Source organism: Pseudomonas sp. (assembly GCF_033723075.1).
In the GTDB taxonomy this organism is placed as follows: Bacteria; Pseudomonadota; Gammaproteobacteria; order Pseudomonadales; family Pseudomonadaceae; genus Aquipseudomonas.
The window spans coordinates 1-113732 of record NZ_JAWVXU010000001.1 but is presented as its reverse complement, the minus strand read 5'-3'; the positions used below and the strand labels follow the sequence as shown (position 1 = coordinate 113732).

Annotated in this window: 106 protein-coding genes, 5 tRNA genes and 2 pseudogenes; 65 read left to right on the top strand and 48 right to left on the bottom strand. The window is 61.0% G+C overall.

The window, feature by feature from the left end:
- Positions 1-14 precede the first annotated feature (14 nt).
- Together R3355_RS00570 and R3355_RS00565 are read right to left on the bottom strand one after the other, a co-directional pair.
- On the bottom strand, positions 15-728 hold the full coding sequence (locus R3355_RS00570) for a transporter substrate-binding domain-containing protein (protein ID WP_318959608.1): 714 nt from the start codon (positions 726-728) through the stop codon (positions 15-17).
- Positions 729-927: 199 nt separating this feature from the next.
- Positions 928-1539 carry a LysE family translocator gene (locus R3355_RS00565; protein WP_318946685.1) on the bottom strand — a complete coding sequence of 204 codons (612 nt, stop codon included), beginning with the start codon at positions 1537-1539 and terminating at the stop codon, positions 928-930.
- 392 nt (positions 1540-1931) lie between these two features.
- On the opposite strand from R3355_RS00565, the gene R3355_RS00560 reads away from it, so the two are divergent.
- The 6 genes from R3355_RS00560 to R3355_RS00535 all read left to right on the top strand — a co-directional run bounded on the left by R3355_RS00560 (position 1932) and on the right by R3355_RS00535 (position 7510).
- A complete protein-coding gene (locus R3355_RS00560) occupies positions 1932-3053 on the top strand; it encodes a beta-ketoacyl-ACP synthase III (RefSeq protein WP_318959607.1) in 1122 nt (373 codons plus the stop codon).
- Complete coding sequence (locus R3355_RS00555; RefSeq protein ID WP_318959606.1) at positions 3053-3664, top strand: RNA polymerase sigma factor; 612 nt, start codon at positions 3053-3055, stop codon at positions 3662-3664. Before R3355_RS00560 ends, R3355_RS00555 begins: the two co-directional genes overlap by 1 nt.
- On the top strand, positions 3658-3891 hold the full coding sequence (locus tag R3355_RS00550; protein WP_318946682.1) for an anti-sigma factor family protein: 234 nt from the start codon (positions 3658-3660) through the stop codon (positions 3889-3891). The genes R3355_RS00555 and R3355_RS00550 overlap by 7 nt, the downstream gene beginning before the upstream one ends.
- A 274-nt stretch (positions 3892-4165) precedes the next feature.
- Positions 4166-4603: a hypothetical protein gene (locus tag R3355_RS00545; protein WP_318959605.1), complete on the top strand. Its 438-nt coding sequence runs from the start codon at positions 4166-4168 to the stop codon at positions 4601-4603.
- A gap of 407 nt (positions 4604-5010) precedes the next feature.
- Positions 5011-6294 (top strand): OprO/OprP family phosphate-selective porin, encoded by a 1284-nt coding sequence (locus R3355_RS00540; protein ID WP_318959604.1) that lies wholly within the window; start codon positions 5011-5013, stop codon positions 6292-6294.
- Positions 6295-6385: 91 nt separating this feature from the next.
- Positions 6386-7510, top strand: coding sequence for a GNAT family N-acetyltransferase (locus R3355_RS00535; RefSeq protein WP_318959603.1), 1125 nt, complete (start codon positions 6386-6388; stop codon positions 7508-7510).
- Positions 7511-7757: 247 nt separating this feature from the next.
- Here the strand turns inward: R3355_RS00535 and R3355_RS00530 are convergent, their stop codons facing one another.
- The gene (locus R3355_RS00530; protein WP_318959602.1) at positions 7758-8234 is read right to left on the bottom strand and encodes an REP-associated tyrosine transposase; all 477 of its coding nucleotides are present in this window, start codon (positions 8232-8234) and stop codon (positions 7758-7760) included.
- A gap of 112 nt (positions 8235-8346) precedes the next feature.
- Positions 8347-10179, bottom strand: coding sequence for an ABC transporter ATP-binding protein (locus R3355_RS00525; protein WP_318959601.1), 1833 nt, complete (start codon positions 10177-10179; stop codon positions 8347-8349).
- A gap of 961 nt (positions 10180-11140) precedes the next feature.
- Between R3355_RS00525 and R3355_RS00520 the strand changes: the two genes are divergently transcribed.
- On the top strand, positions 11141-12526 hold the full coding sequence (locus R3355_RS00520) for a mannan-binding lectin (protein WP_318959600.1): 1386 nt from the start codon (positions 11141-11143) through the stop codon (positions 12524-12526).
- 269 nt (positions 12527-12795) lie between these two features.
- Here the strand turns inward: R3355_RS00520 and R3355_RS00515 are convergent, their stop codons facing one another.
- From R3355_RS00515 to R3355_RS00505, 3 genes are read right to left on the bottom strand one after another with little or no spacing between them, the layout of a single operon-like run.
- Positions 12796-13350: a peptidylprolyl isomerase gene (locus tag R3355_RS00515; RefSeq protein ID WP_318946675.1), complete on the bottom strand. Its 555-nt coding sequence runs from the start codon at positions 13348-13350 to the stop codon at positions 12796-12798.
- The gene (locus tag R3355_RS00510) at positions 13344-14171 is read right to left on the bottom strand and encodes an alpha/beta hydrolase (protein WP_318959599.1); all 828 of its coding nucleotides are present in this window, start codon (positions 14169-14171) and stop codon (positions 13344-13346) included. Before R3355_RS00510 ends, R3355_RS00515 begins: the two co-directional genes overlap by 7 nt.
- A 12-nt stretch (positions 14172-14183) precedes the next feature.
- Positions 14184-15110, bottom strand: a complete 927-nt coding sequence (locus tag R3355_RS00505) for a LysR family transcriptional regulator (protein WP_318946673.1) — start codon at positions 15108-15110, stop codon at positions 14184-14186.
- Between the two features lie 86 nt (positions 15111-15196).
- Here R3355_RS00505 and R3355_RS00500 point away from each other — a divergent pair, with 86 nt between their 5' ends.
- The 3 genes from R3355_RS00500 to rarD all read left to right on the top strand — a co-directional run bounded on the left by R3355_RS00500 (position 15197) and on the right by rarD (position 17853).
- On the top strand, positions 15197-15514 hold the full coding sequence (locus tag R3355_RS00500) for a 3-phosphoglycerate kinase (RefSeq protein WP_318946672.1): 318 nt from the start codon (positions 15197-15199) through the stop codon (positions 15512-15514).
- Positions 15515-15920: 406 nt separating this feature from the next.
- Positions 15921-16520, top strand: coding sequence for an FMN-dependent NADH-azoreductase (locus tag R3355_RS00495; protein ID WP_318959598.1), 600 nt, complete (start codon positions 15921-15923; stop codon positions 16518-16520).
- Between the two features lie 442 nt (positions 16521-16962).
- On the top strand, positions 16963-17853 hold the full coding sequence (rarD, locus tag R3355_RS00485) for an EamA family transporter RarD (RefSeq protein WP_318946670.1): 891 nt from the start codon (positions 16963-16965) through the stop codon (positions 17851-17853).
- Here the strand turns inward: rarD and R3355_RS00480 are convergent, their stop codons facing one another.
- A complete protein-coding gene (locus R3355_RS00480) occupies positions 17854-18402 on the bottom strand; it encodes a dihydrofolate reductase family protein (RefSeq protein ID WP_318959597.1) in 549 nt (182 codons plus the stop codon). It lies immediately after the preceding gene.
- 393 nt (positions 18403-18795) lie between these two features.
- On the opposite strand from R3355_RS00480, the gene R3355_RS00475 reads away from it, so the two are divergent.
- A complete protein-coding gene (locus tag R3355_RS00475; protein ID WP_318946668.1) occupies positions 18796-20148 on the top strand; it encodes a DEAD/DEAH box helicase in 1353 nt (450 codons plus the stop codon).
- Positions 20149-20237: 89 nt separating this feature from the next.
- On the opposite strand, the gene R3355_RS00470 is transcribed toward R3355_RS00475, so the two are convergent.
- Positions 20238-21218: a zinc-dependent alcohol dehydrogenase family protein gene (locus tag R3355_RS00470; RefSeq protein WP_318946667.1), complete on the bottom strand. Its 981-nt coding sequence runs from the start codon at positions 21216-21218 to the stop codon at positions 20238-20240.
- Positions 21219-21445: 227 nt separating this feature from the next.
- On the opposite strand from R3355_RS00470, the gene R3355_RS00465 reads away from it, so the two are divergent.
- The 3 genes from R3355_RS00465 (at position 21446) to R3355_RS00455 (ending at position 23936) form a co-directional block, all read left to right on the top strand.
- Positions 21446-21838, top strand: coding sequence for a transcriptional regulator (locus R3355_RS00465; RefSeq protein ID WP_318959596.1), 393 nt, complete (start codon positions 21446-21448; stop codon positions 21836-21838).
- A gap of 123 nt (positions 21839-21961) precedes the next feature.
- Entirely contained in the window at positions 21962-22684 is a 723-nt protein-coding gene (locus R3355_RS00460; RefSeq protein WP_318959595.1) for a substrate-binding periplasmic protein, read from the top strand.
- Positions 22685-22835: 151 nt separating this feature from the next.
- Positions 22836-23936, top strand: coding sequence for a PQQ-dependent sugar dehydrogenase (locus R3355_RS00455; protein ID WP_318959924.1), 1101 nt, complete (start codon positions 22836-22838; stop codon positions 23934-23936).
- A gap of 17 nt (positions 23937-23953) precedes the next feature.
- Here R3355_RS00455 and R3355_RS00450 read toward each other — a convergent pair whose 3' ends face one another.
- Positions 23954-26170 carry an LTA synthase family protein gene (locus tag R3355_RS00450; RefSeq protein WP_318959594.1) on the bottom strand — a complete coding sequence of 739 codons (2217 nt, stop codon included), beginning with the start codon at positions 26168-26170 and terminating at the stop codon, positions 23954-23956.
- Between the two features lie 217 nt (positions 26171-26387).
- Positions 26388-26576 carry a hypothetical protein gene (locus R3355_RS00445; protein WP_170862154.1) on the bottom strand — a complete coding sequence of 63 codons (189 nt, stop codon included), beginning with the start codon at positions 26574-26576 and terminating at the stop codon, positions 26388-26390.
- 322 nt (positions 26577-26898) lie between these two features.
- Between R3355_RS00445 and R3355_RS00440 the strand changes: the two genes are divergently transcribed.
- The gene (locus R3355_RS00440; RefSeq protein WP_318959593.1) at positions 26899-27741 is read left to right on the top strand and encodes a S1 RNA-binding domain-containing protein; all 843 of its coding nucleotides are present in this window, start codon (positions 26899-26901) and stop codon (positions 27739-27741) included.
- Positions 27742-27874: 133 nt separating this feature from the next.
- A tRNA-Thr gene (locus tag R3355_RS00435) sits at positions 27875-27950 on the top strand.
- A gap of 126 nt (positions 27951-28076) precedes the next feature.
- Here the strand turns inward: R3355_RS00435 and msrA are convergent.
- The 8 genes from msrA to R3355_RS00395 form a co-directional block, all read right to left on the bottom strand.
- Entirely contained in the window at positions 28077-28751 is a 675-nt protein-coding gene (msrA, locus tag R3355_RS00430; protein WP_318959592.1) for a peptide-methionine (S)-S-oxide reductase MsrA, read from the bottom strand.
- A 2-nt stretch (positions 28752-28753) separates the two neighbouring features.
- Positions 28754-29278, bottom strand: coding sequence for a peptide-methionine (R)-S-oxide reductase MsrB (gene msrB / locus R3355_RS00425; RefSeq protein WP_318959591.1), 525 nt, complete (start codon positions 29276-29278; stop codon positions 28754-28756).
- A gap of 247 nt (positions 29279-29525) precedes the next feature.
- Entirely contained in the window at positions 29526-30569 is a 1044-nt protein-coding gene (locus tag R3355_RS00420; protein ID WP_318959590.1) for a GGDEF domain-containing protein, read from the bottom strand.
- 145 nt (positions 30570-30714) lie between these two features.
- Entirely contained in the window at positions 30715-31119 is a 405-nt protein-coding gene (locus R3355_RS00415; RefSeq protein WP_318959589.1) for a GNAT family N-acetyltransferase, read from the bottom strand.
- Positions 31120-31200: 81 nt separating this feature from the next.
- The gene (locus R3355_RS00410; protein WP_318959588.1) at positions 31201-31332 is read right to left on the bottom strand and encodes a hypothetical protein; all 132 of its coding nucleotides are present in this window, start codon (positions 31330-31332) and stop codon (positions 31201-31203) included.
- A 208-nt stretch (positions 31333-31540) separates the two neighbouring features.
- Positions 31541-31867 (bottom strand): DUF2025 family protein, encoded by a 327-nt coding sequence (locus R3355_RS00405; RefSeq protein WP_318959587.1) that lies wholly within the window; start codon positions 31865-31867, stop codon positions 31541-31543.
- 175 nt (positions 31868-32042) lie between these two features.
- Complete coding sequence (locus R3355_RS00400; RefSeq protein WP_318959586.1) at positions 32043-32663, bottom strand: hypothetical protein; 621 nt, start codon at positions 32661-32663, stop codon at positions 32043-32045.
- 274 nt (positions 32664-32937) lie between these two features.
- Entirely contained in the window at positions 32938-33666 is a 729-nt protein-coding gene (locus R3355_RS00395) for a hypothetical protein (RefSeq protein WP_318959585.1), read from the bottom strand.
- A gap of 375 nt (positions 33667-34041) precedes the next feature.
- On the opposite strand from R3355_RS00395, the gene nirK reads away from it, so the two are divergent.
- From nirK to R3355_RS00375, 4 genes are all read left to right on the top strand, one after another.
- The gene (gene nirK / locus R3355_RS00390) at positions 34042-35463 is read left to right on the top strand and encodes a copper-containing nitrite reductase (protein WP_318959584.1); all 1422 of its coding nucleotides are present in this window, start codon (positions 34042-34044) and stop codon (positions 35461-35463) included.
- A complete protein-coding gene (locus tag R3355_RS00385) occupies positions 35463-36281 on the top strand; it encodes a formylglycine-generating enzyme family protein (RefSeq protein WP_318959583.1) in 819 nt (272 codons plus the stop codon). The genes nirK and R3355_RS00385 overlap by 1 nt, the downstream gene beginning before the upstream one ends.
- Positions 36274-36894, top strand: coding sequence for an SCO family protein (locus tag R3355_RS00380; RefSeq protein WP_318959582.1), 621 nt, complete (start codon positions 36274-36276; stop codon positions 36892-36894). Before R3355_RS00385 ends, R3355_RS00380 begins: the two co-directional genes overlap by 8 nt.
- A gap of 348 nt (positions 36895-37242) precedes the next feature.
- Entirely contained in the window at positions 37243-39474 is a 2232-nt protein-coding gene (locus R3355_RS00375) for a glycosyltransferase (protein ID WP_318959581.1), read from the top strand.
- A 27-nt stretch (positions 39475-39501) separates the two neighbouring features.
- Here R3355_RS00375 and R3355_RS00370 read toward each other — a convergent pair whose 3' ends face one another.
- The 6 genes from R3355_RS00370 to R3355_RS00345 all read right to left on the bottom strand — a co-directional run bounded on the left by R3355_RS00370 (position 39502) and on the right by R3355_RS00345 (position 42845).
- On the bottom strand, positions 39502-39861 hold the full coding sequence (locus tag R3355_RS00370; protein WP_318959580.1) for a DUF393 domain-containing protein: 360 nt from the start codon (positions 39859-39861) through the stop codon (positions 39502-39504).
- Positions 39862-39981: 120 nt separating this feature from the next.
- On the bottom strand, positions 39982-41304 hold the full coding sequence (gene rimO, locus R3355_RS00365; RefSeq protein ID WP_318959579.1) for a 30S ribosomal protein S12 methylthiotransferase RimO: 1323 nt from the start codon (positions 41302-41304) through the stop codon (positions 39982-39984).
- A gap of 363 nt (positions 41305-41667) precedes the next feature.
- Positions 41668-42216, bottom strand: coding sequence for a cytochrome b (locus R3355_RS00360; protein ID WP_318959578.1), 549 nt, complete (start codon positions 42214-42216; stop codon positions 41668-41670).
- Between the two features lie 151 nt (positions 42217-42367).
- Positions 42368-42444, bottom strand: a tRNA-Met gene (locus tag R3355_RS00355).
- Positions 42445-42568: 124 nt separating this feature from the next.
- Positions 42569-42645, bottom strand: a tRNA-Met gene (locus tag R3355_RS00350).
- Positions 42646-42768: 123 nt separating this feature from the next.
- Positions 42769-42845 (bottom strand) — tRNA-Met (locus R3355_RS00345).
- 264 nt (positions 42846-43109) lie between these two features.
- On the opposite strand from R3355_RS00345, the gene R3355_RS00340 reads away from it, so the two are divergent.
- The 13 genes and pseudogenes from R3355_RS00340 (at position 43110) to dinB (ending at position 62101) form a co-directional block, all read left to right on the top strand.
- Positions 43110-43331 carry a zinc ribbon domain-containing protein gene (locus R3355_RS00340; RefSeq protein ID WP_318959577.1) on the top strand — a complete coding sequence of 74 codons (222 nt, stop codon included), beginning with the start codon at positions 43110-43112 and terminating at the stop codon, positions 43329-43331.
- A gap of 217 nt (positions 43332-43548) precedes the next feature.
- Positions 43549-44124, top strand: coding sequence for an Arm DNA-binding domain-containing protein (locus R3355_RS00335; protein ID WP_318959576.1), 576 nt, complete (start codon positions 43549-43551; stop codon positions 44122-44124).
- 652 nt (positions 44125-44776) lie between these two features.
- Positions 44777-46063: an ATP-binding protein gene (locus R3355_RS00330; RefSeq protein WP_318959575.1), complete on the top strand. Its 1287-nt coding sequence runs from the start codon at positions 44777-44779 to the stop codon at positions 46061-46063.
- Between the two features lie 2 nt (positions 46064-46065).
- Positions 46066-47406, top strand: a complete 1341-nt coding sequence (locus tag R3355_RS00325; protein WP_318959574.1) for an HD domain-containing phosphohydrolase — start codon at positions 46066-46068, stop codon at positions 47404-47406.
- Between the two features lies 1 nt (position 47407).
- The gene (locus tag R3355_RS00320; RefSeq protein WP_318959573.1) at positions 47408-47950 is read left to right on the top strand and encodes a response regulator; all 543 of its coding nucleotides are present in this window, start codon (positions 47408-47410) and stop codon (positions 47948-47950) included.
- Positions 47943-48605, top strand: coding sequence for a GTPase domain-containing protein (locus tag R3355_RS00315; protein ID WP_318959572.1), 663 nt, complete (start codon positions 47943-47945; stop codon positions 48603-48605). The genes R3355_RS00320 and R3355_RS00315 overlap by 8 nt, the downstream gene beginning before the upstream one ends.
- Entirely contained in the window at positions 48605-49735 is a 1131-nt protein-coding gene (locus tag R3355_RS00310; protein WP_318959571.1) for a sensor histidine kinase, read from the top strand. Before R3355_RS00315 ends, R3355_RS00310 begins: the two co-directional genes overlap by 1 nt.
- 9 nt (positions 49736-49744) lie before the next feature.
- The gene (locus R3355_RS00305) at positions 49745-51991 is read left to right on the top strand and encodes an ATPase, T2SS/T4P/T4SS family (RefSeq protein WP_318959570.1); all 2247 of its coding nucleotides are present in this window, start codon (positions 49745-49747) and stop codon (positions 51989-51991) included.
- Positions 51991-56496, top strand: a complete 4506-nt coding sequence (locus R3355_RS00300; protein WP_318959569.1) for a PAS domain S-box protein — start codon at positions 51991-51993, stop codon at positions 56494-56496. Before R3355_RS00305 ends, R3355_RS00300 begins: the two co-directional genes overlap by 1 nt.
- The gene (locus R3355_RS00295; RefSeq protein WP_318959568.1) at positions 56493-56951 is read left to right on the top strand and encodes a response regulator; all 459 of its coding nucleotides are present in this window, start codon (positions 56493-56495) and stop codon (positions 56949-56951) included. The genes R3355_RS00300 and R3355_RS00295 overlap by 4 nt, the downstream gene beginning before the upstream one ends.
- Positions 56948-60178: an EAL domain-containing protein gene (locus R3355_RS00290; RefSeq protein ID WP_318959567.1), complete on the top strand. Its 3231-nt coding sequence runs from the start codon at positions 56948-56950 to the stop codon at positions 60176-60178. Before R3355_RS00295 ends, R3355_RS00290 begins: the two co-directional genes overlap by 4 nt.
- 274 nt (positions 60179-60452) lie before the next feature.
- Positions 60453-60772, top strand: a pseudogene (locus R3355_RS00285) (IS30 family transposase); the annotation flags it as partial.
- A gap of 267 nt (positions 60773-61039) precedes the next feature.
- The gene (dinB, locus tag R3355_RS00280; RefSeq protein WP_318959566.1) at positions 61040-62101 is read left to right on the top strand and encodes a DNA polymerase IV; all 1062 of its coding nucleotides are present in this window, start codon (positions 61040-61042) and stop codon (positions 62099-62101) included.
- 210 nt (positions 62102-62311) lie between these two features.
- Here dinB and R3355_RS00275 read toward each other — a convergent pair whose 3' ends face one another.
- From R3355_RS00275 to R3355_RS00260, 4 genes are all read right to left on the bottom strand, one after another.
- Positions 62312-62716, bottom strand: coding sequence for an META domain-containing protein (locus R3355_RS00275; protein WP_318951327.1), 405 nt, complete (start codon positions 62714-62716; stop codon positions 62312-62314).
- Positions 62713-63150, bottom strand: coding sequence for a hypothetical protein (locus R3355_RS00270; protein ID WP_318959565.1), 438 nt, complete (start codon positions 63148-63150; stop codon positions 62713-62715). Before R3355_RS00270 ends, R3355_RS00275 begins: the two co-directional genes overlap by 4 nt.
- Before the next feature lie 28 nt (positions 63151-63178).
- Positions 63179-64174: a 2-hydroxyacid dehydrogenase gene (locus R3355_RS00265; RefSeq protein WP_318959564.1), complete on the bottom strand. Its 996-nt coding sequence runs from the start codon at positions 64172-64174 to the stop codon at positions 63179-63181.
- 107 nt (positions 64175-64281) lie between these two features.
- A complete protein-coding gene (locus tag R3355_RS00260) occupies positions 64282-67035 on the bottom strand; it encodes a response regulator (RefSeq protein WP_318959563.1) in 2754 nt (917 codons plus the stop codon).
- A 185-nt stretch (positions 67036-67220) separates the two neighbouring features.
- Between R3355_RS00260 and cysM the strand changes: the two genes are divergently transcribed.
- The 5 genes from cysM (at position 67221) to R3355_RS00235 (ending at position 73511) form a co-directional block, all read left to right on the top strand.
- On the top strand, positions 67221-68126 hold the full coding sequence (gene cysM / locus R3355_RS00255; RefSeq protein WP_318959562.1) for a cysteine synthase CysM: 906 nt from the start codon (positions 67221-67223) through the stop codon (positions 68124-68126).
- Complete coding sequence (rlmD, locus tag R3355_RS00250; protein WP_318951331.1) at positions 68126-69478, top strand: 23S rRNA (uracil(1939)-C(5))-methyltransferase RlmD; 1353 nt, start codon at positions 68126-68128, stop codon at positions 69476-69478. Before cysM ends, rlmD begins: the two co-directional genes overlap by 1 nt.
- A gap of 170 nt (positions 69479-69648) precedes the next feature.
- Positions 69649-71892, top strand: a complete 2244-nt coding sequence (gene relA, locus R3355_RS00245; protein ID WP_318959561.1) for a GTP diphosphokinase — start codon at positions 69649-69651, stop codon at positions 71890-71892.
- Positions 71893-72084: 192 nt separating this feature from the next.
- Positions 72085-72918 (top strand): nucleoside triphosphate pyrophosphohydrolase, encoded by an 834-nt coding sequence (mazG, locus tag R3355_RS00240; RefSeq protein ID WP_318959560.1) that lies wholly within the window; start codon positions 72085-72087, stop codon positions 72916-72918.
- Between the two features lie 53 nt (positions 72919-72971).
- Positions 72972-73511 carry a DUF2058 domain-containing protein gene (locus R3355_RS00235; protein ID WP_318959559.1) on the top strand — a complete coding sequence of 180 codons (540 nt, stop codon included), beginning with the start codon at positions 72972-72974 and terminating at the stop codon, positions 73509-73511.
- Between the two features lie 373 nt (positions 73512-73884).
- Here R3355_RS00235 and R3355_RS00230 read toward each other — a convergent pair whose 3' ends face one another.
- The 3 genes from R3355_RS00230 to purM all read right to left on the bottom strand — a co-directional run bounded on the left by R3355_RS00230 (position 73885) and on the right by purM (position 76497).
- Complete coding sequence (locus tag R3355_RS00230) at positions 73885-74601, bottom strand: DUF3108 domain-containing protein (RefSeq protein ID WP_318949423.1); 717 nt, start codon at positions 74599-74601, stop codon at positions 73885-73887.
- Positions 74602-74773: 172 nt separating this feature from the next.
- Positions 74774-75439, bottom strand: coding sequence for a phosphoribosylglycinamide formyltransferase (gene purN / locus R3355_RS00225; RefSeq protein WP_318959558.1), 666 nt, complete (start codon positions 75437-75439; stop codon positions 74774-74776).
- Entirely contained in the window at positions 75439-76497 is a 1059-nt protein-coding gene (purM, locus tag R3355_RS00220; protein WP_318949421.1) for a phosphoribosylformylglycinamidine cyclo-ligase, read from the bottom strand. The genes purN and purM overlap by 1 nt, the downstream gene beginning before the upstream one ends.
- 199 nt (positions 76498-76696) lie before the next feature.
- Between purM and R3355_RS00215 the strand changes: the two genes are divergently transcribed.
- The 3 genes from R3355_RS00215 to hda all read left to right on the top strand — a co-directional run bounded on the left by R3355_RS00215 (position 76697) and on the right by hda (position 79683).
- Entirely contained in the window at positions 76697-77740 is a 1044-nt protein-coding gene (locus R3355_RS00215) for a DUF2066 domain-containing protein (protein WP_318959557.1), read from the top strand.
- 150 nt (positions 77741-77890) lie between these two features.
- Positions 77891-78982 (top strand): AI-2E family transporter, encoded by a 1092-nt coding sequence (locus tag R3355_RS00210; RefSeq protein WP_318959556.1) that lies wholly within the window; start codon positions 77891-77893, stop codon positions 78980-78982.
- Entirely contained in the window at positions 78979-79683 is a 705-nt protein-coding gene (gene hda / locus R3355_RS00205) for a DnaA regulatory inactivator Hda (protein WP_318949418.1), read from the top strand. Before R3355_RS00210 ends, hda begins: the two co-directional genes overlap by 4 nt.
- 336 nt (positions 79684-80019) lie before the next feature.
- On the opposite strand, the gene R3355_RS00200 is transcribed toward hda, so the two are convergent.
- Genes R3355_RS00200 through arsC form a run of 3 tightly spaced genes read right to left on the bottom strand, consistent with a single transcriptional unit; the run spans position 80020 to position 81378 of the window.
- Positions 80020-80430: a DUF2069 domain-containing protein gene (locus R3355_RS00200; protein WP_318949416.1), complete on the bottom strand. Its 411-nt coding sequence runs from the start codon at positions 80428-80430 to the stop codon at positions 80020-80022.
- Entirely contained in the window at positions 80423-81028 is a 606-nt protein-coding gene (gene wrbA / locus R3355_RS00195; protein ID WP_318959555.1) for an NAD(P)H:quinone oxidoreductase, read from the bottom strand. The genes R3355_RS00200 and wrbA overlap by 8 nt, the downstream gene beginning before the upstream one ends.
- Positions 81025-81378 (bottom strand): arsenate reductase (glutaredoxin), encoded by a 354-nt coding sequence (arsC, locus tag R3355_RS00190; RefSeq protein ID WP_318949414.1) that lies wholly within the window; start codon positions 81376-81378, stop codon positions 81025-81027. The genes wrbA and arsC overlap by 4 nt, the downstream gene beginning before the upstream one ends.
- Positions 81379-81499: 121 nt before the next feature.
- On the opposite strand from arsC, the gene R3355_RS00185 reads away from it, so the two are divergent.
- On the top strand, positions 81500-82720 hold the full coding sequence (locus R3355_RS00185; RefSeq protein ID WP_318959554.1) for a virulence factor BrkB family protein: 1221 nt from the start codon (positions 81500-81502) through the stop codon (positions 82718-82720).
- 147 nt (positions 82721-82867) lie between these two features.
- A complete protein-coding gene (locus R3355_RS00180; protein WP_318949412.1) occupies positions 82868-83074 on the top strand; it encodes a hypothetical protein in 207 nt (68 codons plus the stop codon).
- Between the two features lie 57 nt (positions 83075-83131).
- On the opposite strand, the gene R3355_RS00175 is transcribed toward R3355_RS00180, so the two are convergent.
- Together R3355_RS00175 and R3355_RS00170 are read right to left on the bottom strand one after the other, a co-directional pair.
- Entirely contained in the window at positions 83132-83524 is a 393-nt protein-coding gene (locus R3355_RS00175) for a hypothetical protein (protein WP_318959553.1), read from the bottom strand.
- Between the two features lie 126 nt (positions 83525-83650).
- Positions 83651-85060 (bottom strand): PilZ domain-containing protein, encoded by a 1410-nt coding sequence (locus R3355_RS00170; RefSeq protein ID WP_318959552.1) that lies wholly within the window; start codon positions 85058-85060, stop codon positions 83651-83653.
- Between the two features lie 30 nt (positions 85061-85090).
- Here R3355_RS00170 and R3355_RS00165 point away from each other — a divergent pair, with 30 nt between their 5' ends.
- Together R3355_RS00165 and R3355_RS00160 are read left to right on the top strand one after the other, a co-directional pair.
- Positions 85091-85570 (top strand): TlpA disulfide reductase family protein, encoded by a 480-nt coding sequence (locus R3355_RS00165; RefSeq protein ID WP_318959551.1) that lies wholly within the window; start codon positions 85091-85093, stop codon positions 85568-85570.
- Between the two features lie 4 nt (positions 85571-85574).
- Positions 85575-85850 carry an acylphosphatase gene (locus R3355_RS00160; RefSeq protein WP_318959550.1) on the top strand — a complete coding sequence of 92 codons (276 nt, stop codon included), beginning with the start codon at positions 85575-85577 and terminating at the stop codon, positions 85848-85850.
- 269 nt (positions 85851-86119) lie between these two features.
- Here the strand turns inward: R3355_RS00160 and R3355_RS00155 are convergent, their stop codons facing one another.
- From R3355_RS00155 to R3355_RS00145, 3 genes are read right to left on the bottom strand one after another with little or no spacing between them, the layout of a single operon-like run.
- Positions 86120-86692, bottom strand: coding sequence for a transglycosylase SLT domain-containing protein (locus R3355_RS00155; protein WP_318959549.1), 573 nt, complete (start codon positions 86690-86692; stop codon positions 86120-86122).
- Between the two features lie 8 nt (positions 86693-86700).
- Complete coding sequence (locus R3355_RS00150) at positions 86701-87654, bottom strand: hypothetical protein (RefSeq protein ID WP_318959548.1); 954 nt, start codon at positions 87652-87654, stop codon at positions 86701-86703.
- Positions 87655-87678: 24 nt separating this feature from the next.
- Positions 87679-89394 carry a proline--tRNA ligase gene (locus R3355_RS00145; protein WP_318959547.1) on the bottom strand — a complete coding sequence of 572 codons (1716 nt, stop codon included), beginning with the start codon at positions 89392-89394 and terminating at the stop codon, positions 87679-87681.
- Between the two features lie 114 nt (positions 89395-89508).
- On the opposite strand from R3355_RS00145, the gene R3355_RS00140 reads away from it, so the two are divergent.
- Positions 89509-89916: a PaaI family thioesterase gene (locus tag R3355_RS00140; RefSeq protein ID WP_318959923.1), complete on the top strand. Its 408-nt coding sequence runs from the start codon at positions 89509-89511 to the stop codon at positions 89914-89916.
- A gap of 97 nt (positions 89917-90013) precedes the next feature.
- Here R3355_RS00140 and R3355_RS00135 read toward each other — a convergent pair whose 3' ends face one another.
- Positions 90014-91297, bottom strand: coding sequence for an OprD family porin (locus tag R3355_RS00135; protein ID WP_318959546.1), 1284 nt, complete (start codon positions 91295-91297; stop codon positions 90014-90016).
- A gap of 742 nt (positions 91298-92039) precedes the next feature.
- On the opposite strand from R3355_RS00135, the gene R3355_RS00130 reads away from it, so the two are divergent.
- Entirely contained in the window at positions 92040-92465 is a 426-nt protein-coding gene (locus tag R3355_RS00130; protein ID WP_318959545.1) for an HIT domain-containing protein, read from the top strand.
- Between the two features lie 3 nt (positions 92466-92468).
- The gene (locus tag R3355_RS00125) at positions 92469-92675 is read left to right on the top strand and encodes a SlyX family protein (protein WP_318947383.1); all 207 of its coding nucleotides are present in this window, start codon (positions 92469-92471) and stop codon (positions 92673-92675) included.
- Positions 92676-92754: 79 nt separating this feature from the next.
- Here R3355_RS00125 and R3355_RS00120 read toward each other — a convergent pair whose 3' ends face one another.
- The 5 genes and pseudogenes from R3355_RS00120 to R3355_RS00100 all read right to left on the bottom strand — a co-directional run bounded on the left by R3355_RS00120 (position 92755) and on the right by R3355_RS00100 (position 96188).
- Positions 92755-92979 (bottom strand): cold-shock protein, encoded by a 225-nt coding sequence (locus R3355_RS00120; protein ID WP_172147515.1) that lies wholly within the window; start codon positions 92977-92979, stop codon positions 92755-92757.
- A 57-nt stretch (positions 92980-93036) separates the two neighbouring features.
- A pseudogene (locus R3355_RS00115) lies at positions 93037-93357 on the bottom strand (cold shock domain-containing protein membrane protein); the annotation flags it as partial.
- Positions 93358-93525: 168 nt separating this feature from the next.
- On the bottom strand, positions 93526-94593 hold the full coding sequence (locus tag R3355_RS00110) for a GGDEF domain-containing protein (RefSeq protein ID WP_318959544.1): 1068 nt from the start codon (positions 94591-94593) through the stop codon (positions 93526-93528).
- A gap of 173 nt (positions 94594-94766) precedes the next feature.
- Positions 94767-95237 (bottom strand): Dps family protein, encoded by a 471-nt coding sequence (locus tag R3355_RS00105; RefSeq protein WP_238041811.1) that lies wholly within the window; start codon positions 95235-95237, stop codon positions 94767-94769.
- A gap of 132 nt (positions 95238-95369) precedes the next feature.
- Positions 95370-96188, bottom strand: coding sequence for an SDR family oxidoreductase (locus tag R3355_RS00100; RefSeq protein WP_318959543.1), 819 nt, complete (start codon positions 96186-96188; stop codon positions 95370-95372).
- Positions 96189-96679: 491 nt separating this feature from the next.
- Here R3355_RS00100 and aspS point away from each other — a divergent pair, with 491 nt between their 5' ends.
- The 15 genes from aspS (at position 96680) to R3355_RS00025 (ending at position 108755) form a co-directional block, all read left to right on the top strand.
- On the top strand, positions 96680-98455 hold the full coding sequence (gene aspS / locus R3355_RS00095; protein WP_318959542.1) for an aspartate--tRNA ligase: 1776 nt from the start codon (positions 96680-96682) through the stop codon (positions 98453-98455).
- A 94-nt stretch (positions 98456-98549) separates the two neighbouring features.
- Positions 98550-99296 carry a YebC/PmpR family DNA-binding transcriptional regulator gene (locus R3355_RS00090; RefSeq protein WP_318959541.1) on the top strand — a complete coding sequence of 249 codons (747 nt, stop codon included), beginning with the start codon at positions 98550-98552 and terminating at the stop codon, positions 99294-99296.
- A 177-nt stretch (positions 99297-99473) separates the two neighbouring features.
- Positions 99474-99998 carry a crossover junction endodeoxyribonuclease RuvC gene (gene ruvC, locus R3355_RS00085; protein WP_318947388.1) on the top strand — a complete coding sequence of 175 codons (525 nt, stop codon included), beginning with the start codon at positions 99474-99476 and terminating at the stop codon, positions 99996-99998.
- A gap of 21 nt (positions 99999-100019) precedes the next feature.
- Positions 100020-100625 carry a Holliday junction branch migration protein RuvA gene (ruvA, locus tag R3355_RS00080; protein ID WP_318947389.1) on the top strand — a complete coding sequence of 202 codons (606 nt, stop codon included), beginning with the start codon at positions 100020-100022 and terminating at the stop codon, positions 100623-100625.
- 6 nt (positions 100626-100631) lie between these two features.
- Positions 100632-101684 carry a Holliday junction branch migration DNA helicase RuvB gene (gene ruvB, locus R3355_RS00075; RefSeq protein ID WP_318947390.1) on the top strand — a complete coding sequence of 351 codons (1053 nt, stop codon included), beginning with the start codon at positions 100632-100634 and terminating at the stop codon, positions 101682-101684.
- 52 nt (positions 101685-101736) lie between these two features.
- Complete coding sequence (gene ybgC, locus R3355_RS00070) at positions 101737-102189, top strand: tol-pal system-associated acyl-CoA thioesterase (RefSeq protein WP_413243466.1); 453 nt, start codon at positions 101737-101739, stop codon at positions 102187-102189.
- Between the two features lie 2 nt (positions 102190-102191).
- Positions 102192-102887: a protein TolQ gene (gene tolQ, locus R3355_RS00065; RefSeq protein WP_172146756.1), complete on the top strand. Its 696-nt coding sequence runs from the start codon at positions 102192-102194 to the stop codon at positions 102885-102887.
- 32 nt (positions 102888-102919) lie between these two features.
- On the top strand, positions 102920-103372 hold the full coding sequence (gene tolR / locus R3355_RS00060) for a protein TolR (RefSeq protein WP_318947392.1): 453 nt from the start codon (positions 102920-102922) through the stop codon (positions 103370-103372).
- Positions 103372-104388 (top strand): cell envelope integrity protein TolA, encoded by a 1017-nt coding sequence (tolA, locus tag R3355_RS00055; protein WP_318959540.1) that lies wholly within the window; start codon positions 103372-103374, stop codon positions 104386-104388. Before tolR ends, tolA begins: the two co-directional genes overlap by 1 nt.
- Complete coding sequence (gene tolB / locus R3355_RS00050) at positions 104385-105683, top strand: Tol-Pal system beta propeller repeat protein TolB (protein WP_318959539.1); 1299 nt, start codon at positions 104385-104387, stop codon at positions 105681-105683. The genes tolA and tolB overlap by 4 nt, the downstream gene beginning before the upstream one ends.
- A 69-nt stretch (positions 105684-105752) precedes the next feature.
- Positions 105753-106253, top strand: coding sequence for a peptidoglycan-associated lipoprotein Pal (gene pal / locus R3355_RS00045; protein ID WP_318947395.1), 501 nt, complete (start codon positions 105753-105755; stop codon positions 106251-106253).
- 5 nt (positions 106254-106258) lie between these two features.
- Positions 106259-107080 carry a tol-pal system protein YbgF gene (gene ybgF / locus R3355_RS00040; RefSeq protein ID WP_318959538.1) on the top strand — a complete coding sequence of 274 codons (822 nt, stop codon included), beginning with the start codon at positions 106259-106261 and terminating at the stop codon, positions 107078-107080.
- A 219-nt stretch (positions 107081-107299) separates the two neighbouring features.
- A complete protein-coding gene (queE, locus tag R3355_RS00035) occupies positions 107300-107947 on the top strand; it encodes a 7-carboxy-7-deazaguanine synthase QueE (RefSeq protein ID WP_318947397.1) in 648 nt (215 codons plus the stop codon).
- Position 107948: 1 nt separating this feature from the next.
- A complete protein-coding gene (gene queC / locus R3355_RS00030; protein WP_318959537.1) occupies positions 107949-108623 on the top strand; it encodes a 7-cyano-7-deazaguanine synthase QueC in 675 nt (224 codons plus the stop codon).
- Between the two features lie 56 nt (positions 108624-108679).
- Positions 108680-108755 (top strand) — tRNA-Lys (locus R3355_RS00025).
- A gap of 367 nt (positions 108756-109122) precedes the next feature.
- On the opposite strand, the gene xerC is transcribed toward R3355_RS00025, so the two are convergent.
- Together xerC and mobH are read right to left on the bottom strand one after the other, a co-directional pair.
- Positions 109123-110418 (bottom strand): site-specific integrase, encoded by a 1296-nt coding sequence (gene xerC, locus R3355_RS00020; protein ID WP_318959536.1) that lies wholly within the window; start codon positions 110416-110418, stop codon positions 109123-109125.
- Complete coding sequence (gene mobH / locus R3355_RS00015) at positions 110415-112307, bottom strand: MobH family relaxase (protein WP_413243465.1); 1893 nt, start codon at positions 112305-112307, stop codon at positions 110415-110417. Before mobH ends, xerC begins: the two co-directional genes overlap by 4 nt.
- A 235-nt stretch (positions 112308-112542) precedes the next feature.
- On the opposite strand from mobH, the gene R3355_RS00010 reads away from it, so the two are divergent.
- Positions 112543-112860, top strand: coding sequence for a hypothetical protein (locus tag R3355_RS00010; protein ID WP_025167872.1), 318 nt, complete (start codon positions 112543-112545; stop codon positions 112858-112860).
- A gap of 126 nt (positions 112861-112986) precedes the next feature.
- On the top strand, positions 112987-113613 hold the full coding sequence (locus R3355_RS00005) for a CHAD domain-containing protein (protein ID WP_318959534.1): 627 nt from the start codon (positions 112987-112989) through the stop codon (positions 113611-113613).
- The last annotated feature ends 119 nt before the right edge of the window (positions 113614-113732 follow it).

Sequence of the window (113732 nt, the reverse complement as noted above, 5' to 3'; positions counted from 1 at the left end):
AAAGCTTCGGCGGGTCAGCGGTAGCGCGCGAGGATCTGCTCGAACTCGCCCGCCTGCCTCATCTGCACCAGGGCGCGCAGCAACGGCATGGTCGGCACGTCCGGTTCGTCGCGCACGATACAGGCGACCAGGTCGGCGGCAACTTCCTGCAGCGGCTGAAGTTTATCCCCGGCCGGCAACTGGCGGTTGAACCACTGCAGCGTCAGTTCGTTGCTGATGGCGTAGTCGTAGCGCTTGGCCTCGAGCTTGGCCAGCGCCAGTTCCTGGGTACGGGCGTCGTCGCGCTGCAGTTGGCCGTTGGCGAACAAGGGGTCGAGTCTGGGGTAGGCGAAACCCAGCACGGTGCCGATCGTCTCGCCCTGCATCCGGCTCAGTTGCACCTGCTGCTGGCTGCGGCCGACCAGCAGGTCGCGCTGGACCATGAACGGCACGCTCCAGATGTATTGATGGTGCGACTCGCGCAGCCAGGCCGGGTTGATGTAGCAGCGCACGTCGATTTCACCGCGCACCAGCATCTGTTGAATGCGCAGGCGCGGGCGTACCAGCATTTCGGCACGGCGCCCGACTTTCTCCGCTAGCCGTTGTTGCAGGTCATAGAGGACGCCGGCGGTGGCCTGGCCGTTTTCGATGTGGATCATCGGCATGGCCCAGCTTTCGCTGACGGAAAAGCGCAACGGCCGTTCTTCGGCGGTGGTGCCGAGGCTCAACAGGATCAGGGCAAGCGACATACAGCGCATCAAGGTACCAGGGCGGGGCATTCGGGTTGCGCCAGGCGACTTGTGGCCTGCCTGGCGGTGGTGGGATGAAACGGTCTGCTAGTTCATTGTTTCGCTGACTCCGGCTCGTAGGGTGTGCGGGGCCGCCTAGGCCGTGCGCACCAGGCACCCGGTTGTCAGTGGTGCGCAGGGCGCACCCTGCGCAGGCCTTCTAGCGGGTCATCGGCAAGGCTGCCCCCATCAGTGCAAAAAGTCCGCCACAGCAGCGATTGAAGCCTTTGCCGCTGCGCTCCAGCCAGGGACGGATGCGGTGGGCGGCGCGGGCCAGCAGGTATTCGACGACGCCCTCGACCAGGGCAAAGGTCAGCGCCATCACGGCGAATTGCAGCCAGAGGCTGCGCTGCGGATCGAGGAACTGGGGCAGGAAGGCACCGAAGAACAGGATCACCTTGGGGTTGGACAGGGCAGAAAGCAGGCCTTGGCGGAACAATACCGGGCCGGGTTTTGCGGCGGCCGGGGCGACTGCCGCCAGGTGCAGCGCCGGGGCTCGCCAGAGCTGGATGCCGAGCCAGATCAGGTAGGCACCACCGAGCCATTTGAGCAGGATCAGGGCGTCGGTCGAGGCTTTCAGCAGGGCGCCGATGCCGAACATCGACAGGGCCATCAGTACGGCAAAACCGCAGACGCCCCCCGCTATCGTCCACTGCGTGCGGCGATGCCCATAAAGCGCGCCGTGGGTCAGGGCCAGCAGGCCGTTGGGTCCTGGCGTCAGCGCCAGGCCGATAACGGCGGTCAGGTAGAGCAGCCAGGTGTGCAGGGCCATGCTGGGGTATCCGTCGCAGGTGGTTGTGCTATGGCCGCTATGGGGTGCGCGAGGGCAGGGCCAGGCCCCCATCTTTTCCCTGTCGGGTGTGCCGGTCAAGCTGTGTCTGCCGGTTGTGGCGGCGAGCGGGGTCTGGATTATCGTCTGCTGGGCCGGCAGGCTACCCTTGCCCGGGCAGCTGCGCCGATAACCGACAGGCCGCCAGTCAAGCGCTTGTTTGAGGTGCGGGCGAAACTGTTTTGGCTGTGGCACACTCTGCGGCTTGGAATGGGGTGTGCCTTTGCCAGGCGCGAGCACCCCGCCGGCTCCCAGATTTCATGCCGATGGCCGCCCGCCAGCGGCTGCCTGGATAATTGGCCGCCCCGTGCGGCGAGAGAACGAGAGGATTGACCGTGCACAAAGCCGTGATCAGTGGTACCGGCCTGTATACCCCAGCCAACAGTATTTCCAACGACGAGCTGGTGGAATCCTTCAATGCTTATGTGCAGCAGTTCAATGCCGCCAACGCCGCGGCTATCGGCCGTGGCGAAGTCGAGGCGCTGATCGAGTCGAGTAGCGCCTTTATCGAGCGGGCATCGGGGATCAAGAGCCGCTTCGTAATCGACAAGGACGGCATCCTCGATCCGCAGCGCATGGTGCCGCGCATCCCCGAACGCTCCAACGAGCAGTGGGGCATTCTCTGCGAGATGGCCGTCGCCGCCGCCCAGGAGGCGCTGGCCCGTGCGGGCAAGACCGCAGCGGATATCGATGGGGTGATAGTCGCCTGCTCGAATCTGCAGCGCGCCTACCCGGCAGTGGCCATCGAGGTGCAGGCAGCACTGGGCATCCAGGGCTTCGGTTACGACATGAACGTGGCCTGTTCCTCGGCCACCTTCGGTCTACAGGCGGCGACCAACGCCGTACAGCTCGGCCAGGCGCGGGCGATCCTGATGGTCAACCCGGAGATCTGCACCGGCCACCTGAACTTTCGCGACCGCGACAGCCACTTCATCTTCGGCGATGCCTGCACCGCGGTGATCGTCGAGCGCGCCGACCTGGCGACTTCCGCGCAGCAGTTCGACATCGTCAGCAGCAAGCTGATCACCCAGTTCAGCAACAACATCCGCAACAACTTCGGCTTCCTCAACCGCGCGGCGGAAGAGGGTATAGGCGCGCCGGACAAACTGTTCGTCCAGGAAGGCCGCAAGGTGTTCAAGGAAGTCTGCCCGATGGTCGCCGAGCTGATCGCCGGGCACCTGGCGGAGAACCAGCTCAACGTCAGCGACGTCAAACGCTTCTGGCTGCACCAGGCCAACCTCAACATGAACCTGCTGATCGCGCGCAAGCTGCTCGGCCGCGATGCCGAGCCGGGCGAGGCGCCGGTGATCCTCGACAGCTACGCCAACACCAGTTCGGCCGGTTCGGTGATCGCCCTGCACAAGCACCAGGACGACCTGCCGAGTGGCGCGCTGGGCGTGCTCAGCTCCTTCGGCGCCGGTTACTCGATCGGCAGCGTGATTCTGCGTAAGCGTTGATGGACTACCCATCTGATCGCGCACTGCTCGCCCGCCTGCTGGCCGGCGAGGAGAAGGCCTTCCGCGAACTGGTCGCCACCTATCAGGGGGCGATGCGTGCGGTGGCTTTCGCCATTGTCGGCAGCCGCAATGCCGACGAAGTGGTGCAGGACACCTGGCTGGCGGTGGTGCGCAACCTGGAGGGGTTTCAGGGGCGTTCCAGTCTCAAGACCTGGTTGCTGACCATCACCGCCAACACCGCCAAGACCCGACTCAAGCACAACCGCCGCGAGGTGTTGCTGGACGACCTGCCGGGGCCGCACGGAACCATCGGCGACGAGCGTTTTGCCGAGGATGGCCACTGGCTGCTGGCGCCTCACGCCTGGCATCAGGACACCCCGGAAGCCCTGCTGACCGAAGCCGAGTTGCGCGAGTGCCTGGAGAAAACCCTGGGCAGCCTGTCCGAGTTGCAAGGCAGCGTGCTGCAGTTGCGTGAGCGCGAGGGCCTGGAGTTGGACGAGATCTGTAATCTTTTGCAGGTCTCGCTCTCCAATGTCCGGGTGTTGTTGCACAGGGCGCGCCTGAAGGTGTTCGCCACCCTGGAGCATTTCGAGGAGACCGGGCAATGCTGAGCTGTAAGGAGTTGGTGGCACATTCCAGTGACTGGTTGGATGGCCAGCTGAGCTTGCGTCAGCGCTTGGCCGTGCGTGCCCATCTGGCCATGTGTTTCCGTTGTCGGCGTTTCATCAAGCAGATGCGCCTGACCAAGGCCGTGCTGCACAGGCTGCCACACGGGCAGATCGCCGAACTTGACGCCCTCGCCGCCAAACTGGCCGAGCAGCGTCGCCTGCAGCGTTGAGCGACTGTGAAAAACGCCGTTGCGGCATTGCGCTATGTGAAAGCCGGCGTCATTTAGTTCACTAAAATTTCCCGCTTTTCACGTGGCACGCCTTGCCGCAAACACCTGGAGACTGTCTCACTATGGTGTTCGATATTTTCACAACCTCTGCCGGAGTCGCCCGGGCGCTCGCCGCTTTCCCTGACCTGCCATCGAGTTGTTGCAGCGTCCGGCACGGCGGGTGCCTGCGCCTATGCTTAGCGGACCCATCAATACCTCGACTCGGGAGGACGTGATGCCATCGATCACCAGTCATGACGCCTGGTTCGCCGGTCTCAAGGCGCTCGGACAGGACAACTTTCCCAAGCGCTGCTGCAACTGCGGCCGGGTGTTCGAAAACGCCGCCGATTTCTTCCAGCAGACCCAGGCGATCCGCCCCGAGATCACTGGTCTGAAGGCGGTCTACGACGAGGATGACGGGCCGTTGGTCGAGGTCTTTCGCAACTGTGTGTGCGGTTCCACCCTGCTGGTGAACTGCGTGTCGCGGCGCGACGATTCGACGGCCGGGCACAGCCGACGTCGGCTGTTCGACGATCTGCTCGGTTATCTGGTGCGCCATGGCATCGAGCGGGCGCGGGCACGGCGTGAGCTGCTGCTGGTGGCGTCCGGCGAGCGCAGCGAAGTGCTGGAAATCTGGTACGGCCAGATCGCTGCGCGGGGCGCCAAGCCCTAGGGCCGAGCGGCTATGCAACGACTCTCGCCTAGCGCGGTCGCCCGGGCAACCCTACTACCCGAGGGATCATCTGATCTGAAGCAGACCGCGATCTGTAGGGTGTCGCTCGCCGCAGGCAGTGCACCAATTGTTGATCGGCGCGGCGCGGCGCCAAGCTGCCGTGCTGTCGCTGCGCTCCGAGCCGGGCCCTCCCACACAAGCAACCCGCTCCGCAGCGACGCACCCTCGATGCGCGGGGAAACCCATTACTGCTTATAGATATTCGAAGTAAAAAAGTTCCGTTGTCATCAAAACTTTATATATCAGCAACTGGGCTGAAATAACCCGCCGCCAAGATTCCCCCAGCACAAACGAGCGCGATCGCTCGGGTGTTTTCAGCACTTTAAAGTCCATTAGGGGAATCTTCGATGATCCGTAAGCACTTCGCCGGTTTCGCAGCCAGCGCCCTGGCTCTGGCCGTTTCCGCCCAGGCTTTCGCCGGTACCGTTAGCACCGACGGCGCCGATATCGTGATCAACACCAAGAGCGGCCTGGAAGTCTCCACGGTCGACAAAGAGTTCAGCTTCAAGCTGGGCGGCAAGTTGCAGTGGGACGCGACCAACTTCGACGGTCTGCGCGCCGCCAACGAAGACACGCCGTTCGACGACACCTTCAACAGCTTCATCCGCCGCGGTGAAATCTCCATCGAAGGTACTGCCTACAAGAACTGGGGCTACGGTTTCCGCCTGAGCCACAACGCCGACGACGGCACCGACTTCGACCGCGCCTTCATCACTTACGGCGGCCTGGATTTCGTCGATGTGACCATCGGTAAGTACGGCGTCGACTACGGCCTGGAAAACACCACCAGCTCGTCCTGGATCACCGGTATCGAGCGTCCGTTCATGTACGACTTCCTGAACGGCGACGAAGATACCGACTTCGGCGTGAACGTCATGCACACCGGGTCCAACTACGGCCTGATGGCCCAGGTTGCCACCTACGGCAACAAGAGCGACAACGACGAGGCCTTCGGCTACACCCTGCGCGCCAACTTCGCGCCCTACCTGGATGGCACCGACGTGATTCACCTGGGCGCCAACTACCACTCCAACAACCCGGATGACGACCGTGCCCGCGTTCGCACCCGCATGGGCCTGCGCAGCGATGGCGACGAGCGTGTGGAGTTCACCGATACCCGCGTAGCCGACAGCGACACCGAGTGGGTGCTGGAAGCTGGTGCTCAGTTCGGCGGCCTGCGTGCCCAGGCTGAGTACTTCCAGCGCAAGGTTGAAGGCGAAACCCTGGTCGGCGACAACGCCGATGTGGACGTCGATGGCTACTACGCCCAGGTCGGTTACATGTTCAACGGCGTGCGCGGCTACAAGGCCGGCGCAGGCAAGTGGGACAAGCCGACTGAAGCCGGTGCGGTGGAGGTGTTCGCTCGCTATGAAAACAGCACCATCGATGGCGACGCCGCCTCCGTGGTTGGCGACATGATCGGTGGCGTGATGCCGGCCAATGTCAGCGACGAGTTCGAAGCCAAGGCCATGGTGGTCGGCGTCAACTACTTCCCGACCAAGGCCGTGCGCATGAGCCTGAACTACGTCGACTACGAAGTGGACAACATCGACACCAGCGCGCAGATCGACGGTGAGAACGTGCAGGACGACGGCAAAGCCATCGTCGGCCGCCTGCAATACGTGTTCTAAGTAAGCGCACCACGCATACAACGCTGCTCCCCCTCAAGCCCCGCCTCGTGCGGGGCTTTTTTTCGTCAGGACAACAGGCCAGACTGCGGCCATGCCTATATCGACCCTGTCTGCGTTGAACGAGTTGGATGCCTCGAGCTGGGATGCCTTGCGCATCAATCAGCAGCCTTTTCTGTGCCACGCCTTTCTCTCGGCGCTGGAAGACAGCGGCAGCGTGGGCGGTCGCAGCGGCTGGCGGGCGGCGCATCGCGTGCTGCAGGACGGCCAGGGGCGGGTGCTGGCGGCCATGCCGGCCTATCTAAAAAGCCATTCCTACGGCGAGTACGTGTTCGACCACGGCTGGGCCGATGCCTGTCACCGGGCGGGCATCGACTATTACCCCAAGCTGCTCGGCGCCATTCCGTTCTCGCCGGTGAGCGGGCAGCGTTTGCTCGGCGATCCGCTCGCCGCCGGGCAATTGCTCGATGAACTGAGCGCCAGCCTGACCGGGCAGGGCTTGTCCAGCCTGCATATCAACTTCACCAGCCCGGCCGATGATGCGCTGCTGCAGGGGCGTGACGGCTGGCTGGAGCGCCTCGGCTGCCAATACCACTGGCACAACCGCGGCTACCGGGATTTCCAGGATTTTCTCGATGCCCTCAGCTCGCGCAAGCGCAAGCAGATGCGCAAGGAGCGCGAGCAGGTGGCGGGGCAGGGCATCGAGTTTGACTGGCGCGAGGGCCATCAGCTCAGCGAGGCCGAGTGGGATTTCGTCTACCTGTGTTACGCCAATACCTACCACATACGCGGCCAGTCGCCCTATCTGAGCCGGACCTTCTTCAGCCTGCTGGCCGAACGCATGCCGCAGATGATTCGCGTGGTCTTGGCCCGTCAGGGCGGCAGGCCGGTGGCCATGGCGTTCAGTCTGACCGGTGGCGATAGTTTGTATGGCCGCTATTGGGGTTGCCTGGCGGAGTTCGACCGCCTGCACTTCGAAACCTGTTTCTACCAGGGCATGGACTATGCAATCGCCCAGGGCCTGCAGCGTTTCGATGCCGGCGCCCAGGGCGAGCACAAACTTATCCGCGGCTTCGAGCCGGTGATCACTCGCTCCTGGCACTACCTCTGCCACCCGGGCCTGCGCGCGGCGGTGGCAGATTTTCTCCAGGACGAGCGCCAGGGAGTGCAGGGCTACGCCGAGGACGCGCGCGGGTTGTTGCCATATCGGCAGGGCTGAGGTTTTTTCGCGGGCATGGAACTGGGCGTCCCCCCCGCTCCTACATGATGGTTACCGCAATCACCCGTAGGAGCGGGCCATGCCCGCGAAGCGATGTCGGAGACGCTAACCATCGCGGAGTATTATCAAAGTTTTCGCGGGCATGGGGCTAGGCGTCCCCCTCGCTCCTACATGGCTACACATCACCCCTAGGAGCGGACCGTGCCCGCGAAGCGAGGTTGGATACACCAACCATCGCTGAGGCTTGTCAAAGCCAGATGGCATTCCAGAACGGATAATCCCCAATCCGCTTGACCAAACCCGCCCGCAGCGGATTGGCCACGATGTAACGGGCGATGGCTTGCAGGTCGTCTTCTTCGCGTAAGGCATGATCATGAAAGGCTTTCGACCAGAGCGGGCCCGTTCGATTCAGGGCCCTGTTGGTATGGCGGGAACTGGCGGATTTGAGTCGGCCTATCACCTCGCCGAGGCTGTCCTTGTCGCCAAGCTGCAATAGCCAGTGAGCGTGATCGGGCATCAGCACCCAAGCCAGCATCTGGCTCTCCCTGAGCAAGGTGGCGTCCTCGAAACAGCGCGCGGCCGAGCAGGCGGCTGGAAAGTGGGTGAACAGCGGTTCGCGGTGTTCGCTGGTGGCAGTGATCAGATAAGCCGTATTACCCAGAGATACCCGGCCTTTGCGCAAAGCTGCGTGGCCCGGTTTTTTGTGGCTGTAATGCTCGTCCATAAGCGTTCTCCTTGGGAATTTCGCGGGCATGGCCCGCTCCTACGTGGTGGCGGCACGTGCTGCTTTTGTAGGAGCGGTGGGGACGCCTAGTTCCATGGCCGCGATCGGCGTTTCACTCCACTCCGACAAAACCGCCGGTCTGGTGCTGCCAGAGGCGGGCGTAGAGGCCGCCGTGTTCGATCAACTGGCGGTGGCTGCCGGTTTCAACGATGCGGCCCTGGTCGATCACCACCAGGCGGTCCATGCGCGCGATGGTCGACAGGCGGTGGGCGATGGCGATCACCGTCTTGCCCTGCATCAGGGTATCCAGGCTTTCCTGGATCGCTGCTTCGACCTCGGAATCCAGTGCCGAGGTGGCTTCGTCGAGCACCAGGATCGGCGCGTCCTTGAGCAGCACCCGGGCGATGGCGATGCGCTGGCGCTGGCCGCCGGAGAGCTTGACCCCGCGCTCGCCGACCCGGGCGTCGAAGCCGCGGCCGCCCTGGCCGTCGTCAAGCAGCGGGATAAAGGCGTCGGCGCGGGCCTTGCGTACCGCCTCCAGCAGCTCTGCATCGCTGGCGTCGGGCTTGCCATAGCGCAGGTTGTCGCGGATCGAACGGTGCAGCAGCGAGCAGTCCTGGGTGACCACGCCGATCTGCGCGCGCAGGCTCTCCTGGGTCACTTCGGCGATGTCCTGGCCGTCGATCAGGATGCGTCCATCCTGCAGGTCGTAGAGGCGCAGGAGCAGGCTGACCAGGGTCGACTTGCCGGCACCGGACGGGCCGACCAGGCCGATCTTCTCGCCCGGACGCACGTGCAGGTCGAGGCCGGGGATCACCCCGCCGGGCTTGCCGTAGTGGAAGTGGATGTGCTCGAAGTGCACCGCGCCACGGCTGACGTGCAGCGGCTTGGCCTCAGGCCGGTCGCACACCTGGCGCGGCTGGACGATGGTGCGCATGCCGTCTTGCACGGTGCCGATGTTCTCGAAGATGCCGTTGACCACCCACATGATCCACTCGGCCATGCCGTTGATGCGGATCACCAGGCCGACGGCCAGGGCGATGGCGCCGCTGCTGATCAGCTCCTGGCTCCACAGCCACAGGGCCAGCGCCGCGGTGGCGGCGATCAGCAGGCCGTTGAGGCAGGTCACGCTGAAGTCCAGGGCGGTGACGGTACGGGTCTGCAGGCGCACCTTGTCGAGCAGTTCCTGCATCGCCTCGCGGGCGTAGCTTTCTTCCTCGCGGGTGTGGGCGAACAGCTTGAGGGTGGTGACGTTGCTGTAGCCGTCGACCACCCGGCCCATGAGTTTCGAGCGCGCCGCCGAGGCGTTGGCCGAGCGGTCCTTGATCCGCGGCACGAAGTACCACAGCAGCAGGCAGTAGCCGGTCAGCCACAGGCTCAGCGGCAGCATCAGGCGCAGGTCGGCCGCGGCGAACAGGTACAGCGCGCTGCCGGCGTAGACCAGCACATGCCAGAGCGCGTCGACCACCTGCATGGCCGAGTCGCGCAGCGCCGGGCCTGTCTGCATGATGCGCTGGGCGATGCGCCCGGCGAAGTCGTTCTGGAAGAAGCCCAGGCTCTGCTGGAGCACGTAACGGTGGCTCTGCCAGCGGATCAAGTTGGTCAGGCTCGGCGAGATCGCCTGGTTGGCCAGCAGGTCGTGCAGGCCGAACACCAGCGGGCGGATCAGCAGCACCACCAGCAGCATCCACAGCAGTTCGCCCTGGTAGCGGCTGAAGAACTCGACGCTCGGCGTGGCCTGGGCCATGTCGATCAGGCGGCCGAGGAAGCTGAACAGCGCCACCTCGATCAGCGCGGCGAAGAAACCGATCACCAGCAAGGCGATCATCAGAGGCCAGACCTGGCGCAGGTAATGGGCATAGAACGGCAGGATGCCCGCCGGCGGCTCGACGTCCGGGCTGGCTTTGAATACGTCGATCAGGGCTTCGAAGCGGCGAAACAGCATGTCAGGCATCCTGCCTTGGTGGTAGTAGGAGTACCGATTCTATCCCTTAACCCGCAGGCGCTCGACTGCCGGGTAATGCCGCAGGGTGAAGACTCCCCTGGGGCGCAGACGTTTGCTGTCGATCATCGGCAGGGGCTTTGGCCCAGGCGGTCAGGTTTGGCTGCCGAGCCTGCAAGCCCTCTATTATTGGCCGCTCCGGCACTCCTGCGCCTGACACCTGTCCATAAAGGTGAGGGGGCGGCTCAGCCCGCCTGGCCCGAGTTCGGGCGACCACTCACTTGTAACGGAGAACTTACATGCGTATTTCACATATTTCATTTTTGCTACCCGCATTTTTCGCCCTGACGTTGATGGGGTGCGACGACGAACCGGCCCAGCCAAGCACGCCGACGCCACCACCACCGATGGAGCAGCAGGCTCCCGTGCCGGCGGAGCCCATGCCAGCCGAGCCTATGCCAAGCGAGCCTATGCCGGCAGAGCCTGCCGAGGATGACTACCAGCAGTAAGCTGCGTGGGGTGCATGGCCGGTTCCCTGGCTTGAGGTAGGGGAGCCGGTGCCACAGGCTACAAGTCGGGGCCGCCCTAGGATCTGGAGCAAGCCGCAATCCGTAGGGGCTACTCGCCGCCGGCAGTGCAGCATGGATGATCGGCGCGACACAGAGTTCGCGCGTTGTCGCTGCGCACTATAACGATCCGGTCACGTGCTGACCGCTACTCGTTTGGCGCCAAATTAAGTGCTGCGCCTTGCATAGTCCGAGGTTTCTTCTAGCGTGAACCCTGTGCAGGGAGCATCCACAGGCAGGAGCCAGCTCAGCCCGCCATCCCCTCAGCGTCAATACCTGCATCGCACCCGCATGCCACCGACAGGCCACGAGCCTGGATAGGCCAGGCATATGGCCCTGGGTCAGCGGGTGATGGGCGTGTTCACTGTATGGAGATAGTGAAGATGATAGGACTGCGTATGCCCAGCCGAGCTTGGCCGATACTCTTGTCGCTGTTGCTGGCGGTGCCTCTGCTTGTCACCCAGCCTGCCCATGCCGACGCCTCTGCCTGTAATGCCAGCGCGAGCTGGATTTCCAACCCCAGCCCGCCGGGCGAGGTGCCGGAGGGGGCCAGTGCTGACTTCTGCGACTTCTACCAGTTCAGCTGGCAATGGTTCCTCGATCTGGTGAGCCCGGCTGCAGCCGACCCGAGCCAGCGAAATTTTCAGGTCGCCGCCAATTACCCGTTGTTACAAGCGGATGGCGTGGACTCCTGCGCCGCCAACGCGCCGCTGCAGGCGGTGTTCGTGCGAGTCGAGAAAGCCAAAGGGGCGAATGGCCCTTTCGTTGTGCCTGAGCGCACCGGCCAGGCGGGCGGCGGCGACACCATCTATGACCAGAATGGCAGCGTGGTCTTTTATGACATCCGCTTCAGCCGCAACCTGTGCAACGTCGGGCAGATCCAGGCCGCGCCGAACTTCCCGGCCGGCACCACCGAACTGAAGTCCGCCTGGCGGATCATCGGCGAGGCGGAGAAACCCGATTACTTTTGGATGGAGGCCGATATCGACGGTGTGCCGGGCAACGAACTGCTGGGCATGATCGGTTTCCATATGGTCATCGCCACCGCGTTGCATCCCGAGTTCATCTGGGCCACCTTCGAGCATCGCAGTAACGTGCCGGAATGCAGCGAGCCGGTGCCTGCGCCTGCGACGGGCTGGTCCTTCACCAGTGCTACCTGTGCCGCGCAACTGCCCGATGTCAACGGCACCTGCAGTTTCAATAGCGCCCAGCCGAGTTCGAGCCTGACCGGCACCCCGACGGAGATCTGTCGGGTCAACCACGATGGCAGTAATCCGGCGGATCACGAGGGGGCGAGCAACATCGCCATCATCGACGGGCTGAATACCCAGATCCAGGGCTTCCTGGCCGCGCTGCCGAGCGACAACCCGATGGCCGTGTGGCAGAACTACATGAATGTCGGAGCACTCTGGGAAAACGACATCAGCCAGCCCTCATCGACCATCGCCAACCAGCGCGGCTCGATGCGCCTGGCCAACGCGGTGATGGAAACCACCTTCCAGAACGTCGACCTCAATTCCTCGTTCGTCTCCAACTGTTTCGGCTGCCACAACTACGAGGTCGCCGAGAGCAATACCCTGCCTGCGGCCGGGCTCAGCCATATTTTCGATGACATCATGCAGGGGCAGTGCAAGGCTACGGACGTGCAGGCCGGGCCGATCTGGAGCAACAACGAGGCGCAGGAGAAATGTGCACAGACCTGCAAGGACAAGGGCGGTTGGAACGGCAACTGGACCACCACGGTGCCGGGGGAAATGTCCGTGTGCGGGTGTTGTAGCGGCTGACAGGTGTGTCCGGAAGGGCAGTCGACTCCGGGTTGCGCTACGCAGCCCAATCCACGTTCGGCTAGCCTTGCGGTTGATTGGGTCGAGCGCGCGAGCGGCGTCGTTCGACTCATTCGCTGGTTCGGGATGAGCCCCTGCAGGAGCCAGCTTGCTGGCGATCATCGGCGGCGGCTGGCTGCAGCGCCGAAATGCCGGACCGCAGCAAGCTGGCCCCTACGCATGGGCCGCCAGCGAGCAAATGACTATTGCGCGTTGGCGCCAGTCCGCGATTACAGACGCTTGGCTTCGAGAATCAGCACCGGCTCGCGCGGTACGTTCTGGTGGCCGCCACGATTGCTGGTCGGTACCTGGGCGATCTTGTCGACCACCTCCATGCCGCGCAGCACCTTGCCGAATACCGCGTAACCGAAGTCGCGCGAACTGTGGTCGAGGAAGGCGTTGTCCTTGTGGTTGATGAAGAACTGGCTGGTGGCGGAGTCGCGCACCTGGGTTCGCGCCATGGCCAGGGTGCCGCGCACATTGTGCAGACCGTTGTCGGCTTCGTTCTTGATCGCTGCTTGCGTCTGCTTCTGTTGCATGTCGGCATCGAAGCCGCCGCCTTGCACCATGAATCCCGGAATCACCCGGTGAAACTGCGTGCCGGCGTAATAGCCGCTGTCCACGTAGGCGAGGAAGTTTTCCACGCTGACCGGGGCTTTTTCCGCATTCAGCTCGATTTCGATTTCACCGAGGCTGGTGGTCAGCAGCACTTTCGGGTTCTCCGCAGCCAGCAGGCTGCTGGCAAAGAGTATGGAACAGGCGGCGAGGGCGAGTGTCTTCAGCATGCTTGTTGATCCTTGTTGAGGGCAGTGGGGGCAGTCTGTTCGACTTCGGCGAGGAAGGCCAGCAGGCTGCTGTTGAAGCGTTGTGGTTGATCCAGTGGTGTGGCGTGACGCGAATCTTCGATCACCAGCAGGCGCGCATTGGGCATTTCCTTGACGTAGGCCTCTTTCTGCGCGATTGGGGTGTAGTCGCGATCGGCGGCGATCACCAGGGTCGGACAGGTGATGCGCGCCAGGCGTTCGCGTACACCCCAGCCGATGATGGCGTCGAGACTGGCCAGGTAGGCGCGCTTGTCGTTGAGCGGCCAGCGCTCCTCGATCTTGCGCCGCAGCTCGGCTTGCTCGGGCTTGGGGAACAGCAACTTGCCCAGTGCCTTGGCAATGGTATCGAGGCTGAGCAGGCGCGACAGGCTCCAGCGTTTGGCGATTTCCAGGAAGTCGCGCGGGCTTTTCGCCTTCACTTCGGGGCCGCTGTTGACGATGCACAGACTCTTTAGCAGTTCGGGGTGGTCGACGCCCAGTTGAAAACCGATCATGCCGCCCATGGAGATGCCAACCAGATGCACCCTGTCGAGCCCCAGGTGCTCGATCAATGCGCGCACATCTTCGGCAAAACCGGCGATGCTGTAGCGTTCGCGCGGCTTGTCCGAGCGGCCGTGACCGCGTATGTCGATGGCGATCACCCGGTAGTGCGCCGCCAGCTCGGGGATCTGATATTCCCAGTCGCGGGTGCTTGAGCCCAGGCCGTGTACCAGCAGCACCGGCGCGCCCTTGCCGTACTCCTCGTAGTGCAACTGGCAACCGTCGTTATCGTAGTAGGACATGGATGATTCCTGTCAGCTGGTTGGTTGGGGGGCGGCGAAGGGCGCATTGAGTGGTGCCGCGTCGAAGTTCTTGATCAGGTCTACGAGAATCTGGCTGGCCGGCCCCAGGGTCTTGTCCTTGTGGCTGTAAAGGGTAAAGCGTGGGTGGCTGCTGCCGCCCTGTTCCAGCTTCAGGGGTTTGAGGATGCCTTCACTCAACTCCCGCTCGATCAGGTGGCGCGGCAGCCAGGCGAAGCCGAGACCGCTGCTGACGAAATTGGCGGCGGTCGACAGGCTGCTGACCGTCCAGCGTTGCTCGGCACCCAGCCAGCCGACGTCGCGCGGTTTACTGCGCCCTGAGTCGCGGATCACCACCTGCAACTGGTTCTGCAAATCCTCGAAGGTCAGCTTGCGTTGCATCTTGTGCAGTTGGTGGTCGGGGTGGGCAACCGCCACGAATTCCACTTCGCTGAGCTCATGGCCCAGATAGCCGACCATGGACAGGCTGCTGATGGCCAGGTCGGCGGTGCCTTCCAGCAGCACTTCCTCGACGCCCGACAGCACTTCCTCGCGCAGGCGCACGCGGCAACCACGACTCTGCGGGATGAAGGCGGCCAGCGCCCTGATCAGCCGGGCCGTCGGGTAGGCGGCGTCAACCACCAGGCGTACTTCGGCTTCCCAGCCCTGATCCATGTTGTAGGCCAGGTCTTCCAGCTGGCTGGCCTGCTTGACCAGTTGCCGCGAGCGGCGCAACAGCACGTCGCCAGCCTCGGTGAGCACGGCTTTGCGCCCGTCGATGCGCAGCAACGGCACGCCGAGCTGTTCCTGCATCCGCGCAATGGTGTAGCTGACCGAGGATTGCGAACGGTGCAGCACCTCGGCGGCTTGGGCAAAGCCACCCTGATCGACTACGGCCTGCAACGTACGCCATTGATCGAGGGTCACGCGTGGCGCTTTCATTAATCCTCTCCTATTCACGCGAGTGGTTGGGTGCAAGCTGAGGCGAACTCGCTCTAAACTGGCAGTCCCTTGTTGGAGACTGCCGCATGAAAAAAATTTGCTGTGCCCTGATCGCCTGGTTACCACTGGCCGCTTTCGCTTATCCGTTCGAGGTGGAAAAACAGCTCAACGGTGCCGAAGTGTCGGTCACGACCCAGGAAATCGATCACAACATGGGCGCCTTGCTGCTCTACAACTACGGTGAGACCGAGGCCGAGTGCAGCGGGGTGTTCCGCAACGGCCCCGAGGCGCCGCGTACCCGCAAAGTATTGTTGGCGCCGGGGCAGAGCAGCAACCTGACGATAAAATTCGCCCGCAGCATCATCAAGCTACGCGTGAAGTTGACCTGTGGCCTGAAGGGCTGAGAAAAAATAGCTTGCCTGCTGCGACCGTCGCCGGGCGGCTGCAACTGCGTTGCGCTACGCAAACGGAGCGCAGCGGAGTAACAGCCGCAGGCTGGCCCGCAGGGCGAGCGAAGCGAGTAAAAACTTCGGTCATTTGGCTCGGCCATTTGGCCTGGCAGACTCCCTCGTTTTCACGTAGCGCGCCTTGTTTCGCTCGCCCGACGTCGCCCTCGCGACGGCCTTCTATATTTTCCCAGCCTCTGAAATAACCGCCGCCGTCATGAACATTAGCGATCCTAGTGCGAGGTATTTCATAAATCAATTTTATCGATAGGTAGAAGCGGTTATTTGCGCTTTTTAATCGATAGTTGTGCCTCTATTCTTGGTTCCATCGACGTTAGCCAACCCCTATCGATGGAGCAACAGCATGTCCAAAGTTCTGGTAATCGAAAGCAGCGCCCGCCAACAAGGTTCGGTTTCTCGTCAGCTCACCGAGCAATTCATTGCCCAGTGGCAAGCCGCTCACCCAGCCGATCAAATCCAGGTTCGCGACCTGGCGGTCGAGCAGGTACCGCATCTGGACGCCAATCTGCTCGGTGGCTGGATGACCCCGGCCGATCAGCAGAACGACGCGGAGCAGGCTGCGTTGGCCCTGTCCAACAAGCTCACCGATGAAGTACTGGCTGCCGATGTGCTGGTGCTGGCCGCGCCCATGTACAACTTCGCCATCCCCAGCACTCTGAAAGCCTGGCTGGATCATGTGCTGCGTGCCGGCGTCACCTTCAAGTACACCGAAACCGGGCCACAAGGCCTGCTCACGGGCAAGCGTGCCTTCGTCCTGACCGCCCGTGGCGGTATCTACGCCGGTGGCAGCCTGGATCATCAGGAACCCTATCTGCGTCAGGCGCTGGCCTTTATCGGTATTCACGACGTCAATTTCATCCATGCCGAAGGCCTCAACCTGGGTGGCGAGTTCATGGAGAAAGGTCTGGCCGAGGCCAGGGCGCAGTTGGCGCAAGTGGCCTAAAGTTCAAGTAACAGGCAACTCCCTTGGCGTCCCTTTGCTCCTGGGGCGCATATACCCGGTCGATCGCTTTGGCGGTTGGCCGGTTTTTTTTGTGCGGGTTGTGCGGCGTTGTCCGACTCCTCGCGACAGGCTAAGGTCACCGGCTTACTGTTCGGTAACGCCGCCCGCTTACCCACCAGCGCCAGCCAATGGTGGGTCTTGGCCGGGCTCGGTATGGTGGCGTCCGGGCTTGGTCTTTACTGGCGGAACAAGGGCGCGAGCCTGGTCGATGGCGGTACCCTGGCGGTGAGTAACAACGCTTTGGTGTCGGCGGGTCTGTTGGTCAATCTGTTGCTGTGTAACCGCGATGCCGATCTGTGGCGCTTGAGCCTGGGTGAGGCGGTGATTGCGAGTTCCCTGCTGTTGCCCCGGGTCGGCAGCTACTGCTGGCGAAGGAGATGCGATGAAGCTGTCCGGGCGTGGCGTGTCCCTATCGATTGGCGCCTCTATGCTGTTTGCCCTGATTCCCGGTTATGTGCAGCAACTGGCACCGCTGGACGGTGTGCAGGTGTTCGCCCAACGGGTGCTCTGGTCGATTCCGGCGGTGTTGCTGCTGGTCGCCGTGGCCCGGCAATGGACGGTGCTGGCCGTGGCCCTCGGCCGTCTACGGCATGAGCCGCTATTGCTGGCGGCCTTGCCGCTCTCGGCCGCATTGATTGGCGTGCAGTGGGCCCTGTTCGTCTGGGCGCCGCTGGCCGGGCGCATGCTGGATGTGTCGCTGGGTTATTTTTTGCTGCCCCTGGCGATGGTGCTGGCCGGGCGGGTGTTCTACGGCGAGCGCCTGCGCCCGTTGCAGCAGTTGGCGGTGTTCTGTGCATTGCTCGGTGTGCTGCATGAACTCTGGCGCCTGCAGGCGTTTTCCTGGGTCACCCTGGTTACCGCGCTGGGTTACCCCCCGTACTTCATGTTGCGCCGCTGGATGCGCCTGGATGCCCTGTCCGGATTTATCCTGGAAATGCTGGTGCTGGCGCCCTTGGCGGTGTGGCTGATCGTTGCCCAGGGGCCGGCGGATCTGTTCATCCAGGCGCCGCAGCTGTGGTGGCTGTTGCCGGGGCTGGGTCTGCTCGGCGCCCTGGCGTTTGCCGCGATGATGGCGTCCAGCCGGCTGTTGCCGCTGGGGCTGTTCGGCATTCTCAGCTATGTCGAGCCGGTGCTGTTGTTTCTGGTGGCGCTGGTGTTTCTCGGCGAAAGCTTCAATGCCCAGCAGTGGCTGACCTATCTGCCGATCTGGCTGGCGGTGCTGCTGGTCGGCTGGGACAGCGCGCGGCTGCTGTTCAAGCAGCGACGTACCTGATCAGGCAAAGGCGCTTTCGTTTTGCTGCAAACGGTAGTGCAAGCGCACCACGCCATTGGCGAAGCTGTGTTGTTCATCCAGTTTCAGGCCGTGCTCCATGCCAGCGGCAAACAGCGGGATGCCCGCACCCAGCAGGTGCGGCATGACGCTGACCACCAGTTCGTCGAGCAGGCCCGCGGCATAGCAGGTTCCCGCCAGGGAGCCACCACCGACCAGCCAGATGCGCCGGCAGCCAGCGCCGGCCAGCTCGTTGATGGCTTCGGCCGGGATGCTGTGGCGTAGCTGCACGTCGGGCGCGGCCCTAGGCAGATCGACGCGGGTCAGCACGCTGCAGGGTTTGCCCGGATAGGGCCAGTCGCCGCCTTGGGCCAGCAGGGCTTCATAGGTGGCGCGGCCCATCAGCAGGCCATCGATGCTTTCGTAGAAGCGCCTGTAGCCGTGGTCTTCGCCGGCTTGTTCGAGGGTTTCGAACCAGTCGACCCGTCCATCCGGGCGTGCGATATAACCGTCCAGGCTGGCGGCGACGAAGTAGATCAGTGAGGGTTTCATCGTGGCGACCGTGTTTTCCCATGCCTTCGTTGGAGCGACGCGGGTCTGGCAAGTTCGGGCGCCCCTGCAATATTCTCGTCCGGAGCCGTAGAGGGCATCTGCAGCCGGTCTCGCTACTGCGCTCGATATGTTCACAACCTCTGAGCAAATGCCCCGGCGACGATCGCCAGCAGCACCAGGTCGGTGCCTATCCGTTCCCACTCGCAGCCGGGAGCGGGCAGAGGAATGTGCGCCTGGATCGGCGATTCCCAGTCTGTATTGAGCGTGGTGACCAGGCGCTGTTCTGCTACCGTTCGCCGCGCGGTTTGTTTCACTGTGCAAAGAAACTCGGCCGCAACGCCGGAAAGCGTTACGCTATGCGGCTGATTTTTTGTTTTTCGTCGAGGTTGCCCCGTGTTTGCCCAATTCGCCCTGCATGAACGTCTGCTCAAAGCCGTGGCTGCGCTGAACTTTACCGAGCCCACCCCGGTGCAGCTGGCGGCTATTCCGCTGGCGCTGCAAGGGAAAGACTTGCGGGTAGTCGCGCAGACTGGCAGCGGCAAGACGGCGGCCTTCGTCCTGCCGATGCTCAATCGCCTGCTCGGCGATGGTGCTTCCTCGCCGCGCATGAGTGTGCGCGCGATGATCATGCTGCCCACCCGTGAGCTGGCCCAGCAAACCCTCAAGGAAGTCGAGCGCTTCGCCCAGTTCACCTTCCTCAAGGCCGGTTTGATTACCGGTGGCGAGGATTTCAAGATGCAGGCCGCGATGCTGCGCCGGGTCGACATCCTGATCGGCACCCCGGGTCGTCTGATCGAACACGCCAACGCCGGCAACCTGCTGCTCGATGAAGTGGAAGTGCTGGTGCTCGACGAAGCCGACCGCATGCTCGACATGGGCTTTGCCGAAGACGTGCAGCGTCTGAGCGAGCTGTGCAATGCCGAGCGCCAGACCCTGCTGTTCTCCGCGACCAGCGGCGGTGCGGGCCTGCGCGAGATCGTCGCCAAGGTACTCAAGGAACCAGAGCACCTGCAGCTCAACCGCGTCAGCCAGCTCAACGAAGGCACGCGCCAGCAGATCATCACCGCCGACCACAACCATCATAAAGAGCGTCTGGTCGAGTGGTTGCTGAAAAACGAGACCTACGACAAAGCGATCATCTTCACCAATACCCGGGTTCAGGCTGACCGCCTGTATGGCAAGTTGGTCGCTCATGACTTCAAAACCTTCGTTTTGCACGGCGAGAAGGATCAGAAAGACCGCAAGCTGGCCATCGACCGTCTCAAGCAGGGCGCAGTGAAAATCCTGGTGGCCACCGATGTGGCCGCGCGTGGTCTGGATGTCGACGGTCTGGATCTGGTGATCAACTTCGACATGCCGCGTTCGGGTGACGAGTACGTGCACCGCATCGGCCGTACTGGTCGCGCCGGTGCCGACGGCCTGGCAATTTCGCTGATCTGCCACAACGACTGGAGCCTGATGTCGAGCATCGAACGCTACCTCAAGCAGCGTTTCGAGCGGCGCAATATCAAGGACATGAAAGGCATCTACCAGGGGCCGAAGAACCTCAAGGCATCCGGCAAGGCGGTGGGGCCGAAGAAGAAAAAGGTCGACCCCAAGACCGGCAAGAAGCTGGCCGCGAAGAAGCCGGCCGCCAAGGCTCCGAGCAAGCGCAATACCATCAACAGACCCAAGGCCGCAGCGCCGGAGTTGGTCAGCCAGGATGGCTTGGCACCGCTCAAGCGGCGTACGCCGGCGGCAGAGTAAACCCGTAGCCCGGATGTAATCCGGGCTACGGTCTGCGGTGGGTTGAAGCTGATCGCCGGCCGACTCACCCACGGCACTTCCTGGCCAATTTATTTCGGCACGATCAATATCTTGCCGTCGCGTTCGCCGCTGGCAGCCGCGGCCACTGCCTCCTTGATCTGGCTGACGTCATAGGTGGCGGCCACGCGGGTGTGCAGCTTGCCGCTGGCGATCAACCGGGTCAGCTCGCCGAACACCTTCATCTGCTCGGCCGGGGTGGCTTTCTGGAACCACTTGGCCAACCAGAAGCCGCGCAGGCTCACGTCGCGGAACACGAAGGACGCCGGTGAGACCTGGCAGGGCTGGCGGCTCATCATGCCGTAGTTGACCAGCACGCCGCCCTCGCTGAGGCTCGCGGCCAGGTGGTCGGTGGACTCGCCGCCCACCGCATCGATGCCCAGGCGCACCTCGGCGCCTGCGGTGGCCGCGCGTACGCGCTTGGCCAGGTCCGGCCCATCCACCAGCACCACGTCGCCACCTTCGGCCTGCACGCCCGCCACTGCCGACTCGCGGCGCACCACGTTGAGGGTCTTGAAACCGCGCAGCTTGGCCAGCTGAATCAGGTAGCTGCCGACCCCCGAGTTGGCGGCGTTCTGGATCACCCAGTCGCCGGGTTTGAGGTCGACGAACTGGCTGAGCAGCAGGGAGGCGGTCGGTGGATTGACGGTCAGCATCGCCAGTTGCAGTGGATCGGCCTCCGGCAACGGGATCAGTTTGTTCGCCGGCGCATTCAAGTGGCTGACCCAGGTGCCGCAACCGACCGGCAGCAGCACCAGTTGACCGACCTTGAGATTGCTCACCTCCGCGCCCAGTTCTGTGACGCGGCCGACGCCTTCGTTGCCGCCAATCGCCGGCAGCGGCGGCAGCATGCCGTATTCTCCGGTGAGGGTGAGCACATCGGAGGGGTTGATCGGCGCGGCCGCCACCTTGATCCGCACCTGGTCTGCGGCAGGTGCCGGTAGTTGTAGCTCGACCGCTTCGATCACTTCTTGCGGAACCGGGCCGCGGGTTTGGTATTCGGCTTTGAGCATGAGGATTCTCCAGTTGGTCGCGATTCATTCAGAGGACAGAGTCTAGACCTGAGTGGGCAGGGCGGAACTGATCCTGTTCAATTGATCGCAGTGATTGCTCTCGGCTTGCTGCACCTGAAACCGTGAACCTTGGCTTGCTCTTGTGGGTCTTCTCTCAAGAGGGCCGTGTGCACGGAATCGGCTCCGCGTTCGGTACGCCGAGCGACACGCTGACAGGAGAGGACGAGATGACTTACAACTGGGATCTGATCGAGCGCTTGTTGCATGAAGCACAGAACAGCGCGGGCAAACCTTTCGCTCCGCGCAATTACGCCGAAGAACTGGCCGCAGAGCTGCAGCGGGAGGGCGAGCAGACAGGCAACCTCGACGCCCTCAAGGTGCTGGCTACGCAGTATGAGGAACAACTACTGAGCGCGGGGTTCATCACGCCGCGGCCAGAGGACGAAGGCGGCAATGGCGAGAACTTCGTATTGACCGAACGTGGGGCGCAACTGTTGAGCATGATCGACAGCAGTTTTCCTGGCGGCGAGCATGCTCGCGAGTTGCTCGATCAGCAGGGCACGACAGCGCTGGTGCCAGAAGCATTCGACAAACTGGCCGGCCAGGCCAGCCTCTTGTAGTCCATTGCGTTGGCTGCTGCATGAGTCGAGGCCGTCTGAGGGAGGCATAGGGCCGCAACCTGGCTACACGTTCACCATGATTAGTCGTTTATGCTGCACGACAGCTGAACTAAGGGGACTGGCATGCAGTGGATGTTAGGGATAGTGCTGCTCTGGTTCAGTTTCTCGGCCGTGGCGGAGCCGTTGCGTCTGGGTATCGGGACGCACAAGCCGCCTTACGTGTTTCAAGGTGAAGCACGGGGGCTGGAGTACGAAATAGTGGCGGCTGCGGCGAAGCGCGCCGGCTTTGCCATGCAAGCCTTGCATATGCCGATGGAGCGCCTGCACTGGCTGCTGCGCCGTGGCGAGATCGACGCCATCGCCACCACCAACCAGCAGAGCGGCATTGATGCCTTCTATTCCGAGCCGCATATCTTCTACCAGAATGTTGCCGTGGCCTTGCGCGCGCGTAACTACAAAATCGAGCGGATTTCCGATCTGGGCAATTACTCGGTCAGCGCCTTTCAACGTGCACGCTTTTTGCTCGGTAGCGAATTTCAGCGGATGGCGCAGAACAACCCGCGCTATCGTGAAGAGGCGCAGCAGATTGCGCGTAACCGCCTGCTCTACAGCGGGCGGATCGAGGTGGTGGTGGCGGATATACGGATCCTGCGCTATCTCAATCGTGAGGTGCTCGATCAGGTCGATGTCAGCCAGCCACTGACCGAATACCTTATCTTCGCGCCAACGCCCTATCAGGTCGGCTTTCGCCACGAGGCCCAGCGCGACCGCTTCAATCGGGGGCTGGCGGCCATTCGTGCGAGCGGCGAGTACCGGGCGATCGAGCGGCGTTACGCGATGTATTGAGGTCGACAAATAGTGTAATGCGCTCTGGGCTGCAAGCCGGGTTGTGCTGGTGCATGATTGAGCATCCGGTCCGCCACTATCCGCTGCGAAGGAGATAAGCATGCTGCGCACACCCATACTTGCAGTTCTGGGCTTGACCGGCGTGCTGCTGATGCCGCTGGCTGCCGCGCAGGTTCGCGAATACCCCAGCGAACTCGGAAACCTGCAGGTCAGCCAGGTGGTCGCGGGGCTGGAGCATCCCTGGAGCATGGCCTTTCTGCCCGATCGGCGAGGCCTGCTGGTCACCGAGCGGCCTGGGCGTTTGCGCCTGGTAACTCTGCAGGGCGTGCTGTCGGAGCCCATCGAGGGCGTGCCGGCGGTCTATGCCAGAAGCCAGGGCGGGCTGCTCGATGTGGCCCTGTCGCCCGATTTTGCCGAGGATCGTCTGGTTTATCTGTCCTATGCCGAGGCCGGCGATGGCCAGTACGCCGGCACCACAGTCGGGCGCGGCAGGTTGTCAGCGGATCACCGCCAACTGGAAGATTTCGAGGTGATCTTCCGGCAGTTGCCAAAACTGTCCAGCGGCGCGCATTTCGGCTCGCGGTTGGTGTTCGACCGCGACGGTCATCTGTTCGTCGCCCTGGGCGAAAACAACCAGCGCTCGACCGCACAGGACCTCGACAAGCTGCAAGGCAAGGTGGTGCGTCTGCACCCGGACGGCAAAGTGCCGCACGATAATCCCTTTGTCGGTCAGCCGGGCGTTCGACCGGAGATCTGGTCCTACGGCCATCGCAACCAGCAAGGGGCTGCACTCAACCCCTCGACCGGGCAGTTGTGGACCCACGAACATGGCCCGCGCGGCGGCGACGAGATCAACATCCCGCAAGCCGGCAAGAACTATGGCTGGCCGCTCGCCACCCATGGGGTCAACTATTCGTTCCTGCCGATTCCGGAAGCGCAGGGCAAGGCGGTCGCCGGCACCGAGCCGCCGCACTATGTCTGGGAAAAGTCACCGGCAATCAGCGGCATGGCGTTCTATGACGGCGAGCCCCTTGCCGCCTGGCGGGGCAACCTGTTCATCGGTGCGCTGGTCGGGCAGGCTCTGATCCGCCTGGAATTGCGTGGCGATCAGGTGGTGCATGAGGAGCGTCTGCTGGAACAGCTCGATCAGCGCATCCGCGATGTGCGCCAGGGGCCGGATGGCTATCTCTATGTGCTGACCGACGCCAGCAACGGACAGTTGCTGCGCCTGGCCCTGCAGCCCCGGGAATAAGCGCCGGCTGACGGCGCTCACTGGGTCTTCTGGGCCTCGTCCTCGTCGGTCTTGGCCGCCAGCAGCTTGGGTTTCAGCGGCCTGCTGGTCACGCTGAAATCGAGGATCTCGATGGCGCCTTTACCCTCGCCGAGCAGGTGGAAGGAGAATGCCTTGCGTGCGGCCAGGTTGTTGAAGCTGAAGCTGATCTCGATCGGCTTGTCCTCGGTCAGGCGCGGCAGTTCAGGAATCGGCAAGGCCACGTCGCGCTCGAACTCCTTGGTTTTCAACTGCAGTGTGGCGCCTTCACTATCCATGCCCACGCCGCGCACTTTCAGGGTGACGGTGGTTTGCGTGCCGCGGGGCAGCTCCAGGTACTGGGCGCCGACCAGACTGTCCGCCCAGTCGTCGCCAACTTTGCGTTTCAGCTTGATGCGTTTGCGGTTGGCGAACTGGTAGTGCAGTTGCGCCTCACCGTTGTGCAGGGATTGGTTGAGCAGGGTGGCGCGCTGGCTGACCAGGCGCGACTCGCGACCGCTGATGCGGCCGAGGTAGGCCGCGCTATCGGCGATGAACCCACTGCTGGCATAGCGGCGGCAGACCTGCTGGAAGTCGCATTCGGTGAAGGTGCCCAGGCCGTCGTGCTGGCGCAGCATGCCGTTGGTGGCGGATAGCATGGCCCGCCCGCTGGTGTAGTCGCGCAGCAGCGAGCGGCCGGCGATATTTTCCGGGACTGGCAGGGCGAAATAGTCGAGCACCGACGCCGTCAGGTCGACGTGCCCGTAGACGCCACTCTTCAGCGCCGGCAGTTGCGCCTGTTCCGGCGCCAGCAGCAGGTTGAAGCCCCAGGCCGACGCCAGGCGCACGTTTTCCACACCATGGGATTCGTCGGAGGTGATCAGCACCAGGGTGTCCTTGAGCACGCCCTGTTTCTCCAGCCCGACGAGGAAGTCCGCCACGGCGTCATCCAGGTAGGCAACTACTGCCTGCTTGGCGGTCGGGTAGCGGTCGAGGTAGTCCTGCGGTGCCGAGTAGGGCTGGTGGGTACCGACGGTGAGCAGGGTGAGCATCCAGGGGCGTTTCTGCTGGCGCAGTTGCTTCACATAATCCAGGGCGCCTTCGAAATAGGTCTTGTCGTCCACGCCCCAGCCGAATTCCAGGTAGGGTTTTTTCTTGAACCAGTCGCGGCCCCGGGTCTTGTCGAAGCCCATGCGCGGCATGATCTGATCCTTGGCCATGAAGCGCAGTCCGGCGCCTTGCAGGTAATGGGTGGTGAAACCGCGCTGGCGCAGTTGCGCCGGTAGGCACTGCTCGCTGCGCTGGGGATTGCCGAGCAGTTCGATGCCTTTGGGTGTGCCGGAGTCGAGCTTGCTGTAGTCGCCGCAGAGCATGGCGTACAGGCCGCGAATGGTCTGGTGGCTGTGCAGCACATAGTCCGGGGTGAGCATGCCGCGCTCGGCCCACTGGCTGAGCCGCGGCATCAGCGCTTGCCGATAGCTGCTGTGCAGTGCCTTGCGGCTGGCGTCGATATAGGCGCCCGGGATGCCTTCCAGGGTGATGATCAGCACGTTGCGCGCCTGCCCCGGGTGGTCGAGCAACGGTGTGCCGACGAGGTCGAGCTGGTTGAATGTGCTGATGTCCGGCGGGCTGGTGGGATGGTCGCCGGCCAGCCAGTCCTCGAGGCGTAATTGTCCGGCGCTCAGGCTTTCCGCCAACATCTTGTGCGGCAGGTTGAACTGCAGCCACTGGGCGGCTTCGCTGGGGCTGCGGTACTGGTAGACGGTATGAGTCGCCAGCAATGACAGCGGGGCCAGCAGCCAGACCAGTTTGAGGTGTTGCCGTGGCGGCCCGCTTGTCCGCCAGCTCAGCAGCAGGTGCAGGGCAATGCCGAACGTCAGTGCCAGGGCCAGCAAGGGGTGGCTAAGGCCACCGCCCTGGGTCGAGTGACGGACGAATTGGGCATCGGCCAGGTAGTGCAGGTCCGCCGGCTCGGGCATGCGCCCGACCGCGCTGACCAGTTCGGCGTTGCTCAGGCTGAAGCTGCACCAGAGCAGGAGCACGGGCAGGCGCAGCAACCAGCTGCGGCCGTGCAGCAGGATCAACAGCAGGCTACCGATGGCCAGATCCGACAGGTAACCGAATGGGTGCGACCAGCCCAGGCCGTAGCGACTGGCCAGTGGGATGACGATCAATACCACGGCCAATGTCAGCGGGGCGATGGCCGGGTGCTGCAGCCAAGGGCTGGATGGGCGCACGGAGACTCCGGGGGTAATTTTTATAGATGTAGAGATATAGAGGATCGACGGCAATGCCGAGTTCACCGCGGCGCGCAGTTAGACATGATTCTGAAACATGCGTGTGCTAACCGCCAGTTGGGGCAGTTGAATACACAGAAATACAGGGGAGGGGATGAAGCATTAGCCCAGCGCCTTGTCTGGGGGAGCAAAGCGCTGCGGGGCTAAGGAGGCTCGGCTATTTCTTGCCGATGGTGATCTGCTTGGAAGCGCCGTAGACCTGGCCGCTGACACCCTTGGCGATCTGCTGGATTTCACCACCAGAGTTCAAGAAGGCGGCGATCTGCGCATCAATCGAGGCGCTGGTTTCTACGGCTGGAGCTGGTTTGGGCTTGCTGTTTGATGCTTTAACGCGCATGGCGGCCATTAACCTATTTAAAAATTAATTTGGCCGCTGATTGTACACGAACGACTTGACAATTACTTGATAAATAACACTGGCAACTCAAGTTGTGGCTATGCCAGTGATTTGCCGAATGGATGAATAGTGCGATGACACTGAGTAAGCCATTGTTTTATCAGTGCTCTGATAGAGGAGTGAACTGCCCGGCAGTTTCGGTGACGGGCGCTTTCCATTGGTCAGGTCGATTCGCGCGTCCTGGCCAGTTCCGGCGAGTCCGCGTGTCGACGCCAGGAAACCGGGCCGCAACTCAGGTAGAATGTCCGGCTCGCAACGAGGGTAGGGCACCATGGCTGTAATCGGACGAATGAATAGTTTGCAGGTCGTGAAACACACCGACTTTGGCCTGTATCTGGATGGCGGCGCGGATGGCGAAATATTGCTGCCCAAGCGCTATATCCCCAAAGACACGCCAAGTGAGGTGGAAGACTGGCTGAATGTATTCATTTACCTGGACAGCGATGACAAGCTGATTGCTACCACGGAAACCCCGAAAGTGCAGGTCGGTCAATTTGCCAGCCTGAAAGTGGTGGATATCAACCGCGTCGGTTTATTCCTCGATTGGGGGTTGCCGAAAGATCTGCTATTGCCCCACTCGGAAGAGAAACGCCCGCTGCAAGTCGGCGACTACTGCGTGGTCTACGTGTTTGTCGACAAGCGCAGCAAGCGCATCACCGCCACCGCGCGTCTGGATCGTTACCTGGACACCGTACCGCCCACTTACACGGTCGGTCAGGAAGTCGACCTGCTGGTGGTCGAGTCCACCGACATGGGCTTCAAGGCGATCATCAACGGCAAGCACTGGGGCCTGATCCACAAGAACGAACTGTTCAAGTTCCTGCGCAGCGGCATGCAGGAGAAGGGCTTTATCAAGGAAGTGCGCGCCGACGGCAAGATCAGCCTGAGCCTGCAGGCGGTTGGCCAGGAAGCGGCGAGCAGCCTGGGCGAACAGATCCTGGCCAAGCTGCGCGAGCACGATGGCGTGCTGCCGCTCAATGACAAGAGTTCGCCAGAAGCCATCAGCGCTTTGTTTCGCGTCAGCAAAGGCAACTTCAAGAAGGCCATCGGTGGCTTGTACAAGCAGGGTCGCATCGTGATTCACGACGACCGCATCGAACTGGCTACCAAGTAGCAGCGTTTCTCCGGCAGCAACGGGCTGCCGGCTGCTGCCCTGGCAGAGGGCGCGCGGGGTGTGTCTCAGCCCCGGTTTTTTACAAAACCCGCTTGAGCGCCCGCGGACTCCATTGAATAATGCCCAGGCTTTTGCCGTTGTAGCTCAGTTGGTAGAGCACGTCATTCGTAATGATGGGGTCGGGGGTTCGATTCCTCTCAACGGCACCACCGAATCAAAGGCCTGCAGTGATGCAGGCCTTTTTCGTCTGGGCGCGAGTGATCGGCGATGAAGGATAACGGCGATGTCACCCGCTTCAGCACTCCGCTCGGCTGCAAGTGCTGATGGCAGTGCCCTTAGTCGTGTTTACCCCATAGCTGTTCCAGGCGCTTGTCGCGGCCGCAGCCGTTGCGGTAGTAGGCGTAGCGCAGCGGGTTCTTCTGGTAATAGTCCTGGTGATACTCCTCGGCCGGATAGAAGGTGGTGGCGGGCAAGATTTCCGTGACGATCGGCTGGCTGAAGCGCTCCGAGGCTTGCAGGGCGGCTTTCGAGGCTTCGGCCTGGGCCTTTTCCTCGGGCGTGGCGTAGAAGATCGCACTGCGGTATTGCGGGCCGTGGTCGCAAAACTGGGCATTCGGTGTCACTGGGTCGATGGTCGGCCAGTAGGCTTCCAGCAGCTTGGTGTAGCTGGTCTGGTTTGGGTCGAAACGCACCTGCACCGCTTCGATATGACCGCTACGGCCCGCCGAAACCTGTTCATAGCTGGGATTATCCAGGTGCCCGCCGATGTAGCCGGAGGTGGTGGACAGTACGCCGGGCTGCTTGTCGAAATCCGCTTCGGTGCACCAGAAGCAACCGCCGGCGAATACCGCAACAGCAGAGCCCTGTGTGCTGGAGTCGCTCGGCATTGCTGCCGGGGCCTGGCTTGTTTCGGCCGACGACGGTCCGCAGGCGCTGAGTAACCCGGTCAGGAGCAGGACGGCCGCGCTCAGAGGCCCGCGGCAGAGCCAGAATGGGGCTTTAGCAGTCATGTTCAACTCCTCAGTGCGGGCAAGGCTTCATCCTGGGGAATGAAACGCAACGCGACGCCGTTGTTGCACCAGCGTTCGCCGCGAGGCTGCGGGCCATCGTTGAACAGATGGCCCTGGTGGCCCTCGCAACGGGCGCAATGGTATTCGGTGCGCGGGAAGATAAGTTTGAAGTCACGCTTGAAGCCGGTGTGGCCGGCGATCGCCTGGGTAAAACTCGGCCAGCCGGTGCCGCTTTCGTATTTATGCTGACTGTCGAACAGCGGCAGATAGCAGGCGGCGCAGATATAGGTGCCCGCGCGCTTTTCCTGGTTGAGCGGGCTGCTGCCTGACTGTTCGGTGTCCTCTTCGAAAAGGACCGCATAGGCTTCCGGCGACAGCAGTTCGCGCCACTCGCTGTGCGCTTTGTCCAGCGGCACCACCGTTACGGCTTGGCTGGTGCCTTCGGCCAGACTGAGCGGCGCCTGGCTGGCGAGCAGCGGCACGGTGGGCAGCAGGGCCATGCCCTGGAGGAATGATCGACGTTTCATGGCAGCTCTCGAGGAGATGGTGTGCTCAATAGACTGGCTGAAGCCCTGCTTGTTACAGTTGCTGGCCGATCTTTTGTGCATGCTGGGTGCGTCACCTTCATGGCAGGGGCGCTATGCATCTACAACCCGCCATCGGCGTAATGAGGGCGATCGCTTGGTGGGTTGCGCGGCGCGCGGTGCCTGACCGATCAGCGCTTGACGCCACTAACCCACCCTTGTATCTCGACATTTCAGAGTTGTCGCGATACTAGTGCGCGGGCAGTCGCTCCGGGGTGGGCAGTGCATCATCGATGATGGTGCGGTTGCGCCCGGCGCTTTTGGCCTGATACAGGCATTGGTCGGCGCGCTCCAGCCAGCATTCCCAATGCTCGTCGTCGCGCAGGATGGCGCCGCCGATCGAGACGGTCACCGGGCCGCCCGGGCCCGGTAGGTTCTGGGCAATCTGCTGTTGCAGATGGGTCGACGCGGCTAGCAGGCCGCGCTCGTCGGTGTTGGGTAACAGCAGGAGGAACTCTTCGCCGCCGAAGCGGAACAGGCGATCCTCCTGGCGTGAGCAGCACTTGATCAGATCGACGAAGGCCACCAGCACCTGATCGCCCGCCTGGTGGCCGAACCTGTCGTTGATCTGCTTGAAGTGATCCAGGTCCATCACCAGTACGCCATAGCTGTTGCTGTGCCGGCGATGGGTGGAGACGGCGATCTTCAGCTCCTCATTCATCGCGCGGCGATTGCGCGCGCCGGTCAGCGGATCCTGGCTCGCCAGGATCTGCAACTGGTCGCGCTGGCTGCGAGTGCGGAAGGCGAAGATGAAGGTCAGGACGCTGGCCAGCATGCCGGTGACCAGGAACGACAGCATCTGGTAGCGGCTCTCGAATACCGTGCCCGGTACCAGCAGTGCATAGCCGACCAGGGTCGACAGCACCAGTACGGTGGCCACCATGGCTTTCCCCGGGGAGACCATGAAGAAATTGAACAGGATCAGTGGGTAGATCCAGAACAGCCCGTTGACCCCCAGGTTGATGGCGATCAGCGTCGAGCCCAGCGAGAAAATGATCGCCAGGTAGATGCCGGGTTTGACCGTATCGCCGGTACGCCAGGCGTAGAGCACGGCACAGATGGTAGAGAACACGATGGTGGTATCGGCGGCGCTGACCAGATAATTGCCTTCTGCCAGCCGATACACGGCATAGGGTGAGATGCCCATGATGCCGAACAGGCTCATCAGGGTAATGATGGACAGCTGGAAGTCGTTGCGCAGCCGCTTGAGCAGTCGCTGGGTCAGTCTGGCCATGAGCGGCTCTTGTCGTTGTTATGGGTCAAGGATGCAGAGCTTTGCCTGAGCCGGCAAGGGCAGAAGTTGAACAAAGTGCCAGCATTTGCGCCAAGCTGGCGAATAGTGCGGCATCCGTCTGCCGCTGCTGTGGTGGGTGTGTTGGCTACCGGCACAGGGCGATCAGATTTTTCGTGCGCCGATAGCGTGACAGCCGCTCGGCGAGTGTCTTGGGTAGGTTGGTGCAGGGCAGAAAGCCCAGGTTTTCATAGAAGCTGTGCAGCTCGGGATCACAGAACAACCAGACCGATTCGCTGGTCTGTACCAGGGCCTGCTCGATCAATTGACGCGCCAGCCCTTGGCGGCGTTGGCTCGGTGCGACGAACAGGCCGCTGAGCCAATACCCCTGTGCCAGCGGGCGCAGGCACAGGGCGGCGATAATCGCTGTGTGTTGCGCGACCCATACCTGAGCCCGGCGGTCGACGCGCATGGGGGAGCGATGCGCACGGTAGAACTCATCCGCCAGCGGCAGCAGTGGGGCAGGAAGAGCGCGACAGTGCAGATCGGGCATAGGGCAAGACATTCATCGAGAGTGGCGGGTTCGCGGCTCATCCGCCCAGCACAGGCCATTGGCCAGTGCTGGGCGAGTGGTTCAGGCGCTGGTGGAATGACTACCGAGCAGGGTTTTCTCGGCGTGTTTGCCTTTTTTCGTCATGCGCTTTTCTTGCGCTGTTTTAAGCGGTTTCTTTTTTGCCTGTTTCTTTGAGTCCATGCCTTTGCTCATGATCTTCACCTCGGTCTAGATAGCGGTTGAGTGATGCGCGGAGCGTAAGAGCTTTTCAGTCATTGTCACCTCCCAACTGCATGAGCCTGTTTGATCGAAGTCTACGCCGATGGCTGAACAATAGCCGACCAGTTGCGCGCTGATGCCGCGCGCCTGGGGTATGCCAGTCCGCTTGTTGCTGAGGGGCGATTAGGCTGCCGTCACGGCATCAGGCGTGGCGAAGCAGGCGCTCGGCAGTGATTTCCGGCAGATCCTGGCGCTGCATATACACCCGCAACGGTTCGCCGATATTCAGGCGCTCGTCGATGCGCAGGTCAAGGAGTAATTGGATGCGCTCACGCCTGAGCGTCATCAACTGGTCTGGGCCGGCACACCAGACGAACTCGCAGCTCGGGGTGATGCTGTCCTGCGGCACATCCAGGCCGAACGAATCTTCGCTGAAGCGCACGATATGTTGGGCGGTTCTGCCATTGAAACCGACAAAACCCTGCAGTTGGTCGGCGGCCTCGCAGATGCTGGCGGACGTGATACTCATATGAACCTCGCGCGTTACGACTGTTTGGACCCAGGGGGTGGTCGCTACAGGCTAAGGCGTTACGCGCAACGTGCATTGCTTCCGATCAATAGGCCGACGGTTAGGCGCGAATCCTTGCTGGCGAGGTGCCGCTTGGCTTGGCCTGTCCGTCGAACGGGGCCGTCAGGCGCTAGCGCTACTCGTCCGTGGAGGTGGAGAAGACGTTGATCTGGCCGAAAGGGGCGCTGGGCATGCCGACATTTACCGCCATCAGTGGCGAGTTGTTGATCCAGATGTCGTCGATCACGATGGTTTTGCCGATGTCTTCATTGTCCGCCGCCACCAGCAGGTAATAAGTACCGTCTTCCGGCGCCTCGCCATCCCAGCCCAGGCTGACTTGTCCGACTACGGCGGTGGCGCGCGAGGGTTGGCTGGCAATCACCGTGCCGTAGGCGTCGAGCAGCAGCGCGCGCGGTTTGAGGGCGAATTTGTTGAAGCCCAGGCAGGCGTTGTGGCATAGCGAATTGACGTTGAGCGCATAGCGCTCGCCCTTTTTCAGTTGCAGGGAGAACACCCGGTAATTGGAGATAGAGCTGCCGAAGTCCAGCCGCGGCTGATCTGCGCCAATCTGCCAGGTTGGCGGCAACAGCCCAGGGTTCACCGGCAGGGGGATCGCCTGGACATTATGGATAGCTTCGAGATTGCTCTTGGCGATCGGGCCATGTGCCGAGCGTACAGTGTGTTCATAGGTCGACTGCGGGTTACCGGCGCAGGCGCCGAGCAACAGGCAGGTGGTCAGGGTGATTAGTAGGCGCAAGATAAAACTCCTGGATGACAGCGTCCTTGTGTGCCCATAACGCGCTCCCGGCGCGACGGGCGCGCATTCTACTCGCTTCGATCAAGTCTGAGTGTGATCGATGCCCTGTGTTCGTTTGACGGCGCATATTATAGACCAGCCCAGCGACGTCGGCGGTTGAATGTTCAGCGTGCGCGTCATGCCCTTGCTGGTCGCCCGGCTAGAGCCCTGGGCGGCAACGCTCTAACCAGGGCATACGGCGGCAGAGGACGTTAGTCGCGTCGATCCAGCGGGATCACTCCGTGCCGAGAATCTCCTGCAGGACAACGGCGAGGTCGCGGATGGCCTGCGCGCCATTGCCGGTAAAGGCCGAGCCATGCATGGTCGCGAGCGTCCTGGGCCTGAGCTGCGCCAGGCGCTCGAGCGTCGGCGCGGTCTGCCGGGTGTAAGGCATATAGGAGGCGAGCGGGCAGTTTTCATAGTCCAGCAGTGTTTGCCTGGCCCTGCCGATTACATCCGAGGCGGTCAACGGCTCCACATCGCCGTTCTGATGGAAGAGGTCGGAGCAGAGCAGGGTGCCCTGGGTTTCCTCGAAGAACAATCCGGCATCCCAGCAGTGCGGAACGTGCGGCGTGCGCAGGAAGCGCAAGCGGTACTTGCCGGTGCTGATCAGTTCCCCGTCGCCGAGCGCCTGTGCGGGCCTGGCGGCGACCACATCGTCGACACTCACCAGCTTGCCCACCAAACTGCACAGGGCGCAGGCCTCTGGTGCCAGGGTCTGCCACTCGCGCAGCGACCCGCACTCATCGGCCTCGAAGTGGCTGAACGCGATCCAGCGCAGGGTGCTGGGGTCGATCAGCGTTGCCACGGCGTCCCGCACGGCGGGAAACAGGCCGCGCATGCCGGTGTGCAGCAGCAGGGGCTGCTCGTCGCGCAGGAGGAATTGATTGAACTGCAGGTCGGCCTCGCGAACATAGGTCGAGATCCGGAACAGGTCCGGGGCGATTTCGCTGACAGTGGTCATGGTGGTCTCCGTTATCCAGAGTGCTGCGCTGGGCGGCAACTGTCCGAACACATCAGGAGTTTGCGCGGCGAAGCATTAAACAGATGTCCGCCCTGCATCTGCCTTGCCTGGCAGCAGGCTGCTGGAACGATGCCATCAGCAACTATAGCTCTTGCCTACTACAGCCTAAAGCGAAGCCGGATCGATCCGTGTGTGCGGGGGGGCGGAGACGAATAGCGTTCGAAAAAACTGTTCTGTTCATGCTCGGTCCCTCTGCAATCAGTATTTCAGCTGATTTTCAGGACGTTGATTATGGTCAATCAATGATTCGTTAGGCATGCAACTATTTTGCCTGGATTTATCAATAGCTCTGCCAGTAAGGATGAGGACAGGCATATGAAAGAGTTGAACTGCAAACTTGCCACAATGTTCTGTGCGGCGGTTTCTTGCGCCTGGGCGCTAACCTCGACAGCGGCAGTCGCCGCGACCGAAGCGGAGTTGCCGGTGATCGTTCAGGAGCTGGTCGCGCCCCCGGCGCTGCCGGCACCTATTACGCGCAAGAGCCCGGCGCGGGTGGTGGTCAATCTGACCGTGGAAGAAGTCGAACGGGAAATAGCGCCCGGTACGCGCTACATGTTCTGGACGTTTGGCGGCACCGTGCCGGGCAAAATGATTCGGGTGCGTGAAGGCGATACCGTTGAACTGCATCTGCAGAATCTGGCCAGCAACAAGCTGCCGCACAATATCGATCTGCATGCCGTCAGCGGCCCCGGTGGCGGCGCCGAGCAAACCCTGATCGCCCCGGGCAACGAAGCGGTCTTCACCTTCAAGGCCTTGGCCTCGGGATTGTATGTCTATCACTGCGCCACGGCGCCAGTGGGCATGCATGTGGCCAATGGCATGTACGGCATGATTCTGGTCGAACCCAAAGAGGGCATGTCCAAGGTTGACCGTGAATACTATGTAATGCAGGGCGATTTCTATACCAGCGGCGCCTACCGTGCCGACGGCCTGCAGAACTTCGATATGCAGAAAGCAGTCGATGAAAAACCCACCTATGTGTTGTTTAACGGTGCCGATGGCGCCTTGACCGGCAAGGGTTCGCTGACCGCCAACACCGGCGAAAAAGTGCGGATGTTTTTCGGCGTCGGCGGCCCCAATTTGGTATCCAGCTTTCATGTGATAGGCGCGATCTTCGACCGCGTCTATGGCGATGGCGGCACCGGTTATCAGGAGAATGTGCAAACCACCCTGGTACCGCCTGGCGGCTCGACTATCGTCGAATTCGTGCCCAAGGTGCCGGGCAACCTGACCCTCGTCGACCACTCGCTGACCCGCGCCTTCAACAAGGGGGCAGTCGGTTTGCTGACGGTCAGCGGTGCCAAGCAGCCGGAGATTTTCGGCGAAGGCGTGAAGCAGCCCCTGCCGGCTGTGGCGGGTCAGGTAGCCGCGGCCAAGGCGCCGCTGCCGAAGATACCCAATGGCGATGTCGCTATGGCGCGTGGCAAGGCGGTTTACGAGCGGGTCTGTGCGGCCTGCCACTTGCCCGATGGCACAGGGGTGGCCGGGGTATTCCCGCCGCTGGCCAACTCCGACTTCTTCCAGGAACGGCCGTATGAGATGGCCTATATCGTCCTGCACGGTCGCAGCGGCAAGCTGGTGGTCAACGGCGAACACTACAACGGTGTGATGCCGCCGCAGGATCTGAATGACAACGATGTGGCGGCGGTGATCAATTACATCAATGTGGCCATGAACCAGGGCAAGCCGGTACTGACCGCGGAGCAGGTCAGTGAAATGCGTCAGGTCAAGAAGTAATGAAGTTGGCGGCGCCACTCGCCTGCCGCTGCGGCGCGTTGCTGCTCTGGCTCCTCTGGGGCGTGGTGGGCAGTGCCTGGGCCGCCGACTACCGGTTGCTGGCGGGTGGCGAGTTTCGCAGCGTGTTGCCGGCCGATGGGGAACGTTCCGCGGCCAGCATCCGGCCATTCTGGCTACGCAGCACGCCGGTGAGCAATGCCGAGTACCTGGGGTTTCTCCAGGCTCATCCGCAGTGGCGGCGTGGTGCGGTGCCTGCGGTGCTGGCCGGCGCCGACTATCTGGCGTTGTGGGTCGGGCCGCTGGCGTTCGCGCCGCTGCAGGCCGATGCGCCGGTGACCCAGGTCAGCTGGCATGCCGCCCAGGCCTTCTGCGTCAGTGAGCAGGCGCGTTTGCCGACCTGGTACGAGTGGGAGTTTGCCGCCGCGGCCGACGAACTGCGCGCCGATGCGCGCGGCGATCCGGTTTGGCTGGCGCGCATTCTCGCCTGGTACTCGCGTCCGGCCAATCTGCCGCCCCAGGCCATAGCGCTGCAGCCGGCCAATTACTACGGCATCCATGATCTGCACGAACTGACGTGGGAGTGGGTCGAGGACTTCAACGGTCTGTTCGTCAGCGCAGACAGCCGGACCCAGGGCGAGCAGAAACAGCTGGCCTTCTGTGGTGGCGCGGCCCTGTCGCTGAACGACAAGGACAACTACGCGGTTCTGATCCGTTTGGCCCTGCTGGCGGCCATGGAGGCCAATCAGGGCGGCAACTATCTGGGTTTTCGCTGCGCGCGCGACCCAGCCCCCCATTTATCAGGAAGCCCCAATGAATAGAGTCAAACGTATGGGTCTGGCGCTGCACGGCGCCTTGTTGTCCGCTGTCTTGCTGCTGACCCCCGGCGTATTACCGCTGGCGCAGGCGGCGCCGGTGAATACCGCGCTCGCCGGCTTGCCCGCCGACTCGTTGTATGGCTTGGCGATGCCCCTCACCGATGCGCAGGGCGAGCGTTTCGATTGGCGCGAGATGGCTGGCACGCCGCTGCTGGTTACCATGTTCTATGGCGACTGTGCCTCGGCCTGTCCGGTGCTGATGCAGAGCCTGCAGCGGACCATTGCCGAGCTTCGGCCCGAGGCGGGTACGCTTCGGGTGCTGATGGTCAGCCTGAATCCGCAGCATGATACGCCCGCCTCGTTGGCGCATCTGAGCCACATGCACCAGCTCGATCCGCGCTTTTTCCGCCTGGCGGTGGCAGCGAGCGAAGGGCAAACCCGCGCCATGGCGGCGGCGTTACGGATCAAGTATCGGGTTCTGGACACTGGCGAAATAAGCCACAACACCAGGGTCACCCTGTTGAATGCGGAGGGTCAGGTCGCCGCCAGCAGCACATTGCTCAAGCCCGTCGCAGACCAGGCCCTGCTGTTGGCGGTTCGTCAGGCTTTGCAGTGAGCGCTTGTGAATAAACGCTCGTCTATGCAGACGCCCGCTGGCGTGGCGCGCCTCGCCGCGAACGTCTGGAGGCGGCCTCGCGACGGCGCTCGATATTTTCACAGCCTCTGAGCGGGCTGTGAACTCGGATGGTTGCCGGTCCGCGTCGCCGCTGCCCTGACTGCGTGGATGCGCCACCGCTGTCTATGCTTAGCGCATCGAAGGCGGCTCGAGCATGCGGGGCTATTGCAGCCAGTTGCTGTGTTTGCGGGTGAGGGCGAGCCGGCCTGTTGTCGTCCACGCTCGTGGCAGATTCATCCGCTTGGCGGTGTAGCAGTGCGTCCAGGCCCGTAGCCGGAACAGTCCGCAATGACAGTGCGCCGTCCGCTCAAGATTCTTTTCTATTGCAATGTGCTGATTGTCGGCCTGCTGCTGGGCTACAAGGTCTATCTGAATGTTGTGCTGTCCGACTTCGAGGCCGAGCACACCCCTCAGGTCGAGGCGATTCAGGCGCGGCTGGAGAGTCGGGATAGTTACAGCTTCGCGGTGGTGGGCAATATCAATAACTCCGTCGGCATTTTCGAGCGACGCATTATTCCCATGCTCAACGCGTCCGGCGTCGATTTCATCATCTCCGCCGGTAATGCGGTCAGCGGTGGCGGCGAGGACAAGTACCGGGCGCTGCACGGCACCCTGAGCCACTTGCAAGTACCCTATGTGCTGACCTTTGGCGCCCATGAATACGAAGAGTTCGGCAGTTATCGCTTCTACGAGCACTTCGGTCCGCATTTTTTCAGTTTCCGGGCCGGTCACAGTCGCTTCATCTTTCTCGACAGCACCGGCAAAACGCCTTGGCGCTGGCAGGTTCTCTGGCTCAAGGAGCTTTTGCGTCAGGGTGATGCACGGCAAACCTTTGTCTTTACCGGCAAGCCGCTGCTGCACGGCGAAACACCTGTCCGTTTTACTGGCGAACAGGATTACCTGCAGCCCGCGGTGTTCCGTGAAGCGTTGCTGGAGCTGATCGCCGAACACCCGATCGATGCGGTATTTGCCGCCAACCTGCCGCTGTTTTCCGAACAGCGGCGCGGCAATACCCGCTTTATTACCAGCGGTGGGGCGGGTGGCCTGCTTCTGAGTGATCAGGCCAGTTTTCATCATTATGTGCAGGTGTTGGTATCAGCGCAGGGCATGGACATCCAGGTGCAGCAACTCGACGTCGGCCAGCACCCGCTGTTCAAGCAACTCGAGAACATCTGGCTGTTCATCTATTCGCTGTTCTACGTTGGCTATCTGAACTTCATTCTGCTGGTTTGCGGCCTGGCCATCGCCGCGATCAAGCTCTACACCTTGGCTTTCGCCGAGCGCGACTATTATCCGAACTTCGATCTGGATCCCTCGCCCTGGCTGGAGAAGCCGCTGCGGATCGTGATGTTCACCAACAACTACCTGCCTTTTATCGGTGGTGTTCCCATCTCGATCGAGCGGCTATGGCGGGGGCTGGCAGCCATGGGCAACGCTGTACTGCTGATCGCGCCACGTTATCGAGATCAGCCGCGGGTAGAGCCGCATGTGCTCAGGGTGCCGTCGATTCTGGCCATGGGCGAGAAGCGCGAGTTCCGCCTGGCCAATATTTTTCTACGGCGTATCGGCCGGGCGGTCAGGGACTTTCGCCCCGACCTGATTCACCTGCACCATCCTTTCTGGCTCGGTTCGCTGGGCCTGTTGTTGGCGCATCGGCTGCGCGTGCCGGCGGTTTTTACCTACCACACCAGGCTGGAACACTATGCTCACTTCGTGCCGCTGCCTGGCATGCTCTTCCGCAACTTCATCTCCCATGCGCTGATCAAGCGCTTCGCCAATAAATGCGATGCGGTGATCGTGCCTACTTACTCCGCCGAAGAATACTTGCGCATGATCGGTGTGAAGAAACCCGTCTTCGTGCAACCCACGGGTATCGACTACCGGCGCTTTCAAGAGGTGACGGCGCAGCAGGTCGCGCGCCTCAGGACGGCGCTGGACATTGGCGACGAGCAAGTCCTGATCAGTGTGTCGCGGCTTTCCAATGAAAAGAACATCGATTTCCTCATTGATGCAATCGCCAGTCTGCGCGGGCAGACCGAACGGCCTTTTCTCGTCCTGATGATCGGTGACGGCCATCAGCGCGAGCGCCTGCTCAGGCGTATCGACGAGTTGAATCTTGCTCGCCATTTCAGGCTGCTCGGCGCCGTGCCGCCAGAGGACATGGCGACTTACTACCGGCTGGGCCAGCTGTTTCTCTTCGCCTCCAAATCGGAAACCCAGGGCATGGTCATTCTGGAAGCCATGGCTGCCGGCTTGCCCGTGGTGGCGGTGCGCTCGAGTGGTATCGACGATGTGGTCAGGCAGGGTTACAACGGTTTCAAGACGCCGGAGAACCTGGCCCTGTGGTGCGCGCGGGTGACCCAGTTGCTCGAGGACGAGCGGCTACGCGAAGAGATGTCCGGCCACGCCCTGCTGGTGGCGGCGGAGCACTCCATCGAGAAGTTCGCCGAGGGCGTCAAGGAGATCTACGGCACGGTCTTGGCCGCCTCGCGTGCCCAGCAAGGCGGTCGCTGGCGCTGATGGATTGCTGCGCTGCTCGGCGTACGTCTACAGCCGGCCTTCTTGGCGCAGACGGCGCAGCACCCAGTGGCGGTAGCACCAGGAGAACATGGGTTTGAGGCCGGGCAGGCCGAGCAGCCAGGCCAACGGGCGTAGGGCCGGGGTGCGCGACATCAGCAGGATGTAGGCGTCCAGTTCGCGATGAATGCGGCCTTGGGCGTCTTCGACATGCAGTTCGGTCAGCGCCAGGTGCGGGTCGATGCCGGCCGCCCGCAACTGCTCTTCCCTGTCACTGATGTCCACCCATTCGACACTGTCGTCGCTGCGCGTGCGCAACTTTTCATAACGGCGCCGGTCAGCCACGCAGCGCGGGCAGGCACCGTCGTAATAGACCTTGAGTCTGGCCATGGGGCAGATCTGGTGGCGGGGTTTATTAGCAGTTTAGAACAGCAGCGCGCGCCCCTCGGGCGAGGGGCGCGGTGGTTCAGAGGTTGTGAAAATATCGAGCGAGAGTTTTTTCACAGCCTCCTAGATCAGCTCGGCCCACATGTCATATTCGTCGGCGTCGACGATGCGCACCCGGACCTTGTCGCCAGGTTTGACGGCGGTGCTGGCGATAAACACGCTGCCGTCGATTTCCGGGGCATCGGCGTAGCAGCGCGCTACTGCGCCCTGATCGTCGACTTCGTCGATCAGCACTTCCAGCTCCTTGCCGACCTTCAGCTGCAGGCGTGCGGCGCTGATGGCCTGTTGGTGGGCCATGAAGCGGTCCCAGCGATCCTGTTTGATCTCGTCCGGCACGTGGTTATCCAGCAGGTTGGCCGATGCGCCCTCTACCGGTGAGTACTGGAAGCAACCGACGCGATCGAGCTGGGCTTCGGTCAGCCAGTCGAGCAGGTACTGGAAGTCTTCTTCGGTTTCGCCGGGGAAGCCGACGATAAAGGTCGAACGGATGGTCAGTTCCGGGCAGATCGCGCGCCAGTTCTTGATCCGCGCCAGGGTCTTGTCTTCGAAGGCCGGGCGCTTCATGGCCTTGAGCACTTTCGGACTGGCGTGCTGGAAGGGGATGTCCAGGTACGGCAGCAGTTTGCCGGCGGCCATCAGCGGGATCAGTTCATCGACGTGCGGGTAGGGGTAGACATAGTGCAGGCGCACCCAGATGCCCATGCTCGAGAGTGCTTCGCAGAGTTCGGTCATGCGGGTTTTCACCGGCTGGCCGTTCCAGAAGTCGGTCTTGTACTTCATGTCGACGCCGTAGGCGCTGGTGTCCTGGCTGATCACCAGCAGCTCCTTGACCCCGGCCTTGACCAGGCGCTCGGCCTCGCTGAGCACTTCGCCGACCGGGCGGCTGACCAGCTTGCCGCGCATCGAGGGGATGATGCAGAAGCTGCAGCTGTGGTTGCAGCCTTCGGAAATCTTCAAATAGGCGTAATGCCGCGGGGTCAGCTTGATGCCTTGCGGCGGCACCAGGTCGATCAGCGGGTTGTGCTCGGTAGAGGGCGGCACCACTTCGTGTACGGCATTGAGTACCTGCTCGTACTGCTGCGGGCCGGTGACGGAGAGCACGCTGGGGTGCACGTTGCGGATCGCACTTTCTTCCACGCCCATGCAGCCGGTGACGATGACCTTGCCGTTCTCGGCCAGGGCCTCGCCGATCACTTCCAGGGATTCGGCCTTGGCGCTGTCGATAAAGCCACAGGTATTGACCACCACCACGTCGGCGTCCTGGTAGGTCGATACGACTTCGTAACCTTCCATACGCAGTTGCGTGAGGATGCGTTCGGAATCGACCAGGGCCTTTGGGCACCCAAGGCTTACGAATCCGACTTTCGGCGTGGCGGTGGTGGACATGCGGCGAACCTCAGGTTTTGAAGGACGGGCGCTGGAGGCGCCTCTGATCAAAAAGTGCGCAATTCTAGCGGTGGATTGCCGGATTGACCAGCACTTGAGGGGTTGTGAAAAGACGCTCGTCTATAGACACCCTTCGCGCCGACCAAATTACCTCGGGCAATCCGCGACCTGTAGGGTGTCTCTCGTCGCAGGCAGAGCCCCGTGGTTCATCGGTGCGGCACAAAACTGGCCGGCTGTCGCTACGCTCCGAATGGATCGCCGCCCGGCGTTCTGTTCCGAACGCCCGCGGGTGAAAGACGGCGGGCGTTCAGCGTTCGCTTCGTCTGGTGCGCCCGGCCGTCCTCCGGCTCTGCGTGTCGGCGATCAGGCCCGGCGCGGCAGAATGCGCAGCAAGGTATTGTCGCGGCCTATGAAGTGGTGGAACAGGCCGGCGACGGCGTGCAGGCCGATCAGCCAGTAACCGGCGACCCCGGCCCATTCGTGCCATTCCTTTACAGTGCCGGCGAGCTTGGGGGTCTTGTCGACCAGCGCCGGCAGTTCGAGGCCAAAGAACGGTATGGGCTTGCCGGCTGCGCTGAGGATCAACCATCCGGCCAGTGGTGCGCCGATCATCAGGGCGTAGAGTGCCAGGTGCATTATCTGCGCGGGCAAGTTCTGCCAGGCGGGCAGGGCGGGTTTGATCTTCGGTGTCGGGGCAATGAAGCGCGCCAGCAGACGCAGCCAGACCAGCGCGAATACCGCCATGCCGAGCATGAAGTGCCACTGCTTGAGCAGGTCGCGGGTTTCGCTGCCTTTGGGGAAGTTGCCCTTGAGTTCGATGCAGGCATACACGCCTGCGATCAGCACCAGCATCAGCCAGTGCAGGGTGATCGATAGACTGCCAAAACGCGTATCGGTATTTTTCCAGGACATGGTGATGCGGCTCCGCTGCTGTTTGGATTGAACAGCGCAAGCATAGGCACGTGAAGCTTAAGCTTTGCTGAGCGGGAACGCTGTTCGCGCCTGGAAACCCGAATGGCGGAAAGCAAGAAGGCCACTCGATTGAGTGGCCTTCTTGAGTATCTGGTTGCGGGAGCAGGATTTGAACCTACGACCTTCGGGTTATGAGCCCGACGAGCTACCAGACTGCTCCATCCCGCGCCGCCAATTCTATCCGTATGAGCATTCTTGTCAATCGATTTCTGCTTTTCAATCAATTGCGTTAATGACTGTGGCGAGCGCGCAAACGAAAAAGGCCACTCGATTGAGTGGCCTTTCCGGAAACTGGTTGCGGGAGCAGGATTTGAACCTACGACCTTCGGGTTATGAGCCCGACGAGCTACCAGACTGCTCCATCCCGCGCCGCCAATTCTATCCGCATGAGTGTTCTTGTCAACTGATTTCTGCTTTTTAATCAATTGCTTAAGTAGGTCTGGAAGGCGCAAACGAAAAAGGCCACTCGATTGAGTGGCCTTTTCGGAAAACTGGTTGCGGGAGCAGGATTTGAACCTACGACCTTCGGGTTATGAGCCCGACGAGCTACCAGACTGCTCCATCCCGCGGCGCCAATTCTATCGCCAAAAAACCGTCTGTCAACTCTTGTCTTGGGAAAAACTGTTGTTCGTTCAGGTGCTTAGCGTTGTGTCGGGCGCTTGAGTCCGGCGTCAGGCCCGGCTGGCCGGGGCTTGGCGAGGGATAAGGCCGGGCGAGCGGGGGTGTCGGGGGTGTCCTGTCAGGTGGGGCTCTGCGCCGTCCGATCATCGCTGGCATAGCCCATCAACCCGCTGTTGGGCTAGAGTCGGCGGTTATTCAGTTGGAGAATGATGATGGGACTCGAATGTAAAGCCTGCGGTGCGCCGCTACCGAACCAGGCAACGACCTGCCCGGCCTGTGGCGTTGACGTGCCGCCGCTTGCGCCGAAGAAGACCAAGCTGCTGCCGCTGGCGGCCTTCATGCTGATTGTGATCCTGGTGATTCAGGCCTATATGAACAAGCCTGACACTAAGGTGGTCGAGCCTGCGCCAGCGGCCGAGACGGTGGAGAAGTAGCGGACGGCTGAATTAACGACAACGGAATATGAGCGCCAGAAAGATCATCCACGTCGATTGCGACTGCCGTCCCCGAATATTTTTTGGCTTCCTTCTGATGGTCGAGTGCTGCGCCGCCAGGGCGTTTGGTGTCCGTTAGCGTTCGCTGCGTGCTCGCCCAACAGAGGAAAAAGTGGGTATTTAAGCGGGGTTCGTAACCCGCGAGAGGATACCCACCATGCCTTTGACCGATGTCCAGAGCCGCCAAGCCAAGCCCGGCCTCAAGCCCCGTAAACTTAGCGATGAGCGGGGGCTTTTCATTGAGATTCGCCCTGCCGGGAGCACGCTCTGGCGCTACCGGTACAAAATCGACGGTGTCGAGAACGTTTTCGCCATCGGCGAGTATCCCGAGGAGGGGTTGGCTGATGCCCGTGCGGAGCGTGATAGTGCCCGGGCTTTGGTAAAGCAGGGCCGGCTCCGGTCCATGTTCGCTTCCAGCCCTTGCTGCCGCACGGCGTTCTCGGCTTCAAGCCGAGCGGCGAGGGTGCTGATCGAGCGGGAACGGTACTCGAACCTGAAGGCAGGGCTTCCTGTTTTCTGTCTGACGCTCCACTCGACAAGGGTAAACTGTAGATTGTTTGGCTTTTTCTTTCGGGGCTGCTGGGGCTCATCGGCTACATGCCACAAACCAAGGCCGTGGCCCTTTACTATCGACAACTTACTGAGCCCGCCCGCGCGGCATGACTCATACCAAAGAGCCCTTGGAATCCCCCGGGCGGTTCAGATTCGAACTGTCCTCACATCCCCAGACTGAAAGGCAGACCAGCGGGCTTCCTGGCAGATATTCACCGGTTCAGGCAAGGCGGTCGGCCAGTTAGGCCCCATACACTTCACTACGAGTTAATCGCGCACAACAACGAACGCGAGAAGTAGTGATGAACCTATATCAGCCTGACTTAGTTACCCAGCACAGCGGCCATATCTGTGATCGCCAGACCCGTGTCGAGGACGCTGCCTTGATTCTTTCGGGGATGAAGGGCTAAGGCCAAATACCTCGCGCATTTCAGCTTCCGATATCTGCTTGGCGCTCAAGTGGGTCGTTTCCTTCAAGGGGCACAGTAGTTAAGTGACTGGGCTGTAAGTCGCCGTGGGAAGTTTATTCAGGGGAGGAGGTTGATATCTGTTGGCGTCGCGAGGGCGAGGTGGCTGGCAGTGTGTGCTGGAAGGGAGTACCTGCTAACACTGAATGGTTGTGGGTGGCCGGGGTGGTTCAGGTCATTGCTGTCGTGCTTGTCGCTTACCAGCGCCAGGGGAGGTTTAGTCTGCCTCGGTGTGACTCGGGGGAAAGTAGTTGGTGGCTTATTGCTATAGAAGTCATGATAATGGCGTCATTATATTGTCTGGCTCGCGCCCGCGGAAATATCGGCCAATGCAATGCTCACTAGTTCCCGCCCCAGGAGCGCGAAATGGATAGCTATCCGAATGAGCTGCTCAGTGCCTTGGTCGAAAGGATCGGTCTGGGCATCATCGTGCTCGATGCGAATACGCGTATTCAGCATTGGAATGCTTTCGTCGCCCAACGTTGTGGCAAGAACCTTGACCAAGCCAAGGGGCAGCTTTTTGTGAATATCTTCCCTGAGGCGGATACCTCGCGCTTCGAGCGGATGGTCGAATTGGCGCGTGACAAGTCCACGCATGTCTACAGTCACTGGCTGGAAATGCCGGCTCTTGTGGAGTTGCCTGTGTCAACGGCCGAGCATGGGCTACTGGCGCTGCAGAGCACCTTGTTTTTTCCCTTCGAAACCCCCGATGGCAGTATCCACTACGGCTTGGTGATGTATGAAACCAGTACTCTGGCTCAATCCAGCGAGCAGCTGGAGCTGGCTCTGAATGCCTTGGGTGGTAAGCAGGTGGAGCAGGATCAGCTGCTTCGAAAATTGGAAGCTGCCAATAGTCAGCTGTTGCAATCGGAGAAAATGGCGGCAATCGGTCAATTGGCGGCGGGTGTCGCTCACGAGATCAACAACCCCATCGGCTATGTGTTCTCGAACCTCAAGACCCTCGATGGTTATGTGCATGACCTACTGAAGATCATCGATGCGGTAGACGGTGCTACGAGCCTTGATGACGTGCGTCAACTCAAGCGCAGCCTCGAATACGACTACATTCGAGGCGATGTGGAAGCGTTGATCAGCGAGTCGGGGGATGGCATCGATCGAGTCAAACAGATCATTAGCGCGCTCAAGGACTTCTCCCATATAGAGGAGGAGGAATTTCGTCTGGCCGATCTGCACCGCGGTTTGGATAGCACCCTCAACGTGGTCAGCAACGAATTGAAGTACAAGGCTGAAGTGGTCAAGGAGTATGGCGCGTTGCCGGAGGTGGATTGCATCTCCTCGCAGATCAATCAGGTAGCGATGAATCTGTTAGTCAATGCTGCACATGCCATCGAGAAATTTGGACGTATCACCCTGCGCACTGCATGCGACGGCGACTGGATCTGGATCGAGGTCGAGGACACGGGTAAAGGCATCGAGCCGAAGCTACTCAATCGCATTTTTGAGCCTTTCTTCACGACCAAGCCGGTAGGCAAGGGAACCGGGCTTGGCCTGGCTCTTTCCTACAGCATCGTGCAGAAGCATCACGGGCGTATAGAAGTTCACAGTGAGGTGGGTAAGGGTTCGCGCTTTCGCGTCTGGCTACCGGTTCATCAGCCGAGTGCTTTGGTTCAGGCCGATGGGCAGGCGATATGAGTGTGCGGGAATCTGAAGTCGTCACTACTCTGCTTCTAGTCGACGATGAGGAGAACATTCTCAATAGCTTACGCAGGATCCTGCGCAGTGAGCCCTACCGATTGCTCACCGCCAGTGGCGGTGAGGCGGCGCTTGCGTTGCTGGACCAGCAGCCGATCGACCTTGTGATTTCCGACGCTCGCATGCCTGGGATGGACGGTGCCACCTTGCTGGCCCAAGTACAGCAGCGTTGGCCGGAATGTGTGCGTATCCTGCTTACGGGATATGCCGACATCACCACCACCGTCAAGGCGATTAACGAAGGGCAGATTTATCGTTATATCAGCAAGCCGTGGGATGACCATGAACTGCGCTCGATTATTCATCAGGCTTTGGCCTTCCAACACTCCGAGCGTGAGCGTTTGCGCTTGGAGCGCTTAACCCACGAGCAAAACGAACGTTTGCAAGAGCTGAACGCGACCCTTGAACAGCGTGTACACGACCGCACCGCCGAGCTTGAGCAGACCGCAGACATGCTCGACCTTGCCTATGTCGAGTTGCGGCGCAGCTATGTTACCGCGACCGAGGTGTTTGCCAATCTGGTCAATCAGCGGCTAACTAGAGAGCGCCAGACCAACACGAAAGTGATCGCTTTGGTCAAGGCTTATGCTGAGTGCTATCAGCTGGACGACCGTACCAGTAACGACTTGGCCATGGCCGCTGCGCTGTACAACATCGGCAAGTTGGCTTGGGATGATGAACTGCTCGGTCAGCCGTCCGACCTGCTATACAAAGCAGGTCGAGCGCGCTACCGCCAATATCCGGCGCTCGGCGAAAGCCTGTTGATGACTCTGGAGCCTGTTCAGGATGCGGGTCGACTGATCCGACATCACCAGGAGCGTTGGGATGGCAATGGCTTCCCCGATCGTTTGGCGGGCGAAGCAATCCCTTTGGGCGCACGCCTGCTCAAGCTTTCCGTGGACTTCATCGAATTGCAGTGCGGCATGATCCTTGACCGCAAGCTGAGCCGCGACGACGCGCTGCTGCTGATAAAGAAATACACCGGTCGGCTCTACGATCCCGAACTCTCCAGTCGTTTCATTGATCTTTGCAATAACCTGACTCCGGATTTGGTCCTGACCGACGTCAGCATCCTTGCGCTGGATACCCGACGCCTGGAGCCCGGTATGGTCTTGGCGCGCGATCTTCATGCTGAGAACGGCATGTTGCTACTGAACGAGGACAAGTCACTGACCTCGGCGTTAATCAATAAGCTTATGGCGTTCGAGGCTTCTGAGGGCGGGCGTTACACGTTATTCGTGCGTAAGCCCGAGAACCAGACGCCTGCTCAAGAGGAAGCTTAGAGTGATCAAAATTCAGTTAGTGGATGATGAACCGCATGTCCTTAGTGCGCTGACGCGGGTGTTACACCCGCATCGCTGGGAGGTACACGTCTTCAGCGATGCTCAGGCTGCTTTGGATGCACTCACTGAGCATGAATATGCCGTGATCATCTCCGACTATAAAATGCCGAATTTAGATGGCATTACTTACCTTCAATTCGCCAAGCAGCGTCAGCCATATGCCTTTCGCATGGTGCTCAGTGCCCATGGTGATCGGCAATCAATGCTGCAGGCTATCAACCGCGCGGAAATCTATCGCTTTCTCTCAAAGCCCTGGGAAGATTACGAGATCGAAACTGCTGTGTGTGCGTGCGTCGATCTGTATTTATTGCGACAGGAGAATCATCGTCTGCTCTCCCAGGTACGTAAGCAGCAGACGGCTCTAGAGCGGCAGCAGGACGAACTGATCCGTCTGGAAGCCGAATACCCAGGAATCACTCGGGTTGAGCGCGATACCGATGGTGCAGTCCTGATCGAGCTCAAAGAGCGTACCGACCATGGCTGATTATCTCGCGCACGAACGCAAGCTCACGCTCAAGGTGGTCTACTACGGGCCGGCCCTGAGCGGCAAGACCACCAACCTCATGCAGCTGCACACGCTGCTGCGCCCGCAGCGCAAGGGCGAGCTCATGGTTCTCGAGACCCGCGACGACCGCACGCTGTTCTTCGACGTGCTGCCGATCGGCCTGCGCAGCGAGAATGGCCTGGATCTGCGTCTGAAGCTCTACACCGTGCCGGGTCAGGTACAGCACGACAGCACGCGCAAGGCGGTGTTGTCACGCGCCGACGGGGTGATCTTCGTCGCCGATTCGCAGGCGGCACAGCAGGACAACAATGCCAATGCCTTCGACAATCTCGCCGACAATCTGCAGAAGCTCGGCATGGATATCGAGCAACTGCCACTGGTGGTGCAGTTCAACAAGCGCGACGTACCCGACGCGGTTGAGGAGGGCGGGCTCCAGGCACGCTGGCGGGACACGCCCTGGGCGCCGTTGTGCATGGCCTCGGCGATCAGTGGTCAGGGGGTGGTAGAAAGCTTTCGCCTTCTACTCGAGCGGCTTTACCCCGCGCTCGACCAGGAGTACCAACTGGCTGATGGCGAAGGCATAGACGCGGCGACCTTTGTTCGCCAGCTGAGCATGGCAGAGGGGGGCAACTGATGCTGGGCTTCGAGGATGACCCGCGGTTGATCGATCTGCTCCCGATCGAGCGCCAGCAACGCCTGCTGCAGCTGCTGCAGGCCCTGGTTGCTCTGCCGCTGAGCCTGCACGAGCACTATCGCGATGATGCCGAGCCGGTCGAGTTCAACCTGGAAACCCTGGCCTGGTTGCATTGCCCGCAGCAGCCACAGGTGCAGCAGGCTGCGGCCCGGGTGTTGGAGTTCGTGCTGTTTTATGTCGGCAAGTATCGCTTGGCCGCCAATCTGCACCACGACACCACTGAGGCCAGCTTCGCCGAGCTACAACGCCAGCATGACGCCCTACAGGCCTCCGAGGCGCGCTACCGAGAGCTTTCCGCGCAGTTGCAGACGCGGGTCGACGAGCAGGTCAAGGTCATCGAACAAGCTCAACAGCAGCTTTACGAAACGGCCCGCCTGCGCTCGATCGGCCAGCTAGCCGCCGGGGTCGCCCATGAGATCAACAACCCGATAGGCTTCATTGCCAGCAATCTGCGGGTAGCCGACGACTATCTCGATGAGCTGAGCGTAAAACTGCCCAGTGACCCCGTCAGCGCCCTATTGCTGAAGGATTTCAAGGATCTGCTGGGCGAATCGCTCAGCGGTACCCAGCGCATCGCGGCCATCGTCACCGACCTAAAGACCTTCTCCAACATCGATCAGGCTGATTTCGTGCCCTGTGATTTGAATGCGTTGATCGGCACCACCTGTCACCTGCTGCAGGCCGAGAGCAGTCAGGCGTTGCATGTCGAGCGGAAACTATCCAAGTTACCGCACTTGGCCGGCTATCCGGCGAAGATCTCGCAGGTCTTCTACAGCGTGTTGGACAATGCGGTGAAGGCCCTCGCTGGGCCGGGCACCATACGCATCACTAGCCGCATGGGCGCGGATGGGGCGCTGGAGGTGATCGTCGAGGACAACGGCTGCGGCATCCCCGCAGACGATTTGTCACGGGTCTTCGACCCGTTCTTCACCACTCGCCCGGTCGGCTCGGGAAGCGGCCTGGGCTTGAGCGTGGCGCGCGACATAATGACCGCTCATCAGGGCGAGATCCTGATGCACAGCCGTGTTGGTACGGGCACTCGAGTGACCCTGCGCTTTCTCAGCCATTAAGGAACTCTCGTGGCCAAACGTTATGCATCGCTGTTTGTCGGAGAGGGGCCCAATCTCGAGGAGATCGATGCCGTGTCCAGCGCACCCTATCGTCTGCTCTTGGTGGATGACGAGCCGGGCATTCTCGCTGCTCTGCGCCGGGTGTTTCAGCGCGAGAACTATGAGCTGCACTTCGCCCGCAACGGTGTTGAAGCGCTGAAAATTCTTGGTGGGCAGCCGATTCATCTGATCATCAGCGACTTCATGATGCCGCAGATGAATGGCAGTGAGCTCCTCGCTCAGGTACGCGAGCGCTGGCCGGAGACCATTCGCATCATGCTCACCGGGCATGCCAGCACTGATGCGGTTATGGGGTCAGTCAAGGGCGGCGCGGTCTACCGTTTTATTCTCAAGCCCTGGAACGATGATGATCTGCGTCTGACTATTGCCCTGGCCCTCGAGCAATATGCACTGATGCAGCGCAACCGCGCCCTCGAGCAGGAGAACCACCAACAGAGCCGCGATCTTGCAACCCTTGCCAAGCTCGGCGTCACTAACCGCAGCCAGTTGGCCATCATGCTGCACAAGAAAGGCCTGCTAAACGCCCAGCAGATCCAGCTGCTGCACAAGGAGATGCAGACCCACAAGACCCCGGTGATGCGCCAGTTGATGCAGCACGACTGGATCGATAGTGACAAAATTTACCAGCTGATGCGCAAGGACCTGATGTTCGAAGAAGTCGACCTGCGCGAGTTTCAGGTCGACCTGCCCCTGCTGGCTCTGGTGCCGCAAGCGGTCTGCACGCGGCAGCTGGTGCTGCCACTGCGGGTTACCGACAAGCGCCTGCGCCTGGCGATGGCCGACCCGATGGACATGGGGCTGATCGAAGAGCTCGGCTTCATGACCGGCTTCAGTATCCATCCCTTACTGTGTGAGCTTGAGCAGCTGCAAAACAAATTTCGGGAGATATTCGGCGAACCCGGCAATCAGCTCGAAGACTTGGCAACGGTGGTCGGTAACAGCGACCCCTACGAAGGCATCGAGATCGTCCTCGACGACGACGCCAACACCGAAAGCCTCGAGCAGCTGCTGGGCAGCTCGGAGGATCCTCCAGCGATCCGCCTGGTTAACGCAATCATCCTCGAGGCGCTGCGCCTGGGTGCCAGCGACATTCATATTCATCCGCGAACCAAGCAGATAGTGGTGCGTTACCGCATTGACGGCGTGCTGCAGGACAAGATCCAGATCCCCAGTACCCTGTTGATGTCGCTGGTTTCGCGGATCAAGGTGATGGCCGAGCTGGACATCACCGAACGGCGGCGCCCGCAGGACGGCCGGATCACGGTGAAGACGCCGATGCGCATCGTCGACCTGCGCATCTCCACGCTGCCGACCATCAACGGCGAAAAAATCGTCATGCGCGTGCTGGAGCGTCAGTCCGCGGCGCAATCGCTGGAAGATCTCGGCCTGTCGGCGCACAACCTGAAGCGCCTGCTGCATGTGGTGAGCAAACCGCAGGGCATCATCCTTGCCACCGGGCCGACCGGCAGCGGCAAGACCACTACGCTGTTCGCCCTGCTGCAGCACGAGGCCTCGCCGGAGAAGAATTACGTCACTATCGAAGACCCGGTGGAGTTCCATGTCGACCTGGCAGGCCAGGTGCCGGTGCGCGAACGGATCGGTCTGAGTTTCGCCAGCATCTTGCGTGCGATCCTGCGCCAGGACCCCGATGTCATCCTGCTTGGCGAGATCCGCGATCAGGAAACCGCCGACGTGGCCTTCCATGCCGCTCTCACCGGCCATCTGGTGTTCTCCACCCTGCACACCAATTCGGCGGCGGCGACCATCGCCCGTCTCTTCGACCTAGGTCTCAAGCCCTATGTGCTGGCCTCTGCACTCGAGGCGATCATCGCCCAGCGGTTGGTACGGCGCATCTGCAGCCACTGCCGCGTCCCTGTGACGCCCTCCAAGGAGGTGCTGAGAAGCCTGGCGGCGTGTCTGCTCGAGCCGAACCTGCAGTTTTTCCAGGGGCGAGGCTGCGAGCATTGCAACCAGGGCTACAAGGGCCGGGTAGGTATTCACGAGGTGCTGACCATGAGCGACAAGTTGCGTGACGCTATCTCCCAGGGCGCCGGCGCAACCCAGTTGCAGGCCATTGCCCGCGAGCAGGGCATGACCACGTTGTTCGATGACGCCCGGGAGAAGATCCATTGCGGTCTGACCACCATTGAGGAGGTGCTGCGCCTCCTCGGTCCACAGGATGTGGAGGAATACTGATGAAGGCTCGTTATTTGGTCTTCCAGGCATATCTTCACGTCCTGAGCTTTGCTTTGCTGGCAATGGGCATTCTCAGTCTGATGAGCTATTGGCGTGTCGAACAGCCGACCGCTCATACGCTGGTGCTGCTGCCAGACGGTGCCTTTTTCGCGTCGCTCTTGGGGCTGGCCTTATTAGCTGCGGCCAGGCAGGCGTTCAGAGTATTGGGCATGGCCGCCATGCTGCTGTTCTGCTTCGCGCTATATACCCTGTCGCATAACTACCTGGCCGGTGGTGCAGACGTTGGCGTCTCCTGGGTCAGCGGCTTCTTGCGCGCACGCAGTGCTCTGGCGCTGACCGTGCTCCTGCTGCTCGTTGCGCTCTTGTTGAGTATTGGATCGCGCAAGGCCAAGCGTTGCGGTCAGGTGATCGGAGTGGCAGTCATGCTCCTGGGTACGGTTGGCCTGCTGGGCGTTGCCTGGCCAACGCTTGAGGCTCACCACCTTGGCTTCAAGTACTCGGCGACCCATATCGCCAACGTGTTTTGCGTGCTGTTGGGTGTGGCTGTGATTCTGCTCGGCTTCCTGCCTCGAGAACGTAAGGGCTTGCTGGACGGCCAGGCACTGGCAGCCGGCGGTATTGCTACGCTGCTGACGTGCATAGGCTGGTATGTACTTAGCCAGCAGGGAGTTGAATCGATCAACCGCGAAAGCGAGCTGCTGCTGACCAAGATGGAGGGAGCCACCACATCCCACTTGGAGCAGCGCCTCGAACTCATGCAGCGCATGGCTGAGCGCTGGCAAGCAGTGGGCCGTCTGCCGTCCTCGGCCTTGTGGCAGCAGGAGGCCCGCAGCTATCTGCGCGACTTCCCGCAGCTCGGCGCCGTGGCGGTACTCAACAACGACTTACGGCCGTACTGGCTCGAGCCCCAATCTCTGGGGCAGGATGACTGGCTTAAGCAATTTCTCCGCGACCCAAGTCAAGCAGCATGGTTAAAGCATGTGCAGGTCGACCAACTGACACATATGAGTAGTGTCCGCCGCTACGCCGCGGGTCAGGGAAACCACGCACTGATTGCGCTGCCACTGCAACTGCCAGGTCATGAGCGCTGGCTGTTGGTTGCAAGCGAAAATATCCAAGAGGCGCTGGATGAGTTGCTGGGGCGCGAGTTGTACGGTTTCTCCATGCGTGTGTACCAGGGCGATAGCCTGATCTACGGCTCGCCAGCTAACGAGCCGGGCAGCGAAGTTATCCCCATTGGCGAGCGGAAAGTTACCTTGCACCATGACATGACCTGGCGCCTGGTTTCCTATATCGGTAATCCCCAAGCGCGCTATACAGCGGCCTATCTACCTGCGCTAGCCATGTTGTTCGGCCTCACCTTGAGTTTTTTCCTGATGGTCAGCCAGCGCCTGGCTCGGTTGGCCATCGAGCGGTCCAGGCACTTGGCGGCTGCCAACGGCCAACTGGAAGAAAGCCTGCAGCGCCAGCTGCGCATGCAGGCCTTGAATCAACGCATCATGCAGTTTTCCCTCGATGTGCTCTGCTCGATCGACGTGCAGGGGCGCTTCAGTGAGCTCAGTCCGTCCTGCGAAGCCGTGCTCGGCTACAAACCCGAGGAGTTGATCGGGCGATCCTTTATCGACTTTGTGCTGACAGACGATCGCCAGCGCACCCAGGAAGAGGCGGTCACAGTCATGGCCGGGCAAACGACCCGCACTTTCCGCAATCGTTACCGTCACCGCAATGGGCGAACCGTTCACATCCTCTGGTCTGCCGACTGGTCAGAGGAGGAGCAGACAATGTTCGCGGTGGCGCACGATATCAGCCTACTGGTGCAAAACGAGGCGTTCGCCGAGGAGCAGCACGAGATTCTCAGCATGATCTCCACCGATCGCCGCTTGAGCGAGATTCTCACAGCAATTTGCCTGATGGTAGAAGCGCAGGAGCCCAGCGCACTGTGCTCGGTGCTGCTCACTGACGCTGCGGGCCAGCACCTGTTGACAGGTGCGGCGCCAAGCTTGCCCCAGGCCTACAGCCAGGCCGTCCACGGCATGGCGATCGGTCCCAAGGCAGGCTCCAGTGGCACGGCGGCTTTCCTCCGACAACTGGTGGTAGTTGAGGACATCCGCCTGAATCCGCTCTGGGAGGACTACCGTTGTCTCGCACTGGAGCATGGCTTGCGTGCCTGTTGCTCCTTGCCGCTGCATTCCCACCAGGGGGCCGTTTTGGGTGTCTTGGAGATGTACCGGCGTCAGGCTCATACCCCGAACAATGAACACCTTCAACTGCTCGCCAGCGCTGCGCAACTGGCTGCTATCGCTATCGAGCGTGAGCACGACCGGCTGCGGTTGCAAGAAAGCGAGCAGCGTTTCCGCTCGCTCTTCACCTTCAATCCAGACCCGGTGTTCTCCTTCGATCTGTGCGGTCGGTTTCAAAGCATGAATGCAGCGGGCGTGCAACTGACAGGCTTCAGTGAGGCGGAGTTGCTTGGCCAGCGTTTCGTCGATGTGGTAGTCGACGAGGAGTTGCCACGCGTCGAGGAGCATTTCGCTGCAGCTTGTGCGGGTCAGCCGCAACGTTATGAGCTGCACGCCCGCGACAGGCAGAACAACCAGTTGACGCTGGACGTGACCACCCTGCCGATAGTAGTCGACCAGCGGATCATCGGGGTGTTCGGTATTGCCAAGGATGTCAGTGCAGAGCGCCGTGCCGGCCAGGCGCTCCGCGAGCGCGACCAGTTTTTCAAGCTGTCCCTGGAAATGTTCTGCATGATTGATATGAGGGGGAACTTCATTCAAGTCAATCCAGCCTTTGCCGAGGTGTTGCGTTACCCCGCTTCTGTGCTGATCGGTTATTCCTACTTGGATCTAATTCATCATGATGACCGGGCCAAAGTAAAAGAGGCTGTGCATCAATTGCAGTGTGGCGAGCTGGTTCAGGGGCTTGCAATCCGAACGCTGGATGCCACAAACCAGCAACGCTGGCTGGAACTGAGTGCGGCCTTGGGTGAGGATCAGGTGATTTATTGCGTTGCTCGAGATATCACGGAGAGGCGCACAATCGAACAACAGATTCGTCGCAGTACTATGCTGCTAAGTATGGCTGGGCACACCGCGAAGCTTGGTGGTTGGTCGCTCGAATTGCCGGAGAACATGCTGAGCTGGTCGGAAGAAATGTGTAGCCTGCTCGAGTATCCGGTGGGTGTCATTCCAAGTTTTGAGGAGAGTTTTACCCTCTACCCAGAGCGAGCCCGCAAAGTGTTCGGCGAGGCAATGCGCGCGTGTGCAGAACAGGGCAAGAGCTTCGACCTAGACCTGGAGATCCGCACTGCAAATGGTCGTTTACTTGATGCGCGGATCACCGCCCAGCCAGTACATGACGAGAGTGGGCAGATCGTACGTATGGTTGGTGCTTTTCAGGATATCAGCGAGCGGAATCAGACTCAGCGCGAGTTGCAGCGTCTAGCTGGACGCCTCACTACCACGTTGGAAAGTATCAGTGATGGCTTCTACACGTTGGACAACGACTGGCGTTTCACGTACGTCAACGGCGAGGCCGAACGCTTGCTCGGGGTGCAGGCGGCGGCATTACTGGGTACGGTCTTGTGGTTTTCACTTCCCGGCGTGCGCGAGGGCGAGATCGGCGTGCGTTACTTGCGTGCGGCGGCGCAGGGCACATCTGAGCATTTCGAGGTTTTTTACGAACCACTCAAGCGCTGGTTCGAAGTCCATGCCTTCCCTTCCGATGAGGGCATAGCCGCCTATTTTCGTGACATCAGCGAGCGTCGGCGCACCGAGCAGGAGCTGCAGGCCACCCTGCTCGAGCTCGAGCGCAGCAACCGCGAGCTGCAAGAGTTCGCCTTCGTTGCCTCCCATGATTTGCAGGAACCGCTGCGCAAGATCCAGGCCTTTGCCGAACGTCTAATGGTTAGATCGGAGGCTCTGGATGAGTCGGGCCGTGATTACCTGCAGCGCATGACCTCTGCCGCAGCGCGCATGCAGTCGTTGATAATCGATCTGCTCGACTACTCGCGGGTCAGCAGCCGTGGCCAACCGTTCCAGCGGGTGCAACTTGCGGAGGTTCTGAGCGAGGTGTTGGAGGACATGGAGAGCACATTGGAACGCACCCAGGCGCAAGTCGATTACGCGCAGTTGCCGACAATAATGGGAGACGCGACTCAGCTACGCCAAGTGCTGCAAAACCTTATAAGTAATGCCGTAAAGTTTCAGGCACCTGGTATCAGGCCTGTTATCCGCATCTATACGGAGCATGAGGATGTTGATACCTGGAACCTTTGCGTGGAAGACAACGGCATCGGCTTCGATGAAAAGTATCTTGACCGTATCTTCAACCCCTTTCAGCGTCTGCACAGCCGCCAGGCTTATGCCGGAACCGGTATCGGCCTGGCAGTAGTGAAGAAGATTGTCGAACGGCATGGCGCACATATCAGCGCAATCAGCTCCCCGGGAAAGGGCAGCGTTTTTAGCATTACCTTTCCCGCGTCCGATAAGGCTTATGCATGACCGATTCACATCCCGTGCACATACTCATTGCCGATGATGACCCTGATGATTGCCTGCTTACCTGTGAGGCATTCAAGGAGTGCCAGGTCGCCAACCCGTTACATTTTGTGCACAACGGCGAGGAGTTGATGGACTACCTCAAGCGTCGCCCGCCGTATAACGACGACAAGCTGCATCCATTGCCGGGGTTGATTTTGCTTGATCTCAATATGCCGTTGAAGGACGGACGTGAAGCACTGATTGAGATCAATGCCGATAAGCAGCTGCGCGCCATTCCAGTGGTCATTCTGACCACCTCTTCGGCCGAGGAAGATATCGTGCACAGCTACCAGGCCGGAGGAAGCTCTTTCATCACCAAACCCGTGAGCTTCAGTGGCTTACTCAAAGTAGTAAAGGCGCTCAGTCGCTACTGGCTGGAAATCGTCAAGCTGCCAGTGGACAGGAACCGTTTATGAGTGTGCTTGACCAACCATTGCGCTTGCTATTGATCGACGATGACGAGGATGACTTCCTCATAACCCAAGATTTACTGCGTCAGGGAATGGCGCAAGCCTTTGTGCTGGATTGGTGCAGCGATTACCAGCAGGCCCTGCAAGCTGTCTTGAGTCAAGCGCACGATCTCTACCTGGTGGATTATCGGCTGGGAGCTGAGTCGGGGCTGGAACTGATTGGGTGCGCCCTCCAGGCTGGTGTGCGTAAGCCGATCATCCTACTCACTGGGCAAGGCGATAACCAGCTGGATGCCAGTGCAATCGAATTGGGGGCGGCCGACTATCTGGTCAAGGGTCAATTCGACAGCCCTCAGTTGGCGCGGAGCATTCGTTATGCGATCGACCGCTGTCAGGCCACAGTACGACTAGCTGACAGCGAAGCACGCTATCGCATGCTGTTTGAGTCGAATCCAGAACCTATTTGGGTGTTCAGCAAGGCGACCATGGTCTTTCTGGCGGTTAATCACGCCGCTACCCGTTTTCTGGGATATGGCCAGAACGAGTTCCTTGCCATGACCGTTTTGGATGTTCGCAGTGCGCAGGAGCAGGAGCGTTTCCTTGAGTATTTCAATTCGACGCTACGGGCTGCGTACATCAGTGATCTGGACGCTAGCATCTGGACATACCTGCACAAGGATGGACATGAGGTCTGTGCGGAAGTGTTGGTGCATGATTTCACTTTTGATAATCAGCCCAGTTTTTTGGTGGTCGGTATCGATGTCACGGAAAAACAGAAGGCCCGTCTGGAGGCGCAGCGGCGCGAACACAGCTTCCGCAAACTGTTGAGCGATACCCGTGATGCCGTGCTGGTTGTCGATAATACCGGCGTCGTCTGCTACGCCAATCAGGCTGCTGAGACGCTGTTTGGCACGTCCCAGCAGCAGTTGCTTCAGCAGTGCTTCGAGTTGCCCGATATCAGCGAAGAGCTCTTCGAATGGAACCTGCCAACCCCTGCTGGTGACGAGGTCGCTGTGGAGATCCATCTGGCTGAGACGGATTGGGAGGGGCGTCAGGTACGCCTGTTGTCACTGCGTGATATTAGCGAACGCAAGGAGTCTGAAAAGCAGCTTCGCCTGCTCAAACGCAGCCTGGAGTCGAGCTACAACGGTGTGATTATTGTAGATGCGCGCGAGCACGATCAACCGATCATCTATGTCAATCCGGCGTTCGAGCGCATTACCGGTTACTCCGCAGACGAAGCCTTGGGTCGCAACTGCCGTTTCCTGCAGGCGGGCGAGCGCGACCAGGCAGCGCTCGAGATCATTCGCACTAACCTGCCCCGGCAAGATGATGCGCATGTTGTGTTGCTCAACTACCACAAGGACGGCACGCCATTCTGGAACGATTTGTACATCTCGCCGGTCCTCAACGAGTGCGGCGAACTCACCCATTTTGTCGGTGTACAGAACGACATCACCGAAGAAAGACGCTATCAAGCTGAGCTCAGTTTCAATGCCTGTCATGATCTGCTAACCGGCCTGCCTAACCGCAGTCTGCTCGAGGATCGCTTGCGCCAGGGCTGTAAAATTTCCAAGCGCTATCAGCGTAGCCTGGCGGTGATGTTCATCGACTTGGATGGCTTCAAACCGATCAACGATTCGATCGGTCATCATCTAGGCGATCAGGTGCTGGTCGAAGTGGCGCAACGCATGTCCGCCCAAGTGCGTCCAGGCGATACCGTGGCGCGCATGGGCGGTGATGAGTTCATTGTGCTGCTGCCAGATTTGGCGCGCGAGGAAGACGTACTGCAGGTCGCGGAGCGCTTGATCGCCAGCATCGCCCGCCCTTATCGAGTAGAGGGTATCGATCTACATATTACGGCGAGTATTGGCATTACCCTGAGCGATGGTGGACTTGAGCAGCCGCTGCAGCTGATTCAGCAGGCCGACTTGGCCATGTTCAAGGCTAAACAGGAGGGCCGCAACAATTATCAGTGGTACACCAACGACCTCAATCAGCGCGTGGGTGAGCGTGTCACCTTACGCAATGAGCTGCAGAAAGCCATCGAGAGCCAGGCTTTCGAACTCTACTATCAGCCGCAGATCGATGGCCGTAGCGGGCGGGTCGTTGGGTTCGAGGCCCTGCTGCGCTGGCAGCACCCTGACCGGGGCTTCATCCCACCGGATACCTTCATCGCACTCGCCGAAGACACTGGACAGATCATTCCGCTGAGCGAATGGGTGCTCGACACGGCCTGTCGGCAGATTCGGCAACACAGCCAGCAAGGTTTGACTGGACCCACTGTTGCCGTGAATATTTCTCCGGTGCATTTTCAGCGCAACAATTTTGTCGACAGTGTGCAAGCGGTGCTGCAGAAACACTCGCTTAGCGCTGAGCTTCTTGAGCTAGAGATCACTGAAACAGTGTTGTTTAACAATGCAGAACGAGCCATTGAAACCCTGCATCGACTTAAAGAGCTTGGCGTCCGCATTGCTATCGACGATTTCGGTACGGGTTTCTCAAGCCTCAACTACCTGAAGCGCTTGCCGATCGATAAGGTCAAGATTGATCGCTCCTTCGTTAAAGACATTATCAGCGATCGCCACGATGCTGCTATTACCCAAGGCATCATATCCATGGCACATCACCTGAGGCTCAAGGTGGTCGCCGAGGGGGTGGAAACCGAGCCGCAGCTCGCTTTCCTGAAGAAATGCCGCTGCGACGAGTTTCAGGGTTACTACTTCGCCAAGCCGATGCCCTATGCCGAGATTGCGGGCTTCCTACGTGATCGTTTGAGGGGACACGAGGCGGATTCAGAAGTAAGCCTTGCCCACGGCGAGCAAACGCAAACATTGCTTTTGCTCGACGACGAGGAAAATATTCTCCGTGCTTTGGCGCGTGTGTTACGCCGTGACGGCTATAAAATCCTCATGGCTACTTGCGCCCGGGATGCCTTCGAATTACTGGCCAAACATGATGTACAAGTCATTCTCTCCGACCAGCGTATGCCTGAGATGAGTGGTACCGAGTTTCTCAGCCGGGTCAAGGATCTCTATCCAAACACTATCCGCATAGTGCTCTCCGGTTATACCGACCTGAAATCCGTAACCGACGCCATCAATCAGGGTGCTATCTACAAGTTCCTCACGAAACCTTGGGATGACGATGAACTTAGACAGAATATTGCGCAATCTTTTCGTGAATTCATGATTGCGCAGAGTAAGGTCTCCGACGTCCATGAGGTGGAGTAAGCATTACTATTACAATCGTGTCGCTCTTAACGGGTGGTCCGATTTGCGCGGATTGGGCTACTGAAACTCGTCTTCTGAACGTCATGGCGTGTTTTGCTACAAATTGCCGAGGAAGGTTGGCAGTTTTGCTTCATGCGGTAGACGGCATTGATGAGGCTTTACGGGAAGCGGTCTTGCGTTCGATGGTGGGGACGACTGGGGTGCAGTGGGCCTGGCATTCATTATCGTGGTGGTAGTGAAGGGCGGCGGCAAAAACCGAGTGCAATACCTGAGGCTGACCTACGACCAGGGCAGGGAGATGGCGCGACACGCCGAGATCACCCAGAAAACCGGCATAGCGATCTACTTCTGCGATCCGCACAGCCCTTGGCAGCGCGGCAGCAACGAAAACATCAACGGTCTGATCCGTCAGTACCTGCCCAAAGGGGACTGACTTGTCGGGACACAGCCAAGAACAGTTGGATGCCATTGCCTTGCAACTGAATATGCGCCCCCGTAAACGCTTCGATTTCAAATGTCCGATCGAAATGATGGGGGGAGGTGATGCAAAAGGCCATGGCTATGCGGCACGATGCGCGCACTTCAATTCAATAACAGAGTTGCACTCAGCTCCTGCAACCGCCAGTCCAATCCATCATCTGAATCAGCAATGCAGCTATTTGGTCTGTTGTTTCACGTCCTCATCTGGCTATTTTGGCTTCCCCGCCAAGGCAGGTTGTTCTATTTTTATCAACCGTTTGTCAGCCAACGAACGGTTGTGATGCCGTCGCGCGCAGAAAGTCCAGCCGAGAAAATAGTGGGTATCAAAGCGGGTATTAGTCGTCGTGTTTCTTTAGCTTGTACAAGTAAAATCAAAAGCTTATGAAGCAAAGAAAGATCATCCACGTCGATTGCGACTGCTTCTATGCCGCCATCGAGATGCGCGACGACCCGAGTCTGGCCGGCAAGCCGCTGGCGGTGGGCGGCGCTGCGGACCGGCGCGGGGTGATTGCCACCTGCAATTACGAGGCCCGCGCCTACGGAGTACGCTCGGCGATGGCCTCCGGGCATGCGTTGAAGCTGTGCCCGGACCTGCTGATCGTCAAGCCGCGGATGGAGGCGTACAAGGCGGTGTCCCGCGAGATCCAGGCGATCTTCCGTGAGTACACCGAGCTGATCGAGCCGCTGTCGCTGGATGAGGCCTATCTGGATGTCTCGGACAGCCCGCACTTTGCCGGCAGCGCCACGCGGATTGCCCAGGACATTCGTCGGAGGGTCTCGCAGGAGCTGCATATCACCGTCTCGGCGGGTGTGGCGCCGAACAAGTTCCTGGCCAAGATCGCCAGCGACTGGAAGAAACCCAACGGCTTGTTTGTGATCACCCCTGATCGGGTCGAGGCGTTTGTGGCGGCCTTGCCGGTGAGCAAATTGCACGGGGTCGGCAAGGTGACTGCCGACAAGCTGGCGCGGCGCGGAATCCGCACCTGCGCTGACCTGCGCGAATGGCAAAGGCTGAGCCTGGCCAAAGAGTTCGGCAGCTTCGGCGAACGCCTCTGGGGGCTGGCCCGCGGCATCGACGAGCGCGCGGTACAGACCGACAGCAGGCGCCAGTCGGTCAGCGTGGAAACCACCTACGACCAGGATCTGCCGGATCTGCCGGCCTGTCTGGGGCAACTGCCGCAGTTGCTCGACGAGCTGGAGAGGCGCATGGCGCGGCTGGATGCGAGTTATCGACCGGACAAGCCCTTCGTCAAGATCAAGTTCCACGACTTCACCCAGACCACTCTGGAGCAGGCCGGTGCGGGTCGTGATCTGGACAGTTACAGGTTGCTGCTGAGCGCCGCCTTCACCCGCGGCAACAAGCCGGTGCGTTTATTGGGCGTCGGCGTGCGTCTGCACGACTTGCGTGGGCGGCATGAGCAGTTGGAGTTGTTTGCCCGTTGAGGTGGCGCCGCGGATGCATACCGCGTCACGGCCCATACGTAGGGGCGGCCGCCGCGTCTTCGAGGTCGCGCTGTCGCGCAGCAAACTTGAGGTAATTGCGTTTGTCGGCTTGTAGGTACTTGTAGGAGCGGGCCATGCCCGCGATGCGTTTCGCGGGCATGGAACTGGGCGTCCCCCCCCACTCCTACAGGGGAGATAGGCGGCGCCCCCTCAGCCTTGTTCCGGCCACAGGCGCAGCGGCTTGCCTTCTGCCGGCCACAGGCGCAGTTGCTCGATCGGCGAGACATCCCAGCGCTGCACTTGGCCCAGGCTGTCGAGGAAGCGTGCTTCCTGTTCCATCAGTGCTGGAGCGCACATTTTCCGGGTGCTGCCGGCGGCGCCGAAGCTGAGTCGTTCGCCTGCCAGGGTGTAACTGGCGAACCAGTGGTTGCAGCCGGCGTTGCCATAGGCGCGACCGTCCGCGCCGAGGGTGATGGTCAGGTGGCTGCGGTCGATCAGTGGGCGTTCGCCAATCCATTCCACCTGATAGCTGCGTTCGGTTTCCAGTTGCAGTGGCACGTTGCTGCAGCCGAGCAGGCTGGCGCTGAGCAGGCCGACGGCGAGGGTGCGTTTCATGCGGCTTCCTTTCGGCATTTCGGGCACAGGTGCTTGCCGTTCTGGCTGCGCCAGCCGAGCTCGTTGATCCGTGCTTCGGCTGCAGGCGCCTGGGCTTTCTTGCCCAGCGCGGCATCGACGGCAAACTCGAAGTCGAGTTGTGCGGCGCAGCCGTCGCAGTTGACCTGCCAATTGAAGATGGCCAATTCACCGAAGACCGGGCCTTTGGCGACCGCGACCCATTGTCCGGGCGGATTGATCAGGTGGCGTACCTTCTCGACTTCTAAGCGCATGCTCAGCTCGCGGCTGCCCTTGAGGGTGACCAGCAGGCTGTCGCCGCTGCGCATCGAGCCGCCGTTGCCTGTCACCTGGTAACGGCCCGGTGCCAGTGCGCGGCATTCGATCAGGGTGTGCTCGGGGTTGAGCAGGTTGTAGCGGAAATCGTGTTCGGCCATGGTTCCTCCAAGTCAGCGGCAAATGCTATCACGCGCCGGGCGGCACCTGATTGCTCGGTGTGCCGGCGGCCCAGGCGGTGATGTTGTCCAGGGTGGTGCGGGCGATAGCCGCCAGGGCTTCCTGGGTGAGAAATGCCTGGTGGGCGGTGATTATGACGTTGGGAAAGGTCAGCAGGCGTGCCAGCACATCGTCTTGCAGGGGCTGGTCGGAGCAGTCCTCGAAAAACAACTCGGCTTCTTCCTCGTAGACATCCAGTCCCAGGTAGCCGAGCTGGCCGTCTTTCAACGCGCCGATCAGCGCCGGGGTATCGATCAGGGCGCCGCGTCCGGTGTTGATCAGCATGACCCCGGGTTTCATCTGATGCAGGCTCTGGGCGTTGATCAAATGGTGGCTGCTCTCGGTCAGCGGGCAGTGCAGGCTGATGATGTCGCTGTCGGCTAACAGCTGCGCCAGTGATACCTGGCTGCCGCCCAGCTCCCTCAGACCCGTCACGGGGTGCGGGTCGCACACCTGCAGGCGGCAGCCAAAGCCGGCCATGATCCGCGCGAAGACCATGCCGATCTGGCCGCCGCCGATGATGCCAATGTGCTTGCCATGCAGGTCGAAGCCGGTCAGGCCGTGCAGGGAAAAATCGCCTTCGCGGGTGCGGTTGAAGGCGCGGTGAATGCGCCGGTTGAGTGCCAGGATCAAGGCGACTGCATGCTCGGCCACCGCGTGCGGTGAATAGGCGGGTACCCTGACCACGCACAGGCCAAGCCGCTTTGCGGCCTTGAGGTCGACATGGTTGTAGCCTGCCGAGCGCAGGGCGATCAGGCGTGTGCCGCCGGCGGCTAGGCGCTCCAGCACGGGTGCCGAGAGGTCATCATTGATAAAGGCGCAGACCACTTCATGGCCCGCCGCCAGGGCGGCGCTGTCGAGGGTCAGGCGTGCCTGCTGGAAGTGCAATCGATAGTCGGCGGGCGCGCCAGCGGCATTGAAACTGTCGCTGTCGTAGGGCTTGCTACTGAAAAAGAGAATTCGCATGCCGACTCCTGGGCAGCCTGTCCGAGAATGCCGATTGACAATAAATTGTTGGGTCGGGCCGCGTAGGTCGGGCTCAATCGCAATATTTTATATTTCCCGACAGGCTGCTAGGCACTGATCTGCGCCTCTTTGGCCAGTCGTTCTATCGCCGCGTCGAGCAGGTCCAGTGCACTGGCCGCGGCGGGGTCATTCTGTTTCAGCAGGGTTTCGCTGCGCTGACAGGCGGCCCGCAGTTGCGGCACGCCACAATAGCGGGTGGCACCGTGCAGGCGGTGCACGCGTTCGATCAGGGTGTTGCGTTCGCCTGCGTCGCGGGCCTGGCGGATGGCCTGGCGATCGGCCGGCAGGCCGGCCAGCAGCATGCTCAGCATGTCGGCGGCCAGGTCGGCTTTGCCGGCTGCCAGGCGCAGGCCTTCTTCTGCATCCAGTACGTGCAGGCCGCGGCCTGCGTTGGCACTCTCGCTGGTTTGCTCGGGGCCTTGATTGCGTAGCGCCAGGCCGGTCCATTTGAGTACCACCTGGGCCAGTTGCCGTTCGCTGATGGGTTTGGTCAGGTAGTCATCCAGGCCGCTTTGCAGCAGGGCGCGTTTTTCGTTGGCCAGGGCATGGGCGGTCAGGGCGACTATGGGGACGGGGGGCAGGCTGTGTTCACTCTCGTGCTGGCGAATCGCTTCGGTGGTTTGGCGGCCGTCCATGCCGGGCATCTGGACGTCCATGAGAATCAGGTCGAAGCTTTGCTGCTGGGCTCTTTCCAGGGCTTCGTAGCCGCTGTTGGCCGTGCTGACCTGGGCGCCCATATCGTCCAGCAGGGTTTGCACCAGCAGCAGATTGGCCGGGTTGTCGTCGACACAGAGCACCAGTGGTGGGCGGCTCGGGGCTGGCTGGCTGATTTCCGTGGGTGCTTGGCGCGGGCTGATCAGTTCGGCCAGCGCGCGCTGCAGCTTGCGTGTGCAGGCCGGTTTGGCTTGCAGCTGGCTGTGCGCGTCGGGCAGGACTTCGTGGTAGAGCGCTTGTTCGGTGGTAGGGCAGAGCACCACGGTCTTGCAGACGAGGCGCTCGAGGTCCCAGATGCGCTGGCCAAGGCGCTCCGGCGGTAGGTGCTGGGTGCTGACGCCGAGCACGGCGATGCCGATCGGCTGGCTGCTGTGGCGCGCGCTGGCGACCGCTTCGAGCAGGTTGTCGAGATTGTCGAAGGTGCTGACCAGCAGGCCGCAGTCCTCCAGTTGATGTTGCAAGGCCTGGCGTGACAGCTCATGGCTTTCCAGGATTGCCGCACGGCGTCCGAGCAATGGTGGGCGGGGCAGGTCTTCGGCGTCATCCCGGGCTTTTGGCAGGCTCAGGCTGATCCAGAACTCCGAGCCCTCGCCGGGCGTGCTGTCGACGCCGATCTCGCCGCCCATTTGCTCGATCAGACGCTTGGAAATCACCAGGCCCAGGCCGGTGCCGCCGGCCTGGCGCGACAGCGAGTTGTCGGCCTGGCTGAAGGCCTGGAACAGTGCGCGCAGGTCTTCGCTGGACAGGCCGATACCGGTGTCGCGCACGCTGATGCGCAGTTGGGCGCGGTCAGGGCTCTCGTCTTCGAGCATCGCGCGCATGACGATGCTGCCTTCGCGGGTGAACTTGATCGCGTTGCTGACCAGATTGGTCAGGATCTGCTTGAGCCGCAGCGGGTCGCCCACCAGAGTCAGCGGTGTGTCGCGGTAGACCAGGCTGAGCAGCTCCAGGCGCTTCTCATGGGCGACCGGGGCGAGGATGGTCAGGGTGTCTTGCAGCAGGTCGCGCAGGTTGAAGGGAATGCTTTCCAGGATCAGCTTGCCGGCCTCGATCTTGGAGAAGTCGAGCACCTCGTTGATGATCCCGAGCAGGCTGTCGGCGGATTTCTCGATGGTGCCCAGGTAATCCTGCTGGCGCGGGGTCAGCTGGCTTTTCTGCAGCAGGTTGGTGAAGCCGAGAATGCCGTTGAGCGGGGTCCGGATTTCGTGGCTCATGTTGGCGAGGAATTCGGATTTGATCCGACTGGCCTCCAGGGCTTCCCGGCGGGCGAAGTCCAGTTCGATATTCTGGATCTCGATGGTCTCCAGATTTTGCCGCACGTCTTCGGTGGCCTGGTCAACGCTGTGCTGCAACTCTTCCTGGGCGTTGAGCAGGGATTCGGCCATGCGGTTGATGCCCGAGGCCAGTTCGTCCAGTTCATGGCTGCCGAGCGGTGGCAGGCGGGTGTGCAGGTGGCCGTCCTTGAGCTGGGCGACGCTGTATTTGATCTGCCGCAGGGGCTCGTTGATGCTGCGGCTCATGCGCAGGGCGAGCAGGGCTGTGACGATCAGGCCGGTACCGATCAGCAGCAGGCTGGCGAGCAGGCTGCGGTAACCCTTGAGCAGGGTGCCCTGGTGCGATAACTCCAGTTCGACCCAGCCGAGCAGCTTGCTGTCGGGACGCGCCAGCGGCTCGCCGGTGAGGCTCAGGTGCTGTGCCAGCACCGGCAGGAGAAAGCGCGTGGCATCCTGGCTACTGCGTCGGCCCGCCTGGCTCGGGTCATCGCCGGGTGGCTGATCGAGCATGCCCGGGCCGGCATGGGCCAGGCGTGCGCGCTCGACACCGAGGAAGCTGACGGCTCTCACGTCGGGCTGCTCGAGGGTCTGCGTGGCAATGCGTTGCAGCAGGGCCGCGTCATGGCGCTGCAGGGCAGGCGCGGCCAGTGGCGCCAGTTGTTCGGCGATCATCTGCCCGCGTTGCAGCAGTTGTGCCTGCAGGTCCGACAGCTGCGCCCAGATGAAGTAGCCCCCCAGCACCAGCGCCAACAGGCTGGTGGGTAGCAGGGTGAGCATGAGTACGCGGCCTTTTATGCCTAGATCCTTGAACACGGACGTCCTTCCTCATTGCTTGTTGGCTGAACTCAAGCTGGCAGTGTAGCGGCTGGACTTGGCTGAACAATAGTGGCGTCGCCCTGGCAGCATGCTGCAACAAGGCGGACCATCGCCTGTTATGGCCGCTGCCCGTTTGCCGCTATCATAGGGACCCTCCCAGCCATCTGAACCTGATCGACGCCATGACCTTGCAATACCCAACCATCGCCGATTGCGTCGGCAACACGCCGCTGGTGCGTTTGCAGCGCCTGCCCGGCAACACGTCCAATACCTTGCTGTTGAAGCTGGAAGGTAACAATCCGGCCGGCTCGGTGAAGGATCGGCCGGCGCTGTCGATGATTGCCCGGGCCGAGCTGCGCGGCGATATCCGTCCCGGCGATACCCTCATCGAGGCCACCTCCGGCAACACCGGTATTGCCCTGGCCATGGCCGCGGCGATCAAGGGTTACAAGATGATCCTGATCATGCCGGACAACTCTACCGCCGAGCGCAAGGCGGCAATGACCGCCTACGGTGCCGAGTTGGTGCTGGTGTCGCGCGAGGAGGGCATGGAAGGTGCCCGCGATCTGGCCGACAGCCTGGAGCGCGGTGGTCGCGGCAAGGTGCTCGATCAGTTTGCCAATGGTGACAACCCCGAGGCGCACTATCTGGGCACAGGCCCGGAAATCTGGCGCCAGACCCAGGGCCAGATCACCCACTTCATCAGTTCCATGGGCACCACCGGGACTATCATGGGTGTCTCGCGCTACCTCAAGGAGCAGAATCCACAGGTGCAGATCGTCGGCTTGCAGCCGATGGAAGGTGCAAGCATTCCCGGTATCCGCCGCTGGCCCGAGGAGTATCTGCCGAAGATCTACCAGGCCAGTCGCGTTGACCAAATTATCGATATGGCCCAGCGCGAAGCCGAGGATGTGATGCGACGTCTGGCGCGTGAAGAAGGCATTTTTTGTGGTGTTTCCTCCGGCGGGGCGGTGGCGGCGATGCTGCGACTGTCGGCTGAAGTGGAGAATGCGGTGATGGTGGCGATCATCTGCGATCGCGGCGACCGCTACCTGTCGACAGGCGTGTACGACACGCCGGAGCTCTGATGGCCAAGAAACCCAGCGGTTTGCGCTTCCAGCCCAGTGGCGGTGTGCGCGCGACGCAGATCCCGCTCGGCAAGAAGCAGAAACTCAGTATCGAACGCTTGGCCAACGACGGTCGCGGGATTGCCTTTGTCGAGGGACGCACCTGGTTCGTCAGCGGCGCCTTGCCCGGCGAAGAGGTCGAAGCCCGGGTGCTGGGTGCGCGCAGTCAGGTGGTCGAGGCCCGCAGCGAGCGGATTATCACTGCCAGCCCCGAGCGACGGCTGGAGCCTTGCGCCCATGCGCGTACCTGCGGCGGCTGCAGCGTGCAGCACATGAGCCATGCTGATCAGCTGGCCCTCAAGCAGCGCATGCTCGGCGAGCAGTTCAGCCGCCTGGGCAACGTGCAACCGGATGAGTGGGCAGCACCGTTGGTCGGGCCGGAGTTCGGCTACCGTCGCCGCGCGCGCATCGCCGTACGCTGGGACGTCAAGCACAAGCGACTGGACGTCGGCTTTCGCGCCGCGGCCAGCCAGGACATCGTCGCCATCGTCGATTGCCCGGTTCTGGTACAGCCCTTGCAACCGATCCTGCGCGCGTTGCCGGCGGTCTTGCGGGCGCTGGAAACTCCCCAGGCCATCGGTCATGTCGAGTTGTTTCATGGCAGCACCAGCGCTGTATTGGTGCGTCACACCTCAGCCTTGGGCGAGGCCGATCTGGCTCGCTTGCAGGCGTTCTGCGTGGCCCATGATGGGCAACTCTGGCTGCATGGCATCGGCGCGCCGCAGCCGTTCGAAGCAGAGCAAAGCCTGGGCTATCGCCTGCAGCGCTGGGATCTGCAGCTGGCCTATCGGCCCGGCGATTTTGTTCAGGTCAATGCCCTGGTGAACGAGGCGATGGTCGCTCAGGCGCTGGACTGGCTGGCGCCGCAGGCGGATGAGCGGGTCTTGGATCTGTTCTGTGGTCTGGGTAACTTCGCTTTGCCGCTGGCGCGTCTGAGCCGTGAAGTGGTGGCGGTGGAAGGGGTGCAGGCGATGGTCGAGCGCGCGGCGCAGAATGCGGCGAGCAACGGCATTGGCAACCTGCACTTTTTCCAGGCCGACCTGTCGAACCCGCTGACCGAGAGCGGCTGGGCGCAGGGCGGTTTTGCCGCCGTGCTACTCGACCCGCCGCGAGACGGCGCGTTGCAGGTGGTCAGGCAGATTGGCAGTCTCGGCGCCAAGCGTCTGGTCTATGTGTCGTGCAACCCGACCACGTTGGCGCGTGACACTGCCGAGTTGCTGGGGCAAGGTTATCGGCTGGAAAAGGCCGGCATCCTCGATATGTTTCCGCAAACGGCGCACGTCGAAGCGATGGCGCTGTTTGTCAGGCAGTAGATGAACGCGCCTGGATAAGGCGGCAGGGTGTTGGGTTTTCCGGCTCCGCCCTTATCTAGATGCAGCAGGGGTGCACAAGGAGTGTGCCTTAAGTGGTTAAACCGCCCGGGTCGAAGAAGTCCGGCGACTGTCCGGTGTGCGTGGCGCGCACCCTAGGGAAGGTAAGCAAGATGGTTCAGGTTAGAGCGCACCAGCCGATCAACGATGACGGCAGCATCAACCTAGAGGCCTGGCTGGCCCATGTACTCAGCGTCGATCCGGCGCTCGAACACGATGCCTTGCTCGACGCCTGCGAGTTCGCTCGCGAGGCCGAGCAGCAGGCCAATGCGGCACAGAATCTGTGGACGGAAGGGGCTTCCAGCTTCCGCGCCGGCCTGGAGATCGCGGAGATTCTCGCCGACCTCAAGCTCGACCAGGACTCGCTGGTCGCCGCCGTCATCTACCGCGGCGTACGCGAGGGCAAGGTGACCCTGGCGGCGGTGGAACAACGCTTCGGCCCCGTGGTGACCAAGCTGGTCGACGGCGTATTGCGCATGGCGGCGATCAGCGCCAGCCTCAACCCGCGCGACTCCCTGGTGCTCGGCTCCCAGGCTCAGGTGGAAAACCTGCGCAAGATGCTGGTGGCCATGGTCGATGACGTGCGCGTGGCGCTGATCAAACTGGCCGAGCGCACCTGTGCGATCCGCGCGGTCAAGCATGCCGACGACGAGAAGCGTCAGCGTGTGGCCCGCGAGGTCTTCGACATCTATGCCCCCCTGGCCCATCGCCTGGGCATCGGCCATATCAAGTGGGAGCTGGAAGACCTGTCTTTCCGTTACCTGGAGCCGGAGCAGTACAAGCAAATCGCCAAGCTGCTGCACGAGCGCCGGCTGGATCGCGAGCAGTACATCAATGACGTGATGAGCCACCTGCGCCTGGAACTGGAAGCCACCGGGGTCAAGGCCGACATCAGCGGGCGGGCCAAACACATCTATTCGATCTGGCGCAAGATGCAGAAAAAGGGCCTGCAGTTCAGTCAGATCTATGACGTGCGCGCGGTGCGAGTGCTGGTGCCGGAGATGCGCGATTGCTACACCGCGCTGGGTATCGTGCACACCCTCTGGCGGCACATTCCCAAGGAGTTCGACGACTACATCGCCAACCCCAAGGAAAACGGCTACCGCTCGCTGCATACCGCCGTGCTCGGCCCGGAAGGCAAGGTGCTGGAGGTGCAGATTCGCACCCACGCCATGCACGAGGAGGCCGAACTGGGCGTCTGTGCGCACTGGCGCTACAAGGGCACCGACGTCAAGTCCGGCTCCAACCATTACGAAGAAAAGATTTCCTGGTTGCGCCAAGTGCTCGAGTGGCACGAGGAGCTGGGTGATATCGGTGGACTGGCCGAGCAGTTGCGCGTCGATATCGAACCGGACCGGGTCTATGTGTTCACCCCGGACGGTCACGCCATCGATCTGCCGAAAGGCTCTACACCGCTGGATTTCGCCTACCGGGTGCACACCGAGATCGGCCACAACTGTCGCGGCGCGAAGATCAACGGGCGCATCGTGCCACTCAGCTACAGCCTGCAGACCGGTGAGCAGGTGGAAATCATCACCAGCAAGCACGGCACCCCAAGTCGTGACTGGCTGAACTCCAACCTGGGTTATGTCACCACCTCGCGGGCGCGGGCGAAGATCGTCCACTGGTTCAAGTTGCAGGACCGCGACCAGAATGTCGCCGCCGGCAAGGCGCTGCTCGAGCGCGAGTTGGTGCGCTTGGCACTGCCCCATGTGGATTTCGAGAAGCTGGCCGAGAAGGCCAACCTGAAAAATGCCGAAGACCTGTTCGCCAGCCTCGGTGCCGGCGACCTGCGTCTGGCCCACCTGGTCAACCTGGCGCAACAGCTGGTCGAGCCGGAGCGCGGCAGCGAGCAGCTCGAGCTGATCCCGCGCAAGGCCTCGGGCTTCAAACCGGGCAAGCGCGGCGATATCCAGATCCAGGGAGTCGGCAACCTGCTGACGCAGATGGCCGGGTGTTGCAAACCGCTGCCAGGCGATCCGATCGTCGGCTACATCACCCTCGGTCGCGGGGTCAGCATCCACCGCCAGGATTGCGCCTCGGTGCTGCAACTGGCCGGGCGTGAGCCGGAGCGGATCATCCAGGTCAACTGGGGGCCGGTGCCGGTGCAGACCTACCCGGTCGACATCATCATCCGCGCCTATGACCGTTCCGGCCTGCTGCGTGACGTGACCCAGGTGCTGCTCAACGAAAAACTCAACGTGCTGGCAGTCAATACCTACTCGAACAAGGAAGACAACACCGCGTCGATGTCGATTACCGTCGAGATTCCCGGGCTGGATGCCCTGGGGCGCTTGCTCGGGCGCATCTCGCAGTTGCCCAATATCATCGAGGCCCGCCGCCACCGCGCCTCCTGAGCTGCTGCGCTCTATCTGGCGTTGTTGAAGGCCTACCGAAAAATGCTCATTGGCTAGAGCCAGCTCCGCTTTTTCGGCAGACCTTCGCCTAGCCAGCTATTCGCTCGCGACGCTCAGGGTTCCGTGTAATGTTGCCCACGATGGAAGCGGCTTCAGCCGCGAAGCCTTGACCAAACTAGAGCCGAAACGCCTATGTACCAACTCGACGACCTGCTGCATCTGATGGCCCGTCTGCGCGACCCGCAGCATGGCTGCCCGTGGGACTTGAAACAGTCCTACGCGAGTATCGTGCCCTACACCATCGAAGAGGCTTACGAGGTGGCCGACGCCATCGAGCGCGGCGACTTCGATCATTTGCCCGGCGAGTTGGGTGACCTGCTGTTCCAGGTGGTGTATTACAGCCAGCTGGCGCGCGAAGAAGGGCGCTTCGAGTTCGCCGAGGTGGTCGATGGCATCACCCGCAAGCTGATTCGGCGTCATCCCCATGTGTTCGTCGACGGCGACCTGTATGGCGCCCCCGATGTGGCCAGGCTCGAAGAAGCGGCGGTCAAGCAGCGCTGGGAAGAGCTCAAGGCCGAGGAGCGCGCCGAGAAGGCCGCCACGCCTGAGCAATTGTCGTTGCTCGACGATGTGCCCAATGCCTTGCCGGCCCTGAGTCGTGCGGTCAAGTTGCAGAAGCGCGCCGCCCGGGTCGGTTTCGACTGGCCCGCGGCCTTGCCGGTAGTGGACAAGGTGCGTGAAGAGCTGGATGAAGTGCTCGAGGCCATGAGCGAGAATGACCCGCAGGCGATCGCCGAGGAGGTTGGCGACCTGCTGTTCGTGGTGACCAACCTCGCCCGCCACCTCAAGGTCGACCCGGAGTCGGCACTGCGTGCCGCCAATGGCAAGTTCGAGCAACGCTTCCGTTTTATCGAACAGGCATTGCGCGAAGCAGGGCGGGCCATGGAAGATTGCGACCTGGAAGAATTGGACGCGCTCTGGGGCGAAGCCAAGAAGTTGGAAAAACAGCAAATACCGGATTGCTGATTTCACTGGATTGGTTCCATCGATCCATTATTTATTGTTCGGAAAGGTAGGTTATGGCGATCTCACTACGCGATCAGTTGCTCAAAGCCGGGCTGGTCAACGAAAAGCAGGCCAAGCAGGTCAGCAAGGAAAAGCAGAAGCAGCAGCGCCTGGAGCAAAAGGGCCAGGTCGAGAAGGACCAGTCACAAAAACTCGCCGCCCAGCAGGCCATGGCCGAGAAGGCCGCGCGCGATCAGGAACTCAATCGTCAGCAGCAGGAAAAGGTCGAGCAGAAGGCCCGTGCCGCGCAGATCAAGCAACTGATCGAGGTGTCCCGGCTGCCCAAGTTGACCACCGAGGATTACTACAACTTCGTCGACGACAAGAAGGTCAAGCGCCTGTCGGTGAACAAGCTGATGCGCGACAAGCTCAGCAGCGGCTCGCTGGCCATCGTACGCAGCGGCGGCGGTTATGAGGTGATCCCGCGTGAGGCGGCGCTGAAGATCCAGGAGCGTGATCCGCGGCGCGTGATCGTGCTCAATACCCCGACCGAAGCGGCGGATGCCGACGATCCGTACGCCGCCTACCAGGTGCCGGATGATCTGATGTGGTGATGGCCATGCTGCCGTAGGGTACGCGGGGCGCCTAGGTCGTGCGCGCCAACCTTCTTCGGCCGGTAGTGCGCACGGTACAACCTACTTGCTCCTGGCGTCGAGTCGGTGCCCGGATGCGATCCGGGGGCTGCTGGTGCAACCGCTATTACCCCCGGATTGCATCCGGGCTACGGTTTTCGGGTGTTTTGTAGGAGGTCCCCCGTCGTCCAGACGCCGCGCTGTCGCGCAGCAAACTGGGGGGCAATTGCGTTTATCGGCTTGTAGGTACCCGTAGGAGCGGGCCATGCCCGCGATGCGTTTCGCGGGCATGGCCCGCTCCTACAGCCGCATGAAAAAGCCGGGCATCGCCCGGCTTCACTGTTTCTAGTGCCTCTCAGTCGCGGCGGCCTTCGACCGGCTTGCCGTCGACCGTGCCGTCCTTGAGCATGATCTGGTATTCCTTGCCGTCCTTCTCCACCTGATGCAGGCGAACCAGCAAGTAGCTCCAGTCCTTGGCGAACCAGAGCACGGTTTTACGACTGCTTTGCGTCGGGTCACGCACGCGCTCGACCTTGATCGCGTCGACCTGGCCGGCTTTGGTGCGCACGACTTCTTCGCCGAGTACGCGAAAATCGTAGGTTTCGATTTCGTCGCCGTCGACCACCTGGTAGCTCATGCTTTTCTTGCCGGCGGCAACGTCATATTGCAGCGCCAGTTGATAGGTCGATTTGTCCTGCAAGCCGCGATTGAGCGGAAAGCTCACCGGATCGCCACGGTCGTTGCCGGTCACTTTCTTGCCGGCCCAATCGAAATCGTGCTCGATTTTCTTGCCTTTGCCCAGGCCGCTACGTTCGAAGCGATAGGTCAGGGGCAGAAAGGTATTGCTGTCGAGGCGGAAGGTGCTCTGCTCGCTGAGGCCGGCGACCAGCATGGAGGCTTCGAAACTGAGCTGCCAACGGTCGCCATCCAGCGCCTGCAGGCTGCGCTCGGCAGTACCGCTGACCGGCAGTTGTTTCCAGTCGGCGGTATAGCTGGCGGAGAACGGCTTCAGCTCGCTGGCCAGGGCCGGCAAGCTGAATAAGGCGAGGGCGAACAGTAAGGCGCGACGCATGATATCTCCTAGGTGCCTGTCGGACTTGACCGTTCGTAGCGAGGGAAAGTCCGGGTCGAGTCAATTTTGTTGGTCTTGCGAGGCGAATAGCTAGCTATTTAACGAGAAAGAGCGGCAAAAATGACCGAGTCCGGCTTTTCCGCAGTAGAACAGCGTTAAGTCCGACAGGCTCCTAAGTGCGGATCAGGTGGCCGGTGCTCGGCAGCGGCTGGCCATCCAGCATTGCGCCTTGCGCATCCAGACGCAAGCGGCCTTCGGCGAACCAGCGTACGGCCAACGGGTAGATCAGGTGTTCCTGCTCGTGCACCCGTTGCGCCAGGCTGTCCAGCGAGTCGTGCGACTGTACCGGGATCACTGCCTGTACGACCAGGGGGCCACCGTCGAGTTCCTCGGTGACGAAGTGCACGCTGCAGCCATGCTCGCCATCGCCCGCCTCGAGTGCCCGCTGGTGGGTATGCAGGCCCTTGTATTTGGGCAGCAGCGAGGGATGGATGTTGAGCAGACGTCCGGCGTAGTGGCGGACGAAGTCGCTGCTGAGGATGCGCATGAAACCGGCCAGTACCACCAGTTGCGGTTCGAAGGCGTCGATAGCCTCGACCAGCGCCGCATCGAAGGCTTCACGGCCGGCAAAGGCTTTGTGATCGAGCACGCAGGTTTCGATGCCGGCGGCCCTGGCACGTTCCAGGCCATAGGCATCGACGCGGTTGGAGATTACCGCGCGAATGCGCACCGGACTGCTCTTGGAACAGTCAGCGCCCGCCTGGCTGCTGTCGAGCAGCGCCTGCAGGTTGCTGCCGGAGCCGGAGATCAGCACCACTACATTGCAGGCTGCCGGCATCAGTGGCGCTTCAGGTTATTCAGCACGACCCGCTCGGCGCCTGCGGCGGCGGTGGCGATCTGGCCGATCAGCCACGGCTGCTCGCCAGCATCACGCAGGGTCTTGAGGGTGAGTTCGACCTGATCCTGGGCCACGCAGATGACCATGCCGACGCCGCAGTTGAGCACGCGGTGCATCTCGGTTTCGTCGACATTGCCTTGCTCCTGCAGCCAGTCGAACACCGCCGGGCGCGTCCAGCTGGCTACGTCGACCACGGCCTGGGCGCCATCCGGCAGCACGCGCGGGATGTTGTCGAGCAGGCCGCCGCCGGTGATGTGGGCCATGGCCTTGACCGCGCCGGTGTCCTTGATCAACTTGAGCAGCGGTTTGACGTAGATGCGCGTCGGCGCCATCAGCAGGTCGGTCAGCGGCGTGCCGTCGAGCTGGATGGTTTCAATATCGGCGCCGGCGACCTCGATGATCTTGCGGATCAGCGAGTAGCCATTGGAGTGCGGGCCGGAGGATGGCAGGGCGATCAGGGCGTCGCCGCTGGCGACCCTGGAACCATCGATGATCTCGGCCTTTTCCACCACGCCGACGCAGAAACCGGCCAGGTCGTAGTCTTCGCCCTCGTACATGCCCGGCATTTCTGCCGTTTCGCCGCCGACCAGCGAACAGCCGGCCAGTTCGCAACCGGCACCGATGCCGGTAACCACGGTGGCGGCCACGTCGACGTTGAGCTTGCCGGTGGCATAGTAGTCGAGGAAGAACAGCGGCTCGGCGCCGCACACCACCAGGTCATTGACGCACATGGCGACCAGGTCCTGGCCGATGCTGTCGTGCCGGTTCAGGTTCAGCGCCAGGCGCAGTTTGGTGCCGACGCCGTCGGTACCGGACACCAGAACCGGTTGCTTGTAACCCGCCGGGATCTCGCAAAGGGCGCCGAAGCCGCCCAGGCCACCCATGACTTCCGGACGCGCGGTGCGTTTGGCCACACTTTTGATGCGCTCGACCAGGGCTTCGCCTGCGTCGATGTCTACACCTGCGTCCTTGTAGCTGATGGAGGGTTGCTTGCTCATAGATCCAGGCCTTTAAGGGGGAGTTCGGATGTGCACCGGCGCTGCGGCGGTCGGTCTGCGAAGGCGCGCGATTTTATCAGGCTTGCCGGGCAGCGGCCACCCGCAGCGCGCGGTGGTTGCCGGGCCGCAGGCGGCTGTTTAAGGTATAAGGCGTATGCTACGGCCTGTCCGCTGCCTTCCGTCTGTCGAGAACCTATTCATGCGCCTGATCGCTCGTCTGTTAATCCTCAGCCTGCCACTGTTCTGCCTGTCCAGCGAGGCTGCGACAGTGAGTGATCTTTATCAGGTCCGCGAGCCGGTCGCCAGCCAGCAGCCGGAGGAGCGTGATGCCGCCCTGGGTCGTGCCCTGCAGACCCTGGTGCTGCGCCTGACCGGTGACCGCGAGGCGGTAAACAACCCGGCGCTGGCCGAGCTGCGCAAGGATCCACAGCAGATCATCAGCCAGTACGGATATGAAGAAGACCGTCTGCTGGTTGATTTCGACCCCGTCAGCACCGACCGCAACCTGCGCCAGGCCGGGTTGTCGCTGTGGGGAGCCAATCGCCCGGCGGTTCTGGCCTGGTGGCTGAACGATGCCAGTGACGGTTCGAGTCTGGTCGGCGATGGCCAGAATAGTGCCGCCCCCTTGCGCCAGGCGGCACAGCACCGTGGTTTGCCGCTGCGCCTACCGATTGCCGACCTGAGCGAACAGTTGCTGGCAACCTCCGAGAACCTTGGCGCGACCGAGCCGCAGGCGCTGCGTGCAGGGTCCGAACGGTATGCCGCCGACGCCTTGCTGGCCGTCCTGGCGCGTGAAGATAACGGCGAGTGGCAGGCCCAATGGCGTCTGTGGTTGGGCGATGTGCGCGAGCAAGGCAAGGCCCAGGGCGCCGATCAAGCGGCATTGGCCGATGCCGTGCTGTTGATGGTGAGCGAGCGGCTGGCGCAACGCTATGTGGTTGCCCCGGGCGCGGCGACCAGCTTGACCCTGGAGGTGCAGGGTGCCGATCTGGCGCGCTATGCTGAGCTGCAGCGCATTCTCCAGCCGCTGGCTGCGCAGTTGCACAAGGTCGAGGGCGATCGTCTGGTCTATCGCGTCAATGCCAATGCCGAGCAGCTGCGCGCGCAGCTGGCGCTGATACATTTGCAGGAAGTGGCAGTCGAAGCCCAGCCACTTGACGCCGACCAGTCGCCGCAGCCGCCGACCGGTGAGCCGGCGCCTCAGGTGTTACGGCGTGACGATGTGCTGCGTTTTCGCTGGTAGACTGCCGCGGGTCGCCGAACGCGGGCCGTTGCATAGGCCGCTTGAAAACTGCCGGCCAATACGGCGCGGCACGCCAGTTTGCGCGTTGCTCTGTCAGGCTTTCGTTCACGGGCCTGCAGACTGTCTGGTTGCACCAATCGAGGGTTGAGCATGATTGATTCACGTCGCTGGCTATGGATAGCTGGGCTGCTCCTGCTCGGCTGGCTGCTGTATCTGCTGCAACCGATCCTCTCGCCGTTCCTGATCGGCGTGCTCTTGGCTTACCTGGGTGATCCGCTGGTCGATCGGCTCGAGCGTTGGAAGTTTTCGCGCACCTGGGGCGTGATTGTGGTATTCGCCCTATTCAGCCTGATCCTGGCGATTTTGCTGCTGGTGCTGGTGCCGATGCTTGGCAAGCAGCTGATGCGCCTCTACGAACTGGCGCCGCAAATACTCGACTGGGCGCAGCATCAAGCGCTGCCTTGGGTGCAGGCCAAGCTGGGGCTGGTCGACGGTTTCTGGCGTTTCGATCAGCTCAAGTCGGCGTTCTCCGAGCACCTGGGGGAAACCAGCGACATTCTCGGCATGCTGCTGTCGAAGGCCACGGCCTCGGGCCTGGCCCTGTTGGCCTGGTTGGTCAACCTGCTGCTGATCCCGGTGGTCAGCTTCTATCTGATGCGCGACTGGGATCTGATGGTCTCCAGGTTGCGTGGCTTGTTGCCCCGCCACCACGAAGGGCTGGTGGTGAAACTGGCCAGCGAATGTCACGAAGTGCTCGGCGCCTTTCTGCGCGGGCAACTGCTGGTGATGCTGGCGCTGGGGGTGATGTACGCAGTCGGCCTGATGCTGATCGGCCTGGAGCTGGGGCTGTTGATCGGTTTGCTGGCAGGCTTGGCCAGCATAGTGCCTTACCTGGGCGTGGTGGTGGGGGTCGGTGCCGCATTGACCGCCGGCCTGTTCCAGTTCGGTGGCGATTTCTACCCGCTGTTGGCCATTGTTGCGGTGTTCACCGTCGGCCAGATGCTCGAAGGCATGCTGCTGACGCCCTGGCTGGTCGGTGACCGTATCGGCCTGCATCCGGTGGCGGTGATCTTCGCGATCATGGCCGGCGGCCAGCTGTTCGGCTTCACCGGCGTGCTGCTGGCGTTGCCGGTGGCGGCAGTGATCATGGTTCTAGTGCGTCATGCGCATGATTTATATAAACTTTCGGATCTTTATGGGGAGCCCCCCAGCGCTTCTGACGAGCCGATCAGCCCAGCATGAGACCCATTCAACTGCCCTTGGGCGTGCGTCTGCGCGATGACGCCACCTTTGCCAACTATTATCCCGGCGCCAATGCTGCGGCGCTCGGCTATGTCGAGCGCCTGTGCGAGGCAGAGGCCGGCTGGGCGGAAAGCCTGATCTACCTCTGGGGCGGTGCGGGAGTGGGGCGTAGCCATCTGCTGCAGGCGGCCTGTCTGCGTTTCGAGCAGCGCGGTGAGCCGGTGGTGTATCTGCCGCTGGCCGAGCTGGTCGAGTACGGTCCGACCATGCTGGATAACCTGGAACAGTACGAGCTGGTCTGTCTCGATGACCTGGATGCCGTTGCCGGGCGCAGCGATTGGGAAGAAGCGCTGTTTCACCTGTTCAACCGCTTGCGCGATAGCGGTCGACGTTTACTTCTGGCAGCTAGCCGTTCGCCGCGTGAGCTGCCAGTCAAGCTGGCCGACCTGCAGTCGCGCCTGACCTTGGCGCTGGTCTTCCAGTTGCAGTCGCTGTCCGATGAAGACAAGTTGCGTGCCCTGCAGCTGCGCGCTTCACGCCGTGGCCTGCACCTCAGCGATGAGGTCGGCCGCTTTATCCTGACCCGGGGCGAGCGCAGCATGAGTGCGCTGTTCGAGTTGCTTGAACGCTTGGATCAGGCCTCCCTGCAGGCCCAGCGCAAGCTGACCATTCCCTTTCTTAAAGAAACCTTGGGGTGGTAGCAGCCGGCAGGCCGCTATCGCTTGATGGGTTACGCCGCGCCGATATCCGTGATGTTGCCGGGTTAGCCGGCAGGCGGCTAACCCATCTACGGACAGGGCTGGTAACCGTCCGGTTGTAAGCACAAACCGTAGGCCGGGTTAGCGGCGCATGCCACGGACGTGTGGACGACACGGGCTCCGAGCGCCTCGTAACCCGGCATGGCGCCAGCCGCCCCACCGCCATGCCGGGTTACGCCGCAGCCGGTCCGGCGGTTTGACCGGGCCATCGCGCAGGCAGCTAACCCGGCCTACGGATCGCGACTTTGCGCAACTCTTCGGCGAATCAGCCAACGCTTCTCAATTCTCCCCAGCCAGTTTGCGGTCGTACTGGAAGCACCAGCGGGTGTACATCAGCGCGGCGCAGAACAGGCTGACACTGAGCAGGGCTTGTACCCAGCCAAACAGTGCCTTGGATGGATCGAAAGCGGCCAGTACCCCCTGAATGAAGTACAGGTTGACCACGAAGCAGGTCCAGGCGTGGGCGCGGGCGTTGCCGAGGATCAGGCCGGGGGCGAGCAGCAGCAAGGGGGCCAGCTGGAAGGCCAGGATCACCCAGAGCAGTTTGCCCGGTATGTCGGCGAACATCAGGTTCCACACCAGCAGCAACACCGTCAGGGCCAGGAAGCTCGTCAGGCTGACGGCACGGCTGACGGCCATGCGCGGCTTCAGCCAGTCGAGCGACGGCAGGGGTTTGGGGGTTTTAGCCACGGATGGTCTCCAGTTTCTGTGCGGTCTGCGCCAGGCGCTGGCCCAGTACGCGGCAGAGGGTGATTTCATGTTCGTCGAGGGCGCGCTTGCCGTCTGCGCCAGCATGGTGGCTGGGGCCGTAAGGCGTACCACCGCCGCGGGTCTCCAGCAGTGCGGACTCGCTGTAGGGCAGGCCGGTGATCAGCATGCCGTGGTGCAACAGTGGCAGCATCATCGACAGCAGGGTGGTTTCCTGACCGCCGTGCAGGCTGGCTGTTGAGGTGAATACACCGGCCGGTTTGCCGACCAGGCCGCCGCTCAGCCACAGGCTGCTGGTGCCGTCGAGGAAGTACTTCAGCGGTGCCGCCATATTACCGAAGCGGGTCGGGCTGCCCAGGGCCAGACCCGCGCAATTCTTCAGGTCGTCGAGGCTGACGTATAGCGCGCCTTCGACGGGGATCGGCGGGGCTACCGCTTCACACTCGCTGGAGATTGCCGGTACCGTGCGCAGGCGCGCTTCCAGTCCAGCCATTTCCACGCCACGGGCAATCTGTCTGGCCATGTCGGCGGTGGCGCCGTGGCGGCTGTAATACAGCACCAGGATATAGGCTGCGCTCACGGCAGGATCTCCAGGACTTTCTCCGGTGGCCGACCAATCACCGCCTTGCTGCCGGCGATCAGGATCGGCCGTTCGATCAGTTTCGGGTGGGCCACCATGGCCTCGACCAGTTGCGCCTCGCTCAGGCCAGGGTCGGCCAGATTCAGCGTACGGTATTCGTCTTCGCCGCTGCGCAGTAGTTGCCGGGCGCCGATCCCCAGTTTGCCGAGCAAGTCGTTCAATTGGGCGGCGCTGGGAGGGGTTTCCAGGTAGCGCACGATGGTCGGCGTGAGGCCGCGCTCTTCGAGCAGTTGCAGGGCGCCACGGGATTTCGAACAGCGGGGATTGTGATAGAGCGTCAGATCGGTCATATGCAGGTCGCATCTTGAGTCAGGTGGCGGCTATTCTAACCGCCTCGGCGCCCTGGTCTGAACAGGGCAGAGTTTTTGTGGTCTGCAATTGGGCCGGTGGGCTAATCGCTAAGGAGAGGGCATGCGTCAGCGCTTGAATGATTGGTTGGAATTTTGGCGCTTTCTGCTGCAGCGCTTTCTCGCCGATCGAGGCGCCAACAATGCCGCGGCGTTGACCTACACCACGCTGTTCGCGGTGGTGCCGATGATGACCGTGACCTTTGCCATGCTCTCTGCCGTGCCGGCATTCCAGGGCACGGGTGAGCAAATCCAGACGTTTATTTTTCGTAACTTCGTGCCCTCGGCCGGTGAAATGGTCCAGGAATACCTGCGCAATTTCACGGCCCAGGCCCGCCAGCTGACCTGGGTCGGCGTGGTGTTGCTGGCGGTTACCGCCTTCCTGATGCTGGTCACCATCGAAAAAGCCTTCAATACCATCTGGCGGGTACGCCAGCCACGTCGGGGTGCCTCGAGCTTTCTGCTGTATTGGGCAATTCTGAGTCTGGGGCCGATCCTGCTCGGCGTCGGCTTCGCGGTCAGTACCTATATCGCTTCGCTGTCGCTGATCTCCGGGCCAGATGCGTTGATTGGCGCGAAAACCCTGTTGGGTTTCGCGCCGCTGCTGTCCAGCGTAGCCGCCTTCACCTTGCTTTATGCCACGGTGCCCAACGCGCGAGTGCCCCTGCAGCATGCGCTGTTGGGCGGGTTGTTCGCTGCGGTGCTGTTCGAGGTGGCTAAAGCGCTGTTCGGTTTTTATGTGCAGCGGTTCCCAGGCTATCAGTTGATTTACGGGGCCTTTGCCACGGTGCCGTTGTTCCTCCTGTGGATCTATCTGTCCTGGCTGATCGTGTTGTTTGGTGCCGAATTGGTCTGCAACCTAAGTTCGTCGCCGCAGTGGCGCAAGCGCGCCATGCCGCGGTTATTGGTGGTGATGGGGATCTTGCGGGTGTTCCATGCGCGTCAACAGTCAGGCCTGAAAGTGCGCCATCGCGATGTGCAGCGCCAGGGCTGGCAATTGCCGGAGCATGAGTGGGAGGAGGTGCTCGAGTTTCTCGAACAGCAGCAGTTGGTCGCGTCGACCAGTGCGGGGGCCTGGGTGCTGAGCCGTGATCTCGATCACTACAGCCTGCAGCAGTTGCTCAATCGTAGTCCCTGGCCGCTGCCACAGCTCAGCCAGTTGCCGGAACAGCTCGACGAGCCCTGGTATCCAGCGCTGCGCCAGGCACTGGAGCGGCTGTACGAAGAGCAGGCAGTGTTGTTCGATGGCAGTCTGGCGGACTGGTTGAACCCTGTCGTCGAGTGACAAAAAACGTCATTTTGCGGCGTAGCGTCGATTTTCGCCTATTGCTATTGGCACTCGCAGGCCCTTCTGGGGCAAGAGGAGGCTGGCACGCTTTTGGCTATTGCTATGGCAGATTGCAATCAGCTTAATCGGGACTGAAGGCGTTTTATGACAACTGAACGTTTTAGCGAAGCCGCTCATGGCAAGGTGATCCACCTGCATCAGCGCGATCCGCAAGAGGCGCTGGAACGGCTGAATCGAATTACCGGGCTGCATTTCGTGCGCTGGCCCGAGTCGCTGGTGCCTCTTCTCCCGGAGCCCGCAGCAGAGGCGTTAGCCGAGCAAAGCGGTTGTGCAGTGCGAGTCGGTGCCTGAACAAAGCAAAACCCCGCGATTTTCGCGGGGTTGGTCGACGCTCTGCAGACTTCAGCCTCAGGCTGAAGCTTGACGGCTGTCTTGGCGGGTCGCTTCGACCGCTTGTATGAACAGTTCTTCGACCACCAGGGTCGCCGCCGGCACCGCAGAGCGCAGGCGGATCTGCATATCTTCGATCTTGTGTTTGACCGGGAGTCTGGCGACGCCGGACAACAGGATCTTGTTGTGCAGGCTGACTTTACCGTGATCCACGCTGACTTCGCGGCGCTTGTCGCCATCACGGTAGCTGACCAGCAAAGATACCGGCAGATTGGCCAGCCCCGGCAATTGCAGCCAGGTGGCGATGTTGTATTCGGCTACACGCCCTTCGTAGGGAGTGACCAGCAGATGGGCAGCATCGACGATGCGCGATGGCGCGGGGCCGATCAACTTGTCGTGGGCGGTGGTCATTGTGCTGTTCCCTAGCTTATAGCGGAGCGTATCGATACGTTGGATAACGAATTATAGGCAGAGGGTGCCGAGCAAACTGTGCGCTCGGCCGCCGCTCGATGTGACTCGTCTCGCAGTTTTTGTTGTTCAGGCCAGGCGCAGCGGGTGGCGCGTGACCGAGGCGCTGCTGAGGTTGGCCGGGGGAAGCGGCATGATCATCTGGTTATGCACATTGGCCTGCTGCAGCCAGAGGTTTTCCCCTTCGCCGAACTCCCCATTGGGTAGCCACAGGCCGTGAATCCAGCCATTGCCGGGTGCCGGCGTGCTCTGCAAAATACCTGGGTGAGTCTGTGCGCTGGGTGCACGGCGCAGCCAGACCGGTTTCGCCAGGCCTTTCAGGTAGTGCAGGCCCAGGTGCAGCCCCTCTACATTGAGATGACGCCAGCGCACCAGTGCCAGGCGTGGTGTCGGGCTGCTGGTCAGCAGGAGCACCAGTTGACCCACCGATACCTGAGCTGCTTGATCGGGGGGGCACAGCAGGCGTGCGCCACCTGCACTGGCATCGAGCATCTGGGCTGCCAAGGAGGAAGGTCGCTGCTCCAGCAGTTGGGCGTGTATGGCGGGCAAGCCCACCAGCAGGCTGCAGGCCACATCAAACTCTTCGCGAGGGTAGCGACGTTGTTGCTGGCCCATCCAGTGGTGCTGAACGCGCTCGAGCAGTTGGCGCTCGCGGGGGCTCTGCAATGGGGCTGGATCATGCAGGGCGACCAGCAGGGCGCCCAACTCGAAGCGCCGCAGGTAGTCGCGGCTACCGTCGGGTTGTTGCTGATAGCCGAGGCAAGGCTGTGACTCTGTCAGGTCGACGATCGGGGCTTCGTTGTCGCCCTCGTCATCCCAGGGCAGCAAGCGAGCCAGGCCTGCCAGGGGCGCGAGGGCACCAAACAACTGCGGGCATTCGCCCTCGGCAAGGTGAAAGGGGTTGCTCAAGGCGAGCAGCAGCATCTGCTGGTAAAGGCCGCGCAAGGTGCTCGCCGGCGTTGGCTGGAAGGCAGCTGCGACCGGCTCATCCAGGCATTCCTGATGTTCGCCGATCCAGTACAGCAGATGGCTGTCGCGCCACAGGCTGGGCGACGGTTCCTGATACAGCTGGTAGTGGCGCAGCAGGCTCTGGGCGAGGAAATGCTGGGCCATGTACAGGCACCAGGCCAAATGCGGGAGCGAGGGTTGCCGGCCTTTGAGAATCTGCAACAGCAGGCGTTTGAAACCGATAGCCAGCTCGTTGCACAGGCGCACGAATAACGGTGATGGAAGCTTGCCTGCAAGGTAGGCCGCGGCATAGTGGCGATATTCATCACTGCAGTTTTGCAGCGCACGTTGCCTTTCGAGTAAGGTCATGGCACTGCGGTTGAGCCTGAACAGCAGGCTGAGCACCTGTTGCAGTGCATCTTCATGCTGCAGCGAGCGAGCTTGGGCTAACCGCTCGTTGAGGTCAGCCAACGGCGCCGCGTCTACTTCGAGGATGTCCGGCACTTCAAGGCGCAAGGCATCTAGCGTCATATCAACCCAGTGTGGTCGAGGAGCGAATGCATGGGAACGCGATTCCAGGTCGTGATGCGTGCGGTAATGGGAATCTGTGCCGGCTTGATTCTGGCTGGTTGCTCTGAAGATGTCGGCGTCGATCAGCATGGACGAAAGGTACCGGCTGAGAGTCTGGAAGGCCAGTGGTTGGTGATTAATTACTGGGCCGAGTGGTGTGCGCCCTGCCGTAGCGAAATTCCCGAACTGAATGCCCTCGCCGTGCAGCTCGAGGCGCAATCGGTGAGCGTCGTGGGGGTGAACTTCGACGGTCTGCAGGGAGCGGATTTGATCAAGGCGTCACAAGCGATGGGGATTGAATTCACCGTGCTCGAGGAAGATCCGGCCGCACGCTATGGGTTGCCGCCCAGTGCCGTGTTGCCGGTCACCTATATCGTCGATGACAAGGGGCAGATGCGCGAACGCTTGCTCGGCGAGCAGACGGCGGCCGGCTTGGCGGCGCGGGTGCAGGCCTTGCGTAAGGGAGGGTAGTAGCATGCAGCGAATTTGCTTACATGGTTATGTCAGTGGTCGGGTGCAGGGGGTGTTTTTTCGCCAGGCCACTGCCGAACATGCCGAACGCCTGGAGGTGGATGGCTGGGTACGCAACCTCAGCGACGGTCGCGTCGAGGTGTTGCTCGAAGGCGAGGAGCCCGCGGTGCGCGAGCTGGTCACCTGGCTGGAACAGGGGCCGCCTAAGGCCAAGGTCACCGCGGTCGCGCTGGAGGAACAGGCGTTGCAAGGGATCGCCGGATTCATCGTGCGGCGCTGATGCGTGCAGGCTGGCGCTGATGTAGCCGGGTACTTTTATAAAAAAGTCCGTATGTCATTGATTTTATAGGTTATGACGTTTTATGTAGGCGCGGGGACGCCCAGTTCCTGCAGGTCCCCTCTAGCCGACAGACACGATGCGCCTCCAGTTTGCTGCGCGACAGTGCGGCGTCGAAAGCGAGGCGGGGTCTCCTGCCAAGTATGCACTCAGCTGCGATGCCACAGACCCTGTGCATGAACTCGGGATCTAGCGGATGCGACCAGCCCGAATCACGGCTTGACGTACCAGAAGTCGTGCCAGAAACCTATGACCTTGGCGGGGTAGGTCTGCTTGCCGAGGCTGCCGTTGTAGCGGGCCAGGGCGCGGCTCAGGTTACCGTTCTCTTTGCGCAGATAGAAGCTGAGGATGGTGCAGCCGTAGCGCAGGTTGGTGGCGTTATCGGTGAGGTTGTCCTGCGGGCGGCCGAGTTCGGCTTTCCAGAACGGCATGACCTGCATCATGCCCTGGGCGCCGGCCGAGGAGATGGCGAAGCGGTCGAAGTGGCTTTCCGTGTGGATCAGGGCCAGGACCAGGTCGGGGCGCAAGCCGGCCTTGCTGGCTTCGCGGTGCACCAGTCTGAGCAGGGTCAGCCGCTCTTCGGCGGCAGGGATATAGCGGGCCAGACGGGTCGACATGTCCAGCAGCCAGACTTCCGCATCGAAGCGATCCTGAAAGCTGTCGGCTTCGGCCACTGTGCGCTGCAGCAGCGTACGCAGTTCCGGCTCGGGTGCCTGGCGCAGGTTGGCATGGCTGGGCAGGCACAGCAGCGTAATCAGCAGGGACAGACACAGGCGCAAGGCCATGCTCCGGTTCAGTCGTTGCCGGGGTCGGCAGCCAGGCGCCCGGCATCGCGCATCAGTGCCAGCAGGAAGCTTTCCTGCAGTTCGGGGTCGTTGCGGGTCAGTTCGATCAGGCTCTGTTCCAGCTCGCTGGCTTCTTCCTCCAGGCCCAGCTCGGACAAGCGCTTGACCCGGTGTACCCACTGTTCGACCTCGTCGCCTTCCAGGTCATCGTAGATCAGCTTGTGCGCTTCCTGCAGCTTGCCGCGCAGGGTGCGGCTGACCAATAAGGTGGCATCCGCGCGGGTCGAGCCTTGCGGGTCTGCGACGCTCAACTGCAAGGTGCCGATGCGGTTGAGATCCTGCCCGGCAAAGGGGCTGTCGAGCAGGTTGAGGCGCAGCACGCCATTGCGGTCGGTCAGCAGTTCATGGGTTTGTCCGTCGGCTTTGACCAGTACCGGGCGCTCGGCCCAGGGCAGGCTGGAGTATTCCGTGCGGGCGTCCTGGCGTTGCTCGTCTAGGCTGGCGAGGTTCTGCTGTGAGCGTCCGTTGGACTCGACGTTGATGAACGGATTGAGCCCGGCAAAGCCATAGCTGATCCAGTCTTTGGTGGCACTGTCCGGCAGCCTGCCGAGCAGCACCACGTTGAGTGCGTTGGCGCCGATGCCGGCGACCACGGCGACTGCGCCCAGCGGCACCTCGTAGAGTTCGCGCCAGGGTTGGTAAGGCGTGTAGCGGTCGTAGCGGCGGCTGACCTCGAAGGCGGTCACCTCGAAGGTCTTCTGTTCGTGCACCCGCACCCGCCGCTGCGGCAGCGCCAGTATGCGCGGCTCGCCAACGTCTATTTGCAGGCTGTGATCCAGCAGTTTGCGCTCGATGCGCTCCTCATGCTCACTGCGTTGCGGCAACTGGTTGGCGCAGCCACTCAGAAAGAGGGCGCCGCAGAGTGCGGCGCCGACGAGGCCCAGGGTGCTTCGTTTGAACATGACGGCTCTTATGCAAGGCTGAAATCAGCGGCGGATACGTGCGTGGATAAAGGACAGGATGTCGGCGACGGCAACCACCTGAGCCTCGGTTTCCTGGCGGCTCTTGTATTCCAGATTGCCATCGGCCAGACCGCGATCGCTGATCACGATGCGGTGCGGGATACCGATCAATTCCATGTCTGCGAATTTGATGCCCGGACTGGTCTTTTTGTCACGGTCATCGAGCAGCACTTCGAAGCCGGCAGCCGTCAGGTCGGCATAGAGTTGGTCGGTGGTTTCCCGTACAGCGTCGGTTTCGTAACGCAGCGGCACCAGGGCGATCTGGAACGGCGCCAGCGTGTCGTTCCAGAGAATCCCGCGCTCGTCGTTATTCTGCTCGATGGCGGCGGCAACCACGCGCGATACGCCGATGCCGTAGCAACCCATGGTCAGGGTCGCCGGCTTGCCATTCTCTCCCATCACGGTGCAGTTCAGCGCTTCGCTGTATTTGCTGCCCAGCTGGAAGATGTGCCCGACTTCGATGCCGCGCTTGATCTCCAACGTGCCCTGGCCATCCGGGCTCGGGTCGCCAGCGACGACGTTGCGCAGGTCGGCGACCATCGGCAGGGGCAGGTCGCGCTCCCAGTTCACGCCAAAGTAGTGCTTGTCGTCGATGTTGGCGCCGATCACGAAATCGCTCATCAGGGCGACCGAGCGATCGACTATGCACGGCAGTGGCAGGTTCAGCGGGCCGAGGGAGCCGGCACCGGCGCCGATGGCGTCGCGCAGTTCGGCTTCCGAGGCCATTACCAGCGGGCTGGCCACTTGTTCCAGGTTGGCCGCCTTGATTTCGTTCAGGTCGTGGTCGCCGCGAATGACCAGTGCGATCAGCGTGCCGGCCTCGGCGCCATGCACCACCAGGGTCTTGATGGTTTTCTCGATGGCCACGTCGAACTGGCTGACCAGGTCGTTGATGGTCTTGGTGTTCAGGGTCTCGACCAGGCGCAGGGCTTCGCTCGCTTCACCGCGCGCGGTTTCGTGCGGAACGGCTTCGGCCTTCTCGATATTGGCGGCATAGTCGGAACTGTCGCTGAAGGCGATATCGTCTTCGCCGGATTCGGCCAGCACGTGGAATTCATGGGAGCCGGTGCCGCCGATCGAGCCGGTATCGGCCTGCACCGGGCGGAAATTCAGGCCCAGGCGGGTGAATATCTGGCAGTAGGCCTGATGCATGCGGTCATAGGTCGCTTGCAGCGACGCCTGGTCGACATGGAAGGAGTAGGCGTCCTTCATGATGAACTCACGGCCGCGCATCAGGCCGAAGCGCGGACGGATCTCGTCGCGGAACTTGGTCTGGATCTGGTACAGATTGAGCGGCAGCTGCTTGTAACTGCTCAATTCGTTGCGCACCAGGTCGGTGATCACTTCTTCGTGGGTCGGGCCGACGCAGAATTCGCGGCCGTGACGATCCTTCAGGCGCAGCAATTCGGGGCCGTATTGCTCCCAGCGACCCGACTCCTGCCACAACTCGGCGGGCTGAATCGCCGGCATCAGCACCTCGAGGGCGCCTGCGGCGTTCATTTCCTCGCGGACGATGGCTTCCACCTTGCGCATGACGCGCAGCCCCATCGGCAGCCAGGTATACAGGCCCGAGGCGAGTTTGCGGATCATGCCGGCGCGCAGCATCAGCTGGTGGCTGATCACCACGGCATCGGACGGGGTTTCTTTGAGTGTCGAGAGCAGGAACTGACTGGTGCGCATAATTGGCCGTTCTGTCGGTTGCAAGGGCTTTTGATAGGTCGGCATTGTACGGTGCCTGTACTGTTGCGTACAGGATGCAGGCAGGTGGTTCGGGAGGAGGTGAACGTGATGGTATTGACGGCAGAGCAGGTTCAGGCGCTGATTCGGGCGGGTTTGCCCATGGCCGAGGATATCGAGCTGTGCATCGACCGGCTGGATGCGCAGGGGGTGCTGGCGCGGGTGCCTTTCCACGCCAAGTTGATACGCCCGGGTGGCACCCTGTCGGGGCCGACGATCATGGCGCTGGCGGACGCGGCCATGTATGCGGTGGTGCTGGGACGCTTGGGGCGGGTGGAAATGGCAGTGACCTCGAACCTGAATATCAACTTCCTGGTCAAGCCGAAACCGGTGGACTTGCTGGCCGAGGCGCGAATACTACGCTTGAGTCGGCGCCAGGCGGTGTGCGAAGTGTCGCTTTATTCGCTGGGTAATGCAGAAGAGTTGGTGGCGCATGTGACCGGAACTTACGCATTGCCACTTTGAAGGTGTCTGGTTAAATAATGATCAATATGTAAGTAGTAGACAAGAAAAAGCCCGGCAGAAGCCGGGCTTTTCATATCGCTAACGAATTACAGCTGAATTACAACACGCTCAGCGGGTATTCGACGATCAGACGGAAGTCGTTGACGTCAGCGCTGTAGTGATCATTCTGGGCGCTGTTGGCGCGCCAGATTGCATTGCGAACGCGGAAGGACAGATCCTTCGCGGCGCCTTCCTGGATCACGTACTTGGCTTCCATGTCCAGTTCATGCTCCTTACCTTCGCCAGCACCTGCCACACCTGTTTCGATGTTGTCGCCGGTGATGTAACGAGTCATGAAGCTCAGACCCGGTACGCCGTAGGTGGCCATGTTCAGGTCATAACGCACCTGCCAGGAACGCTCATCTTGGCGGTCGAAGTCGGAGAACTGAACCGAGTTGGCCAGCCAGACGGTGCCGCCGCCGTCGATGCCGTAAGCATAGGCGCTATCGCCGGAGGAGCGCTGGTGAGCCAGGGTGAACTTGTGGGCGCCTAGGGAGTAAGCAGCCGCCAGGCTCCAGATCTTGTTGTCGATGTCGCCCGAGAGCTTCTGGCCTTCATCGGTGGTTTTGTAACCGTTGAAGTCGAAGTTCAGCGCCTGATCTTCAGCAATCGGCAGGTTGTAGTTCAAGTTGACATAGGTCTTCTTGAAATGGTCTTCGACGTCGGAAGCGTGGATGGCGCCGCTGAAGTTGTCGGTAAAGCTGTAGCTGGCACCGATGATATTGGCCGACTTCAAGCCAAAGGTGTCACGGTCGGTGCTGGTTTGGCTGCTGATGGCGGTGAAGCGACCGGCGGTCAGTTCCAGGCCTTCGATTTCGTTGCTGGTCAGCAGGGTGCCGGTAGCCACTTCAGGCAGGATGCGGCTGTCGTCGGTGCTGAAGACCGGGCTGCCAGTCATCTGGTTGCCGTACTTCAGTACTGTGTCGGAGATACGGAACTTGATCGCGCCGCCCACTTCGGTCTGGGTGTCGTCACCGCGACCGCTATCAGTCTGGTCGAACTGGCCCGAGCCATAACGACCGCGGCCGCTGTCCAGCTTGATGCTGGAGAGGGAGTGGGCGTCAACGCCTACGCCTACGGTGCCTTGGGTGAAGCCGGACTCAGCCAGCAGGCGGATGCCCAGGCCAGTTTCTTCACGATAGCCGGCAGGGTTGGTGGAAGTGCTGGCGCCGTTGGTGGCACCATTACGGAAGTCACGGTTGTGATAGAGGATACGGTTGAAGATATTGAAAGTGCTGTCTTCCAGAAAGCCCTTGGACTCGGACTGGCTGGAGGCCACTGCCATTTGGGTACTGCCCGCTGCTACTGCGAGGGCGATTACGCTCCACTTCATCACTTGCATCGTGATTGCTCCTTTGGTTTAGAAGAGTTGCGCTGTCCGGCTGGTTGTTATATGGACAGCTCTTTCTTTTTGTGTCGGCGCTAACTTATAGCACGCGGCCAAAGTTGGCGATAGTTGCAATCTATTCCTTGCACTTTGTTCACGGTCATGTCGCAAAAGACGATGAAGCATGTCGCAATTCTGTAGATTCCCACGTGTGTTTTTCAGCGTCGACGAATTCTGCAATTTCGGTTGCTGGCAACCGGGTTTTGTTGTCTGGCGGCACGGTGTCCCGAGCGTCGCAGTAGCTTAAAGCAAAAGTCGTGCTCAAAATCGCTGGTTTTTATTGTTGCCGAGATTTTGTCGGGTTCTGGCTTTTTCTGTTGCGCATTGTAAGGGGGTTGTCGCCAGGTTTCATAGGGGGTACTGGCGTTCCTCGCGGGTTGTGCGTGCGGCAACGGGGGTGGTGGGCCTGACGCCTGTAGCTGTTCGTTGGCAGCATTTTGCCGGGCAGGGCGGGTGGCAGTGGTAACGCTTGCAGGTGTATCCATTACGGTAAGAAACAAAGTGTGCGCATTAATGGTGCGAGTTTTGCTCTCGCGTGCTCCTGCTTGGTGGCCGGTGCGTGCCCTGGTGGTTGCTCGAGTGCGGGGTGAATCCGCGGCGGCTCCCGCGTATCCTGCCGGCCCGTCGCTTGGCTTCTCGGGTTTGCGGTTGTGGCGCTAAGCTTTGTCTATTCAATGGTCTGGCAGGAAGGTGGCCTATGTTCGTTTTGGATCCGCGTTTGCAGCAGGACACTCTGGTGGTGGGCGATTTTTCGCTGTGTCGTTTGCTGCTGATGAATGATGCGCACTACCCCTGGTTTATCCTGGTGCCCAGGCGCGAAGAGGTGAGTGAGCTGTTTCAGCTCGATGCCGACGATCAGCAAGCCTTGTGGAAAGAAACCACAATGCTGGCCGAGACGCTCAAAGATGCCTTCGGTGCCGACAAAATGAACGTTGCCACCCTGGGCAATATGGTCAGTCAGCTGCACATGCATGTGATCGCTCGGCGTCGGGACGATCCAGCCTGGCCTGCGCCGGTGTGGGGTAAGCTGCCCGCGCAGCCGTATAGCGATGAGCGGGTGCTGGCGATCAAGGACAGGTTGCGCCTGGTGCTGGCTGAAAATTTCTGTTTTATCGAGGGCTGAGGGATGAACGCGGAGCAACGAATCACCGATCTGGAAAGCCGTCTGGCTTTTCAGGATGACACCATTCAGGCGCTCAATGATGTGCTGGTGGCGCAGCAGCGGGAACTGGAGCGCTTGCAGTTGCAAATCGCGGCTCTGGCCAGGCGCCAGGAAGAGGTAGGTGGGCAGATCGACGCGGACGAAGATGAGGCGCCGCCGCCGCATTATTAGTTTCCAGTTATCGACAGCCCCTATAAACAGAAAAGCCCGCAGAGTGCGGGCTTTTCTGTTTATAGGGGCTAGCTAAGGGTTAGCGGCGGGCGGGGGAGGCGGCAATCACGTCTTCCGCTTGCAGGCCCTTGTCGCGCTGCATGACGGAGAACTCGACGCGCTGGCCTTCGACCAATACCCGATGCCCCTCGCCGCGAATCGCGCGAAAGTGCACAAAGATATCGTCACCCGAGTCGCGGGAAATGAAGCCGAAGCCTTTGGATGTGTTGAACCATTTGACGGTGCCGGTTTCCCGGTCAGTCATGTTGTGAGCCACTGCGCTGTCGCGGACTTTCAGGCGCAGGTTGGTCGCCAGGTGCAGCAATACTGCGGCGAGCACGGCGAGCAGGCTGAACAGGGAGGCGGGCTGGCCGGCAATCGTTGGCAATGGGGCCAGCAGGATCAAGGCTTGCAGCAGGGTGCCCAATACCAGCAAGGCAGAAACCAGGTTTTGCAGTTGGTGACGCAGGCCTGCATGCCAGATAGGCAGTTGGGGTGCCAGGATCAGGTTGAGTAGGCCGAACAGGGCAAGGCACAGGGCCTCCGGCTGTTGCAGGAATGGCAGGGTGTCGTTTTTGAGGCTTGGCACAAATGACAGCAGCAGGGCGGTGAGCCCCGTTAGCAGGTGGACAATTTTCAACATATTCAATGAGCTCACTTATTAAAGGATCGCCAGGAAGAGCCGATTGCACAGGCATTGCCTTGGGTTGAGGGCGTTGTGGATGCGTGTGTAATCGGCCTATGCGCTGATCCAATGGCTCGGAGCAGCGGCACGGGGCGTATTTAACAGCAAAGAGGTGAGCTACTCAAATCAAGCGCTTATAGCGCTTTCGCAGGGCTCGGAATGTACCCGGTTGCGTCCGTTGTGTTTGGCCTGGTAAAGCGCGTCATCGGCGCGGGTAAGTAGGCTTTCCAGGTTGTCGCCGGGTTTGGCGAGGGCGAAGCCGAAGGAGGCGCTGATGCTGTCCAGGACCTGGTCGGTGCGGCGTACTTTTATCCGTAGCGACTGGATTTTCTGGCGCAGGTGTTCGGCGAAATCGTGTGCGCTCTGGGTGTCGAAGCACTCGCGAAGAATCACGCAGAACTCTTCACCGCCGTAGCGCGCTGCGGTGGCCCGTGGTGGCAGTGCGTCGCGCAGCAGTTGACCGACATGTTGCAGGACCCGATCGCCCAGCGGATGGCCATATTGGTCGTTGAACTGTTTGAAGTGGTCGATATCCAGCATCACCAGGGCCACGCCCTGGTGTTGGCCAGTCAGCGCCTGTTCCAGTAAGCGGGTAAAGGCGTGTCGGTTGAATACCTGGGTCAGGCTGTCGAGGGTTGCCGCGACGTGGGCGCGTTCCAGTTGGCCGCGCAGGTGTTGGATCTCGTTCTGCGCTGCGCGTATGCGGTAGAGGAACTTCTCTTGCTGATCCTGCATCAGTTGGGTGCTTTGTTGCAGGTCGTTCAATACGTTGGGCAGATCATCGATGATCGGCTCTTTCAGTGCCGCGAGCCCCTGCTCCAGGCTGGTTTGATAGTTGTGGCTGCCGGCCACACTGAGTGAAACATCGTCTTCGATGCCGTCGACCAGTTCGATGACTTGTTGTTGGCCTGCGCGGGCTTCTTCGAGTTCGTGGCGAATGACGTAGTCGCGGAACAGTTTGACGGCTGCATCTGCCGGGAAGCTGTCGAAGTCGGTGACGATCTTGTCCAGGCGCCGATTGAGCTCCGGCACCTGGCCTTGGCTGTAGGTATACCAAAGTGCGTAGTGCAGCGGGTTGGGCGGGATGCCGTGACGCATCATCAAGGGTACGGCCTGCTTCAGCAGGGCAGCCGCCTCGCGCGTGTCTTCCGGGTAGCGCTCAAGAATGCTGGGGTTTTTGTTTGGCTTGCTCATGCACGTCACTGTGGCAAGTTGCGGATGGCTGAAGCATAGAACAAGCACCGGTCTTGCGCCTAGGCACATTTCGCCCCGGGGCGACCTTGGGGCAGGTTCCAGGCAAAGACCGGCAGCGGTCTTTGCCTGTTGAGCGCTTCCGTCAGTAAGCGGGCTTTGGGCTCGGATGCCTATCAGGCGTCGAGCAGGCTGCGCAGCATCCAGGCGGTTTTTTCATGCACCTGCATGCGTTGGGTCAGTACGTCTGCGGTAGGTTCGTCGCTGACCTTGTCGAGCAATGGGAAGATCCCACGAGCGGTGCGGATCACGGCCTCCTGGCCTTGAACCAGTTGTTTGATCATGTCGGCAGCGCTCGGGACGCCTTCCTCTTCTTTGATCGAGGACAGGCGCGCGTAGGCGGCATAGGTGCCAGGTGCCGGGAAGCCCAGGGCGCGGATCCGTTCGGCGATCTGGTCGACGGCCAATGCCAGTTCGGTGTATTGCCCTTCGAACATCAGATGAAGGGTGTTGAACATCGGGCCGGTGACATTCCAGTGGAAATTGTGGGTTTTCAGATACAGGGTGTAGGTGTCGGCGAGCAGACGGGACAGGCCTTCAGCGATGGCGGCGCGATCCTGCTCGGCAATTCCGATATTGATTTCCATGGCGTTTCTCCTTTCAGGTGGTTCGGGGCTTGTCAGGCTCCGCAATGGACGGAGCCTAGCATAGGGGCTGGATGCCTGATCTTGGCTTATGTCAATAAGCACCATTGTTTGAGGCTATGGGGCGTGTGGGGTTCAACGCTTGCGCATTAGCCTGGCCAGCAGCCTGGGGTAGGCGCTCGGCAGCAGGCGTTGAATCCAGTCGAGGAGGCGGGCGTCGTTGCCGATCAGGATGCGTGGGCGTTTCGCTTTGAGTCCATCAACGATAACCCTGGCGGCCTGTTCCGGTGTGGTGCGGGCCAGCTTGTCGAAGTCCGCGGCCGCCCGATTGGCGTCGCTTTTGCCGTTGATGCCCTGGTAAAAGCGCGCCGAGCGGGCGATGTCGGTCTTGATCCCGCCAGGGTGAACGCAACTGACCTGGACGTTGCTGTTGTGCAGTTCCTGGCGCAAGGCTTCGGTAAAGCCGCGGACGGCAAACTTGCTGGCGTTATACGCCCCCTGCGAGGGCATGCTGACGATGCCGAAAATGCTGGAAACATTGATGATGTGGCCGGCGTTGTGTTCCAGCAGGTGGGGCAGGAAGGCTTTGGTGCCGTGCACGACGCCCCAGAAATTGATGCCCATTATCCATTCGAAGTCCTCATAACTGAGGTTCGCAATGGTTTGCGAGACGGCCACTCCGGCGTTATTGATGACCAGGTGGGCGCTGCCGTGGTGGGCCAGCACGGCGTCGGCAAAGGCGAAGACGGCCGTGCGGTCGGCTACATCGAGGAGGTGGCTGCTGACCTGTCGGTCCTGCTGGCGCAGGGCGCTGGTGATGCTTTCCAGATTGGCGCTATTAATGTCGGCCAGGGCCAGGTGGCAGCCTTCCTTGGCCAGCAATTCGGCGAGGGCGCGGCCAATGCCTGAACCTGCGCCGGTGATTACGGCTACCTTGCCTGCAAGCGATTGCATATGACTCCCTGAGTCGAGCCTGTGCTCGACGGTGTATGTCTGTCGATGAGTGGTCGGTGGGTCTGCGGGCGAGCCTAGGTCGGCGCGGCTGTCTGGCGCAAGGGGCAGAGGGTGTGGGCGTGTCATGGCGCAACGCCGCAGTGGGCGTTTGGAGGCGGTCGCTGTAGTTTCCACAAACGCTGAGTACAGGCGTCGGACAAACGCATCGGGAGCCTGTCGGGCTGTTCCGCGACAGGACAGTCCATGGTCCGACAGGCTTCAGGGGGTGGCGGCTGCAAGTGACGGCTTAACCATATATAATCCCGCGCTTTGCCGCGAAACGCGGGTTGATGGCGGTCTGGCGCAAGCGCGCCGTTGGTCGATTGCTGACCCCGCCGACTGTTGCAATTGCCGAAAATACCGCGTGAACCTGCCGGCTGGCATGGCCCCGGACAAGCGCCTCACTCCACGCGGCCCAACGAATTCAAGACTCAAGAGAAGCGATTACCACCATGATGCGCAGCCATTATTGCGGCCAACTGAACGAGAGCCTGGACGGCCAGGAAGTCACCCTTTGCGGTTGGGTCCATCGCCGTCGTGACCATGGCGGAGTGATCTTCCTCGATATCCGTGACCGCGAGGGTCTGGCCCAGGTGGTGTTCGACCCCGATCGTGCCGAGACCTTTGCCGTCGCCGACAGGGTGCGCAGTGAATATGTGGTGAAGATCACCGGCAAGGTGCGTCTGCGGCCGGACGGTGCACGCAATGCCAACATGGCCAGCGGCGCCATCGAGGTGCTGGGCTATGAGCTGGAAGTGCTCAATGAGGCGGAAACCCCGCCGTTCCCGCTCAACGAGTACACCGATGTCGGCGAGGAAACCCGCCTGCGTTACCGCTTCATCGACCTGCGTCGCCCGGAAATGGCGGCCAAGCTGAAGCTGCGCTCGAGCATTACCACTAGCATCCGTCGCTACCTGGATGACAACGGCTTCCTCGACGTGGAAACGCCGATCCTCACCCGCGCCACCCCGGAAGGCGCACGTGATTACCTGGTGCCGAGCCGCACCCATGCCGGCAGCTTCTTCGCCCTGCCGCAGTCGCCGCAGCTGTTCAAACAGCTGTTGATGGTGGCCGGCTTCGACCGCTACTACCAGATCGCCAAGTGCTTCCGCGACGAAGACTTGCGCGCCGACCGTCAGCCGGAATTCACCCAGATCGACATCGAGACCAGCTTCCTCGATGAAGCCGACATCATGGGCATTACCGAGAAGATGATCCGCCAGCTGTTCAAGGAAGTGCTGGATGTCGAATTCGCCGACTTCCCGCACATGACCTTCGAAGAGGCCATGCGCCGCTATGGCTCGGACAAGCCGGACCTGCGCATCCCGCTGGAGCTGGTGGATGTTGCCGATCAGCTCAAGGGCGTCGATTTCAAGGTGTTCAGCGGCCCGGCCAACGACCCCAAGTCCCGAGTTGCCGCTCTGCGCGTGCCGGGCGGGGCGAGCATGCCGCGCAAGCAGATCGACGATTACACCAAGTTCGTCGGCATCTACGGCGCCCGCGGGTTGGCCTATATCAAGGTCAACCAGCGTGCCAATGGCGTCGAAGGCCTGCAGTCGCCGATCGTCAAGAACATCCCGCTGGATAACCTCAACGTGATCCTCGATCGCGTCGGTGCGGTCGATGGCGACATCGTGTTCTTCGGCGCCGACAAGGCCAAGATCGTCAGCGAAGCCCTCGGCGCGCTGCGCATCAAGCTGGGCCACGACCTCAATCTGTTCACGTGCGAGTGGGCGCCGCTGTGGGTCGTTGACTTCCCGATGTTCGAGGAGAGCGACGATGGCAGCCTGAATGCACTGCACCACCCGTTCACCGCGCCGAAGTGCAGCCCCGAAGAGCTGGCGGCCAACCCGGCCACCGCACTGTCGCGCGCCTACGACATGGTACTCAATGGCACCGAGCTGGGTGGCGGCTCGATCCGTATCCATCGCAAGGAAATGCAGCAGGCGGTTTTCCGCCTGCTCGGCATCGGCGAGGAGGAGCAGCAGGAGAAGTTCGGCTTCCTCCTCGACGCGCTGAAGTTCGGCGCGCCGCCACACGGTGGCCTGGCCTTCGGCCTGGATCGTCTGGTGATGCTGATGACTGGAGCGCAGTCGATCCGCGAAGTGATCGCCTTCCCGAAAACCCAGAGTGCGGCCTGCGTCATGACCCAGGCGCCGGGTGTGGTGGACAACAAGGCGTTGCGCGAATTGCACATTCGCCTGCGTGAGCAGCCCAAGGCCGAATAAGCCTTGCCGACGACAAGGAGCCTGGGTTTGCCAGGCTTCTTCGTTATGGGTGCCATGTAATGGGACCTGAATTGAATTGAAGACGGAGTGAGTTATGGCTGGTCATTCCAAATGGGCCAACATCAAGCACCGCAAAGGACGTCAAGACGCCAAGCGCGGCAAGATTTTCACCAAGCTCATTCGTGAGCTGACCGTCGCCGCCAAAGGCGGTGGTCTGCCGGCGGACAATCCACGTCTGCGCCTGGCCGTGGACAAGGCGCTGACCGCCAACATGACCCGTGACACCATCGACCGGGCGATCGCCCGCGGGGTCGGCTCGGATGAAGCCGACAACATGGTCGAGCTGAGTTATGAAGGTTATGCACCCAGTGGCGTGGCAATTTTCGTCGAGGCCATGACCGATAACCGCAATCGCACAGCCGCCGAAGTGCGGCATGCCTTTACCAAGTGTGGCGGCAATCTGGGCACCGATGGTTCGGTGGCCTATATGTTCGAGCGCAAAGGGCAGATCAGCTACGCCCCAGGGGTGGATGAAGACGCCTTGATGGAGGCAGCGCTGGAAGCCGGTGCCGACGATGTCGTCAGCGGCGAGGATGGTTCGGTCGAGGTCTATACCGCGTTCGCCGATTTCCACGCGGTAAACGAGGCGCTGAGCAATGCCGGATTCAGGGGCGACGAGGCCGAGGTGGCGATGATCCCGTCGATCAGTGCACCGGTCACAGACCTGGAAACCGCGCAGAAAGTGATCAAGCTGATCGACATGCTGGAAGACCTCGACGATGTGCAGAACGTCTACCACAACGCCGAGATCCCCGACGAGATCATGGAACAGCTGGGTTGATTGGTTGTTGAGTGCCAAGGACCGGCAGTTACTGGGACGGTGTTACTCAGGCGCTTCCGGTTTTTTTATGGCTGCCGTGTGGGTGACGGCAGCGAAGGCTGGCCCTATACTCGCCAACTGGATAGATAAACAGTATGGTTGCCGGCTTTGGTCGACAACCCGGGCGGATGGTAGGGCATGACGTTGATCCTCGGCATCGACCCCGGTTCACGTATCACCGGTTATGGTGTGGTGCGTGATACCGGGCGCAGTTGTGAATATGTCGCCTCGGGCTGTATTCGTACCGGCAGCGGCTCGATGCCGGAGCGTTTGCAAATCGTTTTTCGCGGCGTACGCGAGGTGATCGAGACCTACGGGCCGGTGACCATGGGCATCGAACAGGTATTCATGGCGCGCAACCCGGACTCGGCGCTCAAGCTCGGTCAGGCCCGTGGCGTGGCCATAGTGGCGGGGATCGAGGCGGGGCTGGATATCGCCGAGTACACCGCGACCCAGGTCAAGCAGGCGATTGCCGGCAGCGGTGGTGCCGATAAAGAGCAGGTGCAGATGATGGTCATGCATTTGCTCAAACTGGTGCAGAAGCCGCAGATCGATGCCTCGGATGCCCTGGCGATTGCGCTGTGTCATGCCCATCACCGTCAAAGCCTGATTCCACACGGTCTGGTCGCCGCCAAGCGGCGCGGCGGCCGCCTTCGTTTATAGCGTTATTCAAGGAAAGCAGCGGTGATTGGACGTTTGTGCGGCACCCTGGCGGAGAAGCAGCCGCCGCATTTGATTCTGGATGTGAATGGCTTGGGCTACGAGCTGGAAGTGCCCATGACAACCTTGTACCGTTTGCCGGCAGTCGGCGAGCCGTTGACCCTGCACACTCACCTGGTGGTGCGCGAAGACGCACATCTGCTCTATGGCTTCTTCGAGAAGCGCGAGCGCCAGCTGTTTCGCGAGCTGATCCGGCTCAACGGAGTCGGCCCGAAACTGGCGCTGGCCCTGATGTCCGGGCTGGAGGTCGATGAGCTGGTGCGTTGCGTGCAGGCGCAAGACACCTCGGTGCTGGTGAAAATCCCCGGGGTCGGCAAGAAAACCGCCGAACGTCTGCTGGTTGAATTGAAAGATCGCTTCAAGGCCTGGGAGGCCGTGCCGGGCATGGCGACCCTGGTCGTTGAACCTCGCGGCGCTGGCGCAGTCCCACATGCTGAGAATGATGCCGTCAGTGCGCTTATTTCCCTCGGTTACAAGCCACAAGAAGCCAGTCGCGCCGTCTCCGCGATCAAGCAGGATGGGTTGAGCAGTGAAGACATGATCCGTCGTGCCCTGAAGGGAATGGTGTAACTCCAGATGTTAGAAGCAGACCGCCTGATTACCGCCACCACGCGCGACCGCGACGAGCAGGTGGATCGTGCCATTCGCCCGTTGAAACTGGCCGACTACATCGGTCAACCTAGCGTGCGCGAGCAGATGGAGCTGTTTATCCAGGCCGCCAGGGGGCGCAGTGAAGCCCTCGATCACACCCTGATCTTCGGTCCGCCGGGGCTGGGCAAGACCACCCTGGCCAATATCATCGCCCAGGAAATGGGCGTGTCGATCAAGAGCACCTCCGGCCCGGTGCTGGAACGACCGGGCGATCTGGCTGCGCTGCTGACCAATCTTGAACCGGGTGATGTGCTGTTCATCGATGAAATCCATCGCCTGTCGCCGATCGTCGAGGAAGTACTGTACCCGGCAATGGAAGACTTCCAGCTGGATATCATGATCGGCGAAGGCCCGGCCGCGCGTTCGATCAAGCTCGACTTGCCAGCCTTCACCCTGGTTGGCGCTACCACCCGCGCGGGGATGCTGACCAACCCGTTGCGCGACCGCTTCGGCATCGTCCAGCGTCTGGAGTTCTACAACACCGAGGACCTGACCACCATCGTCACGCGTTCGGCGGACATTCTCGGTTTGCCGATCGAGGCTCAGGGCGCCTTCGAGATCGCCCGGCGCGCCCGCGGAACGCCGCGCATCGCCAACCGCCTGCTGCGCCGGGTGCGGGATTTCGCCCAGGTGCGCGGCCAGGGCGACATCACCCGGCAGATTGCCGACTCGGCACTGAACCTGCTGGATGTCGACGAGCGCGGTTTCGATCACCAGGATCGCCGGCTGCTGCTGACCATGATCGAGAAGTTCGATGGCGGCCCCGTGGGGGTCGACAGCCTGGCCGCGGCGATCAGTGAAGAGCGGCACACCATCGAAGATGTACTGGAGCCCTACCTGATTCAGCAGGGCTACATCATGCGTACCCCGCGCGGGCGCGTGGTCACCCGGCATGCCTACCTGCATTTCGGCCTGAATATGCCGAAACGCATGGGGGATATGCCGTCCGTCGACTTGTTTGCTGCCGATGGCGAGTAAGCAAAAATACTTGCGGTCAGTGATTGGCAAGTTGAGGAGCTAGCACTAGAGTATGCACGCACAAAACGCAGTTCAGCCTTTCGCTCATCGTTGTCGGGTTTATTACGAAGACACTGATGCGGGTGGCATCGTCTACTACGTCAATTACCTCAAATTCATGGAGCGGGCTCGCACCGAGCGGCTGCGCGACCTGGGCTTTGCCCAGTCGACGCTGGCGGGTGAGGGCCTGTTGTTCGTCGTGCATTCCAGCGAGGCGCGCTATCACGCGCCGGCGCGCCTGGATGATGAGCTGCTGGTAAGTGCGCAAGTAATGGAATTAAACCGTGCCAGCCTGCGTTTTCGTCAGCAGGTCAGGCGGGCCACGGATGATGCGCTGCTCTGTGAAGGGCAGTTTCTGGTGGCCTGTGTGCGCGCCGACAATTTGAAGCCCCGGGCTATTCCCGAAGCTCTGCGTGCGGCCTTTGCCGGCCTGAGCGACACGGGCACGGCCAAAGCAGGAGAGTAAGCGTGGAAGCCAACACCGTTGACCATATGTCGATGTGGAGTTTGATCAGCAATGCCAGTCTGGTGGTACAGCTGGTTATGTTGACGCTGGTGGCCGCATCGGTCACCTCGTGGGTCATGATTTTCCAGCGCAGCACCTTGCTGCGTGCCGCCAAGCGTGCCCTGGACAACTTCGAGGAGCGTTTCTGGTCCGGTATCGATTTGTCCAAGCTGTATCGTCAGGCGGGCAGCAATCCGGACCCTGACTCGGGGCTGGAGCAGATATTCCGCGCCGGCTTCAAGGAGTTCTCCCGTCTGCGTCAGCAGCAGGGCGTCGACCCCGATGCGGTAATGGACGGTGTGGCGCGCGGCATGCGCGTGGCTATCTCGCGTGAAGAAGAGAAGCTCGAACAGAGCCTGCCGTTCCTCGCCACCGTGGGTTCCACCAGCCCTTATATCGGCCTGTTCGGTACCGTTTGGGGGATCATGAACTCCTTCCGCGGTCTGGCCCAGGTGCAGCAAGCGACCCTGGCCACTGTGGCGCCGGGCATCGCCGAAGCGCTGATCGCCACCGCCATCGGCCTGTTTGCGGCGATTCCCGCGGTAATCGCCTACAACCGTTTCTCCTCGCGCGGCGAGATGCTGATCGGCCGTTACTACACCTTTGCCGACGAGTTCCAGGCGATCCTGCACCGTAAAGTCCATACCAGCGACGACTAAGCCTTAGGCACTCTCAAGATAGGTTTCAAGCCATGGCCAGAATTCGCAACAGACGCAAGCCGGTTTCCGAGATGAATGTGGTGCCCTACATCGATGTGATGTTGGTGCTGCTGGTGATCTTCATGGTGACCGCGCCGATGCTCAATCAAGGGGTCAAGGTCGATCTGCCGCAGGTCAGCAGTGAGGTCTTGCCACAAGACAACAACGCCCAGGTGCTGACGATCTCGATCAAGGCCGACAAATCCTACTTCTGGAATATGGGCACGGAAGTCGATGTCGATACCGTGCAGGATCAAGCCATGACCCTGGATGAAATGACCAAGGCAGTAACCGCGATCATCAATCAGAGTCGCACTCAGGGTAAGCAGGTGCAGGTGTTCGTGCGCGGCGATAAAGCGGTCGATTACGGTACCGTGATGGCCGCCATGGGTGGCCTGCAGCAGGCTGACGTGGGTAACGTCGGGCTGATTACCGAGGCCCCCTGATGCGGCAGCAACGCGAGCGATCGCCTTCGGAAAGTCTGTTTTGGCCTGTGCTCTGGGCTGTGGCGCTGCATGTCCTGATGTTCGCCATGCTGTTCGTCAGTTTTGCCTTCGCCCCGGACCTGCCGCCGGCTCGGCCAATCGTTCAGGCGACCCTGTATCAATTGAAGTCGCAGAGTCAGGCAACCACCCAGACCAACCAGAAAATTGCCGGTGAGACCAAGAAAACCACCGCGCCCATCTATGAAACCGAACAGCTCGAGCAAAAAAAGGCCGAGCAGGAAAAACAGGCTGTTGCGGCAAAAGCTGCGGAACAAAAGAAGGCCGAGGAGGCTCGAAAGGCCGATGCGGCGAAGAAAGCCGATGCGGCGAAGAAGTCTGATGCGGCGAAGAAGTCTGATGCAGAAAAGAAGGCCGCGGAGCAAAAGAAGCTAGCCGCCATCGCCAAGAAAAAAGCGGCGGATGAAGCGGCGAAGAAGAAGGCCGCCGAAGACGCCAAGAAAAAAGCGACAGCAGACGCCAAGAAGAAAGCCGCCGAAGAGGCGAAGAAAAAAGCCGTAGCCGAAGCAGCCAAGAAAAAAGCTGCGGATGATGCCAAGAAAAAGGCAGCCGAGGCGGCGCAGCGTAAAGCCACTGAAGACAAGAAGGCCGCAGCACTGGCCGAACTGTTATCCGAGGATGTCGGTCGCCAGCAAGCGCTGGCCGATGAGGTAGGCGATCAGGTTGCCGGCAGTCTCGATGATTTGATCGTCAAATTGGTCAGTGAGCAGTGGCGCAGGCCGCCATCGGCGCGTAACGGTATGAGTGTAGAAGTACTGATCGAGATGTTGCCCGATGGCACCATCATCAACGCCAGTGTCACCCGCTCCAGCGGCGATGCGCCATTCGACAGTTCCGCAATACAAGCGGTGCGTAACGTTGGCCGTATCGCTGAGATGCAACAGTTGGATCGCGCTACTTTCGATCGACTTTACCGGCAGCGACGTGCCGTCTTCAAACCGGAGGATTTAGGTCTGTGAATACCCTGATGCGTATCGTTCTGCTCGGTCTGGCCATGATGGTCGGCGCGGTGCAGGCGGCTGACCCTTTGGTGATCAGCGCAGGTACCGACCGCGCTACACCTATCGCCGTCGTGCCATTTGGCTGGCAGGGCGGAACAGTGCTGCCGGAGGACATGGCCGAGATCATTGGTAATGATCTGCGCAATTCGGGGGTGTTCGAACCTATCTCCCGGAATAACATGATCAGTCTGCCGAGCCGGGCCAGCGAGATCATCTACCGCGACTGGAAGGCTCTGGGCGCGCAATATGTACTGGTTGGCAATATCGTGCCCAGTGGTGGTCGTTTGCAGGTGCAGTTCGCCCTGTTCAATGTGGCCACCGAACAGCAGGTGCTGACCGGCAGCGTCGGGGGCACTCCTGACCAGTTGCGCGACATGGCGCACCATATCGCCGATCTGTCGTTCGAGAAGCTGACCGGGGTCAAGGGCGCATTTTCCACGCGTATGCTCTATGTCACTGCCGAGCGTTTCTCGGTCAACAATACCCGTTACACCCTGCAGCGTTCTGACTACGACGGTGCTCGTGCGGTGACCTTGCTGCAATCGCGTGAGCCGATCCTGTCGCCGTCGTTTGCCCCGGATGGCCGGCGTATCGCCTACGTGTCCTTCGAGCAGAAGCGTCCGCGCATCTTCGTTCAGCACATCGACACCGGGCGGCGCGAGCAGATCACCAACTTCGAGGGGCTCAACGGCGCACCGGCCTGGTCGCCGGATGGCAGTCGGCTGGCTTTCGTTCTGTCCAAGGATGGCAATCCTGAGATCTATGTGATGGACATGGGGTCTCGGCAGGTCCGCCGTGTAACCAATCAGGGTGCAATCGATACCGAACCCTTCTGGGGCAAGGATGGCAATACCATCTACTTCACCTCGGATCGATCCGGCAAGCCGCAGATCTACAAGACCAACATCAACAGCGGAGCGGTGGAGCGGGTGACCTTCGTCGGCAACTACAACGCTAACCCGAAGCTCTCGGCGGATGAGAAAACCCTGGTGATGATCCATCGCCAGGATGGTTACACCGTGTTCAAGGTAGCGGCCCAGGACCTGCAGCGGGGCAATTTGCGCATTCTTTCTGACACAAGTTTGGATGAATCGCCCACTGTTGCGCCCAACGGCACCATGCTAATCTACGCGACCCGCCAGCAGGGTCGGGGAGTCTTGATGTTAGCGTCCATTAACGGGCGCGTGAGGCTCCCTCTTCCTACCGCTCAAGGCGAAGTTCGAGAGCCTTCCTGGTCCCCCTACCTGAACTGATGCGGCGCTACACCGTTTTAACGCTACAAAGTACTGCTTAACACACTGGGGTTCATTAGGAGTTACATGATGGAAATGCTGAAGTTTGGCAAAATTGCTGCACTGGGTCTGGCTCTGGCCGTTGTTGTTGGTTGTTCGTCCAAAGGCGGCGATGCTGCTGGTGAAGGCGAAGCTGTAGATCCGAACGCTGGTTACGGTGCCGACACTGGTTCCGTAGATGGCAGCCTGAGCGAAGAAGCTGCTCTGCGCGCTATCACTACCTTCTACTTCGAATACGACAGCGCCGACCTGAAAGCCGAAGCCATGCGCGCACTCGATGTTCACGCTAAAGACCTGAAAGGCAATGGCGCTCGCGTCGTTCTGGAAGGCCACGCTGACGAGCGCGGTACCCGTGAGTACAACATGGCTCTGGGCGAGCGTCGTTCGAAAGCCGTTCAGCGCTACCTGGTGCTGCAGGGTGTTTCCCCTGCTCAGCTGGAACTGGTTTCCTACGGTGAAGAGCGTGCGATTGCCACTGGCAACGACGAGCAATCCTGGGCTCAGAACCGCCGCGTAGAACTGCGTAAGTAATAGCCATGCATACCTGCCGTCGTGCTTTGACTGTTTTGGCCCTCTGCCTGCCGTTTGCGGCTTGGGCTGAGGTTCCTGTGGTGGATAACAATGCCAGTAATGGCAGCAATAGTTATCCTCCTTCTGGTTATGGCACGTCCGGCGCCTACGCTGGGGGAGGGGCTGAAGCCCCGACCTCGGCGCAAGGCATGGTGTTTACCCAGTTGCAACAGATGCAGCAGGAAATCGCGCAACTGCGCGGGCTGCTCGAAGAGCAACAGAATGAAATTCAGCAGTTGAAACAAGAAGGCCTGGAGCGTTACCAGGATCTTGATCGGCGCTTGAGTAGTGGGGCAGCAGGTGCTGCGGCCACCCAGAATTCCCCTGCCGCTGGTGCTGCCAGCACCAATGGTAGTTCGCCAGCAACTGCTGGCCAGGCATCAGCGCCAGCTGGCAATGGCCCGGCTGATCCGGAGAAGGAGAAGCTGTTTTATGACGCTGCCTTCGATCTGATCAAGGCCAAGGATTTCGACAAGGCCAGCCAGGCGTTTGCTGCCTTTGTGCGTAAATACCCAAACAGCCAGTATGCCGGTAATGCCCAGTACTGGTTGGGTGAGGTGAACCTGGCCCAAGGCGATCTGCAGGCTGCCGGTCGGGCCTTTGCTCAGGTCAGTCAGTCCTATCCGCAACATGCAAAGGTGCCGGACTCGTTGTTCAAGCTTGCTGACGTCGAAATGCGTCTGGGTAATGCAGACAAGGCCAAAGGCATTCTGCAGCAGGTGATTGCAAAGTATCCGGGTAGTTCTGCGGCGCAGTTGGCGCAGCGGGATTTGCAGCGGATACCGTAAGCAATCAGCTGCAAACCTCCAGTTGAACGCTGCAAGCTGCAGTGATAAACCCGCGCCTGGCGCGGGTTTTTTATGCCCCGCCTTCCCTGGCGGCCACCCTTCGGGCCGTCGCTGCGCGACGTTAAAAAATGTCTCCCGGAATTTTTTCGTATACAATTCGCGCCCCTTTTCCCGCAACGGAGGCGGATGGCCTGTTTAGCCGTCACGCCCGTGGCTGATATGCAAGATACCCTGCGAATTACCGAGATTTTCTACTCGCTGCAGGGCGAGACGCGCACCGCCGGCTTGCCGACCGTGTTCGTTCGCCTGACCGGCTGTCCCCTGCGCTGCCAGTACTGTGACACCGCCTACGCCTTCAGTGGCGGCGAAGTCATATCGTTGGACACCATCGTTGAGCAGATCGCCGGCTACCGGCCGCGCTATATCTGTGTGACCGGTGGCGAGCCGCTGGCGCAACCCAACTGCATCCCTCTGCTCAAGCGTCTGTGCGATGCCGGCTACCAGGTGTCGCTGGAAACCAGCGGCGCGCTGGATGTCTCGGCGGTCGATCCGCGGGTGAGCAAGGTGCTCGACCTGAAGACCCCCGGCTCGGCGGAAGTGGCGCGCAACCGCTATGAGAATATCGAGTTGTTGACGGCGAACGACCAGGTCAAGTTCGTGATTTGCTCGCGCGAAGACTATGACTGGGCGGTGACCAAGCTGATCCAGTACCGTCTGGCCGAACGCGCCGGCGAAGTACTGTTCTCGCCGAGCCACCATGAGTTGAGCGCGCGTTTGCTGGCCGACTGGATCGTCGCCGACAACCTGCCCGTGCGCCTGCAAATGCAGTTGCACAAGATTCTCTGGAACGACGAGCCGGGACATTGATATGAGTGACAAGAAAGCGCTAATTCTTCTCTCTGGGGGCCTCGATTCGGCCACCGTGGTAGCCCTGGCCAAGGCCGAGGGCTACAGCTGCTACAGCATGAGCTTCGACTATGGTCAGCGCCATCGCGCCGAATTGCAGGCGGCCGAGCGGGTGGCCAGACACTTGGGGGTGATCGAACACAAGGTGATCGGCCTGAATCTCGATGGTATTGGCGGTTCGGCGCTGACCGACAGCAACATCGCGGTGCCGGAAAGCCCCACCGAAGGCATCCCGGTCACCTACGTGCCGGCGCGCAATACCGTGTTCCTCTCTCTGGCCCTGGGCTGGGCCGAGGTACTGGGCGCGCGCGATATCTTCATCGGGGTCAATGCGGTGGATTATTCCGGCTACCCGGATTGCCGTCCCGAGTTCATTGCGGCCTTCGAACGCATGGCCAACCTGGCGACCAAGGCCGGGGTCGAGGGCCAGGGGTTCCATATCCAGGCGCCGCTGCAGAACATGAGCAAGGCCGAGATCGTCCAGGCGGGTATGCGCCATGGCGTGGATTACGCCCTGACGGTGTCCTGCTACCAGGCCGACGAGCAGGGTCGTGCCTGCGGCAAGTGCGACAGCTGTCGCCTGCGTGCGGCCGGTTTTGCCGCGGCGGCGGTGACCGATCCGACCCGGTATCGTTAAAAATTTCCCCCGGGTGTTGATTTCCTGAATTAAATCAGTATCATGCGCCCTGCATTGGGTCGTTAGCTCAGTTGGTAGAGCAGTTGGCTTTTAACCAATTGGTCGTAGGTTCGAATCCCACACGACCCACCATTTTCACCATGGTGGTATGTAGTTCTAGGAAGGGTATTGCAGTGCCGTCTTGCTAGTCTTGCAGCCGTCTGGGGCGAACATTAGATTCGCTCTGGAGTGATGTCAATATGGAACAGCCCGCCTTTTTAGGCGGGCTGTTCTGTTTCTGGTGCTTTATTCCTTTCTGTAGGCGTGCGAAATCGACCCCGATGTGACCGAAAATCACAGGGGTTGCGGCCAGTTGCCTCTTCTTTGAAACGCGTTCGACTTGTCATTGACGCCACTTTTCAGGCGTCAGTCGGCACCATCCCTCGCATCTGTAATGAGATCTCGCGATCAGGCTTAGATGGCGAAGTGCCGTTCGTCGGTAGCTGCGCCGGAAAACAGCCTAGGGAGATGCTCTAGCATTGGCTGTCTGTCCAAATCCCCCTGCCGTGCCGCTGCTGCGACGGCTGAAGGATGGTGCCCTCTGCATATTCGCTATTAGCGTGAACAGCATGTTGGTTTCGAACAGTTCCCCGGGTGGGAAGGGCGGAACCGAATCAACCGACGAGAACTCCAGCGGCAGCGCGCTGCGGTCAGTCGGGGCGGTAGGCATTTGCCCTGACTCACACGGCTGCCGATTGGACGTAAGGTGCTCAATCTGTTGAATGGCTTGGTTGGCTGGCTCTCTATGAAGCCTCTGCTCCTGGTCATTTGTAGGCTGGGGTATTGCTCCACTGCTATCTACCCGACGCACATGCTTTAGAGCGCCCTGGGCAAGGCTGCGCTCATGCAGGACAGCACGCATGTGGTCGTAGTCCGCCTCGATGTAGTTCATCGTTGTAGCAATGTTCGTGTGATTCAGCAGGCTCTTGGTCAGGTGGATATTCCGCTCCGGCTGCTTCATCAGGTCCGTGGCCAGCGTGTGGCGAAACCTGTGCGGTGTCATTCTCACGCCGATCTTGTCGGTAAGCTTCCGGTACATCGCTTCCACCTGGTCGATGTTCATTTCCTTGCGGTGGTAATGCCGAGAAAAGCGATTGACGTTGAACAGCTGGTCTTCGGGTGCAAAGCCCCCGCCCTTTGCCTCGTCCATGAGGCGCCGTAGGTGTGGTGCCAGACCCTCCATGATCGGCACAGAGAATTCACGGTGTGTTTTCTCGGTTTCACCACGAACAAGGATCATCTGCTTGTCCCAGTCAATGTCCTTGTAACGCAGACAGAGCAAGGCATTCAGTCGGATGCCTGTGTAGTAGAACATTTCGAAGGTAGCCAGCCAGAACCAGGCCGGCGTGATCTTGCTCCTGTCGCCGGTGCATTGCTCTAGGTCCACCAGTGAGGTGAGCCAACTCCGTGCTCGTTGAATAGCGTCACCGGCGACTGTCTTGCTCGGTCGTTTGGGCGGTATCACGGTGGTCTTCTTGAACGGGTTGATCGAGGTATGGGTCAGGATTCCATGCTCGAGGCCATACCCCCAGATGGTGCGCAGGTGGTTGGAGTACGTATTCCAGCTCCGTTTGGACAAACCATTTTCCAAGACTTTTCGCCGCCAGGCCAAAATGTTGCGGTGATCGATCGTTTCGACATCGACTGCGCCGAAGTGTTTGATCAGTGCTTTGGTGGCGGCCAGGTAGATCTTCGCACTGGCAGCACGAAGATCATGCGCAAAGATGTATTCCTGGCTCAGCTCAAGAGGCGTCATTGCTCAGCCCCCGCTGCTTCGGTTTTTAGCGTCAGGCTGACGTTGTCGAACGGAACCTCGGCGAAGATGGTGTGGGGATCGCGCAGCAGATAGCCGCGCAGTTGCTTCGTCTTGCGCGGGCCAACCACATCACACGTCCAGATGTTGAGGCTCTTTTCGGTCTTCCGGTGCAATTTCTGTTTCTCGAAACTGCGCTGGACGAGCTGCCAAGCATTGATTTGCTGGGCTTTTGCCTGCTGCTCAATCGCGGGAAACTCTTGCACGTACCGCTTGAAGATGCCCGGGGTAACCAGCATCGCTGTACCGGCGACCGTATGCACCAGGGCCTTGGTGTCATTGATGATTATGCGACGGGAGGCGATGCCTGTTCTAAGCCAGTCAACAAATCCCTGTCCCAGTTCATTCGTACTGCTAGGCTTCATTCCTTTGTCTTCGACATATGCTGGAGACCCGTCATCGGTCTCAAAAGGTTCTTGTGGGAGCGCATTCCGCTCTTTTGGAGTGGAGGCAGTCGCTGCTGAGTCTTGGCTAGTGTTTAGCTCTTCTGATGTCGAAGTGATATTACCAAAAAGTGCCAGTAATTCGTCTACTTCGTCGGCACGGTTTGTTGACACCTGAGTCGTGGCAGCAGGGGTGTCCGTGTGTGCTGTGGGGAAGGGGGCCGCGTTCTCAATCTCGGCAGGACTGTCGATTTGTGGCCCTACTGGCTGACCCGCCAGCGTTTCCTCCGCCGGCGCGCCTGCCTCCTCGAGCTCGAGTGTGCCTGCAAAGCCGGCAGGACGATCCTTCGCGTCTGGCCAGATAAGCGCTGGAGACAGCTTCAGTACAGTGAGCGTGTTTCTCCAGCCGCGGCCATTGTCGATGGTGGCTTTCCAGATCGCCTTGTCCTGGGCGTTCGTCTGGATTACGCCCTGATCCTGCAGCATGTTGAAAAATGGTGCGTTCGAGCTTGGGATACCCTCTATGCCCTGAGCCAGCAGATAGGCTCTCAGCTGGTCCGCTGTGGGTTTGCTGACAAGCCATAGGGCGTCCTGGGTCAGCCAGCCATTCGCCGGACCCTCTGGGTGGTTCAGCTTGTACTTCTCGCGCACCAGGAAACGCAGGCCTTCGGCCAACTGTCGTTGTAGCGATTGCTTCGGCGCCGCCAACGCACGCTCGGGGTTTCCTCCCAGCTCTTGAGCTACAGAAGCTTGGTCGGCTTTGATCACGATCTCACCGAGGATGCCGGCGTGCTCGTACTGTCCGGCCAGGATGAAGATCAACTGCGACCACAACTCAGGGAAACCGCTGAGCCAGTCCAGGAGGTTGGGTGTGAGGATTTGCGAGTAAATCAGCGCTGCAGCTGCCCCGTGTAGTTGATAATTACGCCCCTTCACGTACCGGAATCGATACGGGCGACTGATTGGGCCATGCCATGGGTGCCATGCCTTTCCGCCTTCCAGCTCCACCTGCACGTCGACGGCGATCTTGCCGAGGTCGTGTATCAGTGCTCCGTAAGCTGCAGCAGCTGACCAGGCTTCGGCCTGTGCTGACTGAGATTCAGGCGGAGCCCCTATGGGGAGGAGGTATGTTTGCCGGATCTTCAGCGCGTAGGCGACGATTTCGAGGCCGTGATCCAACATTCCACCAGGGTGTGCGTGGTGATGGTTTTCCGAAGCAGGGAGTTGCTGGACCAGCTCAGCAAACCGTTCCAACGGCTTCCTGTAAATCTCGGCGAACTGTTGGTGAGACAGCGATGCGCGCTGCCAGATGTTCTCAAGCAGCTTCTGGCGGCGCGGTGATGAAAGCAGCTCCTGGCTGTGCGCGGGTTGTAAGTATCCGGATGGAGAATGGCCAGTAGAGGGCAGGGCATTTCTGCGGCGCAGGAAAGAAAACATGGCTTGCTCCATGACGGGGTCATGGGTTGGGTTTTCCGCTATCGGGTGGGTGGGTCACAAGGGAAAAGCCATACTGACGCAATAGGTGATTTTGTGGGCAAAGTGCCATTATTGCGTGGGAGCGGTTCCTGGCTTTGGAAGCCTCGGCGCACTCGACGCGCCCGAGGACGTGCTCGATCAAGTTTGCGCAGCGGTCGAGGGAGACCCTCTGCCGCATTCGACATTGCTGCCCTTCGAGGCCACGTAGATGATCAAAATCCATTGGTTTGCCGTTTCAAATCCTGAACAAAAGCGCTATCCCGAATGGCGGCGATCCTTCGGGATTACCGACGAGGGTGCCGTCTTCGTGCCGGCCGCCATGGCCGGCGACAGCTCGGAACACCAAGTGATGCTCTGTGCGGCCGATGATGGCCAGATTACTGCGGTTCATCTCGACCATCACTTTGTACCCAGCGGCTGGCTCAAGCGGGAGTTCACCAAGCATCGCGAGTTGATCGAGATCATTGAGGCGCGGGCGCAACTGGTAATCGCTGCCACGTTTCAGCAGGCAGGCCCGACGGATTGATCCAGACAACGGCGTCTCTCTGCTTTCAGCGATGCACCGAGTCAGGCTAGTGCCAGTGACTTCAGCTATCGAAAGCATGGTCGCCATCAGTTAATCTGAGTGCTCCATATCTGCAGTGGGGGGCAGATGTCCTTTGTCGACTCGATAGTCGTCCAAGCGCTATCTCTAGAAACGGCGCTCTTCCATGCCTATGCACGGATGGAAGCCAATACGGATGAGGAAGCGCTGCATGACCTGCGCATCAATCTGCGGCGCTTGAGAAGCTTGCTTCGGCCCTTGCGCGCGTTCGATGGCGTCGCGTTGCTCGACGCGGCGGCGGCCGAGGTCGGTTCACTCACGACGCCCGCTCGCGACCTGGAAGTGCTGGCCGCCGAATTGGTGCGGCAAGGCCTCAGGCAACAGGCCAATGCGCGTCAGGCTATCGCTCGTTCTAGCTATGCCGCCATAGTGGAAAGCTCGACGCTCAATCAGTTCTTTGCCCGCCTGGATGCATGGCCGTCTGATTTCCGTGAAGCTGAACGTCTTGGCCAACTACGCCGGATCAAGCAGAGAATCGCGAAACGCCTGCTGAAGCAGGTGGTGCAATTGAACGCGGCCCTGGCTGATCCCCACCATGATCGTCACGAACTCCGTTTGCTGACCAAGCGCGCTCGCTACGCCACCGATGCCTACCCTCAACTGTCACCGATCTCCGTCGAGACTGCCACCTCGCTCAAGCGTGTGCAATCGGCACTAGCAGCCTGTCGGACTTGAATTCACGAGGGAGCATCAGTAGCGAAGGTAAAGCGATTCGCTCACTACTCGGGCGTTTTCGGGCGTTTTTTGCCCGAATTTTCTGAGATCGAGCGGATTTAGCCCATCTTTACCTGCAT

Coding starts and splice junctions, on each gene's coding strand:
- R3355_RS00480 (WP_318959597.1), bottom strand. CDS start 18,402: ATGAAACCCTCACTGATCTACTTCGTCGCCGCCAGCCTGGACGGTTAT.
- ruvB (WP_318947390.1), top strand. CDS start 100,632: ATGTTAGAAGCAGACCGCCTGATTACCGCCACCACGCGCGACCGCGAC.
- R3355_RS00550 (WP_318946682.1), top strand. CDS start 3,658: ATGCTGAGCTGTAAGGAGTTGGTGGCACATTCCAGTGACTGGTTGGAT.
- R3355_RS00535 (WP_318959603.1), top strand. CDS start 6,386: ATGCCTATATCGACCCTGTCTGCGTTGAACGAGTTGGATGCCTCGAGC.
- tolR (WP_318947392.1), top strand. CDS start 102,920: ATGGCCAGAATTCGCAACAGACGCAAGCCGGTTTCCGAGATGAATGTG.
- R3355_RS00235 (WP_318959559.1), top strand. CDS start 72,972: ATGGCGATCTCACTACGCGATCAGTTGCTCAAAGCCGGGCTGGTCAAC.
- R3355_RS00455 (WP_318959924.1), top strand. CDS start 22,836: ATGCCGCTGGCTGCCGCGCAGGTTCGCGAATACCCCAGCGAACTCGGA.
- R3355_RS00445 (WP_170862154.1), bottom strand. CDS start 26,576: ATGGCCGCCATGCGCGTTAAAGCATCAAACAGCAAGCCCAAACCAGCT.
- R3355_RS00125 (WP_318947383.1), top strand. CDS start 92,469: ATGAACGCGGAGCAACGAATCACCGATCTGGAAAGCCGTCTGGCTTTT.
- R3355_RS00135 (WP_318959546.1), bottom strand. CDS start 91,297: ATGCAAGTGATGAAGTGGAGCGTAATCGCCCTCGCAGTAGCAGCGGGC.
- msrA (WP_318959592.1), bottom strand. CDS start 28,751: ATGACTGCTAAAGCCCCATTCTGGCTCTGCCGCGGGCCTCTGAGCGCG.
- R3355_RS00415 (WP_318959589.1), bottom strand. CDS start 31,119: ATGCCCGATCTGCACTGTCGCGCTCTTCCTGCCCCACTGCTGCCGCTG.
- R3355_RS00440 (WP_318959593.1), top strand. CDS start 26,899: ATGGCTGTAATCGGACGAATGAATAGTTTGCAGGTCGTGAAACACACC.
- R3355_RS00375 (WP_318959581.1), top strand. CDS start 37,243: ATGACAGTGCGCCGTCCGCTCAAGATTCTTTTCTATTGCAATGTGCTG.
- R3355_RS00510 (WP_318959599.1), bottom strand. CDS start 14,171: ATGTCCTACTACGATAACGACGGTTGCCAGTTGCACTACGAGGAGTAC.
- R3355_RS00090 (WP_318959541.1), top strand. CDS start 98,550: ATGGCTGGTCATTCCAAATGGGCCAACATCAAGCACCGCAAAGGACGT.
- R3355_RS00130 (WP_318959545.1), top strand. CDS start 92,040: ATGTTCGTTTTGGATCCGCGTTTGCAGCAGGACACTCTGGTGGTGGGC.
- ybgF (WP_318959538.1), top strand. CDS start 106,259: ATGCATACCTGCCGTCGTGCTTTGACTGTTTTGGCCCTCTGCCTGCCG.
- R3355_RS00555 (WP_318959606.1), top strand. CDS start 3,053: ATGGACTACCCATCTGATCGCGCACTGCTCGCCCGCCTGCTGGCCGGC.
- R3355_RS00470 (WP_318946667.1), bottom strand. CDS start 21,218: ATGCTCAAAGCCGAATACCAAACCCGCGGCCCGGTTCCGCAAGAAGTG.
- R3355_RS00385 (WP_318959583.1), top strand. CDS start 35,463: ATGAAGTTGGCGGCGCCACTCGCCTGCCGCTGCGGCGCGTTGCTGCTC.
- R3355_RS00180 (WP_318949412.1), top strand. CDS start 82,868: ATGACAACTGAACGTTTTAGCGAAGCCGCTCATGGCAAGGTGATCCAC.
- R3355_RS00265 (WP_318959564.1), bottom strand. CDS start 64,174: ATGCGAATTCTCTTTTTCAGTAGCAAGCCCTACGACAGCGACAGTTTC.
- R3355_RS00155 (WP_318959549.1), bottom strand. CDS start 86,692: ATGGCCTTGCGCCTGTGTCTGTCCCTGCTGATTACGCTGCTGTGCCTG.
- R3355_RS00300 (WP_318959569.1), top strand. CDS start 51,991: ATGAAGGCTCGTTATTTGGTCTTCCAGGCATATCTTCACGTCCTGAGC.
- queE (WP_318947397.1), top strand. CDS start 107,300: ATGCAAGATACCCTGCGAATTACCGAGATTTTCTACTCGCTGCAGGGC.
- cysM (WP_318959562.1), top strand. CDS start 67,221: ATGACCTTGCAATACCCAACCATCGCCGATTGCGTCGGCAACACGCCG.
- dinB (WP_318959566.1), top strand. CDS start 61,040: ATGAAGCAAAGAAAGATCATCCACGTCGATTGCGACTGCTTCTATGCC.
- R3355_RS00465 (WP_318959596.1), top strand. CDS start 21,446: ATGACTTACAACTGGGATCTGATCGAGCGCTTGTTGCATGAAGCACAG.
- R3355_RS00290 (WP_318959567.1), top strand. CDS start 56,948: ATGAGTGTGCTTGACCAACCATTGCGCTTGCTATTGATCGACGATGAC.
- R3355_RS00230 (WP_318949423.1), bottom strand. CDS start 74,601: ATGCGTCGCGCCTTACTGTTCGCCCTCGCCTTATTCAGCTTGCCGGCC.
- R3355_RS00185 (WP_318959554.1), top strand. CDS start 81,500: ATGCGTCAGCGCTTGAATGATTGGTTGGAATTTTGGCGCTTTCTGCTG.
- R3355_RS00175 (WP_318959553.1), bottom strand. CDS start 83,524: ATGACCACCGCCCACGACAAGTTGATCGGCCCCGCGCCATCGCGCATC.
- R3355_RS00410 (WP_318959588.1), bottom strand. CDS start 31,332: ATGAGCAAAGGCATGGACTCAAAGAAACAGGCAAAAAAGAAACCGCTT.
- rlmD (WP_318951331.1), top strand. CDS start 68,126: ATGGCCAAGAAACCCAGCGGTTTGCGCTTCCAGCCCAGTGGCGGTGTG.
- R3355_RS00330 (WP_318959575.1), top strand. CDS start 44,777: ATGGATAGCTATCCGAATGAGCTGCTCAGTGCCTTGGTCGAAAGGATC.
- R3355_RS00500 (WP_318946672.1), top strand. CDS start 15,197: ATGAAAAAAATTTGCTGTGCCCTGATCGCCTGGTTACCACTGGCCGCT.
- R3355_RS00165 (WP_318959551.1), top strand. CDS start 85,091: ATGGGAACGCGATTCCAGGTCGTGATGCGTGCGGTAATGGGAATCTGT.
- R3355_RS00160 (WP_318959550.1), top strand. CDS start 85,575: ATGCAGCGAATTTGCTTACATGGTTATGTCAGTGGTCGGGTGCAGGGG.
- ybgC (WP_413243466.1), top strand. CDS start 101,737: ATGCACGCACAAAACGCAGTTCAGCCTTTCGCTCATCGTTGTCGGGTT.
- R3355_RS00370 (WP_318959580.1), bottom strand. CDS start 39,861: ATGGCCAGACTCAAGGTCTATTACGACGGTGCCTGCCCGCGCTGCGTG.
- R3355_RS00525 (WP_318959601.1), bottom strand. CDS start 10,179: ATGCTGTTTCGCCGCTTCGAAGCCCTGATCGACGTATTCAAAGCCAGC.
- R3355_RS00505 (WP_318946673.1), bottom strand. CDS start 15,110: ATGAAAGCGCCACGCGTGACCCTCGATCAATGGCGTACGTTGCAGGCC.
- pal (WP_318947395.1), top strand. CDS start 105,753: ATGGAAATGCTGAAGTTTGGCAAAATTGCTGCACTGGGTCTGGCTCTG.
- mazG (WP_318959560.1), top strand. CDS start 72,085: ATGTACCAACTCGACGACCTGCTGCATCTGATGGCCCGTCTGCGCGAC.
- R3355_RS00270 (WP_318959565.1), bottom strand. CDS start 63,150: ATGGCCGAACACGATTTCCGCTACAACCTGCTCAACCCCGAGCACACC.
- R3355_RS00545 (WP_318959605.1), top strand. CDS start 4,166: ATGCCATCGATCACCAGTCATGACGCCTGGTTCGCCGGTCTCAAGGCG.
- hda (WP_318949418.1), top strand. CDS start 78,979: ATGAGACCCATTCAACTGCCCTTGGGCGTGCGTCTGCGCGATGACGCC.
- R3355_RS00460 (WP_318959595.1), top strand. CDS start 21,962: ATGCAGTGGATGTTAGGGATAGTGCTGCTCTGGTTCAGTTTCTCGGCC.
- R3355_RS00215 (WP_318959557.1), top strand. CDS start 76,697: ATGCGCCTGATCGCTCGTCTGTTAATCCTCAGCCTGCCACTGTTCTGC.
- aspS (WP_318959542.1), top strand. CDS start 96,680: ATGATGCGCAGCCATTATTGCGGCCAACTGAACGAGAGCCTGGACGGC.
- arsC (WP_318949414.1), bottom strand. CDS start 81,378: ATGACCGATCTGACGCTCTATCACAATCCCCGCTGTTCGAAATCCCGT.
- rarD (WP_318946670.1), top strand. CDS start 16,963: ATGAAGCTGTCCGGGCGTGGCGTGTCCCTATCGATTGGCGCCTCTATG.
- R3355_RS00010 (WP_025167872.1), top strand. CDS start 112,543: ATGATCAAAATCCATTGGTTTGCCGTTTCAAATCCTGAACAAAAGCGC.
- R3355_RS00100 (WP_318959543.1), bottom strand. CDS start 96,188: ATGCAATCGCTTGCAGGCAAGGTAGCCGTAATCACCGGCGCAGGTTCA.
- R3355_RS00530 (WP_318959602.1), bottom strand. CDS start 8,234: ATGGACGAGCATTACAGCCACAAAAAACCGGGCCACGCAGCTTTGCGC.
- R3355_RS00540 (WP_318959604.1), top strand. CDS start 5,011: ATGATCCGTAAGCACTTCGCCGGTTTCGCAGCCAGCGCCCTGGCTCTG.
- R3355_RS00570 (WP_318959608.1), bottom strand. CDS start 728: ATGTCGCTTGCCCTGATCCTGTTGAGCCTCGGCACCACCGCCGAAGAA.
- R3355_RS00380 (WP_318959582.1), top strand. CDS start 36,274: ATGAATAGAGTCAAACGTATGGGTCTGGCGCTGCACGGCGCCTTGTTG.
- R3355_RS00170 (WP_318959552.1), bottom strand. CDS start 85,060: ATGACGCTAGATGCCTTGCGCCTTGAAGTGCCGGACATCCTCGAAGTA.
- R3355_RS00395 (WP_318959585.1), bottom strand. CDS start 33,666: ATGACCACTGTCAGCGAAATCGCCCCGGACCTGTTCCGGATCTCGACC.
- R3355_RS00145 (WP_318959547.1), bottom strand. CDS start 89,394: ATGCGCACCAGTCAGTTCCTGCTCTCGACACTCAAAGAAACCCCGTCC.
- relA (WP_318959561.1), top strand. CDS start 69,649: ATGGTTCAGGTTAGAGCGCACCAGCCGATCAACGATGACGGCAGCATC.
- R3355_RS00565 (WP_318946685.1), bottom strand. CDS start 1,539: ATGGCCCTGCACACCTGGCTGCTCTACCTGACCGCCGTTATCGGCCTG.
- R3355_RS00520 (WP_318959600.1), top strand. CDS start 11,141: ATGCCCAGCCGAGCTTGGCCGATACTCTTGTCGCTGTTGCTGGCGGTG.
- R3355_RS00150 (WP_318959548.1), bottom strand. CDS start 87,654: ATGTTCAAACGAAGCACCCTGGGCCTCGTCGGCGCCGCACTCTGCGGC.
- R3355_RS00405 (WP_318959587.1), bottom strand. CDS start 31,867: ATGAGTATCACGTCCGCCAGCATCTGCGAGGCCGCCGACCAACTGCAG.
- mobH (WP_413243465.1), bottom strand. CDS start 112,307: ATGGAGCAAGCCATGTTTTCTTTCCTGCGCCGCAGAAATGCCCTGCCC.
- R3355_RS00495 (WP_318959598.1), top strand. CDS start 15,921: ATGTCCAAAGTTCTGGTAATCGAAAGCAGCGCCCGCCAACAAGGTTCG.
- R3355_RS00315 (WP_318959572.1), top strand. CDS start 47,943: ATGGCTGATTATCTCGCGCACGAACGCAAGCTCACGCTCAAGGTGGTC.
- R3355_RS00515 (WP_318946675.1), bottom strand. CDS start 13,350: ATGCTGAAGACACTCGCCCTCGCCGCCTGTTCCATACTCTTTGCCAGC.
- R3355_RS00295 (WP_318959568.1), top strand. CDS start 56,493: ATGACCGATTCACATCCCGTGCACATACTCATTGCCGATGATGACCCT.
- R3355_RS00340 (WP_318959577.1), top strand. CDS start 43,110: ATGGGACTCGAATGTAAAGCCTGCGGTGCGCCGCTACCGAACCAGGCA.
- R3355_RS00110 (WP_318959544.1), bottom strand. CDS start 94,593: ATGAGCAAGCCAAACAAAAACCCCAGCATTCTTGAGCGCTACCCGGAA.
- R3355_RS00005 (WP_318959534.1), top strand. CDS start 112,987: ATGTCCTTTGTCGACTCGATAGTCGTCCAAGCGCTATCTCTAGAAACG.
- purM (WP_318949421.1), bottom strand. CDS start 76,497: ATGAGCAAGCAACCCTCCATCAGCTACAAGGACGCAGGTGTAGACATC.
- ruvC (WP_318947388.1), top strand. CDS start 99,474: ATGACGTTGATCCTCGGCATCGACCCCGGTTCACGTATCACCGGTTAT.
- purN (WP_318959558.1), bottom strand. CDS start 75,439: ATGCCGGCAGCCTGCAATGTAGTGGTGCTGATCTCCGGCTCCGGCAGC.
- R3355_RS00105 (WP_238041811.1), bottom strand. CDS start 95,237: ATGGAAATCAATATCGGAATTGCCGAGCAGGATCGCGCCGCCATCGCT.
- xerC (WP_318959536.1), bottom strand. CDS start 110,418: ATGACGCCTCTTGAGCTGAGCCAGGAATACATCTTTGCGCATGATCTT.
- R3355_RS00275 (WP_318951327.1), bottom strand. CDS start 62,716: ATGAAACGCACCCTCGCCGTCGGCCTGCTCAGCGCCAGCCTGCTCGGC.
- tolA (WP_318959540.1), top strand. CDS start 103,372: ATGCGGCAGCAACGCGAGCGATCGCCTTCGGAAAGTCTGTTTTGGCCT.
- R3355_RS00360 (WP_318959578.1), bottom strand. CDS start 42,216: ATGTCCTGGAAAAATACCGATACGCGTTTTGGCAGTCTATCGATCACC.
- msrB (WP_318959591.1), bottom strand. CDS start 29,278: ATGAAACGTCGATCATTCCTCCAGGGCATGGCCCTGCTGCCCACCGTG.
- R3355_RS00420 (WP_318959590.1), bottom strand. CDS start 30,569: ATGGCCAGACTGACCCAGCGACTGCTCAAGCGGCTGCGCAACGACTTC.
- queC (WP_318959537.1), top strand. CDS start 107,949: ATGAGTGACAAGAAAGCGCTAATTCTTCTCTCTGGGGGCCTCGATTCG.
- nirK (WP_318959584.1), top strand. CDS start 34,042: ATGAAAGAGTTGAACTGCAAACTTGCCACAATGTTCTGTGCGGCGGTT.
- rimO (WP_318959579.1), bottom strand. CDS start 41,304: ATGTCCACCACCGCCACGCCGAAAGTCGGATTCGTAAGCCTTGGGTGC.
- R3355_RS00310 (WP_318959571.1), top strand. CDS start 48,605: ATGCTGGGCTTCGAGGATGACCCGCGGTTGATCGATCTGCTCCCGATC.
- R3355_RS00120 (WP_172147515.1), bottom strand. CDS start 92,979: ATGACTGACCGGGAAACCGGCACCGTCAAATGGTTCAACACATCCAAA.
- R3355_RS00210 (WP_318959556.1), top strand. CDS start 77,891: ATGATTGATTCACGTCGCTGGCTATGGATAGCTGGGCTGCTCCTGCTC.
- R3355_RS00335 (WP_318959576.1), top strand. CDS start 43,549: ATGCCTTTGACCGATGTCCAGAGCCGCCAAGCCAAGCCCGGCCTCAAG.